Genomic DNA, 91010 nt, shown 5'->3' on the forward strand with positions numbered 1-91010 from the left:
AGTTCTCATAATGAGGACTTCGCCAGGAAGAAGCGATCTGAAGGCCATCTCAAGATTCTACGTCCGCCACTTGACGAATATAGAAGCATCCAAGAACATACGGTCCCGTAACGGTGGAAGGGCATGGCTCGGTTGGCGTCGAGGGTACCGGCAACATTAAGCACTCTGTGGGACAGGGCGGACTGGACGTTGAGGCTACCGGTGAGATTTCCGCCGGTGGACGCGCGATCTTCACTGCCGAAGCCGAGCACGGCCCGGTCAGCACCACCATCACCAACGAAACCTTCGTGGGCGCTCGGGCCGACGGCGATTTCGACGCCAAGATTCCCTTTGGTCTGGGCCTGCCGGACGTCAAGGCGAGCGGCGAAGCCTTTGTTGGCATGGAGAACATCACCACGGCCAAGAGCGAATTTTTTGACGGGTGGGTCAACAGCACCTCCACGGCAAGATTCATGACGGGAGCCGAAGCCGAGGCCCACGCCGTTGCCAACGGATTCCTCTTCTCCCCTGGCGGCGAAGTATTCGCCGGCCAGAAGGCCACCCTCACCCAAGAGACCGAATTCGCCGGCGGCCTCTTCAGCACCGGGCAGGGCACGGAGCTGCGCGGCGGTGCCTGGGCCAGCGCCGGGGAGGGCGAAATCAGCGTGAGCAAGGCCGACGGCACCACTGGATCCGCGGCCAGTGCAGGCGTTGGGGCGGAATTGACCCAGTCCCAATACGTCGAGGTCCTGGGGCAGCGGCTCGCCACTTCCGTGACCGCGGCGGCGGGTGTGGGTGAAGGCTACTCCGTCAAGGCCTCGATGGACGAGGACGGATTCACCCTTGGTGTCAGTGGCAAGTTGACCGCCGAACTCGGCCTCGGGGCAGGCGCTGAGATCACCATTAGTCCCTCCGGATTCGTGGACTCGGTCACCGGCTTCACCGACTTCCTGAACAAGTAACGATCCCCCTGAACCACCGCGCCGAAAGGGCTCGCTCATGACATCCCACCAGGTCTTTCCGTCCGCTACCTTGCCCGCCTACCCGGCCATTAAGCTCACGCCACCCGCCGGCTGGACACAGCACGTGGTCCCCGACGCCGTGGGTGCCATCATGGCTCCCGCCGCGGAAGGCCGGTACACGGCAAACGTGGTCATTTCTGTCTCGCGCCGTCTTCCCGGCTACGAACTCCAGGACATTGCCGCGTCCGTGGATGCGCACCTTGCCGGTTTGCCCGAGGCCGTCCTCCTGGGTACGGAACCCGTGGTCATCAATGGCCGGCCGTGGCATGTCCGGGAGGCGCGATACACCCACCCCGACGCCGGCTCACTGACGCAGTTCACCGCCGTTACGGTGGTGGACAACCGGACGGCCTCGGACGTGGTCCAGCTGACCGGAAGCTTCCGTCCGGAGGAAGACGAGGACAAGAAAGCCGTCTACTCGCTGGTCGCCAGCACCGAGGTCAGCGCCGCCCCCTAGCTCAGCGCGCTATCTTCCGGGCCTGCTCCATCAGCTTCAGCACCGCCACCGAGTCGGCAGGATCCACAGGTGACGGGAGCGCGGAGGCCGTGCCGCCGTCGTCGATCTTTTCCGCCAGGATGCGGTAAAACTCCGGGTAGGCGCCGCGCTCGGTGGGCACCGCGGTGCGCTGACCGTCCGCTTCCAGCGTTCCATGGTTTTCGGAAGGTTCGACGCCGTACTCCGGGTCCGTGGGGAGCCCGCCTCCCCGGACGAACGGCTCTTGCGGGTCGATGCCGAACTTCACGAAGCCACCTTTGGTGCCGAGCACCCGGAAACGCGGGCCGTGGAGATGGCTATTGAGGTTGAGGGTCAGATGGCTGACAACGCCGGACTCGTGGTTGAGGACGATGAAGACGTCGTCATCGGCTCGCTCCTGTGGGCGGCGGGCGTGCAGTTCCGCGTAGGCGACACTCGCGGGGCCGAAGAATTGGACCGCCAGGTCCAGCACGTGGGCTCCGAGATCGAACAGGACGCCGCCGCCGTCTTCCACGGTGGCACCGGCCTTCCATGCCTTCGCGATTTCCGGCGCCCAACGCTCCATGCCGGACTCGAACCGTGTCACGGTACCCAGCGTCCCGGCGTCGAGCAGTTTCCTGACCGTCAGCGCGTCGCCGTCCCAGCGGCGGTTTTGGTAGACCGTGAGTACGCGGCCTGCTGTGGCGGCCAGTTGGATCAGTTCCTCGCCTTGCGCGCTGTGGACAACAAAAGGCTTGTCGACGACGACGTCCAGCCCGGCTTCCAGCGCCGCTTTCGCGAGTGGGAAGTGGGTTGCGGGCGGTGTGCCGAGGACGATGAGGTCCAGTTCATCGGCGAGCGCCAGAATGTCCTCGGGGCTGTTGACGATCTTGGCCTGGGGGTAACGTTCTGCCGCCTTGGCCCGCCTGCCGGGGTCCGAGGTCGCGATGACACTGAGCTGGTAGGCGGGGTTGGCCGCGATGTAGGGGGCGTGGAAGACACTGCCCGATAGTCCAAATCCTGCGACGGCGGTACGGATCGGCTGCGTGGAAGTCATGGCCCTAGGCTACCCACCCTCTCCCACCGAAGACCCCACCCCGGGCATCCCTCTCTCACCGATGACCCCCACCCCGGGCATCCCTCTCTCACCGACGACCCCCACCCGGCCAACGCGCTACCAATCGGTGATAGACGGTTCGAGTCAAGCCGACAATAGGTGATAGAGCGTTCGGCTCAAGGCGGCCATCGGTGAGAGAGGGTTGGGGACGGCGAAGGCCGGGAGCCTCCCGAACCATTCGCAGGTTCAGGACGTTCCCGGCCTTCTTAGTCAGGCGTTGAAGGAGCTGCTACTTCTTGGCGCCCTTTTCCCAGCCGATGGTGGTCCAGTCCGGAACGTTGGACAGGCTCTTGAACAGGGACGGACCGTAGTTCGCCAGCCCGGCGCGCACGAACTGGATCTCCGGGCCGTTCATCACAGTGCCCATGGAGTAGTACTTCTCCATGTGCTTCTTTTCGACCTCCATGGCAGCCTTGTTGCGCTCTGCGTCGTCGGCGATGGTCGCCAGGCGGGCGATCTCGGCATCGAGCTCAGCGTCACCCAGACCGTTTTCGTTGGTCTTGGAGTCGTAGTACTGCTTGACGGCGTCGGTGGCATCCGGGCCCACGGTGTAACCGGAGATGGTCACATCAAACTCACGACCACCTATGACCTTGCCGAAGTCGGCGTCACCGCGTTGGTCGATGGACACATCCATGCCCGCCGCCTGGAGCTGCTTCTGCAGGGTCTGCGACGTTGCCGCCGTGGTGGGGTCGTCACCGAAGTTGGTGATCTTGAAGGAGACCGGGACACCGTCCTTCGCCATGATGCCTTGGCCGTTCGGTGCGTACCCGGCGTCCGTCAGGACCTTCTTGGCTGCCTCGGCGCCCGTGTCCTTTACGGGGTAGTTGTCCTGGTAGTACTCGGAGAACGGCATGAGCATCATGGAGCCCGAGCTTTCCTCGGACCAGTTCAGGCCGTTGAAGCGGACGTCGCGGATGGCCTTGCGGTCGACGGCGGTGAAGATCGCCTTGCGCACGGCGACGTCGGTGAGGGCGGGACGCTTCGCGTTGAGGTTCAGGCCCCCGGCGAACAGGCGCTGGCCGCGGCGAATGTCTGAATCCTTGGTGCCTTCAAGCTGCTTGTAGCGGCCCAGGGTACGTCCGTTGGCTGCGTCGATTTCACCGTTCTTGAAGGCAGCAATGGTTGCGCTCGGTTCCATTTGGCGCCAGATGACCTTCTCCAGAACCGGCTTCTGGCCCCACCACTTTTCGTTGGGGACCATCGTGACGGTCTTGGCGGTGGTGTCGTAGTTCTCGACCTTGAAGGGCCCTGCCATCCATTCGGGGTGCATGTTGCCGGCGAAGCCCGTGTTGAAGATTTCCGGGGTGTTGACGGCCGGGTGGATCAGCCCGAAGAACAGGTTTTCCAGCGGGAACACCGGCTGGGTGGTGGTAACGATGACTTCTTTGTCGTTCGCTCCGGCCTTGACCGAGTCGACGAATGCGTAGGACCCTGCGGACACGATATCGATGGACGTATCCGTGCCCTTCAACATGTTCCACGTGTTCTCGAAGGTCTTGACGTCGATCGGCGTACCGTCGTTCCAGGTGGCCTTGTCGTTGACCTTGATGGTGATGGTCTGCTTGCCATCCTTGACTTCGCTCTTGACCTCTTCACAGAAGTCCTTGTTCGGCTCAGCCTTGCCGTCAAAGTCCAGCTTCCAGCAGCCGCCGATGCCGCCGCTGTTGATGGAGGCCGTATTGACGGGGGTCATCAAAGCCGAGGTGTCTGCGCTGTTGCCCACGTTGGAGAAGCCATTGAAGTCGGGGCCGATGCTGCCCACAGCCAGGGTGACCGTGCCGCCCTGCTCCAAATCCTTGGCTTCCTTCGCGTTGACGCTAATCAGCTTGCTGATGTCGCCGCCACTCTCTTCGGCCTTCTGGGAGGCCGGACCCGACGGCGTTCCCCCGCCGCAAGCGGTCAGCATCAGTGCTGCTGCAACTGCTACGCCGCCGATCGTCGTGTACTTCTTCATGGGTTACCCTTCATTTTTTACGACTGAAATTGCGAGTTGAATACAGGGTTCAATCAATAAGTCATGTGTCGTCAGGCATGCACCACCAGCATGTCGGCGTCAATCTCTCCGTCCGGGAAGAAGCAGGCAAACTCCTGCCGCTGAACCGCTTCCGAAGCAAGTGGCGGCTCCAGAGTAAGGCACTTCTCCTGCTTGGCGGCGGGAAGTGCGGCAAACACCGGGCAACGAGTCGCGAAGTTACACCCCTTGGGCGCATCCAGGGGACTGGGCAGGTCGCCTTGCAGGATGATGCGTTCGCGGGTGCGTTCCACGTTGGGATCGGGCACTGGAATCGCGGACAGCAGGGCGCGGGTGTACGGGTGGCGCGGGTTGTCGAAGACGTCGTCAACGTCCCCGGTCTCCACGATCTTGCCCAGGTACATCACGGCAACGCGATCCGAGATATGGCGCACGACGGAGAGATCATGGGCCACCATCAGGTAGCTCAAGCCCAGCTCGGCGCGGAGTTGGTCGAGGAGGTTGATGACTCCCGCCTGGACAGACACATCCAAGGCCGAGACAGGTTCGTCCAGCACCACGAGCTTCGGGTTGACGGCCAAAGCCCGTGCGATACCGATACGCTGCCGCTGGCCTCCGGAAAACTGGTTGGGGAAGCGGTTCACGTGGTCCGGTTGCAGGCCCACGAGGCGCATGAGCTCCATGATCCGTTTCCGGATGGCGGCCTTGGGCATGCCGAGGTTCTCCAGCGGTTCGGCCAGGACTTCGTAGACAGTGAACCGCGGGTCCAGGGCACCCGTGGGGTCCTGAAACACCATCTGCATTTCCTTGCGCATGGCCAGCTTGGTTTTGTGGTCCGTGGCTGCCTTGTTGCTGACGCCACCGATCACCACCTCGCCCACCTGGTCCGGGTGGAATTCCATGATTTCCAGGAGCGTGGTGGTCTTGCCGCAGCCCGACTCCCCCACGATTGAGACGCATTCGCCCTCGCGGATATCAAAGCTCAGTCCGTCCACGGCCTTGACCGTACCGATGCGCCGTTTGATCAAAGCACCCTTGAGCAGCGGGAAGTGTTTCTTGACGTCCTTGAGCTCCAGGACCTTTTCGCGCTCGAGGCGCGTAACGCCGTCGAACTTTGAGACGGGCTTGGGCGGCGCGTGGAATATCCGGTGCGCGTCAGCGTCACCGGAGAGCTTGTCCGTCTTGATGCACGCTGCCTTGTGCCCCAGCGTCTGGCCTTCCGTGCCGGGAACGGACCACAGCTCCGGCTCGCCGTGGAGGCAGGCATCGCTCGCCAGCGGGCAGCGCGGCGCGAAGGAGCATCCCGTCACGGGCAGTGCCAGGTTGGGCGGGGTGCCTTCGATGGGAACCAGCGACTGCTTGGTGGCCGTGTCCACACGCGGCACCGCACCCAGGAGGCCCAAGGTGTACGGCATGCGCGGGTTGTAGTAGATGTCCTCCACAGTCCCGGTTTCCACGGGTCTGCCGGCATACATGACCATGATGTCGTCGGCCATGCCCGCCACAACGCCGAGGTCGTGGGTGATCATGACGACGGCGGCACCTGTCTCCTCCTGCGCTGCGTGAAGTACTTCGAGCACCTGCGCCTGGATGGTGACGTCCAGCGCCGTCGTCGGTTCGTCCGCGATCAGCACCCGCGGATTGTTGGCGATGGCGATCGCGATCATGACGCGCTGGCGCATGCCGCCGGAAAATTCGTGCGGGAAGGCTTTGAGCCGGTCCTTCGGACTCGGAATGCCCACCATCCGTAAAAGTTCGACGGCGCGGGCTTCTTTGGCCTGCTTGCTCATGGTGGGGTTGTGCACGGTGAGCGCCTCGATGATCTGGTTCCCGACCGTGAACACGGGGGTCAGCGAGGAGAGCGGGTCCTGGAACACCATGGCGATGTCGTTGCCGCGGTGCTTGCACATGGCCTTGTCGCTGAGGCCCAGGAGTTCCTTGCCTTTGAATCGGACCGAGCCGGTGACGTCCGCGGTCTCGGGGAGGAGGCCCATGATGGCCATGGAGGTGACCGACTTTCCGGAGCCGGATTCACCCACGATGCCCAGGGTCTTGCCGGGCATGAGATCGAAATCCACTCCGCGGACGGCGTGGACCACGCCGTTTTCCGAGTTGAAGCGGACATTGAGGTCGCGGACGCTTAGCACCGCGTCACCGGGCGCGTAAAACCCGACGTCACGGAGCCGCTCAGCGGGCGTGTGGGAGGTGTTGGTGCTCACTTGCTGGCATCCTTCGCGGTCGTTGCCTTAGTGCGCTTCGCGCGGCCGATGGAACTGGAGCTGGGGTCGAAGGCATCACGAAGGCCGTCGTTCATCATGGCCAGCGAACCGGTCAGGAGGAACATGACGGTCAGGGGAACCCAAAACATCCATGGGAAGGAGGACACCTGGCCTGTGGCTTGGCCGATGAGGACACCCAGGCTGACATCCGGAAGCTTGATGCCGATGCCAATGAAGGAAAAGGCAACCTCCGCAAGCACAGCTCCGGTGATGCCGCGCGTGAAATCGAGGACCAGCAGCGAGCCGATGTTCGGTACGAGGTGGCGCCACACGATTTTCCGGGACGGGACGCCCATGTACTTGGCTGCTTTGACGTAGTCGCGCTGCATGAGGGACATGGACAGCGAGCGCACAAGGCGGGCGGTACCCATCCAGCTGAAGAACAGCAGGACGATGATCAGCAGCAGCCAGCTCGGCAGGTCCTTGAGTCCCCCGCCGCCACTCGTAGCCACGGCGACCACCAGGATGGCGGGCATCATGATGAGTGCCTCAAGGATGAACAGCATGGTGGCGTCCACTTTTCCGCCGAAGAACGCCATGGTGCAGCCGTAGACGGCGGAGATCAGGACGGATACGCCGCCCACGATCAGCCCGATGAAGATGGAGGTCCTTGTTCCGTCCACGATGAGCGCCATGAGGTCTATGCCGGCCTGCGTGGTGCCGAAGAAGTGATCGGGCGATGGCCCCATGCCGATGTTGAGGGGGTCGATTGTGTCCTTGTCCCACGGGGTGAGGAAACCGCCGAACAGGGAGAAGAGGAAAAGGGCCAGGAAGATGAACAAGCCTGCGACGGCGGTCCGGTTCCGCATGAAGCGACGGAAGATGATGCGGGACTTCCCGATGACGACGTCCTGGTCGGCCACCCGGGATTCGTCGATTTCGGCGATGGGATCGATGATGTTGGTCATTACTGGACCCTCACTCGTGGATCGACCAGCGTTGTGGCGAAGTCGGCAAGAATCGCACCGATCGCGAAAATGACGGAGCCGTAAGCCAGCGTTGCCGTGGCGACGTTGACGTCCTGGAGCCCGATGGCTTGGATGCTCCACAAACCGATTCCCGGCCACGCGAAGATCGCTTCGGCAAAGAAGCCGCCCGTGAAGATCGCGGGAATGGTAAACGCGATGCTCTGCGCCACCGGGATGAAGGACACGCGGAGCGCGTGACGGCGGATTGCCTGGTTGCGTGTGAGGCCCTTGGCGCGGGCTGTTCGGACGAAGTCCGCGTTCACATTGTCCAGGAGGTATTGCCGTTGGGCGATCTGGTAACCCGCCCAACCAAAGATGGTCATCGCGAAGGTGGGCACCGCGTAGTGGGCCACAAGATCAACGAAAGCCGGCCAGCCCGGCTCGATTCCCGGCGTCGAAATTCCGGTCACGAAGAAGATGCGTTCGCCGACGGCCTCGTTGACGCCGATGGCGCCCAACTGGACCAGGAAGTAGGCAATGGGTGCAGGCAGGATGTGCACCAGGTAGCTGTAGGACGTAATGACGCGGTCCTGGTATTTGTACTGCCGGGCTGCCGAGTAGACGCCCAGGGCCACGCCGATGATCAGCGTCAGGATGATGGATGCGATGAACAGCCGCGTGGAGACCATCACGCGGTCCGCGAACTCGGCGTTGACGAACGCACCGTTTGGGCTGCGGCCCCAGTCCCAGCGGGTGACGATGCCGCCCAGCCAGTCGACGTAGCGCTCCCAGGCGTTTTTCTCCGGGTCCAAGCCAAGTCCCCGGAAGGACGCCGCGATCTGCTCAGGGGTGGGCCGCGGGATCTTCTCCTGCTCCAGCAGTGCCGGTTTGAGCGATGTAACTGCCAGGAAGTAGCCCGCGCTCGTGGTCAGGAAGATCATGATCAGGTAGATGCCCGACCGCTTCGCTAGGTATTTCAGCATGGCGGGCGGCTGCCCTGAATCGTGGCAAAGCTCAATGCTCATCCTTCCGCGGTCCCGGCTGTGGCCGTTGTCAGCTACGAACTGGCGCAGGGGATGATGTACCCCCAACCCCTTCAGTGAACACCGCCTGATATGGCATGCGTCACATTCAAGAGGAAACTACCACAATAACTGCTTCACGTTTTGCTTGAGCGGGTCCAGTTTTACGCCTTGCAGCCAGATTGTTATGTGCAGGATGCGTCATGTTTACGACGCCGGGCCCACACTCGCGCGGGACGGCCGCTAAAGCGCGCCGACCAGCCGCGTGACGAGGTCGCGCCAGGAGTCCGTGAGCCGTTTGGGCGAGATGCCGTGGACCCGCACATCGTTGACGATCCGTTCAGGGTCCAATGCGGACATGAGGGACATCGCCATGACCCAGGGATCCGCGATTCCCGCCTCGCGCAGCAGGACCTCGATATGTCGGTGCGCCAGGACCGTGGCCGGAACGTCGAACCGGTTGCGTGCGTTGGTCGCCGCAGCTTTCAGCAGCTCCCCGTTTTCCAGGACGAAGTAGATGCGCCCCTCGCCATAGGCGATGAGTCGGTCTTCCGGAGACGCCCCCGGCCCCAATGGAGGCGGGCCGAACATGAATCCACGCTGGAACTCCGATTCGGAGTCACTGAGCAGGGTCATCATGAGCCCGGCCCTGCTGCCGAAGCGGCGGAAGACGGTCCCCTTACCGACCTTGGCCTTGCAGGCGAGGGCATCCATGGTGAGTGCTTCGACCCCGAATTCGTCCACGAGTTCACGGGCAGCGCAAAGAAGCCGCTCACGGTTCCGGGCGGCATCACTGCGCTCGTGCGGAGCGCCGAACGGCACCTCCGGCTGGAGTGGGATCGAACTCACAAGAAATATTCTAGCCCGGGGAATAGAAACCGGACCGTGGTCCGTTTAGTATCGGTGAAGGCTCAAACACTCACCAAAGGAGAAATCATGTCCAAGAGCACCGTCCTCACCCTCGTTGGCAGCCTCCGCGCTGATTCCCACAACAAGAAGCTCGCCGAAGCAATCCAGCTGAACGCTCCCGAGAACGTGGACGTCCGGATCCACGAGTCCTTGGGCACCATCCCGTTCTACAACGAAGACATCGACGTCGAAGGCCAGGTACCGGCCGAAGCCGCCGCCCTCCGTGCCGCTGCCCAGGACGCGGACACCATCCTCCTTGTCACTCCCGAGCACAACGGCACCATGCCCGCTTCGCTGAAGAACGCCATTGACTGGCTGTCCCGCCCGTTCGGCGCAGGCGCTCTCGCGGGCAAGCCGACCGCCGTCGTCGGAACCGCTTTTGGCCAGTACGGCGGCGTTTGGGCACAGGACGAAGCCCGCAAGGCCGCGGGCATTGCCGGCGCCAAGGTCCTGGACGACGTCAAGCTCGCCGTTCCGGGTTCCATGGTCCGTTTCGCTGAACTGCACCCGAAGGACGACGCCGAGGTCGTCGAGCAGATCAAGGGGATCTTCGAGCCCCTGACCGCCGTCCAGGAAGAAGAAGCAGCAGCCTGATCCCACGCACGAGGCCCCGTTCCGTTCGCTGGCGTGACCTGTTCACGCTGCTTGCGGAGCGGGGCCTTGCGCATGCCCAACCGGCTCCGCCGGGCAGCGTGACCAACTCTTGTCCGAACCGTCACCGTAGCGGCATTTTGCTCACCACCGGACGGGCCTACCGTTGAACTACAGGTGGACGGACAGGAGCGTGGGGCTGTCATGCGTGCCGGGGGACATAAAAGTGCGACGGCGATCGCGGCTGCCTGCCTCATGACGGCTTTGTGGGTGGCTGGCTGCACGCCGACACCCGTGGCCGGGCCTGCGTCCGGCTCCGCGGCCGCCGCTTCCGCGTCCCCTGACGGAACGGCATCACGCGATGGAGCCAGTTCGCCGCCCGTATCCGACCCCTCAGGTCCGGGCACAAGTGGTGCAGGGCCTGGCTCTTCGGGCTCGGAACCGGCTGCACAGCCCACGCCTGGCGCGAGCGTTGCAGTCCCCGCGACTCCCCCGCCGGCCTCCCCAGCGCCAGCCTCCAGCACTCCCGCGTCCGGCGCCGGCAGCAATCCCTCGCCGGGTTCCGGCGTCGGGCCTTCCCCCGCCCCTGCGCCTTCGCCCACAGCCCCGGCACCGGCAGCCCGCGCAGCCGTCGTCCCTGCGGATCCCCTCGTTCTGGGACCAGCGGTGTACTACGTGGCGGTGGACGACGGCGGCGTCCGAGGTGTTCGCTTCGGCTGCAACGACAGCTTGGTGCCCATCCGGGGCATCGCCGCTCCCGGCGACGCTTTGACCGTTGCCCTCGGCCGATTGCTGGAAGCCGGCATGCCCGTGGACAGCGACGCCGGACTTTACGATGCGTTGGCGGGTTCGTCGCTGCACTTCGTGTCGGGTTATGTCAGCGGGGCCACCGTGGTGGTGAACCTCAACGGATACTTACGGCCGGGTGGAGTATGCGATGTGCCGCGCATCGAAGCGCAACTGACGCATACAGTTGTAGCGGCCAGCGGGGCATCGCGGGCCGAGATCTACGTCAACGGCAGGACGCTGGCTGAAGCATTGGGTGTTGGTTAGGGCAACCAGCGCAAGACCACCGTGGAACCTGCCCGCTTACGCCGTGGCGATGGCCAGGACCCGGCGCAAGGCCCACGCCACGCGAAGCAGCGCCAGGACTGATGCGAACGCCAGAACAAACACCACGGCTTCGGGGATCCACAAGCCCCCGGGATCGTCCCCTTCGAGCACGACTGTAGCGAGCGCGGCGACCACCAGCAGGCCCAATCCTGGGATGGCAAACAGAAATACTTCACCAATCTGGCGGCGGTGTGTGGCCGTGAGTTTTTCCAAGGGCAGTTCACGCTGCCCTGGAGCGGCCTTCTTGCCGAGCACGTTGATCAGCATGGAGACACTGGTGAGCGTGAGCCCGGCTGTGGCTCCGGCCAGCGTAGCGAGGGTTTGGAAGAGCGTGCGCCGGGCGCCCCCGTCAACGCCTTCCAGCATCAACGGCTGCCTCGCCAAGGACGCAATCCCCAGCCAGAGCAGGACGGCCAGCACAGCCCACAGATAGTCGGCCTTGGGATGCAGCAGGAACCACCGCCAGAGTCCGCGGCGGCCACCGCTGCGCTGCACGTCAACCTCGTACAAGCTCATGACCGGCACCGCCTCTCTTTCCTCCCGCGGCTCCCCCGACACCGGCTGCTTCGATGCCGTCGCCTGGGGAACGTGCCTCCTTGACGTCGGCCTTCGCTTCAGCAGCCAAGGCCGCCCGCACGGCGGCCATGCCACCCGCAACGAGGTCCGGCACCGAGCCGGAATCCGGCGACCCCTTGGTGTCCGGCAGGGTCCGAGCGAAGAAGGCCTCGTTGTCCTTGGCCTGTTTGTTCAGGATGGCGATGGCCTCCTCTGTTGATCTCCGGGGATCGTTGAACACATCCGGGTCTACCTCGATGTGGGAGATGAACCGTTCCTTCAACAGGTCCACTACCTCGCGGTCGCCGGTCAAAGAGTCCTTTCCCTCCGCCACGACGTAGTCGAAGTGCTCCACTGAACCTGCCCGCCGGAACAGGTGGATGAGCTGCTGGATCCGCTCACGGATCCGTTGTTTGTCCTCCGCTTTACCGGACCGGCCCACGCTGAGGGAAATGCGGAAGGTTCCCTCGGTCATGAGGCGCGACGCGCTGTCCAGGACGTCCGCCCATTCGCCCTCCATGAGCTTTCCGGAGAGCCGCTCGGCAGGAAGTGCGAATTCGAAGCGGCTGACTTCAAGCCGGGCCAGGATGTCCTCGATGTCTTCCCGGACTACGGGGACCAGCCCAATCTCCAAGCCCAGCATTCCGCCCAGGTACTCCCCCATCCTGGACGCCCTCGGACCATTCCCGCTGGTGAGCACCGCAATGACGTTCCGCTTGAGGAACGCGAAGTAGGTGGTCTCCAGCAGATGGTCCCCCGGAGCCAACGGCAGGGCCTTCCGGCGTCCCAGAGCATCGCCAACACTCGGCAGGTTGGTATCGCGGACACGGTCCAGGAGCAGGACAGGATGCGGAGACAGGGACGCGGCCTGGGCAAGGAGGGTGGTTCCATCGGCACTCGTGAAATGCCGATCCGTTCCTGCGTCGCGTGCGTGGCTGAGTACTTCCGCCACGCGACGTGCCGGAAACGGACGGCTCAGGACATCACCGTTGAGTTGCTCAACCCGCCAGAATTGAACACTTCGTCTTGCCATGAGTCCCCTCCTCTACGCGGCACCACCCGGACCAGCGGCCCAGCGTCACGGTACTTTCCGACTGAACCCAAGCTATCGGCGAGGTCCGACATTTAAGCCGGGTGCCGCCGTCGTACCTTTTGCTGTTCCCCTAAAGGCTGTATTTGGGCCCGTGAGCGAAGAGTGCGTCCATTTCATCGTGGCTCCGCGTTCCGGCGAGGCCGGACCAATTGCCATCCCCGAGGATCTCCTTGGCCACCCTCGCCACCTTGGCGTAAGCGGCCTTTGCCGTGTTGCCGCCGACGCTGACCCGCCGGACGCCGGCGTCATGCAGTTCAAGGGGCGACGGCGCACCCAACCCGGCAAGCGCGTTGACCGGAGCCGGGATACTGCTGGAAAGCTCGTGCAAGACATGCAGATCTACCACGCCAGGAACGAAGATCCCGTTGGCACCTGCCGTGAGGTACGAATCGGCGCGGCGAAGCGTCTCCTCGTAGGCCGATTCCGGGAACTCCCCGGAGAGATACGTGTCCGTGCGTGCGTTGATGAACAGGGGAATCCCGCGATCGTCCGCGGTGGCGCGGATCAAGGCGATGCGCCGGGACTGTTCGTCGATGTCCGTGAGCGGTGCGAACGCCGAATCCTCAATGTTGATCCCCACGGCGCCGGCATCCAGGACTGCGTGGACCGTTGCGCGGAGTTCGTCGTCGGTCCTCCCGTAGCCCGTCTCGATATCTGCCGTTACCGGGAGCTTGGTTGCCCCCACCACACGGCCCAACGCTGCCATCGCCAGTCCCCACGGCACATGGTCGCCGTCACGGAACCCCAGGCTCCAGGAGACCGCCGAACTCGACGTGGCGATCGCCGTCGCCCCCGCCTCCTGGACGACGCGCGCGGAGGCCGCGTCCCAAACGTTCACCAGAACCAAGGGCTCGGGCCCCGCTTCATGGAGCTTGTGGAAGAGTTCGGCCTTGGCTACGGATGCTCGGTGCGCTGTCATAGCTACATTCCAGCCTGTCGAGCGGGCCGCGTAAAGCCACGGGGTCTCACTGGATGCTCGGCGGAAGAAAACAGCTGTTGCCTTATTAGCAACCTTCGGGAGTATCCTGTCCCTGTGACCCACGAAACACTGGATGCCGGCACCACGCTGCCCGCAGAAGCCATCGACGCAATCGAGCGTGCCGCCACCGCCGCTCACCCGCACGAGGAACTGTTCTCCGCGCGGGCCGCCAACATCAAGCAGTCCGCAGTCCGCGACGTCTTTGACATCTCCATGCAGCCCGGCCTGGTGTCGCTGGCCGGCGGGAACCCCTACCTTCAGTCCCTGCCATTGGAGAAGCTTGGCCAAACCGCAGCTCGCATTATTGCGGAAGAAGGCATGACGGCACTGCAGTATGGGGGCGGGCAAGGGACCGAGGAACTCCGCCGGCAGATCTGCGACATCATGGCCGCCGAAGGCATTCACGATGCACGCCCGGAAAACATCGTGATCACCGCGGGTTCGCAGTCCGCCCAGGACGTGGCCACCAAGGTTTTCTGCAACCCGGGCGACGTTGTCCTGGTGGAAAACCCGACGTACGTGGGGGCACTGAATACGTTCGAGGCCTACCAAGTAGAGGTGGAGCCTATCGAGATGGACGACGACGGCCTGGTGCCTGAGGCGCTCGAGGCCAGGATCGCGGCACTCCAGTCAGAGGGCAAAAACATCAAGTTCCTCTACACGATCCCCAACTTCAACAACCCCTCCGGAATCACGCTTGCGCAGGAGCGCCGGCAACGAATCGTCGATATATGCCGCGATGCGAATATTATCGTCCTCGAGGATAATCCCTACGGGCTGCTGCGTTTTGACGGCCACCCCATTGCGCCCATGCGCGCGTCCAACCCGCATGACGTCATCTACCTCGGCTCGTTTTCCAAGATCTTCGCCCCCGGCCTGCGCATAGGCTGGGCACTGGTCCCCGCACACTTGCAGCGACGCTTCTACCTTGCGTCCGAGGCCGTTACCCTGTGCCCGCCGCCGCTCAACCAAATGCTGATCTCGGCCTACCTGCGCGAGTACGACTGGCAGGGCCAGATCGAGACCTACCGGGGTCTTTACGCAGAGCGGTGCCAAGCCCTGCTCGCCGCGTTGGAGGAGCACATGCCTGCGGGGGTGAGTTGGACCCGGCCCGATGGCGGCTTCTTTGTGTGGGTCACACTTCCCGCAGGCGTGGACACCTACCCCCTGCTGGGAAAGGCCATCGACGCGGGCGTGGTCTTCATCCCTGGTGCAGCCTTTTCGCCCGCCGACGGCCCCTCCAACAAGCTCCGGCTCGCCTTCAGCGCAGTGCCGCCGGACACGATCGCCGAAGGCGTCCGTCGCCTCGCCCCCGTCCTGGCGGAGGCCATCGAGACGAACGAGCCGTAAAGCGAGCTGAATCACGCCGCCGGGTGGGGAGGCTCACCCGGCATTTGGCGTCTTTTGGGCAGGGCCGCAGAGGCAAACGTTATAAAATCGAGATGCCCCCAACGGCGTGAGCCACCTCCACCCAATCGACCCCAGGGGATCTTTCTTGCTTACTTTGCAGCCACGTCAACGCGTCGGCCACGACATCCTGCTTGCCCGCCACGGCAACAACATCAGCACGATGCGCTTCGACCGCGCCAACGACCGCATTATCGCGATGCTCGACGACGGCTCCTGGGACAGCGCTCCCAACATGATCTCCCCAAGCCTCGAGATGCCCGAGACATTCGGCAGCATCATGCGCAAGGACTGGCGTTTCCTTTCCGTCGCCTGCATCGCCATGATCACCGTGGCAGCGGTAGCCATGGGAATCAGCGTGGAGATGGCAAACCACATGTCCACCACGGAACTTCAGGCACTCCTGGTCAACTACCCCGCGTTCTAACGCGTCGGGACCTGGTCAGGTGCGGCGTCCGACGCGTCAAAATCGATTCCGGGCCGACCCTCCGCGCTTCGGCGCCTCAGCAGGAAAATAGCGACGCCGATCAGCAGCCAGGCTGCTCCCAGCAGGTACGTGAACCACGCCAGCGACGTCCAGAGCCAGCCGATAAATCCGAACCCAAGCAGCGGCATGAGCAGGTTCCGCGCCAGCCCCTTCGGTCCCCGGAGGCGCAGGTCCACAAAGAGAACTTTGATCGCGGCAAGATTGACCGCCGCGAACGCGATGAGTGCTCCGAAGTTGATCATGTAGACGGCCTGCTCCAGCGTGATGACGAGCGACACCAACGAGACTCCACTAATGAGCAGGGCTGCCACGTAGGGTGTGCGGAAGCGCGGATGCAGCTTGGCAAGGGCACCGGGAAGGATCCTGTCCCGCCCCATGGCGTAGACAACCCGGCTCACGCTCATCTGGGCAGCTGTCCCGCAAAGAACCAAACCGCAAAGGTTCACCAGGACGAATACGACCATCAGTACATCGCCTCCAGCGCGTTGCATGAGCTCCGTGCCCGCAGCATCGAGGTTCTCAATGGAGTGCCAGTCAGGGGCAATCACGCTTCCGGCAACGGAAAACAAGGTGTAACCAAGGCCTGCGAACAGCGTTGACAGCACGATCCCCCGGGGCACGTCGCGCTTAGGGTTCCGGGCCTCCTCCGAAAGGGTGGAAACGCCGTCGAAGCCGAGGAAGGCGAACGCGACGATCGCGGCAGCAGCCATGACCGGCGCTATCCCACCCTCGCCAAGGGTCAAGGGCCTTACGACAGTTTCAAGAGTCAGGCTGGGCGCGTTGACTACTGCCAGCACCAGGAAAGCAAGGATCACGAGAACGGAAACCAGCACCACCGCGAAGTTCATCCTCTTGATCCAGGACACGCCGACCACGCTGAACACGCCCACCAGCAGCAGGCATGCCAAAACGGCGAGCTGCGGCGGAACGTCGGGGAACAGGCTGTTGAAGTAGAGGCCAAAGAGCAGGAAGTTCACCATGGGCAGGAACAAGTAGTCCAGCATCATGGCCCAGCCCACGAGGAAGCCTGCAGGTGAACCGAAAGCCTTCGACGCGTACGTGTAAGCACCACCGGTCACGGGAACATGGCGTGCCATTTGGCCATAGCTGTGCGCGGTGAACAGCATGGCTACCAGGGCCGCGACATATGCAGCGGGCAAGTGCCCGTCACTGATTTCCGTGCCGGAACCGTACACGGCGACGACCGACAAGATGCCCATGGAAGTCAATCCGAAGGCAATAAGGGACGGCAGGCCAAGGACGCGCTTGAGGGTTTGCCCTGAGGAAGGGACTCCTTGCAGGCTGTTTGTGGAAGTAGACATGGGGATCTCCTGGATGCGATGCGGATCACATAAATGAATGCTGTTCATTAGAGTAAGGGGCGAAGGTCCCCCTGTACAGCTTTTGGTATCCCAGAATTTCCGATTGCGCGGATTTGGTGGATGGTATTCTCAGTATCCCAGAGCTATTTGTAGGATCAAGGCCACCAATCATCGAGGCTTTTTCAATTTTGGTATACCGTATGGGCATGCAATGCGTCGCTCCTACCCAAACACTACTTTCGACCCCCGGTTTCGTGGACAGCCACATCCATCCGGACAAGACCAGGTGGGGTTCGCCGTGGCAGTCACGCCGGCCGGCCATGGAACTCACCGACCTTATTGCCAACGATCTCCGTGCCCAGCTCGATTCCAAGGACAGCGTCGAAGAACGCGCGTATGCGCTCATGAAACAAGCTGTGCTCAACGGCACCATGGCCATGCGGGCGCACGTGGACGTCGGCTCGCAGATCGGGATGAAGAACATTCACGGCGTCCGGAGCGCCGCCGAGAGGCTGGCACCCTTCCTGGACGTCCAGATCGTGGCTTTCCCTCAGTTTGGCTTGCTCACCAACCCCGGCACCGTGGAACTGGTGGCGGCGTCGTTGAGTGAAGGTGCAGATTTGGTGGGAGGCATTGACCCTCAGTCCCTGGATGGTGGTCTCCATGGCCATCTCAACGCCGTATTCGGGCTGGCGGCGGCACACGGGCGCGACGTGGACATCCATCTCCACGACACGGGCAGCGAGGGCCTCGCACAGTTGCGCGCGATCGCTCAACGAACCATGGCGGAGGGCATGCAAGGACGGGTCACTGTTGGCCATGCTTTTGCCCTGTGCGACCCCGCGGAACCGGATCTTCGGCCTACTTTGGATGCGTTGGCGGAAGCAGGCATCTGGATAGCAACGTGTGCGCTGGGGGCGGACCCCGTGCCGGACCTTGCCCTCTTGGAAAGCCACGGCGTCAATGTTGCGTTGGGATCGGATGGGGTCAGGGATGCTTGGTCGCCCTTTGGTACTGGAAGCATGGTGGACAGGATGCATTTGCTCGGATACCGGACCGGTGCCCTGACGGATTCGGACCTGGAACATTGTTTCCGGATAGCTACCGCTGCCGGGGCGGGACTGCTGGGAGCTACGCCCGTGCAGAAGTTTGCCGGGCCTGGATCATTGGACCGGGTTGAATTCGAAGCAGGGTCCATCGCCGAGTTGGTTGTCAATCGCCCGGCTCCGCTGCGGGTGGTCCGGGAGGGCAAGGAGCTGACTCAGGGGGTCCTCACAGCGCGTAGTTCCGAAGAATCCACCACAGTCCTGCGATAACCAGGCCGCCAAACAACGATCCGGCGATGACCTGGCCGAGGGTGTGGGCGCGCAGGACAACACGCGACCATCCCACAGCCGGCACCAGGAGCAACAGCGGAAGGAAGGCCGGCCCGAACATCAGCACCACGATGACCGCGGCCGCGGCAATAGCAGATGCATGGCCGCTGATCTTCCAGAAAGCACTGACCGCGGCCAGGACAGCGATACCGCCGATCAACGCCAGGATCATTGCTGAAACGCCTACCGGACCCTGAAGCAGCTGTAGCACAAGCAGTCCTGCCACCACCGAAACCAGCGCCAACAGAAGCAGCATGGGTCGCTGGCGGCGATCGCTGACATGGTGATCCGTGATCCGGCCCAGCTTTACCATGACCAGCACGTAGGACAACGGCAGGACGCAGACGAAGAGGGCACCGAGCAGCCCGAACCGGATGGTCCCGGGGAACCCGGGTTCCGTCGCAGGGCTGATAAGCAAAAGAACGGTCACGACAACCGGCGGCTGAAACACTTCAGTCAAAACACGGGCCGTGGTTCGCCACGGCCCGGTCAGGAGTTGCGGCGCCGCAAGGGGCTGCGGCGCAGCCTGCCTGTCAATCAAGCAACAGCGCCGGTTCTTCGAGGATGGCTGCCACGTCCGCCATGAAGCGCGCCGACAAGTCACCGTCCACCACACGGTGGTCGAATGAGCCGCCGAGCGTCGTGATCCAGCGTGGAATCACTTCTCCGTCCAGCACCCAAGGCTTCTGCTTGATGGTTCCGAAAGCGATAATCGCCACTTCACCCGGGTTGATGATGGGCGTACCCGTGTCAATACCGAGAGCACCGATGTTGGTGATGGTCAGGCTTCCGCCCTGCATCTCGGCCGGCTGCGTCTTCCCTGCGCGGGCCTTGGTAGCCAGCTCGTTGAGGGCCAAAGCCAACTCCTTGAGGGAGAGGTCCTGCGCGTCCTTGATGTTGGGCACCATGAGGCCACGCGGAGTCGCCGCGGCGATGCCCAGGTTCATGAAGTGCTTGATCTGGATCTCGGCACCGCCGTTGCCGTCCGCATTCTCCACCCACGTAGCATTCACGCTGGGGTTCCGCGCCGCAGCCCAAATAACAGCCTTGGCCAAGATCAGCAGCGGGGAAACCTTGATGCCTTCGAAGTCGCGGGAGGCCTTAAGTCGCTTGACGAACTCCATGGTCCGGCTGGCGTCCACGTCAACGAAGATGCTGACGTGCGGTGCCGTGAAAGCGGAATCCACCATGGCCTTGGCCGTCGCTTTCCGCACGCCCTTCACCGGAACACGCTCAGTCCTCTGCTCCTGGGGCTTCTTTGAAGCCCCCCAGAAGGTGTCTGCTTGGTCGTGCTCAGCGTCGCGCTGCGCCTGGTAGCTGACCAGGTCTTCGCGCGTCACTTCACCCCGCTGTCCCGTTGCAACGACGTCGGCCAGGTCAATGCCGAGGTCGCGTGCGAACTTGCGAACCGGGGGCTTGGCCAGGACCTTATTGACCAATCCGCTGATGGTGCCGCTGATTGCGGCACCTCGCGACGCAGCCGCCTGCGGCGACGAAAGGGTGGTCGTCCCGGCCCCTGCCGACGCCCCGGTGGCGGGGTCGACGACGGCGCGTCCCGGCGTCGTGCGGTGTTCAAAGGGAGCTTCGGCTGCTTGGGCGGCCAGGACGGCTTGGTGGTCCTGAACGGTTCCTTCCGCGCTCTCGGCGACCGCGGCGGTCTCAACCGAAACACCGGCGGGGCGTTTGCGCGGGCGGCGCTTGACGGCGTCGGCCTTGGGACCGGAACCCACCAGCGGACCGCCGGACGGTCCGCTCTCAGCGTCCCCGGCGTCAGCGGGAAGCTTGCCATACAAGGGGGTGTCGACTGCGGGAGCAGCCTCCGGCGCCGGGGTCACCGGCGCTGCATCGTCGGGCTGATCGTCCGAGACAGCAATGATGGCGGTACCGACCTCCACCGTGATGCCTTCGTCCACGAGCAACTCTGTGACTGTACCGGCGAACGGCGAGGGCAGTTCGACGAGCGACTTGGCCGTCTCAATCTCACACAGGACGTCGTTGATGGCAACGGTGTCACCCGGCTTGACCTTCCACGCCACTACTTCGGCTTCGGTCAGGCCTTCGCCAACGTCCGGCAGGTTGAATTTCTTTACAGTCACAGTGGTCCTCGATTTCCGTGCGCCCAAAGCGCGAAGCCATGCTGGATCAGAGCGGGTTAGTAAGCCAGGGAGCGGTCGAGCGCTTCGAGGATTTTGTCGATGTCAGGCAAGTAGTCCTCTTCCACCTTGGCAACCGGGTAGGGCATGTGGAAACCGCCAACGCGGATCACGGGGGCTTCCAAGTGCAGGAACGCGCGCTCACTGATACGTGCTGCGATCTCGCCGCCAATGCCACCGAATGTGGGGGCTTCGTGGGCTACGATCAGCCGGCCGGTCTTCTTGACGGACGCCTCAATGGCGTCGAAGTCCAGCGGAGAGATGGAACGCAGATCGATGACCTCGATGCTGCGGCCGTCCTCGGTAGCAGCGTTGGCCGCAGCCAAAGCCACCGGCACGAGTGGACCGTAGGCAACGATCGTGGCGTCCGTACCCTCGCGAACAACCTGGGCCTTGAAGGGATCCTCCGAGAGGCCTGCGTTTTCGACGTCAACCTCGCCCTTGAGCCAATAACGGCGTTTGGGCTCGAAGAAGATCACGGGATCCTTGCATTCGATCGCCTTTTGGATCATCCAGTAGGCGTCGTGCGCGTTGGACGGCGAAATGATCCGCAGGCCGGCTGTATGGGCGAAGAGGGCTTCCGGCGACTCGGAGTGGTGCTCGATGGAGCCGATGCCGCCGCCATAAGGAATCCGGATGACAACCGGAACGGTCAACCGCCCGTGGCTGCGGGCATGAAGCTTGGCCAACTGCGTGGTGATCTGGTTGAACGCCGGGTAGACGAACCCGTCGAACTGGATCTCGCAGACCGGCGAGTAGCCGCGCAGGGCCAGACCGATCGCTGTGCCGACGATGCCGGACTCTGCCAAGGGGCTGTCCACCACGCGGTCTTCGCCGAACTCCTTAATGAGTCCGTCCGTTACCCGGTAAACGCCGCCCAGGTGCCCGATATCCTCACCCATGAGGAGGGACTTGGGGTTGCTCTTCAGGGATGCGCGGAGACCTTCATTGATAGCCTTCGCAATGGTCATGGTGGCCATCAGTTGCTTGCCTCCTGGTCGCTTTCGAAGCCTGCCGAGTATTCCTCAAACCAAGCTAGTTCCTCTGCGATCAGGGGATGCTGCTCGGCATAGACGTTTGCGAAGGAGTCCCGGATGTCCGGTACCTCGAGGCCATGCGTGGTGCTGCGGACGTATTTGGCGAGTTCGTCGCCGTCGGCCTGGACCTGCTCGAAGAATGCCTCGTCAGCGAGGCCTTCAGCGCGCAAGTACTGTTCCAAGCGGTCCAGCGGATCCTTTTCGCGCCAGGCAGCTTCCTCGGCCGATTCACGGTACTTGGTGGGGTCATCGGCAGTGGTGTGCGCGCCGACGCGGTAGGTGTAGGCCTCGATCAGCACCGGGCCGCGGCCCTCGCGTGCGTGCTCGAGCGCCCACTCGGTGACGGCATGCACAGCAATGACGTCGTTGCCGTCCACACGAATGCCTGGGAATCCGTAGCCCTTGGCGCGGTTGGCCAGCGGAACCTTGGTTTGAACCTCCGTAGGTACGGAAATGGCCCAGTGGTTGTTCTGGCAGAAGAAAACCACCGGCGCGTTGTACGAGGCCGCAAAAACCATGGATTCGTGGACGTCGCCTTCGGAGCTGGCACCGTCGCCAAAATAGGCCACAACGGCAGCCTTGGGGTCGTTCGAGTCCGCGGGGACGGCAAGCTTCTGGTCCCGCTGGATGCCCATGGCGTAACCCACTGCGTGCAGGGTTTGGGCAGCAAGCACCAACGTGTAGAGGTGGAAGTTGTTCTCCCGCGGGTCCCAGCCGCCGTTGGACACGCCGCGGAACTGCCGCAACAGTTCGGCGAGGTCGACGTTGCGGACCAGTGCAACGCCGTGCTCCCGGTACGTGGGGAAGATGTAGTCCTGGGCCTGTGTGGCGTGGGCGGAGCCGATTTGTGCAGCTTCCTGGCCGGTGAGCGGCACCCACAAAGCGAGTTCGCCTTGGCGCTGCAGCGCGGTGGCTTCCTGGTCGAAGCGCCGGATGCGGGCCATGTCTGCATAGAAAACGCGGAGCTTCTCCGGATCGATGCGCTTGGCGTAGTCCGAGAAGACGGGATCAGTGCCCAGTTTTCCATCCGGGCCGAGCAACTGGACCATTTCCATGGGCTCACTTGGTGCTGCTGCCGCCGCGGTTGTTGCCGCCAAGGTTTCATCAGCCCCAGGGGGCAGTTGTGTAGAGCCCATACCGTCTCCTTGCTTGCCGCAGCGGGAAGCTGGGCAATGTCTGTCGCTGGGATATATGCCGATTCCGGAATGCATTCCGGAATCGGCATATATTTTGGCTTTCGGTCCTTACTTTATCGGCAGTAAGTAGCGTAGGCGCATTTGTTAACCGCTAGGAACCCTGCGGAGCCTTTGTATAACCTGCACAGAGTTTCAGGAACCTTGAGTTGGCTTCGACCTCGCCGATACTGACCCGGACTCCTTCGTTCCCGAAGGCTCGAACCGACAGTGCCTGCTCCGCTGCGAGTGCCGCGAATTCGGAGCTGTTCCCGCCCAAATTCAGCCAAATGAAGTTTCCCTGGGCTTCAGGCACAAACCATCCGAGGTCCCGCAGTCCGGCTGTAACGCGGTCCCTTTCGTCAACGAGGCTTTGTACCCTTTCCACAACTTGGTCGAAATTTTCGAGCGACGTAATCGCGGCGCGTTCTGCAATTTGCGAAACAGCGAACGGCGTGGCTGTGACGCGAAGATGTTGGGTGAGCAGCGGCCCCGAAACGCTGTAGCCTACGCGCAAGCCCGCCAGGCCATGGGCCTTGGAGAAGGTCCGGAGCACTACGACGTTGGGGTATTTGCGGTAGAGCTTGATGCCATCCACGGCAGCCTTGTCACGAACAAACTCCTGGTACGCCTCGTCGATAACCACCACGACATTGGGCGGTACCGAATGGATGAACCGCTCCGTTTCCTCCGCTGTGAGAATCGGCCCAGTGGGGTTGTTCGGAGTACAAAGCAAGATCACTTTGGTGCGCACGGTGACGGCCGCGGCCATGGTTTCCAAGTCATGGCGGCCGTCCGGAAGCAACGGAATCTGCACGCTTGCAGCCCCCGCGAGGCCCACGCAGATGGGGTAGGCCTCAAACGAACGCCACGCGTAAATCACTTCGTCTGACTTGCCGTCTTCATTCTGGCCCGCGAAGGTGGTCAGAATCTGGTTCAGCGCCCCAAGGCTCCCTGCGCCGGTGACGACGTCGTCAGCCGGGACATCCAGGAACTCTGCCAAGGCATTGCGCAGCTTTGTAGCCAGGGGGTCGGGATAGCGATTGATGTCAGATTGGTCTGCAATAGCCTGCAGCACTGCAGGAATCGGAGGGAGCGGGTTTTCATTGGACGACAATTTGTAGCTGGTGAGGCCCTCAATCGCAGCAGGGGGTTTGCCCGCCGCGTACTTGGGAAGCCTGTCCACGACCGGTCGGGGGAGTACGCCCTCCGGTGCGTTGTCAGTAGTAGTCATGGCTCCAAGCCTACTTGGCTGTTCATGGTTGATCCCGAGCGATTTAACAGCCCGATGTGACAGCATTACGCTCATGGGTTCATTCATCGTTCGTGTCCTGATCAACGGCCTTGCCCTGTGGATCGCCAGTTGGTTGTTGGAAGGGCTGGAGATCTCCACCGCTGCAACAGAAAAGGTTGCGGCCAATGCCGGAATGACCGATGGTGCCGCTACTGCCGGCATCGTGCTTGCCTACCTCTTCATTGGGTTGATCTTCGGCATCGTTAACGCTTTTGTGCGGCCCCTGGTCCGGCTGCTCTCCCTTCCCGTGACGATACTGACGCTTGGTTTGTTCACCATCGTCATTAATGCCGCGATGCTGTATCTGACCGCGTGGCTGAGCAGCTTTACACCCGTCCATCTGACCATCGATTCGTTCTTCTGGACGGCGATCCTGGCGGCGATCATCATCAGCATCATCAGCATGGTTGCAGGCCTCATCCCGGGCGCCCGCAAGCGCTAAATGAACCGCCCGGTGAAGTACCGCCGGGCGCCATGGACGTCCGGCCGGACGACGGGCTCCGGCCGGACGACGTGCTCCGGCCGATCTATGTGGAACTACCGGTGAGCGACGTTCCTGCCAACTCACCGCGCACCAGCCGTGGACCTGTTTTCAGGTAGGTTGGGGGCACGCGCGTCAGTCCTCGGATCCCTTATTGGTTCCCTTTCCAGTTTGAACCGAGTGACCTTGGCGGCTCCCCCTGCTCCAACCACGCCGGCGAACACTGCGCTGGAGGCCACCAAGGATGGATCTTCGCTGGCAGAGACCCGTTCGGCGCCTGAAGCATAGTTTTCCAGATCGTGTCCGGGACCCAGCCCTGGGTCTTGCCCCTCGGGCGTCTGCACCGGGTTGGTCAGCGTCACCGTAACCCTGTCCTTGGTGTCCGCGGGAAGTCGCCCGTCACCGCCCGGCACCCAGTCCTGGGCATGTTCCAGATGCATGCTGCTGATTCCCTGTTCCGGCGTGATGCCTCCGGTCGGCGCCCCGGCAGTCAGCACGTATTTCAAATCGAACTCGCTGAGGAACGCCTTGTTCCGGCTCAGGTTCATTGCATGGGCGCCACCCTGGCTGTGCCCTACTGCCACCACTTGATCGCCGGCCTCAGCCCCGGCTTCACGCAACGCCTGCGCGATCGCCGGGGCGACGTGCTGCGAGTCATAGCCAAGGGCTTCGCCAATGCCCGGGATATCGAAAGGATTGGTATTGGGTGAATTGGGCTGGGTACCGGGAATCAGGACCATCCAGGCCGACGATCCGTTTTTGTCAAGCTGGATAATCTCTATCTGTCCGTCGCCGAGGGCGTGCAATGACTCGAGCCGCCGCATGCTCTGCGCCATGGACGGTTCAATCACCTCTACGGAGTCCCCCATACTGTGCGCTGTCACTGAGCGCGGATGGATGCCCCGGAGAAACGGCGAGCCTAGAATGCTGCGGACTGCATCTGAGGCATCTACGCCGGATGGAAATGCGCTGCTCAGGAGGTTCTCCGTGATGTCCCGGCTGAGCGTTCCGGCCCACATGGACAACCCAATCTGCTCGGCCCCGAAATCTCCCGGATACGCGTTGCGGGTCTCCGCTTTCTGGTAGTCGCGATGACCAGCTCTGACCGCCTCTGCGACGGCTTCGAGCTCGTGCCGGACCCGGCCCACCTCCTTCCCACTGTCAGCGACCGCGTTGATCGCCTCACAACCGGACGCATAGGACTCGTAGAGAGACAACGCCAGCTCGTCCTGTACCCTGCGCGTTTCAGCTTCCACGGCAAGAAGCTGCCGTACCAGCTGATCAAGCTGGGCAACTCCGCGCAGCAATTCCTCAAATTGAAAAGAGATGCCACCCAGGCCTCCCCTTACGGTCAGAATCCCGTCCGGCGCGGGCGGCAACGGCAGGGGTGCGGAGCCAGCGCCGACAGGTGCAGAATCAGCCATCACTGGCCTCTCTGTGAAGAGACGGCAACGTTCTGGGAATGACGGAGAATCAGCGCGGCCGCCGCGTCCAACGACTCGCGGGCGCGCATTAACGCCGAAGCATGCACGGCGATAGTGGTGCGGTACGCATTGCCGGCCGGGGACTGCCAACTTTCAAGCTGTGCCCTTCGCAGGGCGGCAAGGACGATGTCAGCTTGGTCCACGCAGGATTTGATCCGCCACGCGAGTCGCTGAACGTCGTGGCTGCGGGAAGCGCACTCCAAGGGGTCGAAGATGGGTGGGGTGGCTGCGGGCATCAAGCCGACGCTCATGTCTGTGTACTCCAAGGGGGTCGTTCTTCTGATCGGTGGGTACGACGCTACGGAGCGGCAGAACAACCTGAAAGCGGCGAAACAGGCTATGTGGAAAACCGTGGCTTCTATCCACATAGCCGCGGTCTCCGACTCCCGGCTGCCTCGCGGAACATGGAAGAATAGGCCCCATGGCTGAATCCCCCCGCGTTTCCCTCGCTTCCGAACCCCTCGCCCTTGGCGCCCTTGACGGCCGCTACCGCGCCGCCGTCGCGCCCCTCGTTGACTATCTGTCCGAGGCCGCCCTCAACCGCGATCGCGTTCACGTTGAAGTCGAATGGTTGATCCACCTGACGGGGCAGTCCGTTCTCCCGGGCGCCGGTCCCCTGTCCGAGGAACAAGTTGCGAAGCTGCGCGCCATCGTCACGGACTTCAACGCTTCTTCGGTCAACGAACTGGCTGAAATCGAAGCCGTCACCGTACACGACGTCAAGGCCGTGGAGTACTACATCGGTCGTCGCCTCCCCGCCATCGGCATCGAGAACCTGACCGCCATGGTGCACTTCGGCTGCACGTCCGAGGACATTAACAACCTCTCCTATGCTGTGGGAATCAAGGGCGCCGTGGAGGACGTCTGGCTGCCCAACGCCAAGGCCCTGGTGCAGCAGATCCAAGCCATGGCCGAAGCGAACCGCACTGTGCCGATGCTCTCCCGGACACACGGTCAGCCCGCGACGCCCACTACGCTCGGCAAGGAGCTGGCGGTTATCGCCCACCGCCTGAACCGCCAGCTGACCCGCATCGCCAAGACCGAATACCTGGGCAAGATCAACGGCGCCACCGGCACCTACGCTGCCCACGTCGCTTCCGTCCCCAGCGCCGATTGGGAGACTGTCGCGAAGACGTTCGTGGAGGGTCTGGGGCTTACGTGGAACCCGCTCACCACGCAGATTGAAAGTCACGACTGGCAGGCGGAGCTCTACGCCGACATCGCGCGCTTCAACCGGATCCTGCACAACGTCTGCACCGACATCTGGAGCTACATCTCCATTGGCTACTTCCGCCAGATTCCGGTGGCCGGTGCCACGGGTTCCTCCACCATGCCGCACAAGGTCAATCCGATCCGCTTCGAGAACGCCGAAGCCAACCTGGAGATCTCCAACGGACTCCTGGACACCCTGGGCGCCACGCTGGTCACCTCCCGTTGGCAGCGCGACCTGACGGACTCGTCCTCGCAGCGCAACATCGGTGTTGCTTTCGGCCACTCCCTGCTTGCGATCTCCAACGTCGCCAAGGGCTTGAAGGCTCTCGACGTCGCCGAGGATGTCCTGGCAGGCGACCTCGACACCAACTGGGAAGTCCTGGGCGAAGCCATCCAGATGGTGATGCGTGCAGAGGCAATTGCCGGCGTCGAAGGAATGGAAAACCCGTACGAACGCCTCAAGGACCTCACACGCGGCCAGCGCGTGGACGCTGCCCGCATGCAGGAATTCGTGCAGGGCTTGGGGCTTTCTGCTGACGCCGAAGCACGCCTGCTGGCCCTCACCCCGGGCAAGTACACCGGTATCGCCGACAAACTGGTGGATCACCTTCAGTAAGGCGTAACGCACGACGACGACGGCGGGCGGGGCCGGGCGCCCGGCCCGCCGTCGTCGTTTAACGGGCCAGGGACGTTTAGGCTGGTGAACACGCGTTCCCTCCCTGTTGATTCCGCGACCGTCCTGGCCGGAGCTCGGCAACACGCGTGTCGCTCAGTTTTGCCGCCCAAAGGGCTGATTGGCTGGAACGAACCGGGCAGGAACGCGGCCCAAAAAGCGGCGCCAGAAACGGACAGCACTAGGTTAAGGAGCGGAGCGCCCATGAAGCTCCTGTTGATCAGGCACGGACAAACCCCAGGCAATGTAGCCGGCCAGCTGGATACGGCCTTTCCCGGCCCGGGACTGACCGAACTTGGCGAGCGCCAGGCCGATGCGCTGCCGGAGGCGTTGGCAGGTGAATCCATTGACGCCCTTTTCACGTCGACGCTGCTCAGGACTCAAAGGACTGCCCTTCCGCTGGCAAAGGCGACAGGACTGGAGCCGGAAATCCTGGATGGCGTCCACGAGATCGAGGCCGGAACCCTCGAGAAGAAGACAGACCACGAGTCGCATCTGCGGTACATGAGCACGGTTTTCTCGTGGTCGGAGGGCGACTTCGACGTGCGGATGCCTGGTGCCTTCAACGGCCACGACTTCTTTGCACGGTTCGACGCTTCTGTGGACAAGGTGGTGGCGGCAGGACATTCCACGGCAGCCATTGTGAGCCACGGCGCCGCCATCCGTTGCTGGGCGGGGCGTCGGGCTGCAGACATCGATACCGGCTTCGCAGAATCCCACATGCTGCCCAACACCGGTGTAGTTGCCTTGGAAGGAGATCCGGAATCCGGTTGGCGGGTTCTTCATTGGGATCAGGTACCCGTGGGCGGAATGGCTTTGGCAGACCGGACAGCGGAGGACCCCACAGGCGAGGCACTCTAGGCAGAACCGGATATTCACGCTTGACCCGACTTGCGGGGCCGGCCCCCACAACACAGTAGCCGGCAATTCTCCCGACGCTTACGCGCAGGAAACACCGCGGTAACCACAGCTCCCTAGGCTTAAGACGCATAAACACCTCAGCGAAAAGAAGCGAAGCGAGGCATTGATGCAGACCAACCCACGGCTCAATATCCGGCAGGTCACCTGGGCGAACCCGGTTGGGGCAGATCTTCGAGCCGCACAGCAGGCAGAACTCGACTCGCGCTTTGGCACCACGGACCACGAGCCCGGTCCCCCGCCGTCGGAAGCTGACACGGCCGTGTTCGTTGTTGCCTACGAAAAATGCTCCGGTCAACCGCTGGGCTGCGGCGGGCTGAGGATGCTGGACGAGAACACGGCCGAGATCAAGCGGCTCTACGTAGTTCCGTATGCACGCGGGTCAGGAGTTGCCAGCTCAATCCTTGCCGCGCTCGAAGCCCAGGCACATGCGAAGGGCTTCAGTGTGATCGCTGCCGAGGCAGGCTCGGCCCAATCAGATGGCCGGAGCTTCTATGTCAGCGCCGGTTTCTCGGAAGTACCGAACTTCGGCCCGTACGTGGGGGCGAGCGGATCGTACTGCTACTCCAAGCACATCGACTCGCACAGCGCTTCGCATACCGCCATGGCTTAGGTAGTGCCGCGGGCGGTTCGCTAATCTCGGATCATGGAAAAGGCAGACATTACTTTCCGTACCCGCAAATGGGTGCGGCCCGAAGACCTCAACGCCAACGGCACCCTCTTCGGCGGCAGCCTGCTGAAGTGGATCGACGAAGAAGCCGCGATCTACGCCATCCTCCAGTTGGGCAACGGCCGGGCCGTGACCAAGTACATCTCGGAAATCAACTTCGTGAGCTCGGCAGTCCAAGGCGACCTCATCGAGATGGGCCTGACGGCAAAGAGGTTCGGGCGCACGTCGTTAACCATGCGGGCCGAGGTCCGCAACATGATCACACGCCAGAGCATCCTCACCATCGAGGAGATTGTGTTCGTGAACCTCGGCCCGGACGGGAAGCCCCAACCGCACGGTTACACGGAAATCACCTATGACCGCGACCGCATCCCCACCCATCACCTGACCCAGACCCGGGAAGCAGACTGAACCACCCGGCGTCGAACGTTTTTATCAAAGTCCCTCCGAACGGCAGCTGAGCCGACCGGCAGCTGGACGGGAAAAGCAGCGTAAACGGGTGCTGACGGCCGCTTGATGCGGCCGCCAGCCTATGTTTTCCGGCGGCGGGAGTGAATGCCGCCGGAACCTATGGGGCGCCGAACGCGCCTGGCGCCGAAGCGCGGCCGGACGCGCCTGCCTGCGTAAGAGTCAGCGCCGATCGAACGTCAGCCCACCGGGTACCTGGAACGTCGGCATGAGCTCGAGCATCCCCACGTTGACGTGGCGTGGCGTTTCGATCGCGTAGTCCAGGGCGTTCACGATGTCGTCCGTGGTGAGCGACTCGTACCCCTCGTAATAGGTCTTCCACGCTTCTTCCATGGCTTCCGGCGTGCCGCCCATGTTGCGGCCGAAAATCTCGGTTTCCACGCGGCCCGGGCAGATTTCCGTGACGCGGATGCGCTTGCCCACGGTGTCGTTGCGGAGCTGGCGGGAGATCTGGTGCACCGCGGCCTTGGTGGCGTGGTAGACCGTGTGGCCGTAGAAGTTGTAGGTGCCGGCGATGGAGCTGATGTTGATGACGTGGCCGAGGTCGCGCTCCACCATGCCGGGCAGCACCAGCCGGGTCAGCTGCAGCAGGCCCCGGAGGTTCACGTCCACCAGTTCGTCGATGTCCTGTTCGGACGAGTCCAGGATATTGCCGGGCCGGGACACCCCTGCGCAGTTCACCAGGACGTCCACCTTGAGGTCACTCACGACGGCGGTCAGCGCGGCTGTGTCGGTCAGGTCCACCACATGCGGGACTGCTCCGGTACGGTCGGCCAGTTCGGCGAGTCGTTCCTCATTGCGGGCCACGGCGTGGACGGTGAGGCCGCGCTTGGCGAGGCGTTCGGCGATGGCTGCGCCCATCCCGGTGGAAGCGCCGGTAACGAGTGCGGTGGTGTAGTCAGAAAAGGACATCGGTTCTCCAAAAAGTGGGGAAGGGAGCGGGCGCCGTCTGTCAGCAAGGGCGCCCGCCCGGGTGGTAAATGCTTAGGCGTCCCGTAGCGGTTCGTGGGCCCGGTCCTTGACCGTGCTGACCGCGATGAGCGTGCCGAGGGCCGTGACCACTGCGTAGAACGCCGGCATGTAGATGTTGCCGGTGCTGCTGATCAGCCAGGTCATGAGGAGCGGAGCCGTGCCGCCGAAGAGGGCCGAGGAGATGTTGTAGCCGAGGCCGTAGGCGGAGTAGCGGACGCGGGTGGGGAACAGTTCCACGATCAGGATGTGGATGACTGCGGTGTGTCCGGCGAACACGATGGCCATGATGCAGGCACCCAGGATAGCCAGGCCCATTTCGCCGGTCGCGATGAGGGCGTAGGACGGGATGCCCAGCACTGCCATGGCGATAGCGGAACCTGCAATGACCTTCTTGCGGCCTACCTTGTCCGACAAGGCGCCCATGAACGGGATGGCGATGCAGATGATGACCAGGCTGCACGCCGTGACAAGGAGTGCTTCGCCGATGGTGAAGTTCAATTGCTTGCCCTTGAGGAACGTGGGCATGTAGGAGAAGAGGACGTAGTAGCCGGAGCCGTTCATCAGCGGGATGAAGAGGGCCAGGAGCATGGCGCGGCGGTGCTCAGCGGACTGGAAGGCTTCCTTGAGCGGGTTCTTGGAGAGGCCGCCCTCTTCCTTCAGCTTTTCGAAGTTGGGGGTGTCGCTGATGGCCTTGCGGATGTACCAACCGATGACGCCCATGGGGATGGCGACCAGGAACGGGATGCGCCACGCGAACGAGCCGAAGCCGCCGCCGTCGATGGCCGCTTGGGTGAGCCAGGGAGACATGGCGTAGGCAACCAAAGTACCGGTAAGGAGGGCTGCGAAGGAGGCAATCTGCGCGAAGGAGGTGATGACGCCACGCTTGCCTTCAGGTGCGTGCTCGGCGAGGAAGGTCATGGCGCCGGCAGCTTCGCCGCCCACGGAGAACCCTTGGATCAGGCGCATGAGGACAAGGAGGATCGGAGCGGCAATACCAATGGCCGCGTACGGCGGCAGCAGGCCGATACCGGCTGTTGCCACACTGATCAGGAGGATGACAAAGACCAGTAGCTTTTGCCTGCCGATACGGTCTCCAAGGTAACCACACACAACAGCGCCGAGCGGACGGACGAAGAACGAAACCGCGTACCCTGCGAACACGAAGAGCAGCGCGTTGTCCGGATTGCCGGGGGCCAGGAACACGAGTGCGAGCGTTCCCGCCATGAAGGCGAAGATGCCGTTGTCGTAGAGTTCCACGAAGATGCCAACACACCCTGCGGTGACAACCTTGCGGGTTTGGCGGCCCGTGAGCCGCTCATGCTGCGCCGGCGCAGCGTTGGTGCTTGCGGTCATGACTTTTCCTTACTGAGATGAGCGTAGCAACGCCTACTAGGTATGACGACAGGTTCTTTAGCTGCATGCCGCAACTGGTAGGTCCTGCCACTGGGGACGGCATCCGATGCCGAGGAGTCCGAAGACGGTGTTGACGGATTCGCGGAGTGTTTCAAGTTGGGCCCGCGAGCGCCGATGGGCGGCAGTTGCTTCTGCCACTGTGGTTTTCCGAAAACGGACTTTGTCCCCTGGCCGTGCTTGGGCCAGGACATCCAGTCCGGTGCTGGTGACCACTGCCAGGACGGGATACCCGGCGGTGACGCCGCGTCCCCGGTGCAGTACCAGCAGTTCTTCCCTGGAGGGAACCTCGACGGCGCCCACTGGCACACCGCGCGAAAGCACCTCACCGCTTGAGGTTCTTTCCGGCAGTTCCCCGCCGAGCCGCAGGCCGATGTGGTTGCTGCGTCCGCTGACGGTGTACTCGGAGGAGAAGAGCAGTTCACCGGAGGCGCCGAACTCGGCGACGTCCGGTCCGTCGGTCACGTCAACCGACAGGTCTGATCCGATGCTTGGCCGGTCCAGGCCGAGCCGGAAAAGGGGAAGATCGAAGTACGGCTGGCGAACCGGACCAACGCTGCGCCGGGTGGCGAGCGTGGTTCCTTCCTTCAACTGCAGGCCGAATCCCACCACCGTGTCCGGGGCAGCACTGCCGAGCAGCGTTTCTGCCTCGACGGATCCGTGGATGGCCAAGTAGGCGCGGAGGCCGCGGTTGATTCCCCGGATGGACACTGATTCGCCGGCACGGACGGACACCGGTTCCCATTGGCTGCACGGGCGGCCACCAACGGTAAGTGTGAGCGGCGCCCCGGTGACAGCGATCAGGATGTCTACCGTAGCCTTCATCCGGAAGTCGAGGGCAGTGATTTCCACGAGGGGATCGTTGTCTGCGTTTCCGGCCAGGATGTTGGCCGCACGGGCCGAGTACTGGTCGAGCGCGCCGTTGACCGGAAGCCCGAAGCGGGGTCCGCGCGTGCGTCCGAGGTCGGTGACGACGGAGTTGCCCGGCTGCTGGATGAAGATCCCGCCGTTCATGGCCTCACACCTGGTTCCAGTTCCATCCCTGCGTACGCAATAAACTCGTCGTGGGCGATCTCCCGGAACCGGAGGATGTCGCCCGGTTTGTAGGGAACCAGGGGTTCGCGACGGATGTTCAGCACGGACAACGGGGTCCGGCCGATGACGCACCAGCCGCCGGGAGCCACCGCCGGAGCGATGACTGCCTGGCGACCCGCAACTGCCACGGCGCCCGCGGGAACACTCAACCGGGGATCCTTCAAACGCGGCACGGGCTTCGGAAAAGCGGGACCATCCATCATGGGCGAACCCGCAGGAGCGCCCAGGCATCGGACGGTGTAGGTCTTTTCGGTGTGGAGGCGGATGACTTCCTCGGTGGAGATGCCCTGGTGCTCGGCTACGTTCTCCAGGTCCGGGCCATACTCTCCGCCGTAAACCACGGGTACGTCGAACTCGCGGGGAGCCACGCTGTTGCCCGTGGCGCGGCCCAGTTCAGCGAGGCCAAGCTTGACGAACGCCTGCATCTGGCCGGCAGAAACCACTACGGGATCGTATTCAACCAGGACTGAATCGTAGGTGGGAACCGCGCCGTGCAGGCCCTCGGCTCCGCAGCTTTCCAGCCAGTCGGCCAGCCCGTGGACGGTCAGCCAGTTCTCTTCGCCGGCCTCCGAAATCGCGACGACCCGAAGTGCAGAATCACCGGATTCGTAGATCTCGGTGGGAGTCACTGTCAGCGGGGACATGTCAGGCCGCCTTCTTCTTTGCGTCCATGACCTCAGCCAGCGGGGCGATGCGGACGCCTGCGGAGATGAGCTCGGAGCGGATCTGCCGTGCAAGGTTTACGGCTCCGGGATTGTCGCCGTGCAGGAGGACGGTATCGACAGTGATGTCCATGTCCACGCCGTTGGCGCAGCGGATCTTGCCGTCGACCACCATGCGAAGGGTCCGCTCCACGATGTCCGCGGGGTCATGCAGCACGGCGCCCGGCTGGTTGCGGGGAACCAGCGTGCCGTCTTCCTGGTAGGCGCGGTCCACGATACCGACGATTGCCACGTCCAGCCCGGCCTTGCTCGCTGCGGCTGCCAACTCGCCTTCCTGCGCAACGATGATGAGTTCCTTGTCCACACGCGCTGCGGCATCAGTGACGGCGTGGGCGTAGTCGGCCCGGACAGCCACGAGATTGCCGAGGCGTCCGTGGGGCGCGAGGTGGGTGACCTTGGTGCCGTGGAAAGCGGCGAAGCCATTCAAGGCTCCCAACTGGTAGAGCACATCGTTTTGAACCTCGGCCGCGGTCAGGCCCATGTCCCGGCGTCCGAAGCCGCGCAGGTCAGGGAAGCTCGGATGCGCACCGATACCCACCCCGCGGCGAACACATTCAGCGACGGTTGCGGCCATGATGTCCGGATCGCCGGCGTGGAAACCGCAAGCGATATTGGCGCTTGAAACGATCTCGAGGAGCTCGGAATCGTCGCCGATGGTGTAGGCGCCGAATCCTTCTCCGAGATCCGCAACAAGATCAATTACCGGGTTCACGTGTTTCTCTTTTCGTGGTCAGTGCATTTACGATTCCAAAAATTGCAAAAGACCATCAAGAGTCAGGTTGAATTTCCGGAAAAGCGGCGGTTGTTCAGGTGGTTCAAAACTTCGCCTAAGGTTCTTCCAGAAGTCTCGCACCCGCCAACTGCCTTGCACAAAGACCTAATCGCTATCCCGTGATAGGTCTCCGTTATGACCTGCGACACCCGGCACAGTGGTGCGGGTCCCACCACCGGCGGCCACCCGCCGTCGTGCTTTCCCTCCGGAGCTTGAACGACGACGGCGGCCTGCACCCAAGCGGTTGGCGCGGTGCTGGTGCGTCTATATTTGAACAACCAGAAAGGTGGATCCATGGACACGCGGAAGCTCTCATACTTCGTGCAGATCGTTGACTCGGGGAGCATCACCAAGGCCGCGGCCGCGCTCCATGTGGCCCAACCTGCTCTCAGCCAGCAGGTGTCCGCGCTGGAGAACGATCTCAAGCAGCGGCTGCTGATCCGCAGCAAGCAAGGCGTTGAACCGACTGCCGCCGGGCACACGCTGTACCGTCATGCACAGTCGATCCTTCGCTTGGTGGAGCAGGCCCGGCAGGACGTCGCAACCTCCGGAGCCGCACCTTCGGGCAGGGTCTCCATCGCCATCGCGCCGTACAGCATGGCCTCGAGCCTCACGCCGCAGATCATCAGCGAAGTCGGCCGCCGCTACCCGGACATCGTGGTGCATCTGACGGAGATTTTTGGCGGTGTGCTCAGCGAAGCCATCAAAAACGGACGCCTCGACATGGCCCTCATCTACGAACCCGGCAAGATCCGCGGCGTGCAGTTCACCACCATGATCGTGGAAGACCTTCATTTGGTGGTCCACCCGGATGTGGACATTAACCACGGAAAGGACACCGTCACCCTGGAGGAGGCCAGCACAGTAGGACTGTTCCTGCCCGAGAAGAACCACACCCTGCGCCAGATCATCGAAAAGGGCCTGACTGACCTCGGCCGGCCATTGCGCCTGGTAGGCGAAGTCGAGTCGGTGCCTTCCCTGACACGGCTCATCCGCGCCAACCTGGGAGGAACCGTCCTGCCCAAGTCCGCCGCCGACGCACTCTTCCCGGACCAGGACTTCAAAGTGCTGCGGATCGTCGAGCCCGGCCTGCAAAGCAAGATCGCCTTGTGCACCCCGGACCACGAGCCGCTCTCAGAGGCTGCGTCCGCCGTGCTCCTGGTGGTCAAGGAGATGCTGCATCAACAACTGATGTCCAAGTACGGAGCGGACCCCGTCCAGCTGCCCGCGCATCCATAATAAAGTCTTATCCGGACAGACAGCTTTGGTCTTATTCAACGCCGTTTTAATTTCCTACCATCGAATTAACAACAAATTCGAGGCAGCTCACAGATTCCGCGGGCACGTTCAAAGGATAAAACGGTGAAAAAGATCAGCACCACCGGATGGGTTTCCAATCCAACCCGCGGAACGATCAGCGCACGAACCGGATTTCACTGCCCACGAAATGGCTTCTGGCGTCCGATCGGCGGAATTGGTGAGCCCCTGTTTGTCTTTGAAGGAAGCCTCATGCCCGCGCACGCTGGAAACAGCATCGAATGGCACCTCGTGGACACCCGGCCCGGCCACTCCGGACTGGACTGAACCCGTCCGGACGCTGCGGCACCCAAGCCGGCCAGCCGCCGTCGTACCTTAACCAAAGCTGCACCGCACCCAAGGCGCCCTGACCCGTGAATACGGGCACGGCGCCTTTGTTGTGCCTGTTGCCGTTGTGCCTGTTACGCCGGCGGCGGGCGTCACGGCGGCACTACTCCACGGCGGGGCTCACGGGGCGGCCGCGGCACGGCAAAGGGGCCGGCCACCGCTCGTCAGAAACGCGGCAGCCGACCCCCGGTGGGGGCTTAGTCCTCCACCAACAGCCCCTTTTCCTTGAGTTTCTCCGTGAGGCCGCAGAGCTCGATGGTGTTGCCGCCGTCGTGGTAGAGCTTGATGAGCTCGCGCTCGTGGTCGTCACGGGCCTGGGACAGGGCGATGACTTCCTCGGCCTCTTCACGGCGGACCACAACCACGCCGTCAGCGTCACCGCGGAGAATGTCGCCGGGGTAGATGATCTCGTCGCCGAACACGAGCGGGTGGTTGATCGGGCCGAGGGTTTCCTTGACGGTGCCCTTAATGCTGACGCTGCCGGAGAACACCGGGAGGCCGAGTTCGATCAGGTCCTGGGTATCGCGGACGCCGGAGTCGGTGACCATGGCGGCGATGCCCTTGGCCTTCATGGCGTTGCCCAGGACGTCGCCGAACGTTCCGGCCTCGGCCATTTCCTGCGCACCAACCAGGACGACGTCACCGGCCTGCGCGTAGTGGATGGCCACTTGCAGCATGAGGTTGTCCTGCGGCGCGCAGGCCACAGTGACGGCCGGACCGCAGAAGGACATGGAACGGTCGATCGGCTTGATCCTGGAGCTCAGCGCGCCGCGGCGGCCCTGTGCTTCGTGGATCGTGGCCGAGGAAAACTTGGCGAGGCGGGCGACGACGTCAGCCTCGGGGCGCTCGAACTTGGTTTTGACGTGGATCATGGCGGGTTCCTTACGTTTCTAGGACAGGGCGTTGACAGCGTCGCGAACGGCGTCGACACCGGCGGTGATGGTCTCCAGCGAGGTAGCGAAGGAGATCCGGAAGTACGGGCCGAGGCCATAGGCCGAGCCTTGGATGACAGCTACGCGGGCGGCGTCCAGCAGGTAGAGCGTGAAGTCTTGGTCGTTCTCGATCACGCGACCGTCGGGCGCGGTCTTGCCGATCACGCCGGAGCAGTTCACGTATGCGTAGAACGCGCCTTCCGCCGGAGCCACGGACAAGCCGTTGATGGCGTTCAAACCTTCGACGGCGGCGTCCCGGCGCTTACGGTAGACCTCCACACTGTCGCGGACGAACGATTGGTCACCGTTGAGCGCGGCAGCTGCGGCCGCCTGGCTGATCGACGACGGGCAGGAGGAGGTCTGCGACTGCAGTTTGTTCATCGCGGCGATCAGCGGCGCCGGACCCACTCCGTAGCCAAGGCGCCATCCGGTCATTGCGTAAGCCTTGGAGACGCCGTTGACCAGCAGGATCCGGTCCTTCAACGCGGGCACTGCGGTGACCAGGCTCGTGACGCGGCCTTCTCCGAAGTACACCTCGTCGTAGATCTCGTCGGTGAGGACGAAGACGTGCGGGTTCTCATCCAGCACCGCGCCGAGTGCCTGAAGTTCGTCGTGGGAGTAGACGGCGCCTGTCGGATTTGAGGGTGCGTTGAGGATCAACCACTTGGTCTTGGGGGTGATTGCCGTTGCCAGTGCAGCGGGCGTGAGCTTGAAGCCGGTATCCTCACCGCAAGCGACGATCACGGGGGTGCCGTCGTTGGCCAGAACCATATCCGGGTAGGAGACCCAGTACGGCGCCGGGACGATCACCTCATCGCCTTCGTTGAGCGACGCCATGAGTGCCACGTACAGAACCTGCTTGGCGCCGCCCCCGATGGTCAACTGCTTGCTCCCGTAGTGGTGGCCGGTGTCCCGCTCGATCTTGTTCAGGACGGCGGCCTGCAGCTCAGGAGTGCCGGTGACCGAGGTGTACTTGGTTTCGCCATCTCTAATGGCGGCAACTGCTGCTTCTTTGATGTGATCCGGGGTGTCGAAGTCCGGTTCGCCGACAGTCAGGTCGATGATCGGAACGCCTTCGGCTTTCAGTTCGCGCACGCGGGCAGCTGCGGCGACGCTGGCTGAGGCTTTGATGCGGGTAACCCTCGACGCCGGCAGGAACTCGGACATGTCTCCTCCAGGAATGTGGAACTCGGGACGCGCGGATTCGTGCATCCCCTTTTTCGAGACTAGGTACTGGTTCGCGTGGTGGATAAGACCTAATGTGCGTGGATTCATAAGGGGGTCTTATGACGAAGCCTTGAACTACGGGCCGTCCTCACGTACGCGCACGATTTGGCTTGATTCAGGCACCTATCCATGCACTTTGCTTATGGGTTCACGCGGTATTGGTATTTCCGTGGTGAGGTGGACGCTGCCTAGATTCGATGGGTCAGCAGTCGTCTGCGCACTGTTTCTGGAGGAGGCCCATGCCAGGCAAGATCGCGCCAGTACAGTCGCTGCCCGTCCCCGGGCGGCCGGCTGCGGGACCGGCTGCAGGGCCGGCAGCGGGGCCGGTCGCGGGGCCGGCAGCGGGGCCGGACGCGGGACCGCAAGCGCGGTCCGCGACTGGCAGGTACACCTACCGTGCCAAGGCTCCCACAGCGCAGCGCTCCCCCAACGAAGACCACGCCAAGCTGGTCCATGCCCTCGGAGTACACCGGCAGCTCATTTCCCATGCAACGAGTGCCATCCGAACCTTGACCGCGGCCCGCAACGAGATGATGGCACAGGCTGTTGAGGACGGCCTAACGCCGGCCATGATTGCCGCTGTGACCGGGGAAAACCTGCGTGCGGTGCGGACCATAGCCTTGGCTTATGACGATCTGCATGTCAGCGGAATTCGTAGAAGCACACAGTTGGCGGCCTTGAAGGCCAAGAGCCAGGAGTTGGAAGCTGCCGGCAAGCACCGGCAACAGATCACGGAACGCCGGGAAGCCCTCATCGTCGTTGCCCTGCGCAATGGGGTGTGCGATGAACTGGAACTCGCTTCCCTCACCGGGCTGACCCCTGACCACATCCGTCGGAGCACACGCAGCCTCGCCCGCTCGGCCTAATGCGCCAGGCTCTTTGCCGTTGAACCTGCACTTCCGGCGGGGTAGAACGGAGGGATGACTGACGTGAACGCATGGATGGATCAGTACCTACGCGCGTGGACCTCCAACGAACCGGACGAAATAAGGGCACTGTTCACCGAGGACGCCGTCTACAACACCCGGCCGAACAGCGATTCCCCGTGGCGTGGGCACGACGAAATCGTGAGAGAGTGGTCCGGCGACTCAGCGGATCAGCCAGAGGACTGGACCTTCGAGTGGACGCTCCTGGGCAGGGACGGGGACACCGCGTTCATCCAAGGGCTCACCACGTATCTCAACGGGGAGCCCACGTACGACAACCTTTGGGTGATTCGTTTCGCGGAGGACGGCCGGGCCCGCGATTTCACGGAGTGGTTCATGGCGCGCAAGCCCAACTAGGTCGCATTTAAGCGCGTTTTGAGGGCTCAAAACGTGCTTAACTGCGACTCAGTTGGGTGAGCCCACGCCCGTGAGCCCGCCCAATCAGCCCGCCCGGTCCAGGCGCTCGGCCGCCGGTTCGTGCAGGGACTCCACAACCGGCGCGGCACCACGGATGAACTTCTCAGCAAACACTTCCGACGCCCGGGCGAGCACCACCACGTCGGCACCCACGAGCGCGAACGCCGCACCTGCGTCCAGGTAGGCCCTCGCGATCTCCTCGTTGAAGGCGTTCACCCCGGCCGGCTTTCCGGCCGCGCCCGCCGCGGCGAGGCAATGCTCGACGACGGCACGCACCAAGGGATTCTCGTGCTGTCCCAGCAGGCCCATGGACGCGGCAAGGTCGGACGGCCCAAGGAAGATCCCGTCCACGCCATCCACTGCGAGGATCTCCTCGACAGCAGCGGCCGCGGCTTCGGACTCCACTTGGACCGTGACACTGACGGTGTCGTCGGCTTGTGCCAGGTAGTCGGGGATCCTGTTCCAGCGGGAGGCCCGGGCCAGCGCCGAGCCCACCCCGCGGATGCCAAGCGGCGGGTACCTCACGGCAGCCACGGCAGCTTCGGCTTCCAGCGCCGAGTTGACCATGGGCACCAGGAGGTTCTGTACGCCGAGGTCCAAGTACTGCTTGATCACCACGGGGTCGTTGACCGGCGGCCTGACCATGACCTGAACGGGATAGCCGCTCACGCTGTGGAGTTGGCCGAGGATGGACTCTATGCCGTTGGGGCTGTGTTCAGCATCGATCAGCAGCCAGTCCAGCCCGGACCCTGCGCAGATCTCCGCCACCAACGGGCTTCCGGAACACACCCACATGCCCACCAAGGGTCTGGCCTCGGTTTCAAGCACCGAATAGAACGTGGGATGTGGCACTGGACGGATAGACATCGCACAGCTCCCATAGTCCGAATCCGCGGGTAGATAACACTGTTGTACCCCCTTGGGTGCCCTTGAAACCAGAGGATTGGGAGGCGGTTAAATTGCGGTTCAGTAACTCTCCGGGGCCCCGTCTTTTGCGGGATTCACATACTCGGCGGCCAACGCTTCCGACGCCCTGGCGAGCACGGCGACATCCGCGCCGACCAGCACAAAGGAGGCACCGGCGTCGAGATAGGCGCGGGCTGTTGCCGGGTTGAAAGCATTGACGCCAGCCGGTTTACCGGCCGCTTTCGCGGCTGACAAACAGCGTTCGACGGCGGCACGCACCTCCGGGTGTTCCTGCTGTCCCAGGAGGCTCATCGAGGCGGCGAGGTCGGAGGGCCCGAGGAAGATGCCGTCCACGCCATCCACGGCCAGGATCTTGTCCACTGCCTCAACTGCGGCAGCGGATTCGATCTGGACCGTGACGCTGACAGTGTCCGAAGCACCGGCCAGGTATTCCGGCACCCGGTTCCACCGTGAGGCCCGGGCCAAGGCCGACCCAACTCCCCTGACGCCGTGCGGCGGGTACCTCACGGCGGCAACCGCGGCGGCGGCCTCGTCGGCGGAGTTCACCATGGGTATCAGGAGGTTTTGCACACCGAGATCGAGGTACTGCTTGATGAGCACGGTGTCGTTGACCGGCGGACGGACCATCACCTGGACGGGGTACCCGTAGGAGGCCTGGAGTTGGGACAGGATGGACTCGAGGCCGTTGGGGCTGTGTTCGGCGTCGATCAGGAGCCAATCCAATCCGGAACCGGCACAGATCTCGGCCACGAGGGGGCTGCCGGAGCACACCCACATCCCGGCCAAGGGCCTGTCCGCTTCCGCGAGCGCCTGATAGAAGGTAGGTCCTAGTCGAACTGGCACGTTACCACTCCCAAGGGTCCGTAGTCGGCATGGACAGTGTCACCTTTGTACACCCACATCGGACGCGTGAACGAGCCGGCCAGGATGATGTCGCCGGCCTTCATGGAGTCCCCGTGCGCGGCGATTTTGTTCGCCAACCAGTGCACGCCGTTGGCAGGGTGGTCCAGGACACCGGCGGCCACGCCGGTCTCCTCGACGGTCTGGTTCTTGTACAGGATCGCGGAGACCCAGCGCAGGTCCACCGCATCCGGCTTCACGGGGCGGCCGCCGATCACCATGGCACCCATCGCGGCATTGTCCGAGATGGTGTCCACGATGGTCCGGCCCTCCATTTCGATCCTGGAGTCCAGGATCTCGAGGGCCGGAACCACGTAGTCGGTGGCGTTGAGGACGTCGAAGATGGTGCAGCCGGGCCCCTTCAAGGAGTCCTTCAGGACGAAGGCGAGCTCCACCTCAACCCGGGGGTGGGTGTATTTGTCCCACTCCACGGAGCAGCCCGTTTCCAGGACCATGTCATCGAAGATCGCACCGTAGTCCGGCTCGGTGATGCCCGTGGCAGCCTGCATGGCCTTGGACGTGAGGCCGATCTTCCGCCCCACCAACGTTCGCCCGGCTTCCTCGTTCCGCTGGCGCCACAATTGCTGCACGGCGTAGGAATCCTCCACCGTCATCTCCGGGTAGCGCGCTGTCAGGCGTGGCACCGGCTTGCGGTTCCGGCCTGCTTCAACGAGTTCGTCGGCTATGGCTTCGATCGTCTTCGCGTCCATCATGGCTTAGACCTGGGCCCCCAGTTTGAAGCCCGCCGCGCCGGCGCCGGATTCCTCCGGACGGGTGTACGAGAAGCCGTCGGCGCCCACAGTGACTGCCATTTCGGACTTGTCTTCGCGTTCGATCACCGGCTGCGGATTGCCGTCCAGGTCCAGGACGAGTGAGGCCTCGGTGTACCAGGACGGGACCACGGGGTTGCCCCACCAGTCACGGCGCTGGTTGTCGTGGACGTCCCAAGTGACGGTGGGGTTGTCCGGATCGCCGGTGTAGTAGTCCTGGGTGTAGATCTCCACGCGGTGGCCATCCGGGTCCAGGATGTAGAGGTAGAACGCGTTGGACACGCCGTGGCGTCCGGGGCCGCGTTCAATCCGGTCGGAGATGCGCAGGGCGCCCATCTTGTCGCAGATCTGGATGATGTTGTGCTTCTCGTGCGTGGAGAATGCGATGTGGTGCAGGCGCGGACCGTTGCCTCCGGTCAGGGCGGTATCGTGCACGGTCTGCTTGCGGTGCATCCACGCAGCGTACGTGACACCGTCGGAGTCCTTGATGTCTTCGGAGACCCGGAAACCGAGATCCTCGAGGTACTTCCGGCCACGCGGGACGTCCGGGGTGACCTGGTTGAAGTGGTCCAAGCGGACCAGTTCACCGGCGGAGTACAGGTCATAGCGCTGCGTGAGCCGCTCGACGTGCTCCACCTCGTAGAAGAACTCGTACGGGAAGCCCAAGGGATCCTCCACGCGGACGGAGTCGCCCACGCCTTTGGTGAAGCCTTCCTTGCGGCGCTCCACCCGGCAACCGAGTTCGCGGTAGTAGGCCTCGGCGGCGTCCACTTCGGCCGGGGACTTCACCCGGTACGCGAACGCTGCGGCTGCAGCCACCGGTCCCTTGCGCAGGACCAGGTTGTGGTGGATGAACTCCTCGAAGGAGCGCAGGTAGATGGTGTTCTCGTCTTCTTCGGTGACGTGCAGGCCCAGGAGGTCCACGTAGAACGCGCGGGACTTGGCCAGGTCCGTGACGACGAGTTCGAGGTACGCGCAGCGGACGATGTCGGGCGCAGGGACTGTAGGGGTAGGAATAGGGCCGGTGAAGGGGTTGCTCATGATGGTCTCTCTTCGTTGAAAGGTTTGCTTGTGGTTACCCAACTAGGTCGCATTTGTGCGCGTTATGACGGCTCAGAACGCGCACTATTGCGACCTAGTTGGGTGCTAGGCGCCGAATTTGGGGGTGTGGACGGATCCGAGGGTGATGTGCACGGCTTGCTGGTCGGTGTAGAAGTCGATGGAGCGGTAACCGCCTTCGTGGCCCAGGCCGGACGCTTTGACGCCCCCGAACGGGGTGCGGAGGTCGCGGACGTTGTGGCTGTTGAGCCACACCATGCCGGCCTCGACGTTCTGGGAGAAGTTGTGGGCCCGCGTCAGGTTCTGGGTCCAGATGTAGGCCGCCAGGCCGTACTTGGTGTTGTTCGCCAAGGCGAGGGCTTCGTCGTCGTTCTCGAACGGCGTGATGGCCACGACGGGACCGAAGATTTCCTCCTGGAAGATCCGGGCGTCAGGCGCGACGTCGGCAAACACCGTGGGTGCGATGTAGTTACCTTCGGGGAGGTGGTCGGGTCGACCTCCCCCGGCGAGGAGGCGGCCTTCGGACTTGCCGATCTCCACGTACGACGCCACCTTTTGGTAGTGCTCGGGGTGGACGAGCGCACCGACCTGGGTCTTGGGATCGTGGGGGTCACCGACCACGATGTTCCTGGCCCGGGCGGCGTACTTTTCGCAGAATTCGTCGTAGATGGCCCGCTCTACGAGGATGCGGGAACCGGCGGTGCAGCGTTCGCCGTTCAGGGAGAACACACCGAACAGGGCTGAATCCACCGCGGCGTCAACGTCGGCATCAGCGAACACGACGCATGGGGACTTGCCGCCAAGCTCCATGGACAAGCCCTTGAGGTTGGCCGCAGCGTTGCGGAAGATCGTCTGGCCGGTGGTGGTCTCGCCGGTGAAGGAGATCAGCGGAACGTCCGGATGCTTCACCAGCGCATCGCCGGCTTCCTCGCCCAGGCCGTTGACGAGGTTGAACACCCCGTCCGGCAAGCCTGCGTCCTTGAAGATCTGCGCCCACAGGGACGCGGACAAAGGCGTGAACTCGGCTGGCTTCAGGACGACGGTGTTGCCCGTGGCCAAGGCCGGGGCGAGCTTCCAGGACTCCAGCATGAACGGAGTGTTCCACGGAGTGATCAGGCCTGCGACACCGATCGGCTTGCGGTTCACGTAGTTGATCTGCGAACCCGGAACCTTCATGGCGTCGTCGAATTGCGCCACGATCAGGTCAGCGAAGAAGCGGAAGTTCTCCGCAGCACGGAGTGCCTGGCCCTTGGCCTGGGTGATCGGCAGGCCGGTATCGAACGTCTCAAGCTCGGCGAGCCGGGCTTCCTGTGCCTCCACGGCGTCGGCGATCTTGTTCAGCACCCGGGCACGCTCGCGGGGCTTCATCTTCGGCCACGGCCCGTTCACGAACGCTTCACGGGCAGCCGCGACGGCGAGGTCGATGTCTTCCTTCTGCCCGGCCGCGGCGGTGGCGTAGTTCTGGTTGGAGACGGGGTCCAGGACATCGAACGTCTTGCCCGACACGGAGTCAACGAACTCGCCGTTGATGTAGTGCTGGATGTACGTCGGCAGGTTTTCGGGGACGTAATGCTTGGTGGCTTCTACTGAGGTCGTCATCGTTGAGTTCCTTTAGTTGGTCGTTGCGAGGTATGCGTCCAGGGTGGCGGCGCGGTGCTGGCGGGCTGCTTTTTCGATGGTGTCGGCGTCTGCTCCGGACTCGATGAGTTGCAGCAGGGCTTCGTGTTCGCGCACGGATTCCCGGGCCCGGCCGGGTACGAACCGGAACGTGGAGGACCTCAGCGAGGCCAGCCGGTTCCAGCCCCGGTGGACGAGGTCAAGGATGTGCGGGTTGGGGCAGTGTTCAAAGAGGACGCTGTGGAAGTCCTGGTTCAGTGCGGTGAAACGCACGGGGTCAAAGTGTTCCAGGCATTCACGCATCTCCTCGTTGACCGCGCGGGCGCGGGCAATGGAGACCGCATCGATCAGCGGAGCGGACAACGCCGTGGCGGCACCCTCCACGATGCTGAGCGTCTGCATGGTGTACAGGTACTCGGTGGGGTCGATGCCGGACACCGTTGCGCCGACGTTCCGTTCGAACTTCACCAGCCCTTCGGCTTCCAGGCGGCGGATCGCCTCCCGGACGGGCACAACGCTGAAGCCCAGGTCCTCGGCGATCTTGGCGAGCACCAGCCGGTAGCCCGGCGTGTAGGTGCCTTCCACGATCCGCGCTTTCACGGCCTCATACGCTTGCTGGGACTTGCTTTGGGCGGCGCTTTCGACGGCGGCGCTCCCGACGGCGGTTTCAGTCACCTCAGGCTCCTTCCGGGTTCGTGCCCTTGGAAGCGACCCATTCCTGGTACCGGGCCTGCCATTCCTTGTTCATCGGGTACAGGCCGTCTACGCTGTTGCCTTCCTGGACCATTTGGAAGATGAACACTTCTTCCTTTTCCTGGGCGATGCAGTCATCGACGAGTTCTTCGGCGATGGCCGGCGGGATGACCAGGATGCCGTCGGAGTCGGCCACGATGATGTCTCCGGGCTGGACGGTGGCGCCGCCGCAGGCGATGGTGATGTCCGTGTCCCAGGGGATGTGGCGGCGGCCGAGCACGGCCGGGTGCGGGTTCGCGAAGTACGTGGGCATCTCCAGGCCCGCCACGGCGGAATAGTCGCGGACGCCGCCGTCGGTAATGATCGCCGCGGCACCACGGACTTGTGCGCGCAACGCGAGGATGTCCCCCACCGTGCCCGTTCCCTTCTCGCCGCGGGCTTCCATGACCAGGATTTCGCCCTCGTTGACCGAGTCGATGGCTCGCTTCTGCGCGTTGAAGCCGCCTCCGTGGGACTTGAAAAGGTCCTCACGGTTGGGCACGTAGCGCAGGGTCCGGGCCAGGCCCACTACTTTCCGGTCCGGGCGGGTGGCCTGCAGCCCGTCGATGCTGACGTTGTTCAAGCCGCGCTTGCGCATTTGCGAAGACAAGGTTGCGGTCGCGACGGATTCGAGTTTGGCCTTCAGCTCCGGCGTCAACACGCTCGCGGCAGGCGCCAAGCCGGCGGCTTCGCGGGATCCGTAAGCCTCTTCCCGCTGCGTGTCATCGGTCTTGGGCCGGGCACCGAAGTCCGCGAACGGCGTCGTACCTTCCGTCACTTTGGTGGTCAGGCGGCCGGTGCTGAAACCGCCTCCGGTGACCTCGATTTCCACCACATCTCCTGGTGCAGCCACGGATGCGCCGGCCGGGGTGCCTGTGAGGATAATGTCGCCCTCTTCGAGGGTGAGCAGCTGGGAAAGGTCGGCAACAAGTTGCGCGAACGGGAAAAGCAGGTCCTCTGTGGTGTCGTCCTGGACGAGCTCCCCGTTATGCCAGGTGCGGATGCGCAAGGCTGCGGGGTCCACGGCGTCGGCCGGGATCAGCGCCGGGCCAACCGGGGTGAACCCATCACCGCCCTTGGACCGGACGTTGGAACCCTTGTCCGCGTAACGGAGATCGTAAACGCCGAGATCGTTGGAGGCGGTGACCCACTCAACGTGGCTCCAGGCATCCTCAAGTCCTACCCGCCGGGCGGATTTTCCAATCACCAGCGCGATCTCGCCCTCATACCCGAGTAGTTCGCAGCCGGCCGGGCGCTCCACCGTCCCGGGAGCCTCAGCCGAGCCAAGCGCCAAGGACGAGGAAGGCTTCAGGAAGTACGACGGCTGCGCGGGAGTGCGCCCACGCTGGGCTGCGCGGCTGGGGTAATTGATGTGGACCGCGATGACCTTGCGCGTCCGGGCCAGTAGATCCTGGCTGGCTTCCTGCGTCCGGAACTCCAGTGTCACGTCGCCTCCTGCTGGATGGAAATCTGGTGCTTTGGCTATCAAGTACGAAATCGTATACGAAAACTATGGACCCGTAACGTGACCCGCGTCAACCCCCCCCACTTTGACCGTTGGAACCCACACCTGTGGTGTCATGAGGCGTGACACCACCCACTATTGCGAGGCCGATCCTGAGAGGACGTGCATGGCGGAGAAGCATGAACCGGAACTCCTGAAGTTCGCCAACGGAGCCGAGTGGGAGGCCTGGCTCGAGGAGAACCACTCTCAGCAAGCCGAAGCCTGGCTGGTGATTGGAAAGAAGAACGCAGGCACGGGCCTGATCAACATCGGGGAAGCCTTGGACGGCGCCCTGTGTTTTGGCTGGATTGACGGTCAACGGAGAGGCAATGACCAGACAACGTTCCTGCAGCGGTATTCGCGGCGCCGGAATCGAAGCACATGGTCGCAGGTGAACGTCGGCAAGGTAGAGGCATTGATCCGTGAAGGGCGCATGCGGCCCGCCGGTTTTGCAGAAATTGAGGCGGCCAAGGCGGATGGCCGCTGGGATGCAGCCTACGTCTCGCAGGCCAACGTCGAAGTTCCGGAAGATCTCCAAGCCACTTTGGCGGGCAACGCTGAAGCCAACGCCGCCTTCGAACGCCGGGGAAAAACGGACAGGTACCTCTTGATCCTGCCTATCCTCAATGCCAGGACGCAGGAGGCACGGTCAAAGGCCTTGACGGCAGCCGTGGAGAAGCTCACGCGGGGCTCCTGACGGACCCCTACTTAATGTCAGCGGGCTCCCGTAGGGTACGGGCATGGACATCATCCTGGTACCTGGCTTCTGGTTGGACGCGTCGTCGTGGGAGGAGGTGACGCCGGCACTCGTCGCAGCGGGGCACTCAGTGCATCCGCTCACACTGCCCGGACTCGAATCCGTGAACGCTCCCCGCGCCGGCATCGGGCTCCGCACACACATCGATGCCGTGGTGGAAAAAGTCGATTCCCTCGATGGCAAGGTCGTCCTGGTTGGCCATTCGGGTGGTGGCGCGATCATCCATGGCGTTGTGGACACCCGGCCGGACCGGGTGGCCCGCGCAATTTACGTAGACAGCGGACCACTCGGCGAGGGCGGCGTCATCAACGATGAACTGCCCGACGACGGTGACGATGTTCCGCTGCCGCCATGGGAAGGCTTCGAGGACGCCGACCTCACAGATCTCACCGACGAACTAAAGGAAAAGTTCCGCGCACGGGCCATCCCGGAACCCAAGGGCGTCGCTTTTGACCAACAACGCCTGCACGACGTCCGCCGCTACGACGTTCCAGCCACGATCATCGCCTGCGAGTTCCCCTCGTCCATGCTCAACGAAATGATGGACGCTGGGCACCCCTTCACCGAAGAACTCGCACGCATCCGCAAAGTGGACTTCATTGACCTGCCCACCGGCCACTGGCCCCAATTCACCAAACCCGCCGAGCTGGGCCAAGCGATCCTGGAAGCTGTGGGGCGCGCTTAATGGCGGACGACGGCGGAACCCGACTCAGGCGTAGACCTACAGTTCCGTAAATCAGGCTTTGGGCGGCGTATTTGTGGCTGGACCTTCCGGCGCTGCGCCGCCCTCGTCCGTCCAATCGCTGCCCGTAGCATCGTCACGTGCGGGATCGGTGATGACGTCAGGCTTCACCGGCGGCACGGATGTGGTGGTGGCATCGGATTTCACCGTTTCTGTCCGCTGACCGGCCTCTGATCGCTGACCGGATTTGCCTTCCAGGATGCCCGGGAACATGGCCTCGGCCCTCTCCAGGAACTTCCTGCCGGCAGCGTAAAGATTGTCCAAAATGTCCGGGACTGATTCCTGGACCGCCTCGCTGGCTTGATGGACGTTCTCTTGAACCTCAGGGTTCTTCCATACCTTCTCGGCACCCCCGCGGACTCGCCGGTACACCTCCGGCCAGGACTTGGACCCCCACACGTACCCGACGGCAACGCCCGCGGCGAACAATGCTTTCCCTTTCACGGGATCAACTCCTTTCGAGGTGTTTATTCCTACGACACTAGTCGCGCCACCACCCACTGTCACGCGAACATTCGGCAGCCGGTTAATACTCATTTGCCGAATTCAAACTTTCGACTAAACTTTAATGCCAACCAGCGGAAAACCGCAGGCAGGAACCGCATCACAACCCGAGGAGTGAAAACCATGGGACTGGATGACAAGATCAAGAATGCCGCCGAAGATCTTGGCGGCAAGGCCAAGGAAAAGACCGGTGAAGCCACCGGGGACAGGGACCTCCAGGCTGAGGGTGTCGGCGATCAGGCATCGGCAAACGTGAAGCAGGCTGGCGAGAAGGTCAAGGACGCCGCCAAGGACGTCTTCGACGATAAGTAGCCGCAATACAGCGCACGCAGGCCGGACGCCGGGGTCCAACGGTGCAGGGCGGCGAGATAGTCAGGTTACTTGCTGTTGCTCACGCGACCGGCTAGCGTTGCTGTTGTAGTACTACTAACCGAACCAATCGGCAGGAGTGCTTTTGGCCGTACTTAACAATTTCATCGGGGGCTGCAATGGTGTTCCGCTCCCCCTATTCCCCCGGGCCTGAAATGGCCCTGTTAAGGTGCTCAGAATCCGGAACAAACACCCGATGAACTGAACGCTTCACAGAGTTCATGGAATTTCCATCAACAAGAAAGCAGGAGCAAAAATGGGTTTCTTTGGTTTCCTTTTGCTCGGCCTTTTGGCCGGCGCTATCGCTAAGCTTATTCTTCCCGGACGCCAGGGCGGCGGCTGGTTCGTGACACTTCTCCTCGGCGTCGTGGGCGCCTTGCTGGGCGGGTGGATCGGCGGCCTGATCTTCGGCGAGGGACTCACGGAATTCTTCGCGATCCGAACATGGCTCCTCGCGATCGGCGGTTCGCTCATCGTCCTGCTGGTCTACGGTCTGGTCACCAACCGCCGCCGGACCCACCATGGCTAACGAGCAAACTCCCGGCGCCAACGGCGAAGAATTCGAAGGCCAGTATGCCGAGGGTGACTACGGAGACGCTGGCGCGTCGCCGGAGGCACTCAAGGAGGATGCCGGAGGGGACTACACCGAGGGCGACTACGCCGAGAAGACCGTTCCTTCTGCCGATGCAGAGCTGGACGAGCACAACACAGAAGATGTTCCTCGGGACCGGCCCTTCTCGTCCGAACCGGATGACGAAGCTTCCGGCTCCGGCCATCCGTAGGAATTGAACAGCAAGTAAAGAACCCGGAGCCTTCAGGCTCCGGGTTCTTTGCGTTTGCCCCCTACGCGCCGGGCAGTGACGAGGCTGAACTGAAGAGGTTCAAGACCTCGTCCAACGGCAGAACGCGCTGGCGATACTCACGAGTGAGCACTCGCAGGACAGCCTCGGCAGCCTCCGGGTTCTCTGTTGCGATGGCCTCGGCGGCGTAGATCACCCTGATGTTGTGGGCGAAGGCGTCGGCAGCGGTCTGGGCTATGCAGTTGTGGGCAGACACGCCGGCCAGGATGACGGTGTCCACGTCCCAATTCCGCAGGCGCATTCCCAAGTCGGTGCCCATGAAGGTGCTGTCCCGGGTCTTCACCATTTGGGGGATGTCCGTCGTCAGGAGGCCGGGGACGAACTTCGCTTGGTCACTACCCCTGAAAATGAAGCCTTGGTCGTCATCCAGCATGTTCAGGCTCCACGTTGATTTGTCCCGTTCATGCTCCGTGCACACCAAGAGAACGTTGACACCGGCCTCGCGTGCCGCGCTGGTCAAGGAGTTGCAGGCCGCTACAACCTCTTCCTGGCGGCGTTTCAAGGCCGGCTCCTCGAAAAATGCGTTCTGCATATCAATGACGAGTACTGCGATCATTCAGTCAGCCACCTTCCTCCCCTGTCGATGTGTCCGGTTGTGCTCTACGTTGAGGCTCAAAGGCCCTTGCCGCCCGTTACCGGAAGAACTGCTCCGGAGATGTAGGAACCTTCATCGGATGCGAGCAGAACGTACGCGGGTGCCAACTCTGCGGGTTGGCCTGCGCGGCCCAGAGGGGTGTCCTGCCCGAACGTCGGCAGCTTGTCCGGCCACTCCGTAGCGGGGATCAACGGCGTCCAGATCGGTCCTGGCGCCACGGCGTTGACCCGGATGCCCTTGGGGCCAAGTTCCTCGGCCATCGCTTTGGTGAAAGCTACTTGGGCGGCCTTGGTCATGGCGTAGTCAATGAGCTGCGCGGAAGGGTTGAACGCCTGGATGGACGCCGTGACAATGATCGAGGCTCCTGGACGGAGGTGCGGAATGGCTGCCTGGGCTGTCCAGATCAACGAGTACAGGTTGGTCTTGAAGACACGGTCGAACTCCTCGGTGGGGATCGTCTCCAGTCCCTCGCGGTTCTTCTGGTACGCGGCATTCAGGACCACCACGTTGAGCCCGCCGAGCTCCTGCACTGTGCGTTCCACGATTTCGGCTGCGAAGCTTTCATCCCGCGCATCGCCGGGAAGCAACAAAGCCTGCGCTCCGCACTCGCGGATCCATTCCGCCGTCGACCTTGCATCTTCCTCTTCCTCAGGCAGGTAGCTAATGGCCACGTTGGCGCCTTCTCGGGCATAGGCGATGGCTACGGCCGCACCGATGCCTGAATCGCCACCCGTGATTAGAGCTGTCTTGCCTTGGAGGCGGCCGTGCCCTACGTAGCTGGATTCACCATGATCCGGCTGGGGTTCCAGGGGTTTGGTCAGCCCGGGCTGTTCCTGTTCTTGCTGCGGGAATTCATCGGAGTGGTATCCGCTGCGGGGGTCCTTGGGCGCCGACGTCAGGCGGTGGCCTTGCCGGTCCTCGTCTTTCTGCTGCACTTCAGGCTGGTTCGGATCGGCGTTAGTCATGGTTATGCCCTTTCTCAGATCTCTGATTCCTGGCCTTCGCGGCGCATAATGCTCTCGTCAGTTGGCTGTACCCCGGGCCCCTGCCTTCTAAACCTTCAGCCAACTGAGTCGCAGTTAAGCGCGTTTAGAGCGGTCAAAACGCGCACAATTGCGACCTAGTTGGGTCAGAGGGGCTATGTCTTGAGCGTCCTGGCCTTGACCATCAGGAACAGGCCGTAAGCGATGAGGCCTAAGGCGACGGCAGCAAGCAGGTATGGCCCGTAGGGTTGCTCCTTCAGGGCTCGCAAGCTTCCGTCGAGGCCGGTTGATTGTTCGGGTTGGGCCCGTACCGTTGCGATGATGACCAGCAGGCCAACCAGGAGCAAGGCAATCCCTTTGGCGATGTAGCCAACGATCCCCACAACCAACTGGAATTTTCGTGGGGCCCGGTGGGGCGAGAGTGCAAGATCCTTGGTGAAGGTCCTCCTGAAACCCCGCACGGCGAAAACGACGCCGGTAATCATCACGGCGGCACCGATTCCCAGCAGCAGCAATATCCCAAAAGGCGCCCTCATCAGCGTGACGGTCACATCGCTCGCCGCCGCACGACTGTTGTGGCCCCGGCCCAGGACGAAGGACATGATGGTGGCCGCCAGCCCAGCGAACACGATGGCCTGGGTGATCGCTGACAGTCTTTTTGCGGGCTTGTTGTCCGCCGCCTTGCGGTAACCGAGGATGCCGTTTCCCAACTGCCAGAGGGCCAAGGCTGCGCATGCGCCGAAGCTTGCCCAAAGGAGGAGCGGACCCACCGGTTGGGCTGCAAGTTGGGCAACTGCGCCGCTGACGTCGGCCTCGCCGCTGGGACCGAAGGCGAGCTGGAACGCAATGACGCCGATCAGCACGTGAAAGACCCCGCTCACGGCATATCCGGCCCGGGCAGCGATCCGGAGAGTGCGGGAGTTCGAGGCTTCCTCGGCCGCGTCGGCGGCCTTCCTCATCTCTTCCTTGATGACAAGCCTCCTGACTATTCGCGCCTGCGTACCATCGTGCCACCGGAACCACTCGAAGGCCACGGGCCGGACCCGGCTCTGCGTCAGAACTGCGTTGCCGGGGCTTAACGACGACGGGCAGGCACCTAGGTGCCTGCCCGGACATCGTAAGGGGGCTGCTAGAACCCGCAGACCGACTGTGGCCAAATGCTCCTGAGACCCACACCGAGCGGGTTGAACTGCTCCCGGACAGCCACCACTGCGCGGTTTTGGCAGAGAACTTCGCCTCCCTGGCGCACAGCCTCCCCGGTGCCGGCAAGGGGGTCGGACGTCACACGGGCAGTGCCGGCGTTCACAGACGTTGCGATGATCTGGTCAGGCATTTCGGTCGTCCTTCCTGGAAGTTCCCATCAGCTCGATTGGCTGATAGTTCAACCATCGGATGGGGCCCTCAAGAACAACGCCGGGCCATCTCAAGATTCACTCAAGATTCGCAAGCGGCCACATGGGTGCCTTAAAAGACGAAGGAAACCTCCAGTTGGAGGCCCGTGGAGAGGGTGACCTGCGCACTCACACGAGCGCCGTCGTCGTCAATGACGACGGCGGCAGGCAACGCAGCGGGAGCCTCACCACCCAAGTACACGAGCGAGGCGAAGCAGCTGCGCTGCCCTGTCAGTCCGCCTTCGAGGTAGGCACAGGCTGCGTGCCGGCCGAGCGGAGAAACATCTTCGGCCCGGAACGTTCCCTCAGCGGAATAGCCGTGCAAGGGCCGGATGCCGGTGCGAAGACCAGCGGCGCCGAGGATGCCTGCCTGCTGCTCTACCAGTTCGGCGCCCGCGAGCGCGTAGCCGGCGTCGCGTACGTGGTAGCCCCGTTGGATTGCGGTATCCGGCGCTTCAACGACGTGGACCCGCAACTCGTACCCTGCGGCTGCGGCGGTTCCGGTGGCCACGCGCCACTGTGACTCCGCAGGGTCCTCGATGTCGTTCCACACAGGTGCGTGCCAGCTTGCTGCCTGGCCTCGCTCAGCTTTGAGCTTGTGAATCCTGGCGCGTCGGCTGGGCAGACCGGCGGGATCAAGGACTGCGAAGTGGTTGTCCATCGGATGGTCCGTGAACAGGGGCGCCGTGTGGCTCGAATAAGCGAGGCGCCGGTAGTGGGGGTCGTCGGGGCCGGGAGCGTAGTACTTGTCGCTGCCGTGGTTAAGAACGCGGGCTATGCCGTCTGCGGCGGTTGAGTGGAGCAGATAGTTGGGCGCGTCGACGTACCGGACATTGTCCATGGACTCCAGCGGAGAGGGTTCTTCAACGGCGGTCCACACGGGATGGTCGGCCGGGAGCAGCAGGCCTACGAAAGCCTTGGATGTCCAGTACGGGGACGCCGGGCCCGAATAGTCCTGGATCATCGGTTCAAAGGCGCCCAACCACCCAAGCGACGGCAGACCGCCGTCGTAAGCTCCGCTGTCGAGGAAATACTTGGCGGCACCGCTGGCGATTCGGCGGCTCTGGCCGGGGTCCAGGGGCGTGGCGCAGATTGCTTCGCCCAGGAACAGCGGCGCGACGGCGGCGTAGCGGTAGATAAGTGAGCGGCCTTGGAACACCGGGGAGCCGTTTCCGCCGAAGAAGCCCACGTGGTCCCGCAGGAAGGCCGCGAGCCTGGTCCGGTAGAGCTCCGACCTGGCGTCGGCTTCCGGGTGCCTGCCGACCGCGAATTCCGACCACAGGATCGGGTACAGGTGCAAGGCCCAGCCGCAGTAGTAGTCGTAGAAATCCCCGGTTCCGCCGTTGTCTCCGTCCTGGTACCAGCCGCCACCGGCGTACCAGTCCTCCAGCCGCCTCAGGCCGTGCTCAATCTGCGCTGCGTTGTGTTCAAAGCCGGCACCGGCCAGGAACTCGGCGATCAACACCTGGAACAGAACCCAGTTGTTATCCACGCAGGTGCTACGCGACGAACCTTGCAGCCACGCCGCGACGTGTGCCTTTTCGTCCGGAGTGAATGTGTCCCACAGCCAAGGCTTGGTCAGTTGGAGCCCCAAGACGATCGAGGCGGCTTCCACGATCGGCTGCGAGTTATCACGGATCGGAAGCCAGGCTTCCGGGCTGCCCGGCCGTGTGCCCGCCAGCAGTCCCTCCCGATACAGGCTGAGGTGGCCGTGCGGATCCTCACCCCGCTCCCCCGCGACGCGGAAGGCGGCCAGCATGAACGTCCTGGCGAAGCCCTCCATCCCGTCGGACAAAACCCCCGACGACGACGGGCGGCCGCCCAGCCGGATCAGCGCCTTGAGCGGGGAAAAGCGGGGACGCACTGCGAGGAGCTGTTGGTCCGCGAACGCGACCCAGTGCTCGCGCGTCCACCCCGTGATGGGGCTGAGCTCGTAATCCGGGGCGGGCATAGTGAAGCCGGTTGCCATGGGTCTCCTGCGTCTGCGCTGACTCCTTGAGTGACTACCGTAACGAGGGCCACCGCACTGTGGGCCCAAGTGAACAAAACTGAACTGCTGTCTTAGCGGCCTTTCTTGCCCGGCTTGGCCCATAATGAACAAATCGAACACAAATGAACGTAAAGGGCGGGACCTGCATGCTGTCCGAGGATCGTCAACAGCTCATCCTGAAGGAGTTGGCCCTTCATGGATCGGTTAACGCTGCCGAATTCGCCGCCAAGCTCGGCACCTCCGGAATGACCGTCAGGCGGGATCTGGCCATGTTGGCTGAGCAGGGCCTGCTGGAGCGGGTGCATGGAGGGGCCGTTCCCACCGGCGGCCGCGCAGCCAACAACAACGCGGCAACCGGGCACTCACCATCGTGGCGTCCGGGCGGGAGGCGGCCGTTTGCGACGATCGGCATGATCGTCCCTTCGGCGTCGTACTATTTCCCGGGCGTGATCCGCGGGGCCGAAGCCGCCGCGCAAGAAGCCGGCGTCCGGTTGGTACTGGGCGTGTCCAACTACTCAGGGGCTGAAGAACGGCGGCAACTCCGCCGGTTGTATGAGCACGGCGTCGACGGGATCCTCATCACTCCGAGCGAGCAGTCCCTGGCGGGGACCGAGACTCTCGACGTGCTGGCAGAGGCCAAGGTGCCGGTGGTCGTGGTGGAACGGTCCATCGATGACGCCCTCGACCACGGCAGGCTCGAGGCTGTCCGGAGCGACCATGTGCGCGGGGCGGAAATCGCAGTCAAGCACCTCATGGGGCTGGGCCACCGGAAGATTGCCATGTGCCTTCGCGAGAACAGCCCGACGGCGCCACAGCTGATCGACGGCTTTCATCTAGCTACGCAGCGCGCGGGCCGGCCGCACGATGACTCAATGGTCCGCACCATGGCCCGCCCCCAGAACGACCCGCATGCCCATCGCGTCATGGTGGACGGAATCCTGGATTGGTGCACCGACTCGGGCGTGACAGCGGCAATTGTGCACACTGACGAGGACGCGCTGCAGTTCGCCAGTGCCTGCCAGGAACGGCAGCTCCGGGTCCCGGAGGACTTCGCGATCATCGCTTACGACGACGAGATCGCCGCCCTGGGCGCCGTACCCCTCACGGCGGTGGCACCACCCAAGTACGACGTCGGTCACCAGGCTTTGGTGATGTGCCTCAATCGCATTGGGGCCAGGCAAGGGAGCACCACTGCCCTGCAGCGCGTGAACCTGTCTCCGGCGCTGATGGTGAGGGACTCGACGCAAGTGTAGGGCGCATCCTGCGGGCGATATCGGCTACGGGCTGGCAGCTCCTATGGCCTTCAAGAGGCAGAGCGGCCCTGTTGCAAGCAAGACGCCATTCGCCGCTTAATAGAACGGGTCCGTCCAGTCTGTCAGCTAGCGTCCTATCAGCATTTGCTCAGCCCTGGCGGCCGTCTCGCGGGCCAGCCGTGCGCTAAGTCCGGCGTGGTGGGCCGGGTCCAAGAGCCGGCCCAGCTCCTCTTCGGAGAGCACGCCAGTGATCCTGGCATCCTTCCGCAGCACGTCGAGGAAGTCTGTTCCCGTGGTGACAGCTTCGGTGGCCGCATGGTGGACGATGTCGTGTGCATCCTGACGCCCCATGAACCCAGCCAGACTCATCATCATGGCTTCGGCTGAGATGAGGCCGTGTGTTAAGGCCAGATTTTCTTTCATTTTTTCAGGGAACACATGCAGCCCCTCCAGGAGGCTCCCCAGAAGACTGAGTGTCTCTGTGCCATGCACCGCAGCCGTCATGACGGCATGGTCCATCAGGGCAGAGCGGGCACCGTCAACTTCGTGGGAGTGGATCATGGCTTCCAGCGCCATGGGAGCGGCCGCTTGCACGATAGCTGCGTTGGTTACTACCCCGCCGCTGAGCTTGGGATTCCGTTTCTGTGGCATGGTGGAGCTTCCAATGTCGCCGGGCGGGATTTCTTCGCAGAGCTCGCCGAACTCGACGGCCATCAGGCGGGACACTTCACCGGCGATCTGGCTCGATGACGCGGCCATCAAGGCCAGTACCGACACAAACTCAGCGAAGTGATCCACGATTCCCCGGCCGGGAATGGGCATGGGAACAAGGCCCACTTCGTGCGCTACGAGCTCCTGAACCTTTGGCCCCTGCTCACCGAAGGTGGCGAATGTCCCCGCCGCCCCGCCCGTCATGGAAACGCCCAGACGGGGACGCAGCTCATCGAGACGTGTCAGGTGCCGGAGCATGGAGTCCAACCAGCAGGCTGCCTTGTAGCCGAACGTGATGGGAACAGCTTGCTGCCAGTGCGTCCGGCCAGCCATGAGGGTTTCGGCGTGAGTACGGGCCAAGTCCACCAGCGCTCGAATGACGCGGACGGACTGCGCCTCCACAGCACCCAAGACCTTGATGATCCCCACAGTGTCACCGGTCTGTTGAATATTCTGGGTTGTGGCGCCCCAATGAACCCACCCCCCGGACTCAGGTCCGGTAACACGGGACAGCTCCCTGATGAGCGGGACCATGACATGGCCCGTCACCCTTTCTTGGGCATCGAGTTCGGCTTCGTCCAGGAGCTCCAGTCGAGCGTTCTGAACGATGGTCCGGGCGGCATCCTCCGGGACGATGCCGAGCCGGGCCTCAGCGGTGGCCAGAGCCGCTTCCACATCCAACCACCGCTGGCGTTTGCTCTGTTTGGTAAACAGGTCCCGGACCTGGTCCGCGGCGGACTTGGTGGACGGCATGCCCGGTGCTGGGTTGAGCGGGAGCGTATCGGTCATTTGTCGGATCCTGCCGTCAGGCCTTCACTAAGAAGACGCTCGCTGCCAAAGAAGAGAATGATGATCGGCAGTGTGAGGATCACGGAGCCTGCCATGAGCACGGTAGTCGGGACCTCAAGGCTGCCAGAGAGCTGGGCGAGGCCAAGCGATACTGTCCATTTGTCGCGGTCTTCGACCAGGAAGAGCAGGGCAAAGAGGAATTCGTTCCAGGCGATCATGAAGACGAACAGTGCGTTGGACATGATGGCCGGTCCGGCGAGGGGCAGGCTGATGCGGAGCATAGTTCCGATCCGTCCCAGACCGTCCAGGGCTGCGGCTTCCTCAAGGCTTTCGGGGATGGTTTGGAAGTAGTTGCGGAGCATGAAGATGGAGACGGCTATGGTCTGCGAGACGTAAACAACCAGCAGCACACCGACGGCGCCGCGAAGCCCCAGCTTCGTGAAGAAGACAAACAGCGGGACGGCAAGCAGGATGCTGGGGAACAGGTACACGGCAAGGAACAGTGCGCTGATTTGCCGCCGCCCGAAGAATTGCAAACGGCTTACGGCGTAGGCGCCGGGGATGGCGATCAACAGGGTGAGCGCAACAGTTCCCAGAGCGACCAGTCCGCTGGTGATGATAAACCCGGTAAAGCCCTGTCCGCCGTCGGCTACGGAGGCGAGAACGCTGGTGTAGGCGTCGAAGCTGATTTCGGCGAGGTTGGGCCAAATGCGGGCGGGGTCGGAAATGAGGGAGCCGATGTCCCGCACGGAGAGGGTGATCATGTAATAGAACGGGAACACCGTCACCACCAGCAGCCCGACGATCACGAGCCAGCGGAGGATCCGGAAGAGTTTGGTTTCCGCGACGTCCCGTGAGAAGTGCCGTTTCCGCGGCGGTATGGCGGCCGGGGTGCTTGGACGTATGGGGGTTTCATTCATGACGGTCATCAGGCCACTTCCTCGTCCTTGACGGCGAACTTCATGTAGATCAGGACCATCACGGTCAGGATGGCCGCCAGGACCAGCGCCTGGGCTGAGGCAGAGCCGATGTCTCCGCGTCCGATCAGGTAGTTGAAGACGCCCACGCTGACCACTTCGGTGCCGGCGCCGCCACCGGTGAGGAGGTAGACGTCGTCGAAGTTGTTGAACGTCCAGATGAAGCGGAGCACGCTCAGCACGGCGATGGTGGGGAGCAGTTGTGGGAGCAGGATGTGCCGGAACATCTGGGTAGGAACGGCACCGTCCATGCGGGCCGCTTCCTCGATGGACTTCGGCACTGCCTGCAACCGGGCCGTCACGAACAAGAACACGAACGGGAAGGTCCGCCAAATTTCAAAGGCAATCACAGTAAACAACGCGGTCGGGACCGGGATGGTTAATCCGAGAATTTCAACGTCGCTTGTGCGGGTGGTCAGGAAGGAGACCGGTTGGTCCCAGCCCAGTGCACCGGTTCCCCATGCATTGACGACACCGAATTGCGGGTTGAGCATGGTCTTCCAGACGAAGGCTGCTGCGACGACCGGTGAGACGTAGGGCAGCAGCATGGCTGCCCTGACGAGGGTGCGTCCGCGGAAAGCGTTGCGGAGGGCAAGTGCTGCCATGAGGCCAACGACGATGGCTCCGCCGGTGCCGAGCACCGAGTATGTGAGGGTGGTGCCCAGGGAGGACCAGAGCGCTTCGGAGGTCAGGACGCTGATGAAGTTCTCGCCTGTGTAGTTGCCGAAGAGGTTGGCTCTGCGGATCTGGATGAGGCGGACGTCCTGAAAGGCGAGCATAACGGTCCAGAGAATCGGCAGGACGACCAGGACCAGAACGATGATGACACTGGGCGAGACAAGGGCGATACCGGCGCGGGCTTGGCGGCGGCTGACGCTTCCCTTGCGCCGCAGTGTGGTGGTGGTACTCATGATGGCGTCCGTTACTTGAGAGTGGACTGGATGGTGCGTGCGGTGTTAGCTGCGCTCTTGGCAGCTTCCGGGCCTGTAGTACTGCCGGTCACCATGGAGTTGATGGCCTTGGCGACGGGCTGCTCTGCGAGCAGGGCACCAGCCAAGGCGCCCTGGCCTTGCGGTACGGCCCAAAGTGTCATCTTCTCGGGCGAGGAGCTCAGTTGGTCAATGACGGATTGCGGGTAGTAGTCGGACAAAGGTGCTTTGGTGGTGGTGCCGGACGGGAGCGCCTTCCAAGCGTCGACGTAGGCGGTCGGCTTGTCCTTTGTTCCTTGGCGTGCGGGCACCTTACCTTCCGGGGCGAAGGCAAGCCAACGCTCGTAGCCGTCGCTCATCATGTACTTCACGAAGCCCGATGCTGCGGGTGCAGCTTCGACGGGGATGGCCCAGTTCACCTGTGAACCGAACTGGGCGGCGGTTTCACCGCTGGGACCCTTGATCGCGGTCACGACGCCCGTGTTCTTGGCAAGGTAGCCGGTGTCGCCGGCACATTCGGTGCAGGAGGGCAGCATGTCTTTGCGAAGGCCGGCCAGCTCGTCAAGGATGAACGAGGAGAACATGGTCATGGCTGAACGGCCCGAGAGGTAGTTGGACCGCGCTGTGTTCGTGTCCTGCTCGCCCGGGACCGAGTACTTGGTCATCAGCTCGCGGTAGAAACTGAACGATTCGACGCACTCAGGGCTTTCAAGGCCGATCTCCTTGTCCTGGTCGACCAGCTGGCAGCCGTTGCCCAGGGCCAAGTGTTCGAAGGTCTCCTGGTTGGTGGTGAATCCGGAGAAGCCAACACGGCCGTCGCCGGTAAGCGTCTGCGCCGCTCTCATTATGTCGTCGTACGTTTCGGGAGCCTTCAGGCCCGCCTTATCAAAGAGATCTTTACGGTAGACGAGCACCGAAGCCCAGGAATCGGAAGGAACGGCGAGTTGCTTGCCGTCGATGCTGGCCAGTTCCAGGGCACGGGGAGCAAATGTGTCCTTTCCCAGTTCATCGACCACGCGGGCTGCCGCGTCACCGTCGAGCAGTTCGTTGGCTTGCAGGGCCCCAACTCCAGGCAGCCCCAGTCCTCCAACGACATCGGGCAGCTCCCCCGATGCAGCCGAAGACACCAAGAGCTGGTTGTACTGCGCTTCGTCAATGGCAACGATGTCCACCTCGACGCCGGACTGCTTGGTGTAGTCCGCAGCTATCTGCTTTTGGATCTCGACCCGATCGGGCTGCCGCTCCAAGGTCCAAACAGTCAGCTTCTCGTTCTCGGCTGGTTGTTCGCTTCCTGGCGTGCATGCCGAAACCGAGAGGGCGAGGGCTCCCGCAACAGCTACTGCTGCTGCAATATGCCGCTTCTTTGCGTTCATGAGAGGTCTCCTTGTTGGAAAAGTGATCAATCGATCTAGCAACAATGTGAGCATGTGGGGTTGATCACTGTCAAGAAGAAACTGCAAACAGACCCTCAGGCGGATCGAACACGGCCCGTCAACCTTGGTGATTTTGATAGATCGATATATCCTTGTTCTAGCATTGACCTGCGAGAATGTTCAGCAGAGAACCTGAGGAGGCGTCCATGGCCGGACCCATAACGCTGCAAGACGTCGCCGATCATGCTGGCGTTTCGCGGGCGACGGCATCGTTAGTCCTGAGGGAAACCGGGCGCGTCTCGAAACAAACCCGACAGCGCGTCACCGAAGCCATGAACACTCTCGGCTACGTCTACAACCGCGGGGCGGCGTCCCTTCGCACTCAAACGGCCAACACCATCGGCGTCGTGGTGACCCATATTGCCAGCCCTTTCTTCGGCGAAGTCATCCACGGACTCGAAACCGGACTGACCGACTCCGGATACCTGCCGCTGCTAGTCAACACCGAGGACGACCCGGCACGCCAACACGACGCCATCCGCAAACTACGCGAGCACCAAGTCGCCGGACTGGCCCTGGTCCCGGCAACCGGAACAAGCGCATCACTGATCGACGAACTCCGGACCTGGAGAATGGAACACGTACTAGTCAGCCGCTACCTCAAGGACGTCAACGCCCCCTACGTGGGCGCCGATGATGTTGTGGGTGGACGGCTGGCTGCGACCCATCTGCTTGAAACCCACGGATGCGAATCCCTCGCCTATCTAGGCGGGCTACCTGCCATCCTTTCCCGGACCGATAGAACTAACGGAGTAAAGGAAGCCCTCCTCCGCCACGGGTTGGACACCTCAGCACTTACCGACATGCCGGGCGAGGTGTCCGGCGCCGGTGGTCTTGAACTGGGCGAACGGCTCATCGCTTCCGGACCATTGCCGGACGGCATCATCTGTCATAGCGACAGCGTCGCGTTCGGCCTCTACCGCGCTTTGCGGATCCATGGCCTGGGCACAGAGACCCGTGTCATCGGTTACGACAACATAGGCGGCGCTGCCCTCTGGGAGCCTCCGCTCACCAGCGTCGCCACCCAAGGCGAGGCCCTGGGCCGGCGCGCAGCACGAATGCTGCTGGAACGCATCAAAGAACCCGGCACACCAACATCAATCGACAAAACCATCCCCGAACTAGCCATTCGCCAGTCCTGCGGCTGCCCCTGATTCTCCTAGGTTCACCGGAAATGCGCACGTCCCTGGAACCGGGAGGTTGGATGCGTGGGCATCATCAGCCCGCGACGCGATGATGCTTGCTCTGAGTTTCGGCGCGGAAGTTGGCCCCGACTCTGGGCCCCTGTGCAAAGTAGTGGCGGAACGTGTAGTAGAGAGGGTTCCAGCGGTCAACGTCGATGTGTGATGTCCCGGGGACGACAATCGACTCGGCTGCGTGCGTCTTGAGGATCCGTGCGTGCACGATCCTCACCGCATCCGTGTCATCGAGTGGCGTCAGATTAGTGACCCTCGCCTCGACCTGCACCGGGCACTGCGCAATCCGATCCGGGGCAACGCAATCGCTCGGGACAGGGTCAAAACCGCCAAGGCTCCACTTGTCCGGCTCGTACCGATACTCCCCGCTTTTGGACTCGGGGACCACTATGGACCCGGTGGTCGGGGCAATACGTTCGATCGCGCCGACTAATGTTGCTGTTGGAAGATTGATCACCAGTTCGGCGCATAGTTCGAGGTTGCGCAGCGCTTGGCCTTCCCTGCCAAGGCCAAGAACATATGTGCCGTCTATGGCCCATCCAGATGATACGGGAGTGACGTTGGTCGTTTCCCCGTCAGGCATGAGAGTGCTCAGGAGCATCACGGGAGTTCCGAAGTAGTGTACGGATGGTGAGATATCGACAGTGGAGTCCATGGCTTAAAATCTTGGCCCTCGTTTGGTTCGAGCAAGACCGAACCGTGGGCTAACTAAAATCTGGGCTATGGATAGCGTTAGTCGGCCTGACCTTGCAAGCACCGCAGCGCTGTTGGCCAGTGAATCGCGGGCATCGATGCTGTGGGCGCTGCTGGACGGCAGGGCATGGACGCTTACAGAGCTGGCGAAAGCCGCGAAAATTTCACGGCCCACAGCGACAGAACACCTTCACCGTCTGGTGGACGCAGGACTGCTCACGGAAGTCCGGCAAGGCCGCCACCGGTACGTGCGCATGCACGATCCCGCGGTGGCCGACCTCGTGGAATCCCTCGCAGCATATTCCGGCCACATCGATCCGGCAGCCCCGTCGCTGCAAGCACAGCGGGCCGATCAAGCGCTACGAGAGGCCCGTACTTGCTATCGGCACCTTGCAGGTCGTCTTGGCGTGGCCCTGACCGAGGGGATGCACAGGCAAGGATATCTGGACGCGAACTGGACCCTGACTGCTGAAGGTCATGACTGGTTTACCCAACTAGGTGTCGAGCTTCCCACAAAATCTCTACGCGCCTTTACTCGGCCATGCCTGGACTGGACGGAGCGACGGGACCACTTGGCAGGAACCGCCGCAGAAGCCCTCCTGGCAACGTTTGAAAGGAAGTGCTGGGTCGAACCGTCCGGTAGTGGCCGAGCCGTGCGTCTGACCAGCGAGGGCGATACGGCGCTCGGAGAACTGTTGGATGCGGCAACTAAGGATGGTTCCCCCGGGATTGGCCTGCAAAATATGTAGACTGGTCTATTATTGACTCATGGCATACAAAGGAGAACTGACAAAGGCACGGCTCGCAGAGTCCATGCTCCAACTCATTCAGACCAGCGGCTACAGCGGTACAGGCTTGAATGCTGTGATCGAACACGCCGCAGCACCAAAGGGGTCGATCTACTTCCACTTCCCCGACGGGAAGGAGGGCCTGGGCGTGGCGGCGATCGAGCTCGCCGCGAAGCAGTTTGAGACGTTGATTGCAGAATCGGCAGTTTCCGCGGGCGATGCGGCTGAGGTTGCCCGCGCCGTGATTGAGGCCCTGACGACCATCGTCAGCGAGGGCAACTTCCGGCTGGGTTGCCCGGTTTCCGTCGTCACACTGGAGATGGGCGCGGAGAGCGAGCGACTGCGGCAGGCGTGCGCCGCCGCCTTTGAATCGTGGATCGCCCCGACGTCCGCGCTCCTCGAGGCCAGCGGTGTTGAAGCCGACGAGGCCCGGTCCCTGGCAACCGTTGTCGTGTCGACGATTGAGGGGGCGGTGATCGTCTCCCGCGCCATGCAGAGCACCCAACCTTTGGTTTCGGCCGCTGACATCGTGGCGGAGCTCATCAACCAGCGCTGCCAGACCGTTGGGGGGAAACGATGACACCGCTCGAAGACTCCCGCCACGCCTTGGTCTTCGGGGCCTCGGGAATGATCGGCCGGCACTTGGTCCTGACCCTTGCCGAGGCCGGTGCGAACGTCACAGCGGCAGTTCGGACCGCCGAGTCAGGAGCGCGTGTCGAGCAATGGCTCAAGGAGCATGGGCTCTCACGAAGCATCAGCACGACGATCGTCGATTTCGATGCTCCTGAGATCGTCGCTGGTGGCCCATCGACATTCCCGTTCATCACCGAGATCCACAACTGCGCCGGCTCCTTTCTGTTCGGAATGACCGCCGAGGAGGCACGCAGGGCGAACGTCGGCATTGTCGAGAAGCTGATGGACTTCGCCGATGGCCTCCCCAAGCTCCAGCGCATCGTCCACGTGTCGGGCTACCGCGTCGGCGGACAGGACCCGACAACTGTTCCCTGGTCAGACGACCACCGCACCGCGGTCTACAAGGAACTTGGCGCCTACGAAGGCTCAAAAATGGAATCCGACGCCATCTTCCAAGCCCTGGCCCGGGAGCGCGGAATCCCTTGGACCATTGTCAATCCGTCCACCGTGATCGGCGACAGCGTGACCGGGGAGTCCGACCAGCTCATCGGACTGGCCACCACCATTGCGCAAGTCCGGGACGGCACCCTGGCCGCGCTTCCCGGAAACGAGACGACTTTCCTGCCGGTCGTCACAGTCGACTATCTGGCGGCCTTCATGGCGGCAGCAGCGGTCGATCCGGCTGCTGCGGGCGAGGCCTATTGGGTTCTCGACGACGCCACCCCGCCGCTGGCGGACCTACTCACGCACGTCGGCCGGCATCTCGGCGCCAAGGTCCCTCGGGTAAGGATGCCGGTCGGTGTCATCAAGCGGCTCCCGCAGCGGATCACCAAGGCGGATCCCGAGACGCTCACCTTCATGTCCGCAGACCGCTATCCAACAGCGTCCGCCATCGAGTTCGCGGACAGACACGGGATCGAGATGCCCGACGTACTGGTGTCCCTGGAACGGTGGGCCGACCACCTGGCCGCCCATCGGTTTGGTGCAGTCACGGGCGAGGGCCGGCGGTTCGTCGAGGTTGGCGGCCTGAAGACATTCGAGCTCGGTGCAGCCGGATCCAGCCGGGTGGTCCTTCCCGGCTTGCCGGTCAATGCAGACACATGGGCCGAAGTAGCTTCGGCCATCAACGCGCGAGTCGTAGACCTGCCCGGACTCGGCCTCAGCAGCGGAAGAGGTGTTCACGAGTGGGAACAGTGGTTGCCCGCCGTGCTGAGTGGGGAACCTAGTGATCTCATCGGCCATTCCATCGGTGCGGCAGCGGCAGTAGTCGCAGCTGACCGGATCCCCGCGCAGGTCAGGTCCCTAACATTGATCGCACCCTTCTTCCTCCAGGCCCCAATGGCTTTCCCGGCCAGACTGCGACCGCTCGTATGCACATACTTGCGACACACCAGCCCCGCCCGGCTGTCACGCCAACTGACCGGCTCAGGAGCGAACACGGCTGCCGTGGAGACGAGTCTCAGCGACCTCAAGCGAAGCAGCGCCAAGAGGGTAGCCGAGCAGCTCGCCCTTGCGGGATCGAATCAGTGGCGTGCCGAACTCCAGGAAGCACTTTGGCGGTTCAGTGGCCCGGTCCGCATCATCACCGGAAGCGAGGACCCAATTGCCCCGGTCGCGGTTGAGCTGCTCGAATCACTTCCAAATGTTGAGTTGATCTCGGTCCCGGGTGCCGGGCACCATCCGCAACTGACCCACAGCGATGCTCTGGTGGATCTACTCACGGGATCGGTCCGCGAACAGTTTGCGGGAGGTTTCGGCCACGGACGATAGACGCCTCATGAAGGGACACCATTGAAGACTCTTATGTCCAGCCTGGAGGCTGCCTCGCTGTAGAGCACTGTTTACTTGTGTTCATTTCATTGCTCATGTTCACTTTTGTCGATTTCATGGTGCGTAGTCCAAGGTGCCCCAGAGCACACAACGACTTCGCATCGTGAACTTCAAAGGAGAACAGAATGAAGCGTCGCCAGCTTCTGCTCGGAGCCGCCAGCCTCATGGCCAGCGCTGCCCTGATCACCGGCTGCGGCAGCACCCCGGCTGCCACGCCCGCACCGACTGAAGACCCCTCCGGAAACATCACCTTCTGGTCCTCGCTGGCAGGCATGGACAAGGTTGCTGCCGCGTTCAACGCCAGCCAGGACAAGATCCAAGTCACCTTTGAGACCATCCCGAACGGTGCAGGCGGTGGCTACGCGAAGCTGTCCACTGCCATCACCGCCGGAAACGGACCGGACGTGGCCACCATCGAGTACGCCCAGCTTCCGCAGTTCGTCAGCAACGGCCAACTGCAGCCCCTGGACGGACTGATCGACAAATCCGCCACCGTGGACAAGCTCTCCGAAGAGGCCCGGGAACTGGTCCAGCTGGGTGACAAGACCTACGCGCTGCCCTACGATGCCGCGCCCATGATCATGTGGTACCGGAAGGACATGCTGGACAAGGCCGGCGTCGGAGTTCCCACCACCTGGGAAGAGTTCGAGGAAGCCGGCAAGAAACTGAAGGCAGTTGCTCCCGAGGCACACTTGGCGAGCTTCAACCCGAACGAAGCAGCCTTGACAGCCGCGCTGGCGTGGCAGGCAGGAGCCAAGTGGTTCGGCACGGAAGGTGACAGCTGGAAAGTCGGCGTGAACGACGAGCCGACCCAAAAGGTCGCCACCTACTGGCAGAAGCTCATCGACCAGAAGATCGTCAAGGTCCAGCAGTCCTTCAGTGACGAATGGTCGGCAGATTTGGCGAGTGGCGCCGTCGTCGGTGTCCTTGGCGCGAACTGGAGCGCCACCGGCATCCAGAAGCGTACGGAAGCCAGCGGACAAAAAGGCCAGTGGATCGCGGCGGAAGTTCCCCATTGGGGCACGCCGGCCGACGCGTTCTACGGCGGCTCCAGCTTCAACATCACCAAGAGCAGCAAGAACCCGGCGGCTGCGGCGAAGTTCATCGAATACCTTGCCACCAACCCCGAGGCTATCAAGGCCCGCGGCAACACAGGCTCGGCCTACCTCGCCTTCCCTGGCCTCACTCCGGTAGCCCAGCAGGCCTTCGACGCGAGCTACTTCGGCAACGACATCTATGAGGTGTTCGACAAGGCTTACTCCACCATCACTCCCGGTTGGCAGTGGGGCCCCAACTGGGACATCACCAACACCGCCCTCAAGGACGCCTACGGCACCTTGACCACGGGCGGGAAGGTCATCGACGCCGTTGAAACGGCTCAGACGGCCACGGTATCCGGACTCAAGCAGAACGGCCTCTCCGTCAAGGAGTAGGCCGCGCCCGGCAGGGTGGTCCGTTTGATCGGGCCGCCCTGCCAGCGAGGAGATCAACAATGGCACTCACTAAAGCGCCTGCCACTTCCATGCGGAAATCCCGGGCCCTCTCCGGCACAGGTGGCCGCACCGCCGCACTGTTCCTGACCCCTTTCTTCACGGTGTTCACGCTCGCCATGGTGGCACCGGTGGTTTACTCGATCGTGCTGAGCTTCTTCGCGCAGCAGAAGTCCGGCCTGGGCTTCGGGGAGGCGAAAACCGCCTTCGTCGGCGTGGACAACTACATCCAAGTTCTCCAGTCCGAAGCCTTCGTGGGCGGCATCGGACGACTTGCCATGTATTGCGTCATCTACATTCCCTGCATGGTTGGTGGAGCTTTGGCGTTCGCCCTCCTGCTCGACGCCGCAGTGGCACGTGCCCGGAAGCTCTTCCAACTGCTGGTTTTCCTCCCGCATGCCGTCCCGGGTGTCATCGCCGCGCTCATCTGGGCCTACTTGTACACGCCTGGGGTCAGCCCGATCGTCTCAGTCCTGGAAACTGGCGGAATCTCATTGAACTTCCTGGACAACCACATGATCCTGCCATCCATCGTGAACATCGCGGTGTGGGAGTGGACGGGCTACAACGTGATCGTCCTTTTCACGGCGTTGCAGGCCGTTCCAAGGGAAATCCTTGAAGCCGCCCGCGTTGACGGCGCCGGCGAAATCCGCGCGGCCATCAGCATCAAGCTGCCCTTGGTCCTGCCCGCCCTCAGCGTCATCATGCTCTTCACTGTGATCGGCACCCTGCAGCTGTTCACCGAGCCCTCAATCATCTCCAAGGCCACTGCGTCCGTCACCAGCACCTGGGTTCCCAACATGTGGGCCTACGACGCAGCCTTCAACCGCCACAACCTTAACCAGGCCGCTGCTGCCTCCATCATCATCGCGCTCATGGCGGCAGTGCTGTCCTGGGCCGTCACCCGCTTCAGCTCAAGGATGAACAAAGCATGAGCACCTCCACGTTGTCCCGCCCGCGGACGTCGCTTCCGCGCACAGCCCCGGGACGAGCCCGGCGCAGAAATGGCGGGTTTGCGAGCACGTTTACAGTGAATGCACTGCTGATCCTCGGATGCGCCTACATGGTCCTGCCGGTGCTGTGGCTGTTTTTCGCTTCCACCAAGAACGCCGCGGATCTCTACTCCACAAGTGCCTACGCGTTCGGGCAACCCGCATTCTTCGAGAACGTGGCTTCTGTCCTGGGGCAGGACGGCGGCGTTTTCCTTCGCTGGATGGCGAACTCCATGTTCTACGCCGCCTTCGGAGCGATCTTCGGCGGCCTGGTGTCCGTCATGGCCGGCTACGCCTTCGACAAGTTCCAGTTCCGCGGCAAGGACTCGTTCTTCGGCGTAGTCCTGGTGGGTGTGCTGATTCCGAATACGGCCACCGTTCTTCCGATGTATCTGCTGGCTTCCGTTTTCGGCATCACCAACACGGTCTGGGCCATCCTTGTCCCGGTCCTGTGCAACCCGTTCGGCGTCTATCTGGCACGCGTTTACTCAGCTGCCTACGTGCCTGCGGAAACGTTGGAGGCCGCCCGGGTGGATGGTGCCGGGCCCATCCGTTCCTTCTTCTCCCTGGGCTTGCCCATGATGATGCCCGGATACATCACCATCGCCCTCTTCCAGTTCGTGGGAGTGTGGAACAACTTCATGCTTCCCCTGGTGATGCTCCAGGACCAGCAACTGCTCCCTGTGAGCGTCGGAATTTCCATCTGGCAGGGCTATGCCATTCCCCAGCCGGAATTCACGCCCATGGTGATCACGGGCTCGCTGTTGTCCGTGATCCCGCTGTTGGTTGCTTTCATCATGCTGCAGCGGTTCTGGAAGTCGGGCCTCACGGCAGGAAGTGTTAAATGAGCCTCAATGTTGCCCTTGCCATGCCGCTCCACACCGCGCGGGCAGTATTCTCTTCCCGGAGCCTGGAACCGCTGGAGCCAGCGCTGAATTTGCTCAGCCGGGAGCCGATCCAGGACTTCCACTCCCCGGAAGGCCAGGACCTCCTGAGGGAAACCGACATCCTCATCACCGGGTGGGGCTGCCCCATGATCGATGATGCTGTCTTGGATGCCGCTCCCAGGCTGCGCTACGTCCTGCATGCTGCCGGCAGCGTGAAACACCACATCGGCGATGCCTGCTGGGAACGCGGGGTGATGGTGAGTTCCGCTGCGGACGCCAACGCCATCCCGGTGGCCGAGTACACGGTGGCGATGATTGTCCTGGCCAACAAGAGGGTCCTGCAGATCGCCCGCGCACTGCACACCACGCGGTCCGACGTCCTGCCCGAACAGCTCTTCCCGGACATGGGCAACTACCGCAAGCGCGTCGGCATCATCGGCGCCTCCAAGATCGGCCGCCATGTCATCCGGCTCCTGGCCGGCTACGAGCTGGACGTTGCTGTGGCGGATCCCTACCTTAGCCCCGACGAAGCTGCCATTCTCGGCGTCGAGCTCCTAAGTCTGGACGAACTGATGGCGACGTCCGACGTCGTCAGCCTCCACGCGCCGTCGTTGCCCTCTACAAAGAACCTCATCGACGCCGGACAGATCGCCCGCATGCGCCCGGGGGCAACGTTCATCAACACCGCCCGCGGCGAACTGGTGGACCAGGACGCGTTGCTGGCACGCGTGGAACGAGGCGACCTGTATGCGGTCCTGGACGTGACCACTCCGTGGGTTCTCCCCGCTGAATCCCGGTTCTACACACACCCCAACGTGCTGCTCACACCGCATGTCGCGGGGTCGTTGGGCAATGAACTGGAGCGCATGGCGTCCAGTGCCGTGGCCGAGGCGCTGCGGATCTCCCGTGGAGAAACACTGCAGTTCCAGGTGAGGGCTGAGGACCTGGCCTTCACGGCTTAGCCTCCTGCCTCCTCCCACCACTCAAGACTCCCACGTGACACCGAAACCCGTCCCACCTGCAGGTATCATCGGCAAGGAATCCTAAAGAAGCTTGGGGGACATGATTAATGACGGGCGCAAAAGGGCAGCTCACCTTCACGGATGATCTCAGCAGGGACCTGGAACTGCGGGAGTACGGGTTGGACCCGGGCGAGGACTCCAGGCTGCTGCCGAACACTGCCGTGTTGGGCGCGCTGCAAAACCTCGTACGCCTGGCCACCGAACTGTGCGACGCCCCGTATGGCGTAGTCAACATCATCAGCGCCGAACACCAACACCAGATCGGCGCGTGGGGCGTGGACCCCGGTGTGTGCTCGCGCGAGGATTCCATGTGCGCCAAGGTTTTCCTTTCGCGGGAGAAGACCGTAGTACCGGACGCTACGTTGGACCAGCGCTTTGCCGACAACCCGTTTGTCACCGGGGAAATAGGCAACGTCCGCTTTTACGCCTCCGTCCCCCTGCAGACAGAGTCGGGCTTCGTTCCCGGAACTCTCTGCGTCTTCTCGGACAAGCCGAAGGAACTCACACCGGAACAGATCGGCGTGCTGGAGGTCTTGGCCAAGCAGGTGGTGGAACTCCTGGAACTCCAGCACAGGACGGTTCAGCTGGACCGGACGTACGCCGAACTCAGAGACAGCAACGCGAAGCTCGCCGGTTTCGCAGGGCGCGTCAGCCACGACCTCCGCATCCCGCTGACCACCATCCTGGGCTACGTGGAATTGGTGGAGGACGACCCCGATCTCCAAGCAGACAGCACAGCAGCCAAATACCTGGACCGCATTGGAGCCAGCGGCCGCCGCATGCTCGCCATGCTGGAGGACGTCCTGAACTACTCACGAGTGGGCGGCGGCATCCACCCGGCGCGGGTTTCCCTCAAGGAGACGGCTGAAGAAGTTGCCCAGGATCTGGGTATCCATGACCACGGCTTCGTGGACGTCAACGACCTCATCCTCCAAGCCGACCCCGGCCAGCTCCGCACGCTTCTGCAGAACCTGCTCTCCAACGCCATGAACTACCGAAGCCCTGAGCGCGAGCTTCGGGTCCGGATCAGCGGCGTCTCCAACTACCACGGCGCCACCGTCTACGTCGCCGACAACGGCAAGGGCATCAGCCCCGAGGACCGCATCAAGGTCCTGGAACCGCTCGTGCGCCTTCGCCGTCAAGGCGACGGCCCGGGAACCGGCCTCGGCCTGGCCACCTGCAGCAGCATCGCCAAGGCCCACGGCGGCGAACTCACGTTGTCCGAAACTCCCGGCGGCGGACTAACCGTGGCGGTCAGCTTCCCCGCAGGGTTCTAGGCTCAGGCGCAGCCAAGGTGCCGGTAAAGCACGACGGCGACCTGCCGCCGTCGTGCGCTTGTCACCTAGGCTTGGACTGCTCTGGTGCCGGAAACTGCCACGCTTGCGGCGGCTCAGTCGCGGCCGTTGCCTTTACCCTTCTCGGACTTCGTTTCGCTCTTCCCGTCGCTCTTTTCAACCGCAAGGTCCTTGCCGGGCAGCGCGTTTCCGGCATTGTCGGCGGGGGCAGGGACGGGTTGCACGGGCACCGGAACGATGGTGGTCTGCCCGGTTTCGGGAACGTTGACCGCGTCGGCGGGAACTGCATCGGCCGGCGCCGTCTCAATCGGCGCAGTCGGCGCGCTCGGCTGGGATTCGGCGATGGAGACTTTCGGGTCCACCGGTTGGGTGGGCTCGGCTGACCTTTCCGAAGGCACGCCGTTCTGGACAAGCAAGGCCAACGCAACGGGAACAGTGACGGCAGCGGCCACTACTCCACCCACAACCCGCGGATGCCGCTTACCGAACGTCCCGGCTGCGGACGTGCGCCGCCTGCGCTCCGCACGGGACGGCAGTCCCGCTGACTGCGAAGAGAGCGGCGCCGACGAACGTGGTGAATTGTGTGGGAAAGCCGCGTGCGGCGCCATTGCCGGCGCAAGGTGGGCAAGCTCCCGCTGCGCGGCGGGCTCCGGCTGTTCGGTGGGCTCCGGCTGCTGCGGCGCGGGCTGCGGCGGCGCGGGCTGCGGCTGTTCGGCAAGCCCGGCCTGCGGCGGCGCCAGGACCGGCAGAACGGCCGTCGCGCCGGGCGGGAGCTTCCTGCGTCGCCCTGCAAGCACATCCTCAACATCCGCTGCTTTCGGACGCCCTTCGGGATCCATGTCCGTCATTGCCCGCAGGAGACCACGCAAGCCACTGGGAAGGTCCTCGGGGATCTCCGGCGCCCGGTGCAGGCGGGCTGAGGCAGTCTCTACTGGGGTTCCAGGGTATTCGGCCTTGCCGGTCAGGCATTCCAGGAGCACAAGGCCCAGGGAGTAGATGTCGCTCGCCGGCGTCAGGTGCAGGCCCTGGGCCTGTTCCGGGCTGAGGTACTGGGCCGTCCCAACGGTAAAACCTGTGGCCGTGAGCCGGTTGTCGTCCATGACAAGTGCAACCCCGAAGTCCGCGAGCTTCACGGATTGGGCCGGCCCGGACTCATCAGAAACGAGGATGTTGGCTGGTTTGATGTCCCGGTGAATGACTCCGTGTTCGTGCACCTGTGCCAGTGCGCCGGCCAATCGGGTGCCAATCGCGCTCGTCTCGGGGACACTGAGGGGTCCCTCGGACAATACAGCCCTTAAGTCCCTGCCCTGAGCGAGTTCCATGACGAGGTACGCCCGTTCCTCGTCATTGCGGGTGTCAACGCCCGCGTCGAAGGCCGCCACCAAACCGGGGTGGTCGAAGGCTGCGAGGAGCCTCATTTCAGTTTCCTGGCGCACCCGGAAGGATTCATCGCCGGAGCCGGGCAGGAACAGTTTGACTGCCACTTCCCTGCCGAGCAGCAGGTCCTTTGCCCGGTACACGGTAGACATTGCGCCACGGCCCAGCACGGTTCCCAGCTGATACCGGTCGCCGATGGTGGCACCACTGGTCCCGGGGCCGCGGGAGTCCACGGTCTCGTCGTTGTTGCCCACGAATTGTCACGCCCTTCAGGCCCACCTGGGTGCCGGGGACCCAACTACTGTCCACCGCTACCAGGCAACGCCGCCGATCATACTTTCACGATAGCCACGCGGCTGCCTTCTTCAGCAACACCACTGCGGCCTGAGCAATCCTGCGTCAAACAGCATCATCCGGATTCACCAGATAAGTTATCAGGATACTTAGTATTGACCCGCAAGGGAAATGTGCCGGATCACACAAAGGCTGTCATGACTCTTCCCGGATATCCACCTCCGCCCGAAGTTTGCCGGCAGGCACGCCGAGGGACCACTCGCAAACGTCCGTCACAAACCTCGTGAAGGCCGGGTAATCAAAGGAGCCCACGTTGTTGACGTAGGCGCCCACGCCATCGATGGCAACAAGGATCCGGATACAGGCTGCAAAGGGATCCTCCACCATGAAGTCCCCCGAGGCCGCGCCGTCTTCAATAAGAGCCGTGAGCCGCGTCCGGTCAAGATATTCCTGCGCCTGCAGCGCCTCGGCGAGCGCCGGACTGAAGCGGCACAGGTGACGCGCGTTGAGCCAAAGCCTCGTGAGCTCAAAGGCTCCATTGCCCTCGATGCGCGCCACCAGGTGGGCCATGCGCGCGAGGGGAGTGCCGTCGTCGGGAAATAATTCTTCCCGCTCCTCGGAAACCGCCCGGACGAAGGCCGCGATGACCAGGTCCTCCGCAGCGGGATAGTAGTGGCTGATGAGTCCGGGCCGCACGCCCAAGCGGTCGGCAACGGCGCGGAGGGTGATCCTCTCGAGCCCCTCTCCGAGGGCGATGGCAGCGGCCTCCGCGAGAATCTCTTCGCGGCGCTCTTCCGGCAGTTTTCGGACTCTTTGGGCTGCAGGGCTTGACACCATGGCGAACAGTCTATTGGATTAGTGACCAATATCCCATTGGTCGATCGACCAATAAGCAAGCGACCACTAACCAGCCCACCAAGAGCAATGCCTCCAGCATCCGCAAGTTCCGCTACAGCGTTGTGGGCGGAACACTCCGAGAGGAACACCCTTGTCCCATCCCCACACGACTGAAGCAGTCAGCTACCCGGAGCCCTTGGGCCATCCCGAAACGCGGGGCATCGAGCTCATCGACTCCTCCCAGCGCCGCGGCAGGGCCCGGGATCTCTTCCCTGTCTGGGCAGCACCCAACGTGAGTGTCCTCAACTTCACGGTGGGCGCGTCCATGATCCTGCTCGGCCTTGAGCTGTGGCAAGCGTTCCTGGTCATCATTGCGGGAAGCCTGCCGTGGATCTTCACCGGCATCATTGCCATCAGCGGTCCCGCCGCAGGAACGTCCGGCTCGGTCATTACGCGCGCCATCTACGGTATCCGTGGCAACCGCGTCATTGTGGCCTTCTTCGGCTGGTTCATCTCGGCCGTGTTCCTGGCCCTCAACTGGCTCGCTTCCTCGTTCATGGGAGCCGAGCTCGTAGCGCAGCTGGGCTACGCCGATCCCGTCGCCGGCCCGGTGCTGGTCACGATCGTGGTTGCGGCCATCACGGTGCTCGTGGCCGTCTTCGGGCACGGCCTGATCCTGCGAAGCTACCCGTACGTGGCCGTGGTGCTCCTGGGCATTTTCCTGCTGGTCACCGCTTTCATCCTTCCCCACGTGAACTGGAACTACGCGGCTGCGGAGCCTCTTGAGGGTGCTGCGCTGTGGTCGGCTGTCAGCATCGGCTTCGCCATCCTGGCCTCCACGCCCTTGTCCTACTCGAACAGCCCGGACATGGCCCGCTACCTCCCCGAATCCACCAAGCCGTCCCGCATCATCGCCGCCACGGCCCTTGGCGGCGCACTTCCCTGTGCCCTCTTCACCACCGTGGGTGCGCTCCTCGCCACAGGCATCGACTCCGCCGCCATGGATCCCGGCATCGAGTCGGCCCTCCTCGCCCTGCTCCCCGCCTGGCTCGGTCCCGTCTTCGTCATCGGCGTCATCATCAACACCATCTCCCTCAACGGCATGACCACCTACACGGCGAGCATGGCGTTCCAATCCATCGGCGTTCCCATCCGCCGCATCCCGTCGGCCGTGGTTGTGGGCGCCATCGGCACCGGACTCACCATCTACCTCGTGATGTCCACCAGCCTCCTGGAAGCGGTGAACCTGATGCTTCAACTACTGGTGCTTGTCTCCGGACCCACCATGGCGATCTTCGCCACCGACGTCATCCGCCGCCGAAACCGCTACGACGGCAGCGAGCTCTTCAACGAAAAGCCCGGCAGCCCGTTCTGGTACAGCGGAGGCTGGCACATCCCCGGGCTGTTGGCCGTGGTGCTGGGTGCCGGCGTCGCGTCACTCTTCCTCACCAACGGATGGTGGACGGGCCCGATCGCCGGCGCCATGGGTGGCATCGACCTTTCCGTTCCCGTCTCCATGCTGGTCACCGCCGCCGTCTATGTCGCCCTGACCGGAATCGCAGCAAAAGCCCACGGAACCCGGGTCCTTGAAGGAGTCCGCGCATGAGCGGTACAGCAACAGCCGCAGCACACCCCGCCCGCTACCCCGGCGCCCCGGCCGGTCAGCCAACAGTGGACACCTGGCAAGAGGCGCCTCACAACAGATGGTCCTTCGCCCACCTTGGCGAGTTGCTCCCGACGGCGGCAGTCACCCGCCGTTTTCCGGCCGCCCCGGAGGCGGCTACCAACCGCCTCGACGCCCTGATCCCACGGGTTCCCAACCTGCTGGAAAGGCTCGAAGCGACGTACACCGACGCGTTCCTGGTGCTGCGCCACAACCAGGTCCTCGCCGAGTACTACCGCCAGGGTTTCGCTCCCGACGATCGCCATCTGGTGATGAGCGTGTCCAAGTCATTGTGCAGCCTCGTCGTCGGGGCACTGGTTGCTTCCGGGGACATCGATCCGGCGGCCCACGTGACAACGTACGTGCCGGAATTGCGGGGAACGGTATACGACGGCGCACCCACGAACCGTGTCACTGTCCAGCATGTCCTCGACATGACCATCCACATCGACTACAGCGAGGACTATGTAGACCCGGCATCGGAAGTCCAAACCCACGACCGCTCCGCCGACTGGCGCATCCGCCGAGCCGAGGATCCCGGCAACACCTACGAATTCCTCACGACCCTCAGGGGCAACGGCACCTTGGGCACCTTCCAATACTGCTCCGCCAACACCGATGTCCTGGCATGGATCGTCGAGCGGACGTCAGGGCTTCGCTACAGCGAGGCACTCTCCAAGCATTTGTGGTCAAAGCTCGACGCCGACCGCGACGCCACCATCACCGTGGATTCCACTGGTTTCGGTTTTGCCAATGGCGGGGTCTCGTGCACCGCCCGCGACCTCGCCCGCGTAGGGCAGATAATGCTCGACGGCGGCATAGGCCCGGGTGGCCGCGTGGTGTCGGAAGAGTGGATCCGCAGCATCTTCGCAGGTGGAAGTACGGACGCAATGGCAGGCTCCTCCTTCAGCAGGATCCACCCGCAGGGTTCCTACACGCGGCAGTGGTGGTGCACAGGAAACGAGCGCGGGAACGTGACCGGGATCGGAATCCATGGACAGTATCTTTGGCTCGATCCACAGGCCGATGCCGTAATGGTGCAGCTATCCACCTGGCCGGAACCCGATAGCGGGTTCTTCCATGGTCTCCAGAACAGGCTCCTACTGGATGTGGGCGACGCCTTGGACGCATCATCAACGCAAGCACCAATTCACAGCAAGGAACACATCGCGTGACTACGCAGCTTTATACGAATGCCAGGATCTTCACCGCCGACACCCGCCGATGGGCGGACGCCATGATCGTTCAAGGTGAACGGATCCTCTACGTCGGCGACGCGGCAACAGCGAAACGATTGGCAGGCGATACAGAGTCGACCGACCTGCAGGGCCGCCTGGTTCTCCCCGGTTTCGTGGACGGGCACGCCCATGTGATCGGCACCGGCGAGGCCCTCGGCCAGGTGAGCCTGTGGGGTGCCGCCTCCGTGGAGGAAATCCAGCAGCGCATCGCAGCCCGGCATGCGGAGCGTCCGGATGGTCCACGTATCCTGGCTACCGGCTGGCTCCACGGCGCGATCCCGGGCGGTGTCCCGAGTGCCCGGATGTTGGATGCCGTGGTGGCCAACAAACCCGTCTATGCCTTCGCCTACGATTTCCACTCTGTCTGGGTCAACACTGCGGCCTTGGTTGAACTCGGAATCACGGCTGAAACCAAGAACCCGCACGGCGGCACCATCCGACGTGACGCACAGGGGCACGCCACCGGTTACATTGACGAAAACGCCTTCTACGACATGGTGCTCCCTTTCCTGGATGCCCAAGCCAGCGAAGATGACCACGAGGTGAGCCTGGCCGCGGTGCAGCGTGCCTACCGTGAATCCGGCGTGACGACCGCATGCGACATGGGATTCAACGAGCAGGATCTGGAGACGTTCCAGCGGGCGGACAAGGACGGCACGCTCACCAGCCGGCTCATCGCCTATTGGCGCGTGAACAACACAGGCTCCACCGGGGGAAACCTCGCGCAGGTGAAACGTGCGGCCGATCTTGCTGGCGGGAGTTCATCGCCCTTCCTGCGGGTGGTGGGCATCAAGGTCATCATCGACGGCACCATCGACGGTTGCACTGCCACCTTGGGGATGCCGTACGCCGATGGCAGCAACGCCGCTCCGATCTGGAGCCTCGACGAGCTCAAACCCGTGGTGGCAGCGGCGGACGCTGCGGGACTCAAGGTTGCCATGCACGCGCTTGGTGACGAGGCCGTGCGGATCGCGATCGGCGCCGTGGAACACGCCGTGGCCGTGAACGGACCCCGCGAACGCCGGCACCGGATAGAGCACCTGGAACTCGTGGACAGGGCCGACGTCGATCGCGTCGCCTCGTTGGGTATCACGGCCAGCATGCAGCCGGTCCACGCCGACCCCGCAATCAGCGAGAACTGGTGCGCCAAGCTGGGCGACGAGCGGGTGGATCGCGGTTTCCCGTGGCCGTGGATCACAGGCGCCGGCGCTCGGCTGGCCTTCGGCACCGACTCCCCCACGTCTCCCCATGCGCCGCTGCCCAACATGTATGTGGCGGCAACTCGAGCCTCGGCTCTGGACCCCTCGGCCGGGACAAACATCCCGGACTTTGCGTTGCCCCTTGCGGAGTCGATCGAACATGCCACCCGGGATTCGGCGTGGACGTGCGGCGCGGATCATGAGATAGGGCGCCTTGCTGCGGGCCTCTACGCAGACTTTGTGGTCCTCGATACCGACGTCCTCGCCGCAGAAAGCCCGGCAACGCTGCTCGATGCGAGGGTCCTGCTAACGGTGGTGGGCGGCCGCACCGTCCATGACGCCGGCAGGCAGTAAATGTCCAGCGGCACCCACCGCAACAAAGCGTCCGACGGCGACCTGCCGCCGTCGGGCTTTCAGTCGTCAAAGAACGTGGTAACTGCCCCGCCCGCTCGTCCCCTGATGATGCCTTCGGCGACGTCGTGGACTTTCTCGTTACGGTGCTGGGAAGCCTTGAGGAGAAAAGCGAAGGCCTCTTCCTGGGTGCATTGGCTTTGGGACATGATCATGCCGCATGCCAGGTCTATTGCTGTCCTGCGCTCCATGGCGGCCTTCAGGTCTTCGGCAAGCAGGTCCGCGGCCGCGATGCGCAAGGCGAGCCTCATGGCTTGGCCGGCCATGTCCCCGAAGATCGCGGCTTCCTCAATGGCCTCCCTGCTGAAAAGACCAGGTTCGGGTGCGAAGAAGTTCAGCGCTCCTGAAGCGTCTTGACCCAGGGAAAGGGGGATTCCCAGAACGCTGCGGGTGCCGGCAGATTCGAGCGCCTCTGCGTAACGTGGCCATCGCTTGTCGGTACGAACGTCGTCCAACAGAACGGGCTCAAGAATCCGCAGGGCCTCCATGCACGGACCGTCGCCCAACGCCTGTTCGATGCCGTCCAAGAGAATGGCTTCGTCGCTGCTTCCCGCGATGGTGACGGCGCGCTTGCGCCGGTGGAGGGTTACTGCACATTCGATGCGGGAACCGGTGGCACGGCTCAGCGTGGTAGCTGCGTAACGCGTGGTGCCATCCAGGAAACCCTTGATGTCGTCAGTTCCAGCCACGAGCTGGTGGAGTCGTTGGAAGTCCTCGTTCTGTTCATCCGTTTCCACAGCTCAATGCTAGTAGTCCTCGCGGCTACTCTGTAGATGCTGAAAACAACTCTTCAGCCAGCCGAATGATCCCCGTTATCGTTCCGTATCTCGTGGCTATAGAAGGCACGATGGCCATTGACGCCCATAGCATCCAAATGCTGATTCAATGCATGGGCCAACAGATCGCGCTCCAATTGGGGAAGGCTCATAGCGCCGTAGACATAAGCCTGGACTTCAACCATGCCTGACATTCCGCCGATGCTGAAGTACTCCATCCACACCTGCTCAAGCTCCAGGTCCGCGGCCTCATATGCTATTCGGAAGCGTCGGCGCTGTTCGTCTTCGTTCCCAGCGACGGCCATGGTTCACCCCCGGTCAAGAACCAAGCCCCGGCAAGGCATCCACGACATCCTGTGCAATCGCGCCCAACGGCCGGCCCTCATTGTTGGACCTGGTGATGAGGTACAGAATCGCTTCCCCCTCACTCAGACCCTGCCTGGCCATCACAATGCCTTTGGCTGTCCCCACGATGTCGCGCTGTGACAACGCAATCTTGAGCTGATCGCTCAGCATCGCCACCTTCTCGCGGGATTGGATGTTGAGCAGGAAGATCGAAGCCTGGGCTGCGAGCATCTCCACCAGACGGATGAGGCGCGGAGAAGCGAACCGGGGACGGTCCCAGTAAATCTTGATGGCGCCAAACGCAAGGTCTCCTGACAACAAAGGAACGCTAACGCACGAGCGGAGCCCCAGATCGGAAGCAGCCACTCCCCATTCCGGCCATCTGCTGTCAGCCCTCACGTCTTCAACGTTGACCGGCTCGCCGGAGGCCCACGCCGTAAGGCACGGCCCTTGGCCCAGTTCGTATTGAAGCGAATCGGCCTGGGCCACAAGGCTGTTGGTGGAAGCCGTGCTGCTCCGGCTGCCATCCGGGTCCATGAGGGACACCCCTGCACCCGAGGCGTCGTCTACGGCCAGTACAGCTGCCTCGGTGATGAGGTTGAGAGCATTGGAGACGGTCTCCTCGCTGAGGAGCATATTGGTTGCACGGGCAAATACTGCGGCCAACTCATCGGCCAGCGGTAACTCAGTATCCATGACCGCTCTCCATTTCCCTGCACGTTGCTTCCGCGGGATGAGAAATCCCTTTCCCTCATCCCAGCACACTTGGTGCCGCTACTCCACTTCGACAGGACAAGCCCGGCTTACCCTGCCGGAACGGGGCGTGTTTGCTGCGTTCCGCCCCGATTTAGCCTTGGCCCTTGGACGCCCCCTCAGTTTCTTGACGACCAGCAAGGGTCGGTGTGCAGCACATAGTCGCGGGCGGCCGGACCAACCATCCGCAGCCCTGCGTAGGCCCGATGATCCACGTGGCGGACACGGTGAAGGCCCCTGCGCGTGAGCGCGGCGCCGAAGGCTCCATCCGAAACCGGAGCAGCACCGGCCAAGTGGCACCAACTGATGTAGAGGCCATATAAAGTATCGAAATCCAGGCCTTCAGAGGTGTCGTCCTCGTACACGAGGCACTCTCTTATAAAGCGGGATAAATCATGCTGGGTCATGGCAACCTCTTAGGTAAGTGACGGTGCCGGACTGCATCAGCGATGACCCTTTCACTATAGGCTTCTTCCCCTGCCCACACCATGGGTCGCGGCGGAAGCGGGCGGGTCGCGGCGGAAGCGGTTGCGATTGAAGCGTCTCCGGCAAATGGCTACTTTCGAAGCAGGGCACAATAGAAGGCATGACCCTTACCACCTTCGCCCTCGTCCGCCATGGCCAGACCGATTGGAACGCAGAGCGCCGGTTGCAGGGAGCTACGGACATACCGTTGAACGATATCGGCCGTGGACAGGCCCGCGATGCCGTCGCTGCCCTGTCCGGCTATGAATGGGACACCATCGTGTCGTCGCCCCTGAGCCGTGCAGCCGAGACCGCCGACCTTATCGCGGAAGGCCTCGGGCTCAGTGTCGCCAGGCGCGTTCCGGAACTTACCGAGCGCAGTTTTGGGGCTGCGGAGGGCCTGCAAGCGGGTCCTGAACTTGATGCATTGCGTACTCCCGGCGGATTTCGCGGCGGCGAAAGCGACGACGACGCGGCCGCCCGTGGAATGGCTGCCTTGGATGAACTTACCAAGGAGTTCGCGGGCAAGCGCGTGCTGGTGGTTGCCCATGGAACGCTGATCCGACTCACCTTGAGCCGCGCTGTCGGCCGTACCTTGGAGAGCGTCCACAACGCCGTGCTGAATTTGGCCCACCATCACGTTTCGGACGGCTGGCGCCTCGAGTACTTCAACGGCGAGCGCCTCGCGGTTGACGTGGAGGCTTGACCCCGGCCGGAACAACCGGCGGCCGCGAACGGCGGAAATATTAGGCATGGTTATTGACATGGCTCATGCCACTTTCTGTAAGCTCGGCTCAGTCAAGCAGTTGGCCTTTTCGCTCCGGCGCCCTGGAGGTCAGCATGTCGCTCACCCTTGTTGGCTCCCGTCCCCGACTGACGGAGGCATCCCGGACTGATGTCACCACGCTCACGGCGATCGTGACACTTGCTGCGGACAGCTGGTTTGAACTTCACATCCTTCAGTTGCCGGACCTGGTGGTCCACGCCACGAGCCTGGACAGCGCACCTGACGCCGTGCTCAGCGCCGCCGCGCGTTCTACCGGGCGCCACCCGAACGAGTTCGACGTCCAACTTCAGTATTGATTTTGCCGCCCATGGCTACTGCCAGGCCCTGATGCGCGCACTGTTAACCGAAGGTCAGGTTCCTTACTTCTTCCCCGGCAAGCTTCTATACTGACGCTGTGATGGCATCTCTGTGGTTCGGTTTGATTGCCTCGAGCGCACTGATCATCGGGGCCCTGATAGGGGTGCGCTTTGAATTACCGAAGCGACTCCTGGCCATCCTCCTATCCTTTGCTGCCGGATCCCTCATCACGGCACTGACCTTCGAATTGTTCGAGGATGCGTACGAGCAGGGTGGGATCATCCGCGCCGCGATCGGGCTCGTCGTCGGGGCGGTGGTCTTCACGGCACTGAGCGCACTGCTCGACCGCTGGGCGCAGCCCGGAAAGAAGGCCGTCCCGGCGGACGAGTACAAGGGCAGCGCCAAACTGGACACCGACGCCGCGGCTTCCGACAAGAGGGCCACGTCCGCTTCAACCCGCGGCGCCGCCGGGATGGCATTGCTCGCAGCGGTGACGCTGGACGGCGTTCCGGAGAATGTAGCCTTGGGCATTTCCCTGACGGAAGGCTCCGGCGGCCTGGCGCTGCTGGCCGCGATCTTCGTGTCCAACCTGCCCGAGGCCTTGGTGGGCGCATCATCGATGCGTAGCCAGGGCCGCTCGACCGGTTCCACGATGCTGCTCTGGACTATGTGCGCGGTGTTGCTGGTGGCAGCCGTGGTGCTGGGTGCGGGTCCGCTCTCCTCAGCCGAACCGGAGACCATCTCCCTGCCACTGGCGTTCGCCGCCGGCGCAGTGATCGCTTCCTTGGCCGACACGCTCATGCCGGAAGCCTATGAGCACGGCGGCCCTGCAGTTGCGCTGAGCACCGCGGCGGGGTTCGTGCTCTCGTTCACGTTATCCCTCGCGTAGGCCACCGACCATTCGCCCTGGCCCCCGCCGCTGGAGTCAGAAGGTGCCCAGCGGCTGACGCAAGAAAGCGCACGACGGCGACCTGCCGCCGTCGTGCGCTTTTCCCGCCTGAAACGGCGGTTGGGTTAGTTGACCAACGTACTGCTAGATGTCCGTGCGGCGTTCGACAATGGTGTCCGGAGCGGTCCGCCGCTCCACTACCGTGTCCGTGCGCCGCGTCCGGTTTGTCATGATGATGGAGACGATCAGGCCGAGGACGCCCACCACCATCAGGATGTAGCCAATGAGTACTTGGTCGACGAAGGGGATGATTCCCGGGGCAAGTGCGAACGCCAGGATTGCTCCAACGGCAATCAGGGCTATGGAAGAACCTATTCTCATGACGTGCTCCTCTCTGCCGATCGGCCATGGTCAGAAGAACTTGGGCCGAGCGATATGGTAAGCATACTTACCGAAGGTGTGGCCCGCCAGAGATTGTGTTCCTCATTGTGCCCGCCAAGGACCGACGGTTATCGCAATCTTCCCCCGCACTTTACCGGCATCGAAGTAACGCATGGCCTCCGGCACTTGCTCCAAGGGAAAGGTCTGGTCGATGGCCGGAACAATCGTCCCCGCCTCAAGCAGTCCGGAGATCGTCGCAAGGTCCTCCCAGCCCTCCGAACCGATCACCATGGTCAATTTCTGGCGGATGAACCACGACCACGCGAGAGCCCTGAACTGCCGGTCCAGGCTTCCGGTCCAGGATCCACCTTCCTCCCCGCCCGTGATGACGGCCGTCCCGGTGGGCGTGAGTGCCCCGCGGAGTCGTTTGAGGGAGGGATTTCCCGCGATGTCTACGATTACGTCGTACCGAACGGGGCCGCTTGCGAAGTCCTGGATGGCGTAATCGATAACGTGGTCCGCACCGAGCGACCGGACAAGATCGGCCTTCCCGGCACTGCAGACGGCAGTCACGTCAGCTCCCGCTGCCTTGGCGAACTGGACTGCATAGCTGCCCACTCCCCCCGAGGCCCCGGTGACCAGAACGCGCTTTCCTGCGGACGAGCCCGCCGCAACAGGATCCACGCCCGCGGCGCGGAGTGCCTGAAGGGCCGTGCAAGCCGACACGGGAACCACCGCCGCTTGTTCAAAAGTGATGCTTGCCGGCTTATGGGCGAGTTGGCGTTCGCGGGCTGAGGCGAATTCCGCGAAGGAGCCCTTTCCGACACCAAAGACCTGGTCGCCGACCGCAAAACGCGAGACCTTGGCTCCAACGGCCTCCACTGTCCCCGAAAGGTCCAGGCCGGGAACCGGGTTCTTTGGAGTGCGGAATCCGAAGGCCAACCGCAGTACGTAAGGCAGCCCGGTCATGATGTGCCAGGTCCCCCGGTCGAGCCCGGCGGCGTGAACCCGGATGATCACTTCATCGGGAGCGATGGCCGGGCGGGTGATGCTGCCTACCCGCAGGACGTCCGCGCTGCCGTAGCCCTCCTGCAGGACGGCCCTCATGGTGGGCGTCCCCGACCCGCGATGGTTCGTAACGGACTTTTCCTTGGCTTGCCGACCAGTACTCATGGCCGATTCCTTTCCGGAGATTTAGGGACCCGAAGGGGGTTAAAGTTGTGGGGCGTTGGTTTCGTACAAAGTACTAGCAGGGCTACCGTACAATGTACTAAACCGAGTTGTCCAGAGGAGATTCCGTGCCGTCCACCGCCGAGAGGCCTCCGCTCAGCCGCGCAAGGGTGCTCAGCTGCGCCGTGGAACTTGCCGATGAATCCGGCCTTGCCGCCCTGACCATCCGGACATTGGCGCAACGCATGGGCACGAAACCCATGTCGCTGTACTACTACGTGGCCAACAAGGAAGAGATCCTGGACGGGATCGTGGACATGGTGTTCAGCGAAATCGAACTCCCCTCAGCCGACGGAGACTGGCGAGAAGAAATGCACCGGCGCGCCCATGCCATGAGGTCCGCGCTGAAACGCCACCCCTGGGCGGTAGGACTCGTGGAGAGCCGGTCTTCGCCCGGCCCGGCAACGCTCATGCACCACGAGGCAACCCTGGCCACGCTGAGGGCTGCCGGCTTCTCGGTCCGGATGACGGCCCATGCGTATGCGCTCCTGGACAGCTACATCTACGGATTCGCTGTCCAGGAAGCGTCGCTTCCCTTCGAAGGCCGCGGCACCGCGGCAGAAATCACCAATCCCATCCTTGAGCGCTTCTCAACGGGAGAGTACCCGCACATGGTGGAGATCGCCGTCGAGCATGTCCTCAAACCCGGCTACGACTTCGGCGACGAATTCGACTTCGGCCTGGACCTGATTCTCGACGGCCTCAGCCGGAGCATCCGTTGAGGCCCGGCCCCTAAAGGGGTACGGTCAGGGCATACTCGACGCCGCCCGATTGAAGGATCTGATTCCATGGCCAGGATTGAGGACTACGCCATCATCGGGGACCTGAACACGGCGGCGTTGGTGGCCCGCAGCGGATCAATCGACTGGATGTGTCTGCCGCGGTTCGATTCACCGGCTTGCTTCGCAGCGTTGCTGGACACCCCTGAAGCGGGTCGCTGGATCCTTACCCCGGCCGCCCTGGCGGACAGTGACGCCAACTGCACGCGGCGCCGGTATCGCCCTGACACGCTAATCCTCGAAACCGAATGGGAAGTGGACGGCGGGGCTGTCCGCGTCACTGACTTTATGCCCGTGCGCGACGACGCCGTGGACCTGGTAAGGATTGTCGAGGGCTTGTCCGGCGAGGTGGCCATGCGCGGCGAGTTGATCCTGCGCTTCGACTACGGACGCGTGGTGCCGTGGGTTCGCCACAGCACGCACGGTGTCAGTGCCGTAGCCGGCCCGGACTCCGCCTATCTCACCACCCACGCCCCGCTGAAGGGCCAGGACAGGCGCACCATCAGCGAGTTCACGGTCCGGGCAGGTGAGCGCGTTCCGTTCGTGCTGCGCTGGGCGCCCAGCCACGAACCGGAACCGCGCAGGATCGATCCCCTCAGGGCCCTCGATGCCACAGAGTCTTTCTGGCGGCAGTGGATCGACCACAGCGAGATGGAAGGCAAGTACAAAGAGCCGGTGGAGCGGTCCCTCATCACGCTCAAGGCCTTGACGTACGCGCCCACGGGAGGCATCGTCGCTGCCGCTACGACGTCGCTGCCGGAGCAGTTGGGTGGCCCGCGGAATTGGGATTACCGCTACTGCTGGCTGCGGGATGCAACCTTGACCTTGCAGTCACTTCTTGCCGCCGGCTACACGGAGGAAGCATCGGCTTGGCGGGAGTGGCTGCTGCGGGCAATCGCAGGGGACCCGTCTGAACTGCAGATTGTTTATGGACTCGACGGCGCCAGGCGGCTGCCGGAAGCCGATATTCCCTGGCTCGCGGGGTACGAGAACTCCAAACCGGTCCGCACAGGCAACGCCGCGGCCCCGCAACTGCAACTGGACGTGTGGGGTGAAGTCCTGGATGGCCTATCGCTCACCCGGGCAGCGTCCCCGCCCGGCGCCGTGGACACGTCCTGGGACATCCAAGTCGCCCTGATGGAGTACCTGGAAGGGGCGTGGGACCAACCCGACAACGGGCTCTGGGAGATGCGCGGGCCTCGCCGCCACTTCACGCATTCGAAGGTCATGGCATGGGTGGCGGCGGACCGGATGGTCAAGGCCGTCCGGACTTCGGGCCTTCCCGGTCCCGACGGCCGCTGGGCGGCCCTCCGCGCAGAGATCCACAAGGACGTCATGATGAAGGGGTTCGACGACGAGCTCAATACGTTCGTCCAGTCCTACGGAAGCAAGGAGCTGGATGCAAGCCTACTGCTGATCCCACGCGTCGGCTTCCTGCCACACCGGCATCCGCATGTGGCGGGCACGGTTGACGCCATCCAGCGACGGCTCACCGACGACGGCCTGGTCCTTCGCTACCGCACCCAATCAGGACACGACGGCCTGCCGGGCGATGAGGGCGTGTTCCTTGCATGCTCGTTCTGGCTGGTGGACGCACTGCTGGGGCTCGGCCGGTCAAGCGAGGCCACCGAACTCTTCGAACGGCTGCTGACCCTCCGGAACGATGTCGGGCTGCTGAGCGAGGAATGGGATCCGCGCACCCAGCGCCAACTCGGCAACACACCGCAGGCCTTCAGCCACTTTCCTCTCATCCACTGCGCCCTGCAACTGCACCACGGCGAAGCCCGCGACAGCGACACTCCCCTTCAAAAGCCCAAGCACCCGGAACAGGGAACGGACCAACTGCCGAGGAACGCAATCGCGGAGGGTGGGCCCGGCACCGATCATCCGGCACCACAAAAGCACCCGGAGACCAGCCGCTGAGCTACGACTCGGTCTTTTGATTGTCCACTTCAGCGGCTTCGGCCTTGTGTTTGGCTTCCTCAAGATGTTGGTCCAGCTTGCGCTCCGCCTCACGCCTGCGCTGGCCGATGGTACGCATTTGTTGGGTATTGGGGGACACAGCATCGTCCAGCCAGGTCCCGCGCTCCTCCGATCCTGCGCTCGCGGGCACGTCCGGTCTTGTCTTGTCTTCTTCGCCCATACGGAAATCGTCCCATCGTCGATGCTTCCGCGATACCCCACAACGGCTACTGCCCGGTGACGCGAGAGGCGGAGGTGGACAAAGCGCTCGACGGCGACCTCCCGCCGTCGAGCGCTTTCCAGCCCGAGCTGCGCGGCGATTGCCGCTAGCCCTACAGGCGCCGGTTCTCGCCGGTGCCCTCCGTTTCGATGTGCTCCTTGCGGACTTCCTCATCAACGCGCACGTCATCGGTGACGGTGTCCTTCTCCAGGCGCACGCGCTCCACCGGGACGGTTTCCTTCTCAACCACGGGCCGCTCCTCATGGAGAGTGACCTCGTGCTCGTCCTCGGTCAGGTCAGGACCGGACATGGCGCTGCCGACGTTGGCGTCCGTGATGGGCTCGCGCTCAAGGCGGACTTCCTCACGCTGAACCGGGATGGTGGTGCTGACGTTCTCCGTGGTGATGTACTTCCGGAGCCGGGCGCGGCCGGTCGTAGCCTTTTCGGTTCCGACGTTGAGCCGCTCTTCCGAACGGGTCATGGCGTCGTCCCCCGTGCGTGCCGTGCCCGTGGCGTCCGTGCGGGTGGTGTCGGTACGGGTCGCGTCGATGTTGCCGGCCGTGCCGCGCGTTGAATAGTCATCAGGCCGTCCGGCGCCGTAGTTGTCCTGAATGCCGTAGTGGTTGTACAGCCGGCTCTCCTCGCCCGGATCCAAGTGGCCATCCTCGGCGACCCGAGGGGCGTCCTTGATGTGGTCCTTGCTGTAGGGCACCAGAACGTCGTCGCCGTCCACAGTGGCTCCTTCGAGCGGGATGAATGATTCAGAACTGCCGAAGAGACCCGTTTTTACTGTGACCCACGTGGGCTCCCCGGTGTCGTCATCTGTGTAGAACGTCCCGATGGACCCGACCTTGTCCCCCTCCGTGGTGCGGACGTTTCCGTTGAGGCCCATCAAGCGGTCGATGTTTTCCCTGGCGAGCATAGTGTTCTCCTTGGAATTCGGTTCTTTGTTGCTTGGATTACCCAGCGGCCTGCATCACTGGGCGTAGCTTCCGGAAGCACGAACGGGGAAGTGGGTTCGACCCGTCGGTGTTACGGAATAGCAATACCATAAGCATGCTTACTGTTTGCTTGGCAAGGGCTGACGGAAGATTCCTTGGGCTTGTTTTGCGCGGTCGCGCCGCTTACGCTCAAACACGGAGGATTCGTACTTATGCCCAGGGTATCCACTCTCCGCATTCCCCAGGATTAACCATGACTGCACAGTCGAACCACCCCCTTTATTCCTCCACACCCCTTCCATTCAGGCCGCTTTGTGAACACTGCGGCGCAGATGCCGACCTGGTCATCGACCGCATCGAACCGCACCGCACCCTCTCACCCGAAGTAGTCCACGTGGAGTACCGCTGCGAATCCTGCGGCTCCCTCCGGTCCCACGCCGCCACCGTTCCCGACGTCGCCGAGGTCCTGATCCGTTCCAAAGAGCCCAAAGGGATCCTGCAGTTCGGCCGCCACCACCTCCACTGCGGGGTGCCTATGCATACCGGTCCGGGCAGGCTTCACCTCATCTCTTCCGAAGGATCCGGCAACGGCGATCCCGAACTTGAGACCTACCTCAACACCCGCGTTCTGCACTGCGACGAATGCGGGTTCCAGATGGAAATACCGGACTAACGCCGGCGCCGCTCATGAGCGGCACTTTCCGTGGCGAACGCCCGACGGCGACCTTCCGCCGTTGGGCGTTTTTTCTCCGTTGATGAGAAACCGACGCTGAAAAACTGTTGGACTTTTCCACATACGCGGATGGGCGTGGTTGCTTGGCGTGGGTGCGGTGTCAGGCTTGATTCATGGGAGTAGTTGCGCAGAGTCCGGCTCGAGGGAGGGCTTCATCCGGTGCTGTCCCTGGGCGGTTTGCCGCAATTCCGCAGGGCTTTGGGGTTAAGGGCACGACGCCGGTACCCGGCTCCCGGGGCAGCAGCCCTGCCGCCGCGGTGACGGCAGGACCGGAAGTCTGGTCTGTTGGGGATTTGGCTCTTGGGGACTCGTCCGATGGGGCACCGCCGGCTGTTGGGGCGCCTGCCGGGCAGGGGCTGGCTGAGCTGCTGCAGGACGGCGTTTCCGCGTTGAATGAGGCACGGGAGTCCGCCGCCGGCCAGGCCCGGGGATTCGATTTCCTCGAAGCCGCCGACTTCGCCGGAACCGTCGAGGAAATCTCCCGGACCGTGGAATACCTGCAAATCATCGCCGCCCACGCCGTCGAACGCACCCGCAACGAAGCCCGC

The 91010-nt window shown here is 63.1% G+C and carries 91 protein-coding genes and 2 pseudogenes; 41 read left to right on the forward strand and 52 right to left on the reverse strand.

Annotated features, from left to right (window positions below; genetic code table 11):
- Positions 1–113: 113 nt before the first annotated feature.
- Positions 114–941, forward strand: coding sequence for a hypothetical protein (locus tag AB0N65_RS16595; protein ID WP_364163947.1), 828 nt, complete (start codon positions 114–116; stop codon positions 939–941).
- A 37-nt stretch (positions 942–978) separates the two neighbouring features.
- Positions 979–1458 carry a hypothetical protein gene (locus AB0N65_RS16600; RefSeq protein ID WP_364163950.1) on the forward strand — a complete coding sequence of 160 codons (480 nt, stop codon included), beginning with the start codon at positions 979–981 and terminating at the stop codon, positions 1456–1458.
- 1 nt (position 1459) lies between these two features.
- Here AB0N65_RS16600 and AB0N65_RS16605 read toward each other — a convergent pair whose 3' ends face one another.
- The 6 genes from AB0N65_RS16605 to AB0N65_RS16630 all read right to left on the reverse strand — a co-directional run bounded on the left by AB0N65_RS16605 (position 1460) and on the right by AB0N65_RS16630 (position 9605).
- The gene (locus AB0N65_RS16605; RefSeq protein ID WP_364163952.1) at positions 1460–2512 is read right to left on the reverse strand and encodes a Gfo/Idh/MocA family oxidoreductase; all 1053 of its coding nucleotides are present in this window, start codon (positions 2510–2512) and stop codon (positions 1460–1462) included.
- A gap of 289 nt (positions 2513–2801) precedes the next feature.
- Complete coding sequence (locus AB0N65_RS16610) at positions 2802–4529, reverse strand: ABC transporter family substrate-binding protein (protein WP_364163955.1); 1728 nt, start codon at positions 4527–4529, stop codon at positions 2802–2804.
- 71 nt (positions 4530–4600) lie between these two features.
- Complete coding sequence (locus AB0N65_RS16615; RefSeq protein WP_364163958.1) at positions 4601–6766, reverse strand: ABC transporter ATP-binding protein; 2166 nt, start codon at positions 6764–6766, stop codon at positions 4601–4603.
- The gene (locus AB0N65_RS16620) at positions 6763–7734 is read right to left on the reverse strand and encodes an ABC transporter permease (RefSeq protein ID WP_364163961.1); all 972 of its coding nucleotides are present in this window, start codon (positions 7732–7734) and stop codon (positions 6763–6765) included. Before AB0N65_RS16620 ends, AB0N65_RS16615 begins: the two co-directional genes overlap by 4 nt.
- Entirely contained in the window at positions 7734–8717 is a 984-nt protein-coding gene (locus AB0N65_RS16625; protein WP_364164197.1) for an ABC transporter permease, read from the reverse strand. The genes AB0N65_RS16620 and AB0N65_RS16625 overlap by 1 nt, the downstream gene beginning before the upstream one ends.
- A 282-nt stretch (positions 8718–8999) precedes the next feature.
- Positions 9000–9605: a TetR/AcrR family transcriptional regulator gene (locus AB0N65_RS16630; protein WP_364163964.1), complete on the reverse strand. Its 606-nt coding sequence runs from the start codon at positions 9603–9605 to the stop codon at positions 9000–9002.
- 87 nt (positions 9606–9692) lie between these two features.
- On the opposite strand from AB0N65_RS16630, the gene AB0N65_RS16635 reads away from it, so the two are divergent.
- Complete coding sequence (locus tag AB0N65_RS16635; protein WP_364163967.1) at positions 9693–10259, forward strand: NAD(P)H-dependent oxidoreductase; 567 nt, start codon at positions 9693–9695, stop codon at positions 10257–10259.
- Between the two features lie 174 nt (positions 10260–10433).
- The gene (locus tag AB0N65_RS16640; RefSeq protein WP_364163970.1) at positions 10434–11309 is read left to right on the forward strand and encodes a GerMN domain-containing protein; all 876 of its coding nucleotides are present in this window, start codon (positions 10434–10436) and stop codon (positions 11307–11309) included.
- 36 nt (positions 11310–11345) lie between these two features.
- On the opposite strand, the gene AB0N65_RS16645 is transcribed toward AB0N65_RS16640, so the two are convergent.
- From AB0N65_RS16645 to AB0N65_RS16655, 3 genes are all read right to left on the reverse strand, one after another.
- Positions 11346–11885, reverse strand: a complete 540-nt coding sequence (locus AB0N65_RS16645) for a hypothetical protein (RefSeq protein WP_364163972.1) — start codon at positions 11883–11885, stop codon at positions 11346–11348.
- A complete protein-coding gene (locus tag AB0N65_RS16650) occupies positions 11866–12957 on the reverse strand; it encodes a hypothetical protein (protein ID WP_364163975.1) in 1092 nt (363 codons plus the stop codon). The genes AB0N65_RS16645 and AB0N65_RS16650 overlap by 20 nt, the downstream gene beginning before the upstream one ends.
- Before the next feature lie 130 nt (positions 12958–13087).
- Entirely contained in the window at positions 13088–13936 is an 849-nt protein-coding gene (locus tag AB0N65_RS16655; protein WP_364163977.1) for an isocitrate lyase/phosphoenolpyruvate mutase family protein, read from the reverse strand.
- 114 nt (positions 13937–14050) lie between these two features.
- Between AB0N65_RS16655 and AB0N65_RS16660 the strand changes: the two genes are divergently transcribed.
- Both AB0N65_RS16660 and AB0N65_RS16665 read left to right on the forward strand, forming a co-directional pair.
- Positions 14051–15346, forward strand: a complete 1296-nt coding sequence (locus tag AB0N65_RS16660; protein WP_364163979.1) for a PLP-dependent aminotransferase family protein — start codon at positions 14051–14053, stop codon at positions 15344–15346.
- Between the two features lie 145 nt (positions 15347–15491).
- Entirely contained in the window at positions 15492–15830 is a 339-nt protein-coding gene (locus tag AB0N65_RS16665) for a hypothetical protein (protein WP_364163981.1), read from the forward strand.
- Here AB0N65_RS16665 and AB0N65_RS16670 read toward each other — a convergent pair.
- Entirely contained in the window at positions 15827–17212 is a 1386-nt protein-coding gene (locus tag AB0N65_RS16670) for an APC family permease (protein WP_364163984.1), read from the reverse strand. The genes AB0N65_RS16665 and AB0N65_RS16670 overlap by 4 nt on opposite strands.
- Positions 17213–17412: 200 nt before the next feature.
- Between AB0N65_RS16670 and AB0N65_RS16675 the strand changes: the two genes are divergently transcribed.
- Positions 17413–18528 carry an amidohydrolase family protein gene (locus AB0N65_RS16675; protein ID WP_364163987.1) on the forward strand — a complete coding sequence of 372 codons (1116 nt, stop codon included), beginning with the start codon at positions 17413–17415 and terminating at the stop codon, positions 18526–18528.
- Here the strand turns inward: AB0N65_RS16675 and AB0N65_RS16680 are convergent.
- The 5 genes from AB0N65_RS16680 to AB0N65_RS16700 form a co-directional block, all read right to left on the reverse strand.
- Positions 18485–19081: a phosphatase PAP2 family protein gene (locus AB0N65_RS16680; protein ID WP_364164199.1), complete on the reverse strand. Its 597-nt coding sequence runs from the start codon at positions 19079–19081 to the stop codon at positions 18485–18487. The two genes, AB0N65_RS16675 and AB0N65_RS16680, sit on opposite strands and share 44 nt — an antisense overlap.
- Positions 19082–19121: 40 nt before the next feature.
- Positions 19122–20684, reverse strand: coding sequence for a 2-oxo acid dehydrogenase subunit E2 (locus tag AB0N65_RS16685; RefSeq protein WP_364163990.1), 1563 nt, complete (start codon positions 20682–20684; stop codon positions 19122–19124).
- A 56-nt stretch (positions 20685–20740) separates the two neighbouring features.
- A complete protein-coding gene (locus tag AB0N65_RS16690; RefSeq protein ID WP_364163993.1) occupies positions 20741–21721 on the reverse strand; it encodes an alpha-ketoacid dehydrogenase subunit beta in 981 nt (326 codons plus the stop codon).
- Entirely contained in the window at positions 21721–22914 is a 1194-nt protein-coding gene (gene pdhA / locus AB0N65_RS16695; RefSeq protein WP_364163996.1) for a pyruvate dehydrogenase (acetyl-transferring) E1 component subunit alpha, read from the reverse strand. Before pdhA ends, AB0N65_RS16690 begins: the two co-directional genes overlap by 1 nt.
- 151 nt (positions 22915–23065) lie before the next feature.
- Positions 23066–24184, reverse strand: coding sequence for a histidinol-phosphate transaminase (locus AB0N65_RS16700; protein ID WP_364163998.1), 1119 nt, complete (start codon positions 24182–24184; stop codon positions 23066–23068).
- A gap of 73 nt (positions 24185–24257) precedes the next feature.
- Between AB0N65_RS16700 and AB0N65_RS16705 the strand changes: the two genes are divergently transcribed.
- A complete protein-coding gene (locus AB0N65_RS16705) occupies positions 24258–24686 on the forward strand; it encodes a phage holin family protein (RefSeq protein ID WP_364164001.1) in 429 nt (142 codons plus the stop codon).
- A gap of 122 nt (positions 24687–24808) precedes the next feature.
- Here the strand turns inward: AB0N65_RS16705 and AB0N65_RS16710 are convergent, their stop codons facing one another.
- Together AB0N65_RS16710 and AB0N65_RS16715 are read right to left on the reverse strand one after the other, a co-directional pair.
- Positions 24809–26149, reverse strand: coding sequence for a hypothetical protein (locus AB0N65_RS16710; protein WP_364164004.1), 1341 nt, complete (start codon positions 26147–26149; stop codon positions 24809–24811).
- Positions 26149–26460 (reverse strand): hypothetical protein, encoded by a 312-nt coding sequence (locus AB0N65_RS16715; protein WP_364164007.1) that lies wholly within the window; start codon positions 26458–26460, stop codon positions 26149–26151. Before AB0N65_RS16715 ends, AB0N65_RS16710 begins: the two co-directional genes overlap by 1 nt.
- A gap of 170 nt (positions 26461–26630) precedes the next feature.
- Between AB0N65_RS16715 and purB the strand changes: the two genes are divergently transcribed.
- The 4 genes from purB to AB0N65_RS16735 all read left to right on the forward strand — a co-directional run bounded on the left by purB (position 26631) and on the right by AB0N65_RS16735 (position 30093).
- Positions 26631–28037: an adenylosuccinate lyase gene (gene purB / locus AB0N65_RS16720; protein WP_364164010.1), complete on the forward strand. Its 1407-nt coding sequence runs from the start codon at positions 26631–26633 to the stop codon at positions 28035–28037.
- A gap of 261 nt (positions 28038–28298) precedes the next feature.
- A complete protein-coding gene (locus AB0N65_RS16725) occupies positions 28299–28955 on the forward strand; it encodes a histidine phosphatase family protein (protein WP_364164012.1) in 657 nt (218 codons plus the stop codon).
- A gap of 166 nt (positions 28956–29121) precedes the next feature.
- On the forward strand, positions 29122–29625 hold the full coding sequence (locus tag AB0N65_RS16730) for a GNAT family N-acetyltransferase (protein WP_364164014.1): 504 nt from the start codon (positions 29122–29124) through the stop codon (positions 29623–29625).
- Positions 29626–29658: 33 nt separating this feature from the next.
- The gene (locus AB0N65_RS16735) at positions 29659–30093 is read left to right on the forward strand and encodes a hotdog domain-containing protein (RefSeq protein ID WP_364164017.1); all 435 of its coding nucleotides are present in this window, start codon (positions 29659–29661) and stop codon (positions 30091–30093) included.
- A gap of 219 nt (positions 30094–30312) precedes the next feature.
- Here the strand turns inward: AB0N65_RS16735 and AB0N65_RS16740 are convergent, their stop codons facing one another.
- The 5 genes from AB0N65_RS16740 to AB0N65_RS16760 form a co-directional block, all read right to left on the reverse strand.
- Positions 30313–31062 (reverse strand): SDR family oxidoreductase, encoded by a 750-nt coding sequence (locus tag AB0N65_RS16740; RefSeq protein ID WP_364164020.1) that lies wholly within the window; start codon positions 31060–31062, stop codon positions 30313–30315.
- A 72-nt stretch (positions 31063–31134) separates the two neighbouring features.
- The gene (locus AB0N65_RS16745) at positions 31135–32475 is read right to left on the reverse strand and encodes an MFS transporter (protein ID WP_364164022.1); all 1341 of its coding nucleotides are present in this window, start codon (positions 32473–32475) and stop codon (positions 31135–31137) included.
- Between the two features lie 57 nt (positions 32476–32532).
- A complete protein-coding gene (locus tag AB0N65_RS16750) occupies positions 32533–33546 on the reverse strand; it encodes an allophanate hydrolase (protein WP_364164025.1) in 1014 nt (337 codons plus the stop codon).
- A complete protein-coding gene (locus tag AB0N65_RS16755; protein ID WP_364164028.1) occupies positions 33543–34271 on the reverse strand; it encodes a carboxyltransferase domain-containing protein in 729 nt (242 codons plus the stop codon). Before AB0N65_RS16755 ends, AB0N65_RS16750 begins: the two co-directional genes overlap by 4 nt.
- A gap of 1 nt (position 34272) precedes the next feature.
- Positions 34273–35061 (reverse strand): 5-oxoprolinase subunit PxpA, encoded by a 789-nt coding sequence (locus AB0N65_RS16760; RefSeq protein ID WP_364164031.1) that lies wholly within the window; start codon positions 35059–35061, stop codon positions 34273–34275.
- 354 nt (positions 35062–35415) lie between these two features.
- Here AB0N65_RS16760 and AB0N65_RS16765 point away from each other — a divergent pair, with 354 nt between their 5' ends.
- The gene (locus AB0N65_RS16765; RefSeq protein WP_364164034.1) at positions 35416–36360 is read left to right on the forward strand and encodes a LysR substrate-binding domain-containing protein; all 945 of its coding nucleotides are present in this window, start codon (positions 35416–35418) and stop codon (positions 36358–36360) included.
- A gap of 123 nt (positions 36361–36483) precedes the next feature.
- On the forward strand, positions 36484–36705 hold the full coding sequence (locus AB0N65_RS16770) for a hypothetical protein (protein WP_364164037.1): 222 nt from the start codon (positions 36484–36486) through the stop codon (positions 36703–36705).
- Between the two features lie 257 nt (positions 36706–36962).
- On the opposite strand, the gene AB0N65_RS16775 is transcribed toward AB0N65_RS16770, so the two are convergent.
- Together AB0N65_RS16775 and AB0N65_RS16780 are read right to left on the reverse strand one after the other, a co-directional pair.
- Positions 36963–37637: a 4-carboxy-4-hydroxy-2-oxoadipate aldolase/oxaloacetate decarboxylase gene (locus AB0N65_RS16775; protein ID WP_364164039.1), complete on the reverse strand. Its 675-nt coding sequence runs from the start codon at positions 37635–37637 to the stop codon at positions 36963–36965.
- Between the two features lie 18 nt (positions 37638–37655).
- Positions 37656–38864, reverse strand: coding sequence for an aspartate transaminase (locus AB0N65_RS16780; protein WP_364164042.1), 1209 nt, complete (start codon positions 38862–38864; stop codon positions 37656–37658).
- Between the two features lie 299 nt (positions 38865–39163).
- Between AB0N65_RS16780 and AB0N65_RS16785 the strand changes: the two genes are divergently transcribed.
- Both AB0N65_RS16785 and AB0N65_RS16790 read left to right on the forward strand, forming a co-directional pair.
- Positions 39164–39790: a hypothetical protein gene (locus AB0N65_RS16785; RefSeq protein ID WP_364164045.1), complete on the forward strand. Its 627-nt coding sequence runs from the start codon at positions 39164–39166 to the stop codon at positions 39788–39790.
- A 54-nt stretch (positions 39791–39844) separates the two neighbouring features.
- Positions 39845–40207 (forward strand): nuclear transport factor 2 family protein, encoded by a 363-nt coding sequence (locus AB0N65_RS16790; RefSeq protein WP_364164048.1) that lies wholly within the window; start codon positions 39845–39847, stop codon positions 40205–40207.
- Positions 40208–40291: 84 nt separating this feature from the next.
- On the opposite strand, the gene AB0N65_RS16795 is transcribed toward AB0N65_RS16790, so the two are convergent.
- The 7 genes from AB0N65_RS16795 to AB0N65_RS16825 form a co-directional block, all read right to left on the reverse strand.
- A complete protein-coding gene (locus AB0N65_RS16795; protein WP_364164051.1) occupies positions 40292–41134 on the reverse strand; it encodes an aldolase/citrate lyase family protein in 843 nt (280 codons plus the stop codon).
- Between the two features lie 99 nt (positions 41135–41233).
- Positions 41234–42037 (reverse strand): HpcH/HpaI aldolase/citrate lyase family protein, encoded by an 804-nt coding sequence (locus tag AB0N65_RS16800; protein ID WP_364164054.1) that lies wholly within the window; start codon positions 42035–42037, stop codon positions 41234–41236.
- The gene (gene hpaH, locus AB0N65_RS16805; RefSeq protein WP_364164057.1) at positions 42022–42807 is read right to left on the reverse strand and encodes a 2-oxo-hept-4-ene-1,7-dioate hydratase; all 786 of its coding nucleotides are present in this window, start codon (positions 42805–42807) and stop codon (positions 42022–42024) included. The genes AB0N65_RS16800 and hpaH overlap by 16 nt, the downstream gene beginning before the upstream one ends.
- A gap of 3 nt (positions 42808–42810) precedes the next feature.
- Positions 42811–43905 (reverse strand): 3,4-dihydroxyphenylacetate 2,3-dioxygenase, encoded by a 1095-nt coding sequence (gene hpaD, locus AB0N65_RS16810; protein ID WP_364164060.1) that lies wholly within the window; start codon positions 43903–43905, stop codon positions 42811–42813.
- Between the two features lie 105 nt (positions 43906–44010).
- Positions 44011–45522, reverse strand: a complete 1512-nt coding sequence (gene hpaE / locus AB0N65_RS16815; protein ID WP_364164062.1) for a 5-carboxymethyl-2-hydroxymuconate semialdehyde dehydrogenase — start codon at positions 45520–45522, stop codon at positions 44011–44013.
- Positions 45523–45534: 12 nt separating this feature from the next.
- Positions 45535–46215 (reverse strand): GntR family transcriptional regulator, encoded by a 681-nt coding sequence (locus AB0N65_RS16820; protein WP_364164065.1) that lies wholly within the window; start codon positions 46213–46215, stop codon positions 45535–45537.
- Position 46216: 1 nt separating this feature from the next.
- Positions 46217–47719, reverse strand: a complete 1503-nt coding sequence (locus AB0N65_RS16825; RefSeq protein WP_364164068.1) for a fumarylacetoacetate hydrolase family protein — start codon at positions 47717–47719, stop codon at positions 46217–46219.
- Positions 47720–47903: 184 nt separating this feature from the next.
- Here AB0N65_RS16825 and AB0N65_RS16830 point away from each other — a divergent pair, with 184 nt between their 5' ends.
- Positions 47904–48473: a YdeI/OmpD-associated family protein gene (locus AB0N65_RS16830; protein ID WP_364164071.1), complete on the forward strand. Its 570-nt coding sequence runs from the start codon at positions 47904–47906 to the stop codon at positions 48471–48473.
- A gap of 43 nt (positions 48474–48516) precedes the next feature.
- Positions 48517–49218, forward strand: a complete 702-nt coding sequence (locus tag AB0N65_RS16835; protein WP_364164074.1) for an alpha/beta hydrolase — start codon at positions 48517–48519, stop codon at positions 49216–49218.
- 51 nt (positions 49219–49269) lie between these two features.
- On the opposite strand, the gene AB0N65_RS16840 is transcribed toward AB0N65_RS16835, so the two are convergent.
- Positions 49270–49719, reverse strand: a complete 450-nt coding sequence (locus tag AB0N65_RS16840) for a hypothetical protein (protein ID WP_364164077.1) — start codon at positions 49717–49719, stop codon at positions 49270–49272.
- Between the two features lie 183 nt (positions 49720–49902).
- Between AB0N65_RS16840 and AB0N65_RS16845 the strand changes: the two genes are divergently transcribed.
- The 3 genes from AB0N65_RS16845 (at position 49903) to AB0N65_RS16855 (ending at position 50930) form a co-directional block, all read left to right on the forward strand.
- Positions 49903–50091 (forward strand): CsbD family protein, encoded by a 189-nt coding sequence (locus tag AB0N65_RS16845; RefSeq protein ID WP_364164080.1) that lies wholly within the window; start codon positions 49903–49905, stop codon positions 50089–50091.
- A 313-nt stretch (positions 50092–50404) separates the two neighbouring features.
- Complete coding sequence (locus AB0N65_RS16850) at positions 50405–50677, forward strand: GlsB/YeaQ/YmgE family stress response membrane protein (RefSeq protein ID WP_364164082.1); 273 nt, start codon at positions 50405–50407, stop codon at positions 50675–50677.
- A complete protein-coding gene (locus AB0N65_RS16855; protein WP_364164085.1) occupies positions 50670–50930 on the forward strand; it encodes a hypothetical protein in 261 nt (86 codons plus the stop codon). The genes AB0N65_RS16850 and AB0N65_RS16855 overlap by 8 nt, the downstream gene beginning before the upstream one ends.
- Positions 50931–50991: 61 nt before the next feature.
- Here the strand turns inward: AB0N65_RS16855 and AB0N65_RS16860 are convergent, their stop codons facing one another.
- The 5 genes from AB0N65_RS16860 to AB0N65_RS16880 all read right to left on the reverse strand — a co-directional run bounded on the left by AB0N65_RS16860 (position 50992) and on the right by AB0N65_RS16880 (position 55946).
- Positions 50992–51564, reverse strand: coding sequence for an isochorismatase family cysteine hydrolase (locus AB0N65_RS16860; RefSeq protein WP_364164088.1), 573 nt, complete (start codon positions 51562–51564; stop codon positions 50992–50994).
- Positions 51565–51620: 56 nt separating this feature from the next.
- Positions 51621–52568: an SDR family oxidoreductase gene (locus tag AB0N65_RS16865; protein ID WP_364164091.1), complete on the reverse strand. Its 948-nt coding sequence runs from the start codon at positions 52566–52568 to the stop codon at positions 51621–51623.
- Between the two features lie 173 nt (positions 52569–52741).
- The gene (locus AB0N65_RS16870; protein WP_364164093.1) at positions 52742–53545 is read right to left on the reverse strand and encodes a DUF1206 domain-containing protein; all 804 of its coding nucleotides are present in this window, start codon (positions 53543–53545) and stop codon (positions 52742–52744) included.
- Positions 53546–53715: 170 nt separating this feature from the next.
- Positions 53716–53919, reverse strand: coding sequence for a hypothetical protein (locus AB0N65_RS16875; protein ID WP_364164096.1), 204 nt, complete (start codon positions 53917–53919; stop codon positions 53716–53718).
- A gap of 131 nt (positions 53920–54050) precedes the next feature.
- Complete coding sequence (locus AB0N65_RS16880) at positions 54051–55946, reverse strand: DUF2264 domain-containing protein (RefSeq protein WP_364164099.1); 1896 nt, start codon at positions 55944–55946, stop codon at positions 54051–54053.
- Between the two features lie 143 nt (positions 55947–56089).
- Between AB0N65_RS16880 and AB0N65_RS16885 the strand changes: the two genes are divergently transcribed.
- Entirely contained in the window at positions 56090–57220 is a 1131-nt protein-coding gene (locus AB0N65_RS16885; protein ID WP_364164102.1) for a substrate-binding domain-containing protein, read from the forward strand.
- Positions 57221–57346: 126 nt separating this feature from the next.
- Here AB0N65_RS16885 and AB0N65_RS16890 read toward each other — a convergent pair whose 3' ends face one another.
- The 4 genes from AB0N65_RS16890 to AB0N65_RS16905 are packed head-to-tail and all read right to left on the reverse strand — an operon-like array spanning position 57347 to position 61999.
- The gene (locus AB0N65_RS16890) at positions 57347–58720 is read right to left on the reverse strand and encodes an adenylosuccinate lyase family protein (RefSeq protein ID WP_364164105.1); all 1374 of its coding nucleotides are present in this window, start codon (positions 58718–58720) and stop codon (positions 57347–57349) included.
- Positions 58717–59649 carry a carbohydrate ABC transporter permease gene (locus AB0N65_RS16895; RefSeq protein WP_364164108.1) on the reverse strand — a complete coding sequence of 311 codons (933 nt, stop codon included), beginning with the start codon at positions 59647–59649 and terminating at the stop codon, positions 58717–58719. The genes AB0N65_RS16890 and AB0N65_RS16895 overlap by 4 nt, the downstream gene beginning before the upstream one ends.
- Positions 59649–60608 (reverse strand): sugar ABC transporter permease, encoded by a 960-nt coding sequence (locus AB0N65_RS16900; protein WP_364164111.1) that lies wholly within the window; start codon positions 60606–60608, stop codon positions 59649–59651. Before AB0N65_RS16900 ends, AB0N65_RS16895 begins: the two co-directional genes overlap by 1 nt.
- 11 nt (positions 60609–60619) lie before the next feature.
- Positions 60620–61999, reverse strand: a complete 1380-nt coding sequence (locus AB0N65_RS16905; RefSeq protein ID WP_364164113.1) for an extracellular solute-binding protein — start codon at positions 61997–61999, stop codon at positions 60620–60622.
- Between the two features lie 206 nt (positions 62000–62205).
- Here AB0N65_RS16905 and AB0N65_RS16910 point away from each other — a divergent pair, with 206 nt between their 5' ends.
- Complete coding sequence (locus AB0N65_RS16910) at positions 62206–63213, forward strand: LacI family DNA-binding transcriptional regulator (RefSeq protein WP_364164116.1); 1008 nt, start codon at positions 62206–62208, stop codon at positions 63211–63213.
- A 64-nt stretch (positions 63214–63277) separates the two neighbouring features.
- Here the strand turns inward: AB0N65_RS16910 and AB0N65_RS16915 are convergent, their stop codons facing one another.
- Positions 63278–63910, reverse strand: coding sequence for a flavin reductase family protein (locus AB0N65_RS16915; protein ID WP_364164119.1), 633 nt, complete (start codon positions 63908–63910; stop codon positions 63278–63280).
- A 67-nt stretch (positions 63911–63977) separates the two neighbouring features.
- Here AB0N65_RS16915 and AB0N65_RS16920 point away from each other — a divergent pair, with 67 nt between their 5' ends.
- From AB0N65_RS16920 to AB0N65_RS16955, 8 genes are all read left to right on the forward strand, one after another.
- Positions 63978–64697: a winged helix-turn-helix domain-containing protein gene (locus AB0N65_RS16920; RefSeq protein WP_364164122.1), complete on the forward strand. Its 720-nt coding sequence runs from the start codon at positions 63978–63980 to the stop codon at positions 64695–64697.
- A 19-nt stretch (positions 64698–64716) separates the two neighbouring features.
- Entirely contained in the window at positions 64717–65316 is a 600-nt protein-coding gene (locus tag AB0N65_RS16925; RefSeq protein WP_364164125.1) for a TetR/AcrR family transcriptional regulator, read from the forward strand.
- Entirely contained in the window at positions 65313–67139 is a 1827-nt protein-coding gene (locus AB0N65_RS16930; protein ID WP_364164128.1) for an alpha/beta fold hydrolase, read from the forward strand. Before AB0N65_RS16925 ends, AB0N65_RS16930 begins: the two co-directional genes overlap by 4 nt.
- Positions 67140–67324: 185 nt before the next feature.
- The gene (locus tag AB0N65_RS16935) at positions 67325–68632 is read left to right on the forward strand and encodes a sugar ABC transporter substrate-binding protein (RefSeq protein ID WP_364164131.1); all 1308 of its coding nucleotides are present in this window, start codon (positions 67325–67327) and stop codon (positions 68630–68632) included.
- Between the two features lie 59 nt (positions 68633–68691).
- Positions 68692–69624, forward strand: coding sequence for a sugar ABC transporter permease (locus AB0N65_RS16940; RefSeq protein WP_364164134.1), 933 nt, complete (start codon positions 68692–68694; stop codon positions 69622–69624).
- The gene (locus AB0N65_RS16945; RefSeq protein WP_364164137.1) at positions 69621–70529 is read left to right on the forward strand and encodes a carbohydrate ABC transporter permease; all 909 of its coding nucleotides are present in this window, start codon (positions 69621–69623) and stop codon (positions 70527–70529) included. Before AB0N65_RS16940 ends, AB0N65_RS16945 begins: the two co-directional genes overlap by 4 nt.
- Complete coding sequence (locus AB0N65_RS16950; protein WP_364164140.1) at positions 70526–71530, forward strand: hydroxyacid dehydrogenase; 1005 nt, start codon at positions 70526–70528, stop codon at positions 71528–71530. Before AB0N65_RS16945 ends, AB0N65_RS16950 begins: the two co-directional genes overlap by 4 nt.
- Before the next feature lie 107 nt (positions 71531–71637).
- Positions 71638–72867 (forward strand): GAF domain-containing sensor histidine kinase, encoded by a 1230-nt coding sequence (locus tag AB0N65_RS16955; RefSeq protein ID WP_364164143.1) that lies wholly within the window; start codon positions 71638–71640, stop codon positions 72865–72867.
- A gap of 113 nt (positions 72868–72980) precedes the next feature.
- Here AB0N65_RS16955 and AB0N65_RS16960 read toward each other — a convergent pair whose 3' ends face one another.
- A complete protein-coding gene (locus tag AB0N65_RS16960; RefSeq protein ID WP_364164146.1) occupies positions 72981–74516 on the reverse strand; it encodes a serine/threonine-protein kinase in 1536 nt (511 codons plus the stop codon).
- A gap of 235 nt (positions 74517–74751) precedes the next feature.
- A complete protein-coding gene (locus AB0N65_RS16965) occupies positions 74752–75393 on the reverse strand; it encodes a TetR/AcrR family transcriptional regulator (protein ID WP_364164149.1) in 642 nt (213 codons plus the stop codon).
- A 151-nt stretch (positions 75394–75544) separates the two neighbouring features.
- On the opposite strand from AB0N65_RS16965, the gene AB0N65_RS16970 reads away from it, so the two are divergent.
- The 3 genes from AB0N65_RS16970 to AB0N65_RS16980 are packed head-to-tail and all read left to right on the forward strand — an operon-like array spanning position 75545 to position 79847.
- Positions 75545–76999 carry a cytosine permease gene (locus AB0N65_RS16970; protein WP_364164152.1) on the forward strand — a complete coding sequence of 485 codons (1455 nt, stop codon included), beginning with the start codon at positions 75545–75547 and terminating at the stop codon, positions 76997–76999.
- Positions 76996–78231, forward strand: coding sequence for a serine hydrolase (locus AB0N65_RS16975; protein ID WP_364164155.1), 1236 nt, complete (start codon positions 76996–76998; stop codon positions 78229–78231). The genes AB0N65_RS16970 and AB0N65_RS16975 overlap by 4 nt, the downstream gene beginning before the upstream one ends.
- The gene (locus AB0N65_RS16980) at positions 78228–79847 is read left to right on the forward strand and encodes an amidohydrolase (RefSeq protein ID WP_364164158.1); all 1620 of its coding nucleotides are present in this window, start codon (positions 78228–78230) and stop codon (positions 79845–79847) included. Before AB0N65_RS16975 ends, AB0N65_RS16980 begins: the two co-directional genes overlap by 4 nt.
- Before the next feature lie 59 nt (positions 79848–79906).
- On the opposite strand, the gene AB0N65_RS16985 is transcribed toward AB0N65_RS16980, so the two are convergent.
- From AB0N65_RS16985 to AB0N65_RS17000, 4 genes are all read right to left on the reverse strand, one after another.
- Entirely contained in the window at positions 79907–80641 is a 735-nt protein-coding gene (locus AB0N65_RS16985; RefSeq protein ID WP_364164161.1) for a GAF and ANTAR domain-containing protein, read from the reverse strand.
- A gap of 53 nt (positions 80642–80694) precedes the next feature.
- Positions 80695–80985, reverse strand: a complete 291-nt coding sequence (locus tag AB0N65_RS16990; RefSeq protein ID WP_364164164.1) for a hypothetical protein — start codon at positions 80983–80985, stop codon at positions 80695–80697.
- A gap of 13 nt (positions 80986–80998) precedes the next feature.
- On the reverse strand, positions 80999–81721 hold the full coding sequence (locus AB0N65_RS16995; RefSeq protein WP_364164167.1) for a GAF and ANTAR domain-containing protein: 723 nt from the start codon (positions 81719–81721) through the stop codon (positions 80999–81001).
- Between the two features lie 176 nt (positions 81722–81897).
- Positions 81898–82185, reverse strand: coding sequence for a hypothetical protein (locus AB0N65_RS17000; RefSeq protein ID WP_364164170.1), 288 nt, complete (start codon positions 82183–82185; stop codon positions 81898–81900).
- A 179-nt stretch (positions 82186–82364) separates the two neighbouring features.
- Here AB0N65_RS17000 and AB0N65_RS17005 point away from each other — a divergent pair, with 179 nt between their 5' ends.
- From AB0N65_RS17005 to AB0N65_RS17015, 3 genes are all read left to right on the forward strand, one after another.
- On the forward strand, positions 82365–82949 hold the full coding sequence (locus AB0N65_RS17005; RefSeq protein WP_364164173.1) for a histidine phosphatase family protein: 585 nt from the start codon (positions 82365–82367) through the stop codon (positions 82947–82949).
- A 134-nt stretch (positions 82950–83083) separates the two neighbouring features.
- A complete protein-coding gene (locus AB0N65_RS17010; protein WP_364164176.1) occupies positions 83084–83326 on the forward strand; it encodes a hypothetical protein in 243 nt (80 codons plus the stop codon).
- 98 nt (positions 83327–83424) lie between these two features.
- Positions 83425–84216: a ZIP family metal transporter gene (locus AB0N65_RS17015; RefSeq protein WP_364164179.1), complete on the forward strand. Its 792-nt coding sequence runs from the start codon at positions 83425–83427 to the stop codon at positions 84214–84216.
- A gap of 144 nt (positions 84217–84360) precedes the next feature.
- On the opposite strand, the gene AB0N65_RS17020 is transcribed toward AB0N65_RS17015, so the two are convergent.
- Together AB0N65_RS17020 and AB0N65_RS17025 are read right to left on the reverse strand one after the other, a co-directional pair.
- Positions 84361–84597, reverse strand: a complete 237-nt coding sequence (locus AB0N65_RS17020) for a DUF6458 family protein (RefSeq protein WP_364164182.1) — start codon at positions 84595–84597, stop codon at positions 84361–84363.
- Between the two features lie 102 nt (positions 84598–84699).
- Positions 84700–85770: an NAD(P)-dependent alcohol dehydrogenase gene (locus AB0N65_RS17025; RefSeq protein WP_364164184.1), complete on the reverse strand. Its 1071-nt coding sequence runs from the start codon at positions 85768–85770 to the stop codon at positions 84700–84702.
- Positions 85771–85895: 125 nt separating this feature from the next.
- On the opposite strand from AB0N65_RS17025, the gene AB0N65_RS17030 reads away from it, so the two are divergent.
- Both AB0N65_RS17030 and AB0N65_RS17035 read left to right on the forward strand, forming a co-directional pair.
- On the forward strand, positions 85896–86549 hold the full coding sequence (locus tag AB0N65_RS17030; RefSeq protein ID WP_364164186.1) for a TetR/AcrR family transcriptional regulator: 654 nt from the start codon (positions 85896–85898) through the stop codon (positions 86547–86549).
- Between the two features lie 45 nt (positions 86550–86594).
- Positions 86595–88529: pseudogene (locus AB0N65_RS17035) on the forward strand (glycoside hydrolase family 15 protein); the annotation flags it as partial.
- Between the two features lies 1 nt (position 88530).
- Here the strand turns inward: AB0N65_RS17035 and AB0N65_RS17040 are convergent.
- Together AB0N65_RS17040 and AB0N65_RS17045 are read right to left on the reverse strand one after the other, a co-directional pair.
- Complete coding sequence (locus tag AB0N65_RS17040; protein WP_364164188.1) at positions 88531–88749, reverse strand: hypothetical protein; 219 nt, start codon at positions 88747–88749, stop codon at positions 88531–88533.
- 151 nt (positions 88750–88900) lie between these two features.
- Entirely contained in the window at positions 88901–89710 is an 810-nt protein-coding gene (locus AB0N65_RS17045) for a PRC and DUF2382 domain-containing protein (RefSeq protein WP_364164191.1), read from the reverse strand.
- A gap of 272 nt (positions 89711–89982) precedes the next feature.
- Between AB0N65_RS17045 and AB0N65_RS17050 the strand changes: the two genes are divergently transcribed.
- Both AB0N65_RS17050 and AB0N65_RS17055 read left to right on the forward strand, forming a co-directional pair.
- Positions 89983–90402, forward strand: coding sequence for a hypothetical protein (locus AB0N65_RS17050; RefSeq protein WP_364164194.1), 420 nt, complete (start codon positions 89983–89985; stop codon positions 90400–90402).
- Positions 90403–90575: 173 nt separating this feature from the next.
- Positions 90576–91010: pseudogene (locus AB0N65_RS17055) on the forward strand (hypothetical protein); the annotation flags it as partial.

It is taken from the genome of Paenarthrobacter sp. NPDC089322, from assembly GCF_040684895.1.
GTDB lineage: Bacteria > Actinomycetota > Actinomycetes > Actinomycetales > Micrococcaceae > Arthrobacter.

Coding starts and splice junctions, on each gene's coding strand:
- AB0N65_RS16930 (WP_364164128.1), top strand. CDS start 65,313: ATGACACCGCTCGAAGACTCCCGCCACGCCTTGGTCTTCGGGGCCTCG.
- AB0N65_RS16920 (WP_364164122.1), top strand. CDS start 63,978: ATGGATAGCGTTAGTCGGCCTGACCTTGCAAGCACCGCAGCGCTGTTG.
- AB0N65_RS17005 (WP_364164173.1), top strand. CDS start 82,365: ATGACCCTTACCACCTTCGCCCTCGTCCGCCATGGCCAGACCGATTGG.
- AB0N65_RS16835 (WP_364164074.1), top strand. CDS start 48,517: ATGGACATCATCCTGGTACCTGGCTTCTGGTTGGACGCGTCGTCGTGG.
- AB0N65_RS16765 (WP_364164034.1), top strand. CDS start 35,416: ATGGACACGCGGAAGCTCTCATACTTCGTGCAGATCGTTGACTCGGGG.
- AB0N65_RS16845 (WP_364164080.1), top strand. CDS start 49,903: ATGGGACTGGATGACAAGATCAAGAATGCCGCCGAAGATCTTGGCGGC.
- AB0N65_RS16675 (WP_364163987.1), top strand. CDS start 17,413: ATGGGCATGCAATGCGTCGCTCCTACCCAAACACTACTTTCGACCCCC.
- AB0N65_RS16795 (WP_364164051.1), bottom strand. CDS start 41,134: ATGTCTATCCGTCCAGTGCCACATCCCACGTTCTATTCGGTGCTTGAA.
- AB0N65_RS16750 (WP_364164025.1), bottom strand. CDS start 33,546: ATGAACGGCGGGATCTTCATCCAGCAGCCGGGCAACTCCGTCGTCACC.
- AB0N65_RS16890 (WP_364164105.1), bottom strand. CDS start 58,720: ATGACCGATACGCTCCCGCTCAACCCAGCACCGGGCATGCCGTCCACC.
- AB0N65_RS16700 (WP_364163998.1), bottom strand. CDS start 24,184: ATGACTACTACTGACAACGCACCGGAGGGCGTACTCCCCCGACCGGTC.
- AB0N65_RS16925 (WP_364164125.1), top strand. CDS start 64,717: ATGGCATACAAAGGAGAACTGACAAAGGCACGGCTCGCAGAGTCCATG.
- AB0N65_RS16655 (WP_364163977.1), bottom strand. CDS start 13,936: ATGACAGCGCACCGAGCATCCGTAGCCAAGGCCGAACTCTTCCACAAG.
- AB0N65_RS16860 (WP_364164088.1), bottom strand. CDS start 51,564: ATGATCGCAGTACTCGTCATTGATATGCAGAACGCATTTTTCGAGGAG.
- AB0N65_RS16880 (WP_364164099.1), bottom strand. CDS start 55,946: ATGGCAACCGGCTTCACTATGCCCGCCCCGGATTACGAGCTCAGCCCC.
- AB0N65_RS16790 (WP_364164048.1), top strand. CDS start 39,845: ATGACTGACGTGAACGCATGGATGGATCAGTACCTACGCGCGTGGACC.
- purB (WP_364164010.1), top strand. CDS start 26,631: ATGGCTGAATCCCCCCGCGTTTCCCTCGCTTCCGAACCCCTCGCCCTT.
- AB0N65_RS16895 (WP_364164108.1), bottom strand. CDS start 59,649: ATGACCGTCATGAATGAAACCCCCATACGTCCAAGCACCCCGGCCGCC.
- hpaE (WP_364164062.1), bottom strand. CDS start 45,522: ATGACGACCTCAGTAGAAGCCACCAAGCATTACGTCCCCGAAAACCTG.
- AB0N65_RS16850 (WP_364164082.1), top strand. CDS start 50,405: ATGGGTTTCTTTGGTTTCCTTTTGCTCGGCCTTTTGGCCGGCGCTATC.
- AB0N65_RS16745 (WP_364164022.1), bottom strand. CDS start 32,475: ATGACCGCAAGCACCAACGCTGCGCCGGCGCAGCATGAGCGGCTCACG.
- AB0N65_RS16775 (WP_364164039.1), bottom strand. CDS start 37,637: ATGATCCACGTCAAAACCAAGTTCGAGCGCCCCGAGGCTGACGTCGTC.
- AB0N65_RS16830 (WP_364164071.1), top strand. CDS start 47,904: ATGGCGGAGAAGCATGAACCGGAACTCCTGAAGTTCGCCAACGGAGCC.
- AB0N65_RS16865 (WP_364164091.1), bottom strand. CDS start 52,568: ATGACTAACGCCGATCCGAACCAGCCTGAAGTGCAGCAGAAAGACGAG.
- AB0N65_RS16855 (WP_364164085.1), top strand. CDS start 50,670: ATGGCTAACGAGCAAACTCCCGGCGCCAACGGCGAAGAATTCGAAGGC.
- AB0N65_RS16635 (WP_364163967.1), top strand. CDS start 9,693: ATGTCCAAGAGCACCGTCCTCACCCTCGTTGGCAGCCTCCGCGCTGAT.
- pdhA (WP_364163996.1), bottom strand. CDS start 22,914: ATGGGCTCTACACAACTGCCCCCTGGGGCTGATGAAACCTTGGCGGCA.
- AB0N65_RS16955 (WP_364164143.1), top strand. CDS start 71,638: ATGACGGGCGCAAAAGGGCAGCTCACCTTCACGGATGATCTCAGCAGG.
- AB0N65_RS16715 (WP_364164007.1), bottom strand. CDS start 26,460: ATGAGCGTCGGCTTGATGCCCGCAGCCACCCCACCCATCTTCGACCCC.
- AB0N65_RS16915 (WP_364164119.1), bottom strand. CDS start 63,910: ATGGACTCCACTGTCGATATCTCACCATCCGTACACTACTTCGGAACT.
- AB0N65_RS16935 (WP_364164131.1), top strand. CDS start 67,325: ATGAAGCGTCGCCAGCTTCTGCTCGGAGCCGCCAGCCTCATGGCCAGC.
- hpaH (WP_364164057.1), bottom strand. CDS start 42,807: ATGATGGACGCGAAGACGATCGAAGCCATAGCCGACGAACTCGTTGAA.
- AB0N65_RS16940 (WP_364164134.1), top strand. CDS start 68,692: ATGGCACTCACTAAAGCGCCTGCCACTTCCATGCGGAAATCCCGGGCC.
- AB0N65_RS17045 (WP_364164191.1), bottom strand. CDS start 89,710: ATGCTCGCCAGGGAAAACATCGACCGCTTGATGGGCCTCAACGGAAAC.
- AB0N65_RS16870 (WP_364164093.1), bottom strand. CDS start 53,545: ATGAGGAAGGCCGCCGACGCGGCCGAGGAAGCCTCGAACTCCCGCACT.
- AB0N65_RS16965 (WP_364164149.1), bottom strand. CDS start 75,393: ATGGTGTCAAGCCCTGCAGCCCAAAGAGTCCGAAAACTGCCGGAAGAG.
- AB0N65_RS16605 (WP_364163952.1), bottom strand. CDS start 2,512: ATGACTTCCACGCAGCCGATCCGTACCGCCGTCGCAGGATTTGGACTA.
- AB0N65_RS16785 (WP_364164045.1), top strand. CDS start 39,164: ATGCCAGGCAAGATCGCGCCAGTACAGTCGCTGCCCGTCCCCGGGCGG.
- AB0N65_RS16710 (WP_364164004.1), bottom strand. CDS start 26,149: ATGGCTGATTCTGCACCTGTCGGCGCTGGCTCCGCACCCCTGCCGTTG.
- AB0N65_RS16900 (WP_364164111.1), bottom strand. CDS start 60,608: ATGAGTACCACCACCACACTGCGGCGCAAGGGAAGCGTCAGCCGCCGC.
- AB0N65_RS16610 (WP_364163955.1), bottom strand. CDS start 4,529: ATGAAGAAGTACACGACGATCGGCGGCGTAGCAGTTGCAGCAGCACTG.
- AB0N65_RS16705 (WP_364164001.1), top strand. CDS start 24,258: ATGGGTTCATTCATCGTTCGTGTCCTGATCAACGGCCTTGCCCTGTGG.
- AB0N65_RS16690 (WP_364163993.1), bottom strand. CDS start 21,721: ATGGCCACCATGACCATTGCGAAGGCTATCAATGAAGGTCTCCGCGCA.
- AB0N65_RS16740 (WP_364164020.1), bottom strand. CDS start 31,062: ATGTCCTTTTCTGACTACACCACCGCACTCGTTACCGGCGCTTCCACC.
- AB0N65_RS16725 (WP_364164012.1), top strand. CDS start 28,299: ATGAAGCTCCTGTTGATCAGGCACGGACAAACCCCAGGCAATGTAGCC.
- AB0N65_RS16650 (WP_364163975.1), bottom strand. CDS start 12,957: ATGGCAAGACGAAGTGTTCAATTCTGGCGGGTTGAGCAACTCAACGGT.
- AB0N65_RS16945 (WP_364164137.1), top strand. CDS start 69,621: ATGAGCACCTCCACGTTGTCCCGCCCGCGGACGTCGCTTCCGCGCACA.
- AB0N65_RS17000 (WP_364164170.1), bottom strand. CDS start 82,185: ATGACCCAGCATGATTTATCCCGCTTTATAAGAGAGTGCCTCGTGTAC.
- AB0N65_RS17040 (WP_364164188.1), bottom strand. CDS start 88,749: ATGGGCGAAGAAGACAAGACAAGACCGGACGTGCCCGCGAGCGCAGGA.
- AB0N65_RS16950 (WP_364164140.1), top strand. CDS start 70,526: ATGAGCCTCAATGTTGCCCTTGCCATGCCGCTCCACACCGCGCGGGCA.
- AB0N65_RS16780 (WP_364164042.1), bottom strand. CDS start 38,864: ATGTCCGAGTTCCTGCCGGCGTCGAGGGTTACCCGCATCAAAGCCTCA.
- AB0N65_RS17020 (WP_364164182.1), bottom strand. CDS start 84,597: ATGAGAATAGGTTCTTCCATAGCCCTGATTGCCGTTGGAGCAATCCTG.
- AB0N65_RS16625 (WP_364164197.1), bottom strand. CDS start 8,717: ATGCTGAAATACCTAGCGAAGCGGTCGGGCATCTACCTGATCATGATC.
- AB0N65_RS17050 (WP_364164194.1), top strand. CDS start 89,983: ATGACTGCACAGTCGAACCACCCCCTTTATTCCTCCACACCCCTTCCA.
- AB0N65_RS16975 (WP_364164155.1), top strand. CDS start 76,996: ATGAGCGGTACAGCAACAGCCGCAGCACACCCCGCCCGCTACCCCGGC.
- AB0N65_RS16670 (WP_364163984.1), bottom strand. CDS start 17,212: ATGTCTACTTCCACAAACAGCCTGCAAGGAGTCCCTTCCTCAGGGCAA.
- AB0N65_RS16600 (WP_364163950.1), top strand. CDS start 979: ATGACATCCCACCAGGTCTTTCCGTCCGCTACCTTGCCCGCCTACCCG.
- AB0N65_RS16620 (WP_364163961.1), bottom strand. CDS start 7,734: ATGACCAACATCATCGATCCCATCGCCGAAATCGACGAATCCCGGGTG.
- AB0N65_RS16645 (WP_364163972.1), bottom strand. CDS start 11,885: ATGAGCTTGTACGAGGTTGACGTGCAGCGCAGCGGTGGCCGCCGCGGA.
- AB0N65_RS16990 (WP_364164164.1), bottom strand. CDS start 80,985: ATGGCCGTCGCTGGGAACGAAGACGAACAGCGCCGACGCTTCCGAATA.
- AB0N65_RS16730 (WP_364164014.1), top strand. CDS start 29,122: ATGCAGACCAACCCACGGCTCAATATCCGGCAGGTCACCTGGGCGAAC.
- AB0N65_RS16995 (WP_364164167.1), bottom strand. CDS start 81,721: ATGGATACTGAGTTACCGCTGGCCGATGAGTTGGCCGCAGTATTTGCC.
- AB0N65_RS16755 (WP_364164028.1), bottom strand. CDS start 34,271: ATGTCCCCGCTGACAGTGACTCCCACCGAGATCTACGAATCCGGTGAT.
- AB0N65_RS16885 (WP_364164102.1), top strand. CDS start 56,090: ATGAACGTAAAGGGCGGGACCTGCATGCTGTCCGAGGATCGTCAACAG.
- AB0N65_RS17025 (WP_364164184.1), bottom strand. CDS start 85,770: ATGAGTACTGGTCGGCAAGCCAAGGAAAAGTCCGTTACGAACCATCGC.
- AB0N65_RS16875 (WP_364164096.1), bottom strand. CDS start 53,919: ATGCCTGACCAGATCATCGCAACGTCTGTGAACGCCGGCACTGCCCGT.
- AB0N65_RS16905 (WP_364164113.1), bottom strand. CDS start 61,999: ATGAACGCAAAGAAGCGGCATATTGCAGCAGCAGTAGCTGTTGCGGGA.
- AB0N65_RS17010 (WP_364164176.1), top strand. CDS start 83,084: ATGTCGCTCACCCTTGTTGGCTCCCGTCCCCGACTGACGGAGGCATCC.
- AB0N65_RS16910 (WP_364164116.1), top strand. CDS start 62,206: ATGGCCGGACCCATAACGCTGCAAGACGTCGCCGATCATGCTGGCGTT.
- hpaD (WP_364164060.1), bottom strand. CDS start 43,905: ATGAGCAACCCCTTCACCGGCCCTATTCCTACCCCTACAGTCCCTGCG.
- AB0N65_RS16735 (WP_364164017.1), top strand. CDS start 29,659: ATGGAAAAGGCAGACATTACTTTCCGTACCCGCAAATGGGTGCGGCCC.